We start from the raw sequence: 115,343 nt of genomic DNA, 5'->3' as shown, positions 1-115,343 counted from the left end.
TTCGGCGCCCGCTGGAGATGTGGCTGGTGCTGGACAGGGCGATTTACGTGCGCGAGCAGGGTTACAGCGTGAGCGTTGGCACTTTCTGTGACAGCCGGATTACACCGCGCAACCTGCTGATTCTGGCCCGAAAATCGTGACTGAAATCGGTTGAGCAACCTGTGGATAAGTCTGTTGATGAAAATGTGGATGAGTGCGTTAAAGCTTGGCGCGCCAGTTACTGAAGCCCCTTATTTTTTTCCGCCATCCTTCCCGTAACCCGCAAAAACAATGCCTTGCGGCTCAATGCACCCGACTGCACATAATTACCCGGCTGCGCAAATCTTTATCGGCAAATTGTGCATAAAGATTTGGTAAAGGCTCTGGCGCAAGCGTTTTGCGCGGCTCAATCGTGCACACGCAGACGCCTGTGCACGAGCTGTCGGGCGCAAGATTTCAGACCTCTTCGACACACTCCAGCGAGCGCTCGACCATGACCTTGGCCATTTCCAGCATGTGCATGGAAGCGAACGCCAGATCGCGCTGCGAACCGGTCAGTTCATCGCCGAGTTCGTGAGCGGTGGCCGATGCGCAGCGCAGAAAATCCAGCGCGTGCACCAAGGTGGCTTCCAGGCTGATGAAGTCGAACTTGCCGTCGTGGGGTTCCTTGGCCGGTCGGGAGATTGGCAGATAACACTCCGTGGCGCGCTTGACCACAGCCTTGTCGAAGACCGGTGCGGCGCTGGACGGTTTGTTGGGCGGATCGGGGGTTACTTTGACCATGCTTAGCTCCTTCTATTGAAGTCGCTGCCATTTCGCTACTAAACGAAAAGGCGGCAACTGTACGCGAGTTAGTAGACCGGTGAGCTAAGAACCGGCGCACCCGAAGGTGCCAAGCGCACAGTCGCCATAGCATCAGGACGAAGCCTAATGAAACGCGGCTGTGTTACGCCTTAACTCACTACGGGCTACTAAACCCGATCGCTGATAGGCAGCGACGAGCGGAGAGTAGAAGCCCAGACAGAGGGGCGCAAGCGGTCGGGGATTCTCTCGGAAATGTCCTTCAAAAGAAAGAGACGGTGCCTGCAAAAACCGGCCTGAAAGCGTTGCAAAAGTTGAGTTCACAGTACGACGCTTTGATTCTGGCCGAAGGCCGTAGGAGCGAACTTGTTCGCGAAGACTGAATACGCAGCGCCGCATTCCTGTCATGACCCACTACTAAAACTGATCATCCTTCAACCGCGCAAACGGCACACTGCGGTTCTGCAGCTTGCGCAACGTCAGCTTGTAGGCACTGGACTTGATCTGACTGCCCATCGGCGTCTCCTCCAGCAAAATCCGCCCCGACGCAAAGGCACAGCCCGTACTCATCATCTTGTACTTGAGCAGGTACAGCCCCGGGTCCATCTTGGCGAACACAAACACCGCCCCGGCCGGCACAAACGCATGCCGAAACGCCCGGCGCCCCACCGCATCCGTAACCTTGGCATACACCGCCGACTCGCCCGCCGAGTTATCCACAGTGATCTGCGACCAGCCGTTGTCCTTGAGCACCGGCATGTCCTTCACATAGCCCGCCTTGTCCGGCCACGGCGCGCCCATCGGATCAAGCGCCGGCACGCCACACTCGGACGCCGCAGCATCTGCAGGCTTCGCCAGGCTCGCTACAGGTTCCTCGACCGGCGCGGCAGGCGCGGGCTTGACCCACGTCTGCGCAACCGGCGCAGGCTCCGACGGCACAAACGACTTGCCTGCACCCGGTTCGTAGCCCATCCACGCCCCACCCGCGCAGAACACCACAAACAACAGCGCCCAACGCCACGCACTGCGACGACGCCTGTCACGGGAAGGGGATGCAGAAGCGTAGGAAGAGGACTTGGGCGCCGGTCCCGAACGAGCCGCCTGAGACGGCGCAGCAGCAGTGGCTGCAGAAGTGGCGGCATACACATGCACCGCCTGCCCACGCGCTGCATGCGCCTGCTTGCGGCGCGCAGCGTCCATACGCGCCTTGTGCTCATTGGCAGCGAGCTGCGCATCATAAGCCGCACGCCGCGAAGGGTCAGCCAGCACATCGTGAGACGCGTTGACGACGCCCATCATGTCCGAGGCGTAAGGATCTGGATTCCTGTCCGGGTGCAGCTTCTGCGCCAGCTTGCGATAAGCCTTCTTGATCTGCTCAGGAGAGGCATCGCGAGCAACACTCAGCAGCTCGTAATGCGTAGGCGTTCTCTGCATTGCACTTGCTGTCCATGGCTGACTGCCATTTTCGATACAGTTGTATCGGCCAAAAAGCCGGTAGCTCCAGTGCAAATCCGACGCAACAGCAACCAGCGCACAAGAAAATGCCCGAATCCAGAGGATCCGGGCATTTCTTAATACATCGATGAAGCCTTCGTCGGCATCCAGACGCACATTCATGCGATTCAGACAGCCATCCTCAGCCCCACCCTGCGCAAAGCCAACAGGCCAGGCGCACCTGCAAATATCCTTCAACAACTCTTCAGCGAATGACCAGCCTGCGGCATACAACACCCCAAACCCGGTTACGATCCATCGCATCACTCATCAGATAGTCCTTTATCTGCATGGCTGAAAAGCTAACGACCCGTGCTGCTGACTCAGTAGCCTGGGCCGTTGAGAACAAGCCTATGCAAAGCCCTCCTGCCCCGCAACTGCCCAAAAATGGCGGGGTCGGATGGGTGCCTGTTCGTACTCCAAATCGCCATCAACGCTGGACGCATTGGTTTGCGCGACCGGGTTAAAAATCCAGCGTTCTGTCAGGCACAAGCTGTGCGCACCAAAGGCAAAATCAACGCCCGAAATCAACGCCATCCGCCCTACCACGCAGACCAATCCGTCCAAACCAACAGAAACGTCCTGCACCACCACCCGCCCACATCCGACCCGAAGCGCCAACGGTCGATTTTTTTCAACTGAATCAGACAGCTAGGCTTTACAAGCGCATCAGACTCTATATACTCGCAGCCCATTACGCCGGTATAGCTCAGTTGGTAGAGCAACTGACTTGTAATCAGTAGGTCCCGGGTTCGACTCCTGGTGCCGGCACCATATAAATCAAGGGCTTGCAGCGATGCAGGCCCTTGTTTTTTCCCCCAGACGTAATAAGCCACGTAACTAGGCCACCGATCGGGCCTGTCTTACGCGCTCCACGTCGAGCTCCAACCGCAGCTACAGACGCTCATGAGCAGTAGCGCGAGACCCTGGCCAACCGCTCGGTACAGGGTGCCCCGCTCAAAATCTGAGGGGGTTCAGAAAAAAGGTAATATTAGTAATACGGCTCGGGAAAAATGGCTGCACCCCTTGCAGGCCGTGGCTTTCAGCGTTTCCGGGCAAAGGTAATATTGAAGCGATACAAAGGCGATAATATTACCTTTTACTAAAGCTATATTTTCATTTCCTAAAACCCAATGAATCCGGGGGTTTCAGGAAAATATTACCTTTCATATCGCTTCATATTACCTTTCGATGTAATACGCGCAGCCCAGTAAAACCGTGGCCTCCAGCCTAGGTTCGCGTGTCATATCGCTAATATCGCTCTTTTTGAAAACACCCTCCCATACCTGAGATTAATCTCATTTAAAACACCCTTTTTCGAAAACCTGACTGCAAAGCGTGAAGGCCTGTAGATCGTCACCAGCGCTTGCAATCGTGTGCAATGTCCAAAGCCCCCTGAATGCGGCTACAGCGCCCGTTATGCTTGAGTTGTAGAGGTTGGATCTGATCTGGCCGTCGATGCCCTGGTGCGCAGCTTTGAGACCAGTGTCGATTTGGAAAACCACCTCATTCCTCGGTTTTCCAATTTTTCGCCTAAGCAGGCCGGGCCTTCGAGGTTTGCTCCCATCTGCCCAGCCCTGTCGCTCGCAGTGCAAGGCGCTGACATTTTTCTGCATAAGTTTGCACACTGTGCAATTGCCGCTCCCCTGCGCAACCCCACGGCTGGCCTAGGCTGGAGTATTGCTTTCATCGCATCTGGGTTTGCACAAAAAACGGACGCAGAGCCCGTCGACGGGAGGGGGATAAGTGCTTTTGCTTCAGATTTTTTATTCCTGATGCAGTTTTTTGGTTGAGCCGATCTAGCCCATCTGTCGCAAATTGACCATGGCCTGACTTCAACGTCAGCTGTATGCACATACAGATACTTTTGACGATGCATTACCATGAACGCCCGAATACTTGGCCGCCTTCTGAGTCAGACCTGCTACTCCCGTTCTACTCATTTAAGATCCCAGCAGATTTTGCGAACCTAAATGCGGATCCGCACAGGATCAGTGCCAGTCATCCCCGGACTGGGGAATGAGGCGCGCTCAGAAGAGTCTCAGCGACACAACGAGGGTTGGGAATTATGGAGGGTGGAAAAAAAATGAGTATCGACAAGGCTGGCGCAATCTCCGAGTGGAAGGTGCTGCTGAACGATAGCTCGGCGCTCAACATAAAGCCTTGTCCAGAGTCGCTCACGCTCTGCACCAGTCGAAGGTGATTAGCTGTGAAGATTTGAGCGATATGCTTGAGCTTGCGGACGGAGCTTTGGGATATGCCATTGAAACCCAGGTAGACCTTTGAGCATTAAAAGTCTGTCGTATTTGGAACGCAAGGGGCAAGCGAGTGGTATTTAAGTAGGAACAGGGGCCAGGCGGCCCCTGTCTGGTTGCTTACATTTGTTGGACAATGCGGATCAAGCGTACGGACCAATAGGCCGTTTGCAGTATCCGAATAAGTTCTTCGGGCAGATAACGCGCAATAATCTTTATCATTGCTCAGCTAACCTTTCGCTCGGTAGAGATACCCCAAACCTAAATGGTAAGGGAGTTTCCCACCCGGGCCGATGCCATTAGACCGTCCACTCCAGAGTCAAACTCACCAGTGAGCATCGACAACTTCTCCATTCAACAACAGCGTTTTTGTGCTGTTTCCATTTTGGGATGGTTGACACGACCCGTTGCTTGGCTCACCCTTCAACCTGTCAGAGTAGAAAAAATGATTTTCAGCAGTGGTTGGTAGGAAAGGTACACAGGTTGTTGCGTGTAGATCAAGCCGAAAATCAGCATCAAAAGCCCGCTCATGCGGGCTTTTTTACGCCCATGGGAAACAAGATCGTTGAATCATCGCTTGCCCTGTGCCGCAAAGCCCAGTGATTACCGGGCCTATTGATAAAATATGACAGCAAGCACTTCTTGATATGCAATATATGTTTGAGGAAGCGACCCGACGAACGGTAGGTATCTTTAGGCCCTATTAAGGCCCTATTAATGCGTATATTGACAACGCCCCTCCTGAATAATCGCTTAGTTGACATCTATGTCAACTTTCAGCCCCTGTGGAGAGTTCTTTATCAGCCTTATTCACGCTTTTTCACTACTCTGCACTCTTTCTCACTCTTTTAAGACATGTCTAACTTTACCGTTTTTTAGGCAAGGTACTTTTTTATCACCATTTTTATTTCACCCAAGGGTAATTGGCGCAATTTGACTCAGTAGCAGCCGCGCTTTCGACGTACCAGAAGTGAACGCCGCTGCATTACCAGGTACAGGCGTAGACAAGACTCACAGCGACTACTGCTATTCGCGAGACGTTTTGCTGGATATCCCTACCCGGCTGGGCAAACCGTTGGGGGATCTGCTGGTGAAGAAATTCACGGCAGCATTGATCCAGCGGATTGTCGATCGCTTGGCCGACGAAGGTACGCCGTCCAAAGCGGCGCATGTCCTGCGCTACCTGCGCCGGGTGCTGCAGTGGGGTCGCAATCGGGGCTACCTCGACAGCAATCCGGCACAAGGCATTGAAGCGCCTGTTGAGCGCAAACGGCGACGTTTACCGGAGCACCAGGTCATGGAAACGCTGGTCGACCGCGCCCTGGCATTCGGACGGCTGGCCAGGAACGAGAAAGGTGGCTGTCCGGAGTACCTGAGCTACGTGATGGAGATCGGTTACCTGTGCCGCTTGCGGGGCATTGAGACCATAACCCTGACCGACGCCCATGAACTGCCCGAAGGGATTATGACCAACCGGCGCAAGGGCAGCCGTGACAACATTGTCCGCTGGACGCCACGTCTACGCGCAGCTTGGGAGGGAGCCAAGGCCTACCGGGCCAAGGTGTGGGCCAGCAAATCGACGGTCGTTCCGATTCGTCCCGATCGACGTTACATCATCGTGGCCAGCCATGGCGGGGCTTTGCGAAAATCCAGTCTGGACACAGCCTGGCAACGCTTCATCACCTCGGCTATCGAGGACGGTACCATCATGGCCGAGCAGCGATTTGGCCTACATGACCTCAAGCGACGGGGCATCACCGACACAGTAGGTAATCGGGCGGACAAACAGGAGGCCAGCGGTCACCGGGACGGGGCCATGATGGATGTCTACGATCTCAGCCTGCCACTTGTTAATGCCTCACGGACGTAAATCTAATGGATACGTAACAGAGGGATTTTCTCACACGCCTGCTTCGCATCGAGCGAGAGTGATCAGCAGCTGATGCATATGTGGAGACAGAGCAAGATGGAATGTCGAGAGGAATAGCGCCCACCCATACGTCGTGGAACCGAATGGCTCATCTGGACACTCACCTATCAATTTTAGGGTAGCTAGCCAGCTCCTTGATCCAAGAGCCATGTCGAAAACAATCTGAGGTACGTATGAAGATAAATATGGCAACGCCATCGATAGCTATTTTGCATCATCAGGAAAACCATGCTCCACAGGCAGCAAGCGCGCCTCAACCTGAGCATGGGCAAACAAATGAGCAACAGCCTCTGGACTTAGCATTGAGGCCCAGAGCACGCGGGATACATCCGTTTCTAGCTTTGATGTTGGGTGACAAAGGCTGCGCATCTTCTTCAAGTGTAAGTCTAGGAGATGATTCTACTACACAAGTTAACTTAGAAGATTTTGCGGTCGCGTCAAGAGATGTTAATCGAAACAACATCTGCGCAGGTCTTTCCACCGAGTGGCTTGTAATGAACAACAGCGGCGACGCTGAGTCGCGCATGGACCACCTTGACTATAATGGAGAAGGGCAAAGTAACGGAGCACAGAGGCATCAGGTCTATGACAATGCTTTAGCCTCGGCACTTTCAAATGACGATGAAGCGCCGTTTTTCACTGCTAGCACCGCTGTCGTCGAGAATGCAGGTTTCTCATTACGCAGAGAACCTAAAACTGTTCATGCATCAGGTGGTAGTGCGCAATTAGCCCAAACATTGGCAAACGATTTGGCTCAGGCAGGTAGAAAGCACTTGCTAAGCTTGCGCTTTGCAAGCGTTCAAGGCCACGCAATCGCTAGTTCTTGTGAAGGAACTAGGTTCAAATTGTTCGATCCCAATCTTGGTGAGTTTCAATCATCCCGTAGTGAAGCCCCCCAGATGCTTAAAGCTTTGATCGATCACTATAACAACTTGAATTACGACGTATACTGCGTAAACGAGTTTAGAGTTTCTTAGTGTTGAGTTGGTAGGTTTCGTCCTGATTTATGGACATAGCTACGCGGATAAGTGCAACCGTTTTCAGTCGACAATTGAAAAGCATCAGATACCGCTATTTCGCTTTCGATTGATCCCTAATCCGTATTTCAAAAAAGGGGCGATGCCCGACATTTCCACGCAACTAGGCTCTGTACGAAAAGCCGCCGGCGAAGGTCAGGCAAGGCAAAAACGGGGTAGGAAGCGAAGTCTACGGGTTGTAAATGAGCATTCCGAGCCTGTTTTTAACGCAGCATTACCGATGCGTAGCCACTTTACGTACAGAGCCTAGGACCTGCAGTATTTGTTGCGCCCTAGCCCATCACTTGCCGAGCGGTACCTCTGGCGTCCAGCAGACGCCGAAAAAGCCCGTAAGAGCGGGCTTTTTTGTGGGATCGATTGAACATAAGGCGCGTATTCAACCACGTAACAAAGGTCAATAGGCTGCCGTATTTCAAGCATTTCAGGCATGCGCCACGTAACAAGAATATCTGTAACCCCATGATTTATAGGTAAAAAGCACCTTCCTTGTAATCAGTAGGTCCCGGGTTCGACTCCTGGTGCCGGCACCACATAAGGTTTCAAAGGTGGCTTTCACAGCCTTTGAAATCTCCGAAAAACCCGCCTTTTGGCGGGTTTTTTCGTTTTGGTCTGGAAAATCCAGATTGACACACTATCTGCGACGTCGAGCCAGGAGGCTGAAATGAGATTTCTTGAGCTCTACCTAAAGGGCGATGTGCTGGAAGAAAATATCCACAGGTTCGTGGAAGACTGGCACGAAGGACGCGAAGGTGCGGGTATGGAAATGCACGAGTACCTCGGTATGAGCTGGGAAGAGTATGGGGTGTGGGTAGCAACCCCGGCAGCCCTATCTTTCATACTGGCGGCTAGAAAACGGGGCAGTTCTCTGGGTCAGTAGCTCTCGTATCGGCCAACCTGCCGGTAAAGCGATAAGGGTGCAAAATCAAGAGATGCCCAAGCTCCTGGTAATGGCGTTAGTGGACAACCCTGATAGACATCAGGGACTTGATCGGTGGTGACACATCAAAATGCAGCAGCAATGTCACCCACCAATTGGAAGGCCGCAATCCCTCCTTCCCATTGGTGTCTTTCTTCAAGTAGGATAAACACGATGCGATGCTCAGTTGTTGTCGCCCTATGTGCGCTTGAGAAAACCTCCAAGGACGTGAGGGTCAGTGCATTTACTAACCCGGATGAATTCAATACACGAGCATAAAGCTAGGTTAGGATCCCAGGCGCTAGTCGTCGGCAAGAGTTAAAGGATATTTGCATAACCACGAAAAATGCGCACTACAGGTTGAGAGTTGCAATAGTTGATCTAGAAGCGTTGCCAGTGACCACTAGCATCTATCAATCGCACATGATTATGCAGAAAATTTCAGCTTAAAGCGGTTATCGCCAAGATTATGGCCAGACAAGGGAATATCTGTGTGAATAAGTATTTAACCCCGCCAACTTCAGCACGTTTAAGCTGCACTCAAAGGCAAACAGGCTTACTGGGAGGAGGCTATCAGGCAGCCTCTGGAGGGACTGCGAGCAGCTATTATATGCCTCTCTCTAACTTCGCAGGCACCTATGAAACGGACGATTAAAATGCTGCGTTATACCTTATTTATCAGCTGTCCTCGCCTGACGAACAATTGAGTGCGGAGGAATTAAAAAAAGGAGCCTTGTTACTTCGTGAGATATTTCAGAGATTGGAGACCGGTGCAAAAATCTCGGTAGAGGCTCTAATATCTCTTCAACAAGCTGCCGAAAATATTCCCGAAATCGGTCCTTTGATGTTTTCGCCAGGAAACTTAACAGGAACCGTTGCTACCGCCGCAGGGGCAGTCATGGCGGCGGCGCAGACCAAAAAAGTCATGGACCTTTTAGACTTGACCGCGGCCCAAAAAGCCAAGCTCAACTCATGGGCTGACGCTAGGGGTACGGCAAGCGCCAGATCGGCGAGCAAAACGTTTAAAGGGACAATTAGAATAATTTCAAAAGAGGGGAAGTTATTTTTTGAAATACCAACAACAGCTGTAGCTCGGCATTATATACTAATGGGAAAAGTTGGACAATCAGTTGCCCACATACCGCTAATTAATACCAATACCGCATTGAGTCAAAGTGCCCGACTGCATGCTGACGGTGCCACTGGAATACTGAAAAGACTAGGCGGCCCCTATGTCGGCATGGCAATAGCAGTTGGCCCTCAGTTAGCGATCGACGCATCAAACTCTAAATCCTGGAAAGAGCTGTATAATAAATCTGCGGATAGCCAACCGACTAACGTCATTTCAGCCGTCGCAAGTATTGGTGGAGGTTCAGCGGTAGGCATTGTAACTGGCGCGCTATCTTTGCCTGCAGCGCCTCTTGCAGTAGTAATTGGCGTTGGCTTTATTGTAGGCCTAGGCGTACAGTGGGTAATTGTTGAAAATGGTTGGGATAAAAAAATTGGAAAAGCACTACAAATATGATGGCCTACTATGATTGACGCAGATAAGCTAAAGCGTGGAAGCTGGATATTGCTAGGGACACTGATCCTTTTTTTAGCTCTGGCCCCTTCTAACCTGCCTTACTTTTGGCATTTATTTTTTATTACTTCATTCTTAGCGTTTGCATGGACGTTGTACTTAATATATATGTGCGAGCGCTACACTACTTACATGACTTCGCTGATTATGTCAGCAGCTGGTTCCTTCTCTCTGCTCGCCAGTAGCGCTGCTTATTTCGCTGCGGCAAAATTTTGGGGTAGAGAAAGCATCCTTACGGCTATGATAGGCTTGTTACCATTAGTTCTATCTGCTTTGATGTATCTTTTCCTGGCCAGTACTAAATCTTCTTTTCATCCTTTTGAATATGACGGAATAAAAGTTCAAACACGCCCACAGACGACGCAACGTCGTTCGACTGTATATAATCCAATTCTGGTGGCCGGTATAACAACCTTGGCGGCCAGCATGTTTACTAAAGTGATGGGGGCGCTCACCTCTGGGCTAGTTGCAACGTTCGGCCTTATCGCATGTAGCTTGACGTTGTTATTCTACGCACGCCACGTTATTAGAGGCCTACGCGCCCTACGCATAAAAGAAAAAGCCATGCCCTCTCCATACACGTTCATGCAAATCGATGAAATTCGAGAGGCTCGCAACCGCTGGTGGCTGGGCAGATTGCTCAAGTGGGTAACCGCGCGGGGTAAATCTTCGGATACATGATTTGAATGTCCTTATTTTTCTAGGCGATATGAATGGTTCGACTCCTAACGCCGCACTAAATATGAAAGAAGGGTCCGCAGCGATGCAGACCCTTTTTCCCTCAGCTTCAATAGCGAAAATATGCAGAGCATTTAACGCTTACGTCAGCGCTCAGCAAACGTCCAGCTCCTCCCCCGCAACATTTCGCCGCTTTATACCAGCCCCTCTCAAACACCAATTTCTGTAATTCCCCTAATCTGAATCCCAGCGTCGCTCATTTCCGATCAATAGTCATGCTATCGATAAGAATATTCAATCACCCATTTGTCTCTTTTAAGGTACATTCTTCATGTATGAAGTGGAACACGTACTGTCTGCCAATGGAGTGGATATCTATCAGGGTTGGCTCGACACCATTCGAGACACTCGATCCAAAGCAAGAATCACTACCCGGATCGACCGAGCGGCGCTTGGCCACTTCGGCGTAACCGAACCGGTGGGTGACGGGGTCTTTGAGATGAAGCTGGATTTTGGGCCTGGATTTCGTGTGTATTACGCGATTCAAGGCCAAAAAATACTTTTTCTCTTGGGTGGCGGCTCAAAGGACAAGCAGCAAAACGACATAGACCAAGCCAAGGCTCTCTGGAAATGTCACAAGGTGAAAAAGAAATGACGACTCGTACGCGCTCCCATGATGAAAGCGTTCTGGAAATGCTCCGTGAGGACGAAGCGTTTGCCATCGAATACCTGTCTGTTGCGCTGGAAGAAATCGACGAAGATGGGGGTGAAGACGTTTTCCTTACGGCCATCCGTCGACTGATCGAGGCGAGAGGTGGCATGGGTAATCTCTCGAAGAACACGGGCTTGGCCAGACCTAACCTTTACAGGTCTATTGCTGCTGGCGGCGACCCGAAGCTTTCCACCATCCTCAAGGTGCTCCAGGCATTGGGTGTGGGAATGTCAAAGGTTGTTTCGCACAGAGCTGACGTGGGCAGCCAGAGCCCCGACCAGTGACGATTCCTCACCCCGAGATGGCGCCGCTTTCACGACAACGAGCAGTTTTTTGTAGTCGTCAGAGCGCCATCCGGAAGTGAAGCTGTTTGGCTTTATCTGCTCTCAGCGTTTTGTGAGGGTTGTGAGCATATTCGCCAGTCGTCAGCGTCCATATGCCTGAACAGTATGTAGCCACCACCGTTAGCTACATGGTTCTTGATTTCATACTCCCGCCAGTCCGACATCGCTTGCCCACAAATGTCCTGCGGCTTGTGCTCGATCAGCCAGGCGACGGCATTGATGAATTGCCCATGCGAAAACACTGCAATGCGCTGGGTAGGATGCCCCGCAAGTCGAGCCAGGAACGCCTGCGCTCTTGCTATAAATCCTGAAAAAGATTCGGCGCCTGCTCCATCCGTAAACGCCGGGTCTGACTTGGCCCAATAAGCCTCAACCCAATCCCGCCGCTGAGCAACGGTTGTGTTGGCACATCGCGCGGGTTCGAGGTAGGTAAATTCTTGAATGGGCCAGGTTTCAAGCGGGGTGGCAGGGAAAGTAGCTGCGGTCGCCGTGGCGGTTGCCTGCGCTCGGGAAAACGGCGAGGCGACAATCAAATCCGGCGCATGAGTGAATGATCGGGCCACTGACTGGGCTTGTTCTACCCCCTTCAACGTGAGAGGAATAGTCGCGTGATCCACACTGGCTTGGCCTGCGTTGGCAGCGCTTTGTCCGTGGCGAATTAGTCTGACCTGCTTCATTAATCAGAGACTCGCTTAAGAGGCAGAGGCTGAGCGCATTCAAGCGTACGCCCCCTTCTGGCAAAACCCGTCAGCATCAGGGGGCATACAGGCGGTTGATTACCACTCACGCGGCGCAATCAGCTCCTCAATGTCCGCGTCAGTGAAACCATAAGCGTCTGCTATCCGTACGAAATCATCGGCAATGGTCTCGCGGGCGACGGTTTCGATCTCACTGCCGTTCTCTTCGAACACCTCCTCCAGCTCGTTGATTTGCTCTGTCGCTTTGTGAGTCAGGGCATACAGCGCGTCCAGGTCGGAAGGCTTTTGTTGCTCGATTTCGCGACACAGGTTGACCAGCACGTCTTCGCACATTTTCACAACGGCATCAGGGAAATACTCGTCCTGATACATGCCTTTCAGGAAGGTGTGTTTGGCCATGGTTTCATTGGTCAACTGCATGGGTATCCCTCGTCGATGTACAGTGGGCGCTCAGTGACTCCAATTGAGGTGACAATCGGATGCATTACAAGATTATTGCCCATTCTGCAGGCTGGGCGTATACGGCGGCGGAGCCAGGGCCTATAGCCTGCAAGACAGTTGTAACTGATGGCTCCATTGTGAGCACCGAAGATCAGGTTTTCTAGTCATGAACGAACCCCTTGATTACAAATTAATGGATAGCATCGTCGTCTGCATCAACGATACCGCGGGCTTTGGAAGAAAGGCGTTTGAAAGCTTCAGCTTGGCGACCGATGTCGCAAGGGACATGGGCGTCGATGGCGACTACGCAAATGATCTGATGGTCGAGTTCTTCGAACGTTTCTCTATCGATCTTAACGATTACGACCCTTATCGGTACTTTTTGGAAGAAGGTTTCAACTTCTTTTCCTTCAGGCGCGCCAAAGACAGACGCGGCAACATTCCATTGAGGGTGGGCATGTTGTATTTAGCCTTGAAAGCGAGACGTTGGGATACGCAAGCATTTGAACAAGCCACATTCAGCGATGCTCCCCTGTACGAGCGCACAGAAGATATTCCGATTGATGGCTACAAGATAAAGAGCCGTTGATCTTGCCTGTGTGATCCGCTTGGTATGCATGTCATACCCCAAGCCCCTTACGAAAAGTGGATGCGCTCGGTGATGACGTCAGGTTGCAGCAATCCACGTAATTCAAACCTCCTTTCAGCGTGACGGAGGTTTCCTGTGCACGTGGCCTTGAGCAGCCCACGACGGTGCCAAGTTCTATCGGGAAACAAAAGCTCCCGAGGCAAAGCTCACGGAAACAACCTGAAAACCTTCGTCCTCCCCAAACTCCTCAAGCTTCCCACCCACCCCGTCGATACCCTCCATACAACCCCGCAATCATGGATCGATGAAATGGTTATCTCACTCACCCCCGGCAACAACACGTCTCCCACCATCACCCTGCCCAATTCCGGCATCACGCTCACTCCAAAGCCGCTCACCGATGCGCAGAAAGAAGCGTTTAAGAACGCTGCTGCCAGTACGCCCGCTGTCGTTTATCACCCGAGTGCCGAAGTGCCTGCGACCACTGAGCCGATGGAAGCGGTTGATACCTGGATAGGTCGCTCGCAGTCGCCTGATTTCCCAAAGATGGCGGCGCAGCACGGTAACTCGACGGAGGCGCTGAAGACGTCGTATGAAGCGTTCACGTCGACGCTGGCGTCGGTGTATCCGGATCTGGCCAGCAAGAAGTTCGGCTTCACGATCGAGGCGGACGGTAATCTGAAGGCGATCAACAGTTCCGGTGAGTTGAGCGAGGCGGATACCAAGCAACTCAATACATTGTTGAATGCGTCCAGTGGGCTGAAAGCCGCTGCGGCTACCTATCGGGAGACGGCCATTGATCTGGTCGACGCCGATTCGCCCTGGAGCGGCAGTTATCTGGGTCGCTACAACCTGAACAAGGAGAACTTCGCCAATTCTCTGGACCTGGGCGCGCTGTTTATTCCCAAGACGTCGACGCCATCGAAAGATCAGATCGACGGCATGTTCTTCAATCAACTGGCCTACAAAGGTGAGCTGCACACCCAGGAATCGGAGGCGGCGATGCTCGCTGCACGTGCGGCGGAGAAAGCTGCCTCGACGGGTTGATCCCAATCCGTCAGCAAATAGGCAAACGTTGCGGGCGGAGGTAGTAGTTGTCGAACTCGCCGCTCTCAACGAGCTGAAACCCGTGGCGGACGTAGAAACGGTTGGAGTCGCTTTCCTTCAGGGCGCCCACTCGTACTGTGGATGCGGTCGCGTCCGCTTGTGCGAACACTTGCCGAAGCACGGCAGCACCAATGCCCTGCCCTTGAACAGCAGGCTTGATGTACAGGTGATCCAGCAGCAGGCCGTCGCTGCTCGGTTTGACGACCACGAAGCCGACCTTGCTGCCGGCGACCTGGATGTAATGTGTGCATGACGCAGAAAACCCTTCACGAAAGCGCTCTTGGGCGCGCACCGGATCGAACCGGCCAACGCGCTCGAGGCTTTCGCGCATGGCTTCGATACGTATGGCCACCAAGGTTTCGAAGTCTTCGGGCTGGACCGTTACCAGGGTGATGTCGGGATCATTTTCTAGAATCTGTTGCATTGTGTTTGCTCCCGTATCAAAGGCTCGACGTCAGGTGCCCTATCCACGAACCGCGACCACTTAGCTTTGTTGGCGGGCCTGATCGTCAAGGCGCTCATTGCCCATCGAGTCGCTTACGAACGATTTTCCCCAGGCTCGTCAGACGATATCGCTGATTGCTGCTGGTCGGTTTTTCCGGAATGGTCATGGCGAGAACGCCCTGCTCAAGCGCGGGAGAAAGGTAATGTTTACGGAAGTGTTCCGCGTCAGCCAGCTTCAACTGGTGCTGAAGCTCAATGCGTTTGATGTCTCCATTTACGAGCACAATCAGCTTTTCGACTTCCGGGGTGGCTTCCGGGGTGGCTTCCGGGGCGACTTCCGGGGTAAGGAATGTGAGGGTGACTCCAGAGTTTCCTTCGCTATACCAAACAGGAGGCGCAAGGCCGTTCTCTTCGCAGGCCTGACGAATAAGTACGCTGCCGCGACCCAGCTTTTCCATATAGCCCTGTAAATAAAGTGCGTGGGCAATATCAGGATTGCGCAGCACTGAAATATGGCCCTGTTGCAGCTTGTCCGCATCGACGCCGTCCGGAAGGCTGCCGGAGTTCCAGATCTGCAGTCGGACCGGACTGATCTCTACTTTGATGCCGCCGGAAAAGCTGCTGTAGTCTCGATGAGCGAAAGCGTTGACGATGCCTTCACGTATAGCCATCTCCGGATACAACGGTAAGTCTTCACGCTGGTTGCGACCTTGGCTAAAGCGCGCGTTGACCGGGGCGTTACGCATGATGAATGCGGATAACTGTTCGATCACTTCTGTCATCGGGCCTGCAAAATGTTGCAGATCCTGATACTCATTGGCGGTTTTGCTGCTGTAACAAACTGCTCGCACTCGCGCCTGAGGATGACGACGCACAGGATCCTGAGCGAGTAAAACATCGGCCGCGTTGGTAAGGCGACCGTATTTTGCGAGTGAAAGTAGCTGCAACTGATGCAGCAACCCCTGCTCGGACTGCCTGACTTCCAATGGGATACGAGGTGCAGAAAGTAGTTTCTGACAGGCTGTGCGAGATAGCTGTTGCTCGTCCAGTTCAGAGGAAAACAGTCGCTCCCAACGCTCTGGCTCAATCTGCTTGCGCAGGACCATATCGCGAATGACATCGACGCTGGCCTTTACGGTACTTTCGCCCTGGCGGATGTAGATATCATTTCGAAAGGCATAGGGAACATCTTTGCCTGAGGGCACTTCGATTACCAGCACTTGGCGATCATCGATCTCCTGCACTTCAACCGAAAATAATACTGGGGGCTGGATCTGGGTTTTGAGCTGGCTCTCCATTTTCTGCGCAGCACGCTGAGCGTCACCCACGCCGAGAACCTGGCCATCATCGTCGACGCCGCATAGCAGGTAGCCGCCTTGGGAGTTGAGAAAGGCGCAGACGTGCGGCCCACATATCTGAGTACTTGCGCGTGCCTTGAGCTCAAGGTTCTGGCTCTCGCCTAGCAGCAACAGTCTTTTAAGCTGGGATGGGCTTCTACTCATGGTCTTCCTTCAAACGCTGGGCGACCATTTCACTGTCATCCAAATGATCTATGAGGCGCTGCTCAAGATCCTGGTAGCGCGAGAATTGAGCCACAACGAACAGGCCGGCATCATCATCACGATCAAATTTCTGAACCCAGTTGCCTTGGCGATCGCTCAAGGGCAACTGCTCCATAGTGGCGTCTTCGTACATGTCGATGACTTTCAGATCAGTATCGAAGTGGCCTTGGGCCTCAAAGTGAGGGTTTGCCTTAGCGCCTGATTTTTGTAACCAAGCTCCCGGAGCAAGGTCCGCGCAAATACAACGCGATCATGAGCCAGAAACCACCGCGGTTTCTTCAGTTCGATAGCGAGTTTCATTTCCTGATGGGTGATGGAAATACCAGTGGTGTCCACACCGCTACCGTATTGAGGCGTGATGATACCCAGAAACAAATCACACTGTTGCACCGCTGCCAGGCAGTTTTCAAATGCGGTTTGTCCTGATGACACGGGAATGGTGCCCTTGTGAGACATCAACACTTCATAATTAAAGCTGGTCAGCAACGTGTAGACACGGTCCAGCAACTCTTCCACGCCGTAGACAGTCGAGGACACCATGATTTTGAGCTTCTTGCCATCCATGCTTTGAAGAGCCACTCCGGTTTTCAGCTCGTGGCTCTCGCAGATGCGGCAGGCTCACAGGGCTGTATTGTCTTAAGCGAAGAAAGGTACAGGCATGCGCCATGACTGCCTAGAGGGTTGAGGGACACATCATCAGGAAGGAAAACAGAGGTAACTATTATTCGTGTAGGCGCAACCACTCCTCCCGCGTCATCTCCCAGACTTCCACCTCGAACCGTCCGCCAACAAACTCGCCCTCCTGCGTGCTCACCTTGCGCATGCCTTCGCTGATCGAGATGCGCCGCGAGGCTTCGTTGGGGGCGGCTTTGGGCACTTGCATCAGGGGCATGCCCATCACGTCGAACCACTGTCGATTGATCACACGGCAGGCCTCTTTCATGTAGCCGTGGCCTTGCCAGTCCGGGTGCAGCCAGAAGCCGCGGTTGTTGCCGGGATGGGTCATCAGGGTGATGCTGCCGATGATGTCGTGGGGCGCGCTCTGCAGGCGGATCATCCAGTGCCATTCGGTGCCGTTTGCTATAGCGGGCAGTGCGACGTCCTGAATGTAGCGCAGCGCACCGTCCTGTGGATAAGGCCAGGGGACACGGTTGTTCAGGTAGCGCACGATATCCCATAGCGGAAAGCGTTGCTGAACCGCAGGCGCATCCTCGAGCTGAAGTGGCGTCAGCAGCAGACGCTCGGTGTACAGCGTGGGGGTGATGGTCATGACGATGTCCCTGTTCATCGAACGATGCTCACTGGATGAACGGTCCCGTATGTCGGGGATTTAAGTCGAACTGCCGGCTGCAGGTAGGGGTCTATCCTGCATCTTTTATACATCGGAAACCCCAGTGCCCAGAATCATTACGGATCAGACACCCCAAAGTGTGGTGGATGAGCAGCAGGTCAAATTGTTTGGCTCGCCCAAGGAACGGCTGGATTTTTATCGACGCGAAATTCATTACGAAACCACCAACCTCTCCAACCGCACCAACGCCTATTTGTCGGCGCAGTCATTTCTGGTGATCGCTTATGCATCGTCGATGGCCAACATGAACACGGCCTGGGGCGCGATGTTTACGCTGGTTGTGCCGCCGATGCTCGCCTTGCTGGGGCTGCTCAGTACGCTGTTCGCCTGGCCGGGTATTAGGGCGGCGTGCGACATCATCCAGCACTGGCACCACAAACAGGCGCAACTGCTGCTCAGCGAGCCGGTCATCGGGCTGACCTATGACGACTCGCCGCTGTTCAGCGATTGGGAATCCAGCGAAACCGGGCCGAAAAAGTCCTTGCTGTTCTCCAAGCGCAGTCCTTGGCTGTTCAGCTTTTTCTGGGTATTCCTCGGCGGGTTCGCAGTGTTTGTTCAGTTGATTGCGGACTGAGTCAGGTGCGGCCCTGGCATGTTCTTTGACGTGACTGACAGACTTGGGATGGGTAGATGTGACGGAGAGCGTCAGGGAAGGTATGCCCACGCTGGAGCACGAACGGTGTTTCAGTCATGCATTTTCGGCGATTATCCAGCCCTCTTCGCGAACAAGTTCGCTCCCACGGCCTCCGGCCAGAATCAAAAGCAGACTTGTATAGCGATGAGCGCTGGAGCACGGGCACGATCAGGATTCAGGCGACGGTCTTTGTCAGGCCGCCGCCCCCGGATCAGAAAACGTTGATCGGGTAGTCCACGAAGATGCGTGTCTCGTTGCCTTCGCTATTGTAGGCCTGTGCATCGTCCGAGACGCGCAGGAACGAGTTGCGCAGGCGGAGCGAGAGGTCTTTGGCCGGGCCGCTCTGGACCACGTAAGTCAGCTGGCTGAATATCTCGCGTTCCGTGCCGTCGCCGCTGCCTGCGGTGCCATCGTCGATGTTGTCGCCGCGTACGTAGGCAGCCTTGTAGCTCAGGCCGGGCAGGACCAGCCCGGACAGGTCGACGCCATAGGCCGCCTGCCAAGAACGTTCGTCCTTGCCGTTGAAGTCGGACCAGTAGGAGTTGGCGAGGTAGATGGTGTTACCGCCATCACCAAAACCGCCATCGTTGCGATAGCCTCCGTAGGCGTAACCCATGTCACCGGTGCTGCGCTGATGCGCCAGGGTGAAGGAGTGGATGCCCACGGCCCAGGTTGCGGCCAGGCTCCAGATCTTGTTGTCACGCGCGTCGCTGGCAGTGAAGTCTTTATCCAGTCGGGTCTTGTAGCCGTTGAAGTCGAAGGTCAGCGACTGGTCTTGCGGCAGTGCGAAGACATAGTTCAGGTTCAGGTACTGCTTCTTGAACACATCTTCGTTGTCGGAGGCATAGAAAGCGGCGCTGAACTCATCGGTGAATTTGTAGCTGGCGCCGTAGACGTTGATGCTTTTCAGATCACCACTGTCGCGACCTTCGGCGCTCTTGCGCGCTTCCTGGGTGAAACGCCCGGCGACCACTTCCAGCCCCTCGATCTCTTTGGAGGTGATCAGGGTGCCGGTGTAGCTTTCCGGCAGCAGACGGGAGTTGTCGTAGTTCAGTACCGGCAATTGCGGCATCTGATCGCCGTATTTGATGACGGTATTCGAGAAACGTGCTTTTACCGCAGCGCCGGCACGAGACAGGTCATCAGCAGCCGCGCCGCTGTCGCCCTGCTTGAAGAAGTCAATGCCGCCATTGCCACTGCGGCCCTTTCCGCCATCAAGGCGAATGCCGTACAGCGCAAAGGCGTCGACGCCCACGCCAACCGTGCCCTGAGTGAAACCGGACGCGAAGGTGCCCATGAAGGCCTGGCCCCATTCGTATTTGTCTTCACGGTCGTTTTTGAAGTCGCGATTGATGTAGGCGTTACGCAGGTTGACGTTCAGGCTACTGCCTTCAACGAAGCCCTTCGAATCGGCCTGCCCCTGGGCCATGGCCTGACTGGCGCTGATGATGCCCAAAGCGAGCATGCCCATACGTGTGTTAAGCATTTTGTCTTCCTTGTTCTGCAAATGACATGCGCTGTGGCGGCCAATGGCCGTCTGGCTTCCCGCCTCTGGTCAGGCGGTGGAGCGCCGCACGAGGTCATCGCAGTGGACTACGAAGCACGTACAGGGGGTGGAGCCACAGGCAGTGGGGCGCGAATCCTAGTTCGGGTGCCTGGGGGTGTCAAACGTGTGGATGGCCGGGGCCAGGTCTGGTGTATTGCTTAATCTGTCAGCACGCGCGCCAACGCTTCGAATTCGGCATCGTTGAACAGGCCTGCCGGATAGCGCTGCAGCAGCATGGCGCGTACATCCGGTCTGGCGTTCACGGGCCTGGTCGTCCTTAACCAATCCGCCACTCGCTGGCGTGCCTCGTTACTGAGCGAAGCAGAAAAACCACGAACTCGCTGTTGGCTCATACCTGCATTCATAACGAAAACCTCTTGATTCATGAGGGGCTAAATCTACTGATGCCATGTGACAGTCAAGCTAAGAAAACGGGTTTTCGCCAGTCTGATTTAGGGTCATTCGGATAAACGAGCCCAATTTAGTTATAAGGTAACGCATAAAAAAGCCCGTCAGATGACGGGCTTAATACAGCAAAAACGGGACCAACTAGTTGCTGTTAGTTACAACTAGTTACTAAGCACTAGTTCTTGTGAGGGGCTGGCTGTTGCTGTGTCAGGCAGTGGATATTGCCCCCACCTAGCAGCAATTCACGGCCCGGCGCCATCACCACCTCATGCTCTGGAAACAGCTTTTGCAGGATCTCACGGGCCTTTTCGTCCATCGGATCGTCGAAACTCGGCGCAATGATGCCGCCGTTGACGATCAGAAAATTCACATACGACCCGGCCAGGCGCACCGAAGGGTTGCGCTCCTGGCTGCCATGCACCTGATCGACGCCTGCGCATTCTTCTTCCGTGGCGAACAATGGGCCCGGAATCGGCATTTTATGCACGATAAACGCACGACCCTTGGCATCCAGGGTGTTTTCCAAAATACTCAATGCCGCGTGGCAGCGTGAGTAGTTGGGGTCTTCGGGATCATCGGTCCAGGCCAGTAACACCTCGCCCGGACGGATGTAGCAGCAGAAGTTATCCACATGCCCGTCGGTTTCGTCGTTGAACAGGCCTTCCGGCAACCAGATGACTTTATCCACAGCCAGGTAATCGCCGAGGATCGTTTCGATCTGTTCGCGGGTCAGGTGCGGGTTGCGGTTGCGATTGAGCAGGCACTCTTCGGTGGTGATCAGCGTGCCCTCGCCATCCACGTGGATCGAGCCGCCTTCGAGGACGAAGCCTTCGGTGACGTAACGCGGGCAGCGCTCGATTTCGAGTACTTTGCCGCCCAGCTGCGAATCGAGATTCCACGGCGCATACAGGCCGCCGTCGAAGCCGCCCCAGGCATTGAATTCCCAGTTCACGCCGCGCACTTCGCCACGGTCGTTGATGACGAAGGTCGGCCCGCTGTCGCGCACCCAGGCATCGTTGCTGCTCATTTCCACAACCCGGATGTTCGGCATGTCCAGCCGCGCACGGGCGTTGTCGTATTGTGCAGCCGACACAGCCACCGTGACCGGCTCAAAGCGGGCGATGGCCTTGGCGATGGCGACGTGGGCAGCCTGGGCGGGCTTGCCACCCAGGCGCCAGTTGTCCGGGCGCTCGGGCCAGACCATCCAGACCTGGGTTTGCGGTGCCCATTCGGCCGGCATGTGGAAACCGTCGGCGCGTGGCGTGCTATTGAGCGTGGTCATGGCGATCAGGACTCCAGCGAACCGTCGAGGGTCTTCACCGCGCCGTACAGGTTAGGGCGGCGATCACGGAACGTACCCCAGGCACTGCGGATGTGCTCCAGCTCGTCCAGGTCGAAGCTGTGGACCAGCACGCCCTCTTCGGTTTCGTTGAGCTCGGCGACTTTTTCACCGAACTGGTTGGCGATGAACGACGAACCGTAGAAGGTGATGTCGTAGCCGTCCTGCTCTTCGTTGCCAATGCGGTTGCTGGCAATCAGCGGCATCAGGTTCGCGCCGGCGTGACCTTGCTGCACGCGCTGCCAATGGTCGCGCGAGCTGATGGTCTTGTCATGCGGCTCGCTGCCGATGGCAGTCGGGTAGAACAGAATTTCCGCGCCCTGCAACGCCATGCTGCGCGCGCACTCCGGGAACCACTGATCCCAGCAGATACCGACGCCGATTTTCGCATAACGGGTCTGCCAGACCTTGAAGCCGGTGTCGCCCGGGTTGAAGTAGTACTTTTCGTGGTAGCCAGGGCCGTCCGGGATGTGGCTCTTGCGGTAGATGCCCAGGTTGCTGCCGTCTGCGTCGATGATCGCGATGCTGTTGAAACGTGCACGCCCTGCCAGCTCGAAGAAGCTGATCGGCAATACGACCTGCAGTTCTTTGGCGATTTTCTGGAAGTGCTTGATCGCGACGTTGGATTCGAGGGTAGTCGCCAACTGCAGATAGTCCGGGTTCGGCTTCTGGCAGAAGTACGGGGTTTCGAACAGTTCCTGAATCAGGATGATCTGGGCGCCCTTGGCGGCAGCTTCGCGTACCAGCTTTTCAGCGGTCTCGATGTTGGCTTCCAGATCCCAGGAGCAGGCCATCTGGGTAGCAGCGACAGAAACGATACGGCTCATGAAAATATCTCCAGGGGCGGTTGCAAAGGACTTATCACCATAGCAGACAGGCGATGACGATTATGAACGTCTTTATAGCGGATATAAATCGGTATTAAAAGCTTATAATTTGCTTATCATGAATTTATTCGTAGATTTTACCGATATTAATCTGCTTAAGACTCATGACCGCGCTCATTTCTACGAGCTGGGTGTGACGCGACGGCCCTTCGCGAACAAGTTCGCTCCTACGGCCTTCGGCCAGAATCAAGAGCAGATCCGGGTATGGCGGTAGTGCCCCGTCAGGCACCACCTATCGTGCCCATGCTCCGCGTGGGTATGCCGTTCTGGACGCTCTGCGTCCTCTATTCCAGTTCGCGCAGCACCTTCGATACGTTGTCGACGAAAAAGTCCACGCTTTGCCGGGTGGTGCACATCGGGGGTTTGATTTTCAGGATGTTCAGGTAGTCGCCGGTCGGCTGCATGAAAATGCCCAGCTCACGCAGGCGTTCGCACAGGCGCGCGGTTTCTTCTGTGGCGGGTTCCAGGGTGTGGCGGCCGCGAACCAGTTCCATGCCCAGATAAAAGCCCATGCCGTGTACCGCGCCCACCAGCGGATGTTCATCGGCCAGGGCCTGCAGCCGCGCCTTGAAGTGGTCGCCCACGATCCGGGCGTTGTCCCAGAGTTTTTCCTCCTCCATGACATCCAGCACCGCCATGCCGATCCGGCAACTGACCGGACTGCCACCGGATGACGAGAAGAAATAGCCCTCGGCCTCCAGCGCCTCGGCAATCTCACGGCGGGTGATCACCGCGCCCAGCGGATGGCCGTTGCCCATGCCTTTGGCCATGCTGATGATGTCCGGCACCACGCCCTGCTCTTCGAAGCCCCAGAAGTAGTGCCCTAGCCGGCCATAACCCACCTGTACCTCATCGGCAATGCACACGCCACCCACCGCGCGGACCTTCTGATACACCTGTTGCAAATAGCCCGGCGGCAGGGAAATCCCGCCCGCATTGCCATACACCGGCTCGCAGATGAAGCCCGCCACCTGCCGTTGCTGCTCAGCCAGCGTGGCAATGGCCTGATCGACACTGTGCACGTACTCCGGCGCACTGTCCGCGCCCCTGAACGGCCCGCGATAGGTATTGGGCGCGGTGACCGGATGCACCCAGTCCGGGCGCGTGCTGAGCGCCTGCGGGTTGTCGGCGATAGAGGTTGAAATGGCATCGGTCGCCACCGACCAGCCGTGATACGCCTCCAGCACACTGAGCATGTCGCGGCCACCGCTGTAAGCCCACGCCAGCCTGATCGCGAGATCGTTGGCCTCGGTGCCGCTGTTGACCAGAAACACGCGATCCATGCCCTCGGGGGCCAGCTTGAGCAGGCGCTCGGAGAACTCGGCGATCGCCGCATAATGAAAACGCGAGTTGGTGTTGAGCAACGACCACTGGCGCGCCGCCTCGTGGGCCATGCGCGGGTGGCCATGACCGAGAACGGCGACGTTATTGAGCATGTCCAGGTAGGAGCGGCCCTGCATGTCGATCAGGTGGTTACGCCAGCCGCGCTCGATGTGCGGCGGGGCCTGGTAGTAGTGCTTTTGCGAGCGGGCAAAGCTGGCATCACGGCGCGCCAGCAATTGCGCGGCGTCCTGCAAGGCTGGCGCGTCACAATCAAAACCGAGCAGGGCCGACGGCGACGGGCACACTGCGCGCCAGGCATCTGCCCAGGTCGGTGTGCTGAACAGCGGCGGGCTGAGCTCTGGCGCGGTACATAATTGCAGCAACAGCGAGCCACCGCCCTGCCCGATCAAAGAACCCGCCGCTACCTGCCCCTGCAGCGAAGCCTCCGGCAACACACCCCACAGCTTCAAACTGACGCGCTCGCCGACCAACAGCACCGCAGCATCGGCCGTCAGCCGCAAGGTGCCCTCGAACGGCGCATGCAGCGGCGTTGCTGCGGGCACATGCAATTCGACGTGCAGCGCAAAGGTCTCCGGCTCGCTGGCGCAGTCAGGCAAGGTGCGTGACAGACGGTATTCACCGAACCTGCTGGCTGCCAGACCACTGTCCCCGGCCGCTTGCGAAAGCAGGTATTCATCGATGCCGCTCTGCTCCCAGTTGCCTGCCACGAAGTGCTCGCTGAGCACGCCCAGATCCACCAGCACCGGCTGAAGCCCCGCCAGGCTGGGCAACAACGGCGAATAGGCAGGTTGCTCGACAGGCGGCAGGTCCAGTCCCACCGCGCGCAGAATGGCGGCTTCCATCAGCGCCATCGGCACCGAAGTGGCGACATCGAAGATGTTCCATTCGCCGGCAAGGTTGGCCTGGATATACGCGTTGCCAGGCTCGACGCTGGCCTGCTGTTCGCTGCTGAGCACAAGCACTGCGGATCGAGCCACGATCAGCGGCCAGAGCGCCTGCAATTCCTCGATCTTCAGCGGATTGAGGGCGTGATAGGCGGCAATGGCCGGGAGGATGTACAGCGGGTCGCCCTCGGCGTGGTGCAGCAGCGCCGCGCAGGTCACCGACAGATCGGCCACTCGCCAGGTACTGAGCAGATCGCCGAAATCAATCAGCCCCTGCAAGTGCCACGGGTGCCCCGCCTCGCGTCGCCAGACTGCGTTGTGCTCGGAGATGTCCAGATGCACTGCCTGTATCGGCAGTGCGGCAATCAATGGCAACAGACGGCGATGAGCCTGCTCACCGGCTTCGATCAGACAGGCGCGGGCGTCGGCATCCTTGATCACCGGCAGCAGGTGCTTGATCAACGCGTGGGCGTGGCGCGGGTCCCACTGCAGGATGCGCTGCAGACCGGGGTGGTCGAAATCGGCCAGCGCAATATCCACATGGGCACACAGTTCGCCCAGCTCGACCACGATGTCACGGCCCAGGTGCTCGACATGCCCCAGCGATTGCCCGTCGATGAACTCAAGCAGACGCACATGCACCGCCTGCCCGTCGATGTCGACCGACAGTAACTGTTCGGTGTCGATGGCACGGATCACGCCCGGCACCTTGAACGCACTGTGGCCGGCCAGATGATGCAACGCCGCGTGCTGGGCGTTCAGCTCGCTGGTCGAATACGCCCCGTGGCAGATTTTCAGCACATAGCGCCGCGTGCCGGTATCCAGCAGAAAGTTGCGATCCTGCTGGCTGCCCAGCGCTTTCAGGGTGCCGCTCAGCCCGTAGTGCTGCGCGAGCAATTGCAGCGCCTGGTCCGCGCTGACCTCGGGGCAAGGCAGACTGGATCGGCGGATGAGCGTGGCAAGCGGCATGGAGAACCTCGTTCTTGTTGTCAGGCCCGGGCTCAATGAGCAAGGCGTGATGGGCAGTCGCGCAACTGTAGGGGCATTGACTATAGGGGGATTGCACTGCGCGACCAATCCGCACCTGCACCTCAGGTCGGAAATCAGCCGGAGTTTTATTCAACCGCCTGCTCGGGTTTAATGGTTCGATCCTGTCATACGCGCTCAAGCGCTATGCTGCATTACTCCAGAACACACAAGAAGGTCAGTTCATGCGAATACTCGTTACCGGGGGCGCAGGTTTCATCGGCTCTGCACTGATCCGCCACCTGATAAACAACACCGACCACGAAGTGCTGAACTTCGACAAATTGACCTACGCGGGCAACCTTGAATCGCTGCAGTCGATTGCCACCGACACGCGCTATGAGTTCGTGCAGGCGGATATCTGCGATCAGGCCCGTGTCAGCGCGGTGCTCGAGCGCTTTGCGCCGCAGGCGATCATGCACCTGGCGGCTGAATCCCACGTCGACCGCTCCATCGATGGTCCGGCCGAGTTCATCCAGACCAACATCGTCGGCACGTACAGCCTGCTGGAGGCCACGCGCGCCTGGTGGCTGAAACTGCCGGAAGCGCAGCGCCAGGCGTTCCGCTTTCACCATATTTCCACTGATGAGGTGTATGGCGACCTGCACGGTGTCGATGATCTGTTCACCGAAACCACACCGTATGCGCCCAGCTCACCTTACTCGGCGAGCAAGGCGGCGTCCGACCACCTGGTGCGTGCCTGGCACCGTACCTATGGCCTGCCGGTGGTGGTGACCAACTGCTCCAACAACTACGGGCCGTTCCACTTCCCGGAAAAGCTCATCCCGCTGGTGATTCTCAACGCCCTCGCGGGCAAGCCCCTGCCGGTGTACGGCAATGGCCTGCAAGTGCGCGACTGGCTGTACGTCGAGGATCATGCGCGGGCACTGCTCAAGGTGGTGACCGAAGGTGAAGTCGGCGAGACGTACAACATCGGTGGCCACAACGAGCAGAAAAACATCGACGTGGTGCGTGGTATCTGCGCGCTGCTCGATGAGCTCGCCCCGCAGCATCCGGCAGGCGTCGCGCAGTACAGCGACCTGATCACCTACGTGGTCGACCGTCCGGGCCACGATCAGCGTTACGCCATCGATGCCGGCAAGATCGACAAGGAGCTCGACTGGACGCCCGAAGAAACCTTCGAGTCCGGGCTGCGCAAGACTGTGCAGTGGTACCTGGATAACCTGGACTGGTGCCGCAGGGTTCAGGACGGCAGTTATCAGGGCGAACGACTGGGCTTTACCGAGCCTAAAGACCTGATTGCCTGATCAGCACCCTTCTCGGCAGGCGCGCCTCAGGGCAGACTGTCGAGTCGCCACGACTTATTGAACATTGCAGGGGAAGCCACGTGAACGTAGTCGCAACAAAATTGCCGGAAGTCCTGATTCTCGAACCCAAGGTATTCGGTGATGAACGAGGTTTTTTCTATGAAAGTTTCAACGCCAAGGCTTTTCAGGCTGCCACTGGCCTGACCCGTGAATTCGTACAGGACAACCACTCGCGTTCGCAGCGCGGCGTCCTGCGCGGTCTGCATTATCAGATCGAGAATGCCCAGGGCAAACTGGTGCGCGTCACGGTCGGCAAGGTGCTGGATGTGGCCGTGGACATTCGTCGCAGCTCGCCGAACTTCGGCCAGTGGGTCGGCGTCGAGCTGTCCGCTGAAAACGCCCGTCAGCTGTGGGTTCCGGAAGGCTTTGCCCATGGCTTCGTGGTGCTCAGCGAAAACGCCGAGTTCCTGTACAAGACCACCGATTACTACACGCCTTCGGCCGAACGCTGCATCGCCTGGGACGATGCGGAACTGGCCATCGACTGGCAGTTCGACGGCCAGCCCAACCTGTCGGCCAAGGATCAGCAAGGCAAGCGCCTGAAAGAAGCCGACCTGTTTCCCTGAGCCCGCGACCCAAGGCCGCCCGGCGCAATGTCCGGGTGCCTGACAAGCCGGCGGCGGGCATAATACGCGCCTGATGCCCACGTCAGGATCGACCGGGTGTTTCTGTTGCCTGCCGCGGCGTGATCGCCAGCAGGCATCGTCAACCCTTCGGCGACGGCCAATCGATGACCATGACTCCCGCTCTGCCGCCCCGCCCTCGCTGGCGCAGCCTTGCCCTTCTGGCACTCTGCCTGGCGCCGTTGCTGTGGCCGCTGGAGCATCTGGCCGAACGTTATTACCGCAACGTGCTGGCCAGTCAGAACCGCCAGACCCTGGACCTGTACGTCGCCAACCTGCTCGGCACCCTGCACCGTTACGAAACCCTGCCGCAGATCCTCGGCGACCTGCCGGCCTTGCGCGCCGCACTGGCGGCACCGGGCGACACACCTACCCTGGTAAACGCCAACCGTCTGCTCAGCGAAATCACGCGCCAGACCGGTGCCGATGTCATGTACCTGATGGACGCAAACGGCCTGACCCTGGCGGCCTCCAACTCGGATCACAAGGACAGTTTCATTGGCCGAAACTTCTCGTTCAGGCCCTATTTCATCGATGCGCGGGCGGGCAGAACCGGGCGGTTCTTCGGCCTCGGCACGACCTCTGCCAAACGTGGCTACTTTTTCGCCGGCCCGGTGCGTGACGGTGAGCGAATCATCGGCGTGCTGGTGGTCAAGGTCGATCTGGACCACACCGAAACCCTGTGGGGCAAGACGCCCGAACAACTGCTGCTGACCGACCAGAACGGCGTGGTAATTCTGACCTCCAACCCCGAATGGCGTTTTCGGGCGACACGCGACCTGACCGATGACGAGAAAAAAGCCATCGTCGCGATCCAGTCCTACCCGACCCGCGATCCGCGCCCGTTGAGGATCGATGAAAACGCCTGGCTGACCCAGACCCAGGCCATCGAAGAGACCGGCTGGAACGTCAACATCCTCGCGCCTCGCGCCCTTGTCGACCGTCAGGTACGCACGGTGGTGGCGATTGGCGGCGCAGCGCTGCTGGTGCTGATGTTGTTGCTGGGCCTGATGATGCAGCGTCGTCGTCATTATCTGGACCGCATCGCTTTCGAGGCCAAGGCGCGCCGCGAGCTGGAGATGCGGGTTATCGAGCGGACCAGCGATCTGGAGGGGCTCAACAGCCGTCTGCGCCAGGAAGTGCTGGAGCGCGAGCAGGCGCAGCAGGAACTGGTGCAGGCTCAGGACGAACTGGTACAGACCAGCAAACTGACGGCGCTGGGCACCATGTCGGCGAGTATCAGCCATGAGCTGAACCAGCCATTGGCCGCTATCCGCAGTTACGCCGAAAACGCCGAAGTGCTGCTCGATCATCAGCGCACCGAGGACGCACGCGGCAACCTCAAGCTGATCAGCGAACTGACCGGGCGCATGGCCTCGATCATCGCGCACTTGCGCGCCTTCGCCCGTCGCGACCGCCACGCCCCTGAAAGCGTGGCACTGCAACCGGCGCTGGAAGATGCGCTGGCGTTGCTGGCCAAGCGGCGGCGCGCCATGGAAGTCGAACTGATCCGTGACCTGCCGGACGCCACGATCTGGGTGCAGGCCGGTGAAACGCGTCTGCGTCAGGTGCTCGGCAATCTGATCGCCAACGCGCTGGACGCCCTCACTGAAAAAGGCCCGCCGCGCCGGCTGTGGATAAGTGTCGAGCAAACTGCCGAGGGCGTTAACCTGTACATTCGTGACAACGGCCCCGGCTTTTCCCAGGAAGCACTGGCGCGGGCCCGCGAGCCCTTCTTTACGACCAAGACCCGCACCCAGGGCCTTGGCCTCGGTCTGGCCATCTGCGATACGCTGATGCGCGCGCTGGGCGGCGAATTGCTGTTCGCCAACCATCCCAGCGGCGGTGCGCTGCTGACCCTGCGCCTGCGAGCCGGGGCTTCCGGGGCCAATCTTCAACCGCCAGAGGACCTTTCTGCATGAGTTCGGACACAGCCATCGACAGCCAGATTCAGGTGGTGCTGATCGACGACGATTCGCACCTGCGTCAGGCCCTGCGTCAGACGCTGGACCTGGCTGGCCTGAACGTTCTGTCACTGCCCGAGGCCACCGGGCTGGCCGAACGCATCGGCCGCGACTGGCCGGGCGTGGTGGTCAGCGATATTCGCATGCAGGGCATGGATGGCCTGGAACTGCTCGACCAGCTTCACGCGCAGGACCCCGACCTGCCGGTACTGCTGATCACCGGGCATGGCGATGTGCCGCTGGCGGTAAAGGCCATGCGCGCCGGGGCCTACGACTTTCTGGAAAAGCCCTTCGCCAGCGACGCCATGCTCGACAGCGTGCGCCGTGCCCTGGCGCTGCGCCGTCTGGTGCTGGATAACCGCAGCCTGCGCCTGGCCCTGAGTGATCGCCAGCAACTGAGCGCGCGCCTGATCGGTCAGTCGCCGCCGATCCTGCGTCTGCGCGAACAAATCGGCGCATTGGCCGGGACGCGAGCCGACGTGCTGATCCTCGGCGAAACCGGCGCAGGCAAAGAAGTGGTCGCCCGCGCGCTGCACGACCTGTCCAACCGCCGCAGCGGCCCGTTCGTGGCGATCAACGCCGGGGCGCTGGCTGAATCGGTGGTGGAAAGCGAGCTGTTCGGTCACGAACCAGGCGCCTTTACCGGCGCGCAGAAGCGGCGTATCGGCAAGTTCGAATTTGCCAATGGCGGTACGCTGTTCCTCGATGAAATTGAAAGCATGAGCCTGGATGTGCAGGTCAAGCTGCTGCGCCTGCTGCAGGAGCGCGTGGTCGAGCGAATGGGCAGCAATCAGCAGATCCCGCTGGACATCCGCATCATCGCCGCGACCAAGGAAGACCTGCGTCACGCGGCCGATCAGGGCCGCTTCCGGGCAGACTTGTATTACCGCCTGAACGTGGCCTCGCTGCGCATCCCGCCGTTGCGCGAACGGGGTGAAGATGCGCTGATGCTGTTCGAACATTACGCCGATGCCGCGAGCATGCGCCACGGCATCCCCAAGCACGAACTCAAGCCGGGGCAGCGCGCGCTGCTGTTGCGGCATAACTGGCCGGGCAATGTCCGAGAACTGCAAAACGCTGCCGAGCGTTTTGCGCTGGGTCTGGAACTGGAGCTGGAGCCGGAAGGCGTTGATGCAGAGCAAGCGCCACCGCCGGGTGGTGGTTTGAGTGATCAGGTGGAAAGCTTCGAGCGCGCGTTGATCGCCGCCGAACTGGCGCGCCCGCACAGCTCGGTGCGCAGCCTCGCGGAAGCGCTGGGTGTGCCGCGCAAGACCCTGCACGACAAACTGCGCAAGCACGGCCTGACGTTCGGCGACAGCAGCGGAGCTTCCGATGACAACGATTGAGCCTGGACATGACGCCGCCCACGCACTGGAGCAGGTGCTGCACCACGACATCCCGCTGACCCGCGAGATGGGCATGCGCGTGATCGACTGGCACAACCAGACCCTGCGCCTGCACCTGCCGCTGGCACCCAACGTCAACCACAAGAGCACACTGTTCGGCGGCAGCCTGTATTGCGGCGCGGTACTGGCGGGCTGGGGCTGGCTGCACCTGCGGCTGCGCGAAGCCGGGATCACCGATGGGCATATCGTGATTCAGGACGGACAGATCAGTTATCCACTGCCGGTACGCAGCGACGCCATCGCCCGCTGCGACGCGCCCGAGCTGGCGCAGTGGGACAAATTCATCACCACCTACCAACGCCGAGGCCGCGCCCGCCTGACCCTGCACACCGGCATCAGCGAGCAGGACAGCAAAGAACACGCCGTGCGCTTCGTCGGGCAGTTTGTGTTGCACCGGTGAGGCTGCGCGCAGTCAATTCACTACCCGTGGGAGCGAGCTTGCTCGCGAAGAGGCCAGTGTAATCCGCAAAAATTCATCGTCTGATCAATCGTATTCGCGAGCAAGCTCGCTCCCACAAGAACGCGCCTGACCCTGCATACCTGTATTAAGCGAAGAACAGGTCGTGCGCTTTGTCGGGCAGTTCATGTTGCGCCAGTGAGGCTGCGCGTAGTGGATGCAGACCTGTGGGAGCGAGCTTGCTCGCGAAGAGGCCGGTGCAATCGGCAAAAATTCATCGTCTGATCAATCGCATTCGCGAGCAAGCTGGCTCCACAAGAACGCGCCTGACCCTGCATACCTGTATCAAGCGAAGAACAGGCCGTGCGCTTTAGCACTGGTGAAACTGTCTCAGCCAAGCGTCTCAGCGCTTTTGTAGGAGCGAACTTGTTCGCGAAGGCGTCGTTTCAAGCACTGGATTTGCTGTGGATGCACCGGCCCTTTCGCGAGCAAGCGAAACGTCGCCCGGTTCGCTTCTACGCCCGCCGGGCAGAGGCCTTGAGGCCCGGCCTCAGGACTGCGCCAGCACCAGCACCAGCAGTTTGTCGCGCCATTCGGCGTTGGCCGGCAGGGCCAGGAAGAACGGGTTGAGCAGTGATTCGCGGGCCGGGTAGCTGAACGGCTGGCCGTCCAGTTGCAACACTTCGCCTCCTGCACCTTCAAGCACGCCCTGCGCCGCAGCGGTGTCCCATTGCGAGGTCGGGGCCAGGCGTGGGTAGCAGTCGGCGGCGCCTTCGGCCAGCAGGCAGAATTTCAGTGAGCTGCCGATGTTGGTCAGTTGCAAATGACCCAGCCCGTTCGACAGGCCCGCCAGCAAATGCTCCTGCTCCGGGCTGGAGTGGCGGCGGCTGGCGACCACGGTAAAGGTCTGCCCTTCGCCAAGCTGATTGCGCACGGCGATCGGCTGGAGGTGGCCGACGCCATCGCTGCGCCAGGCACCCAGCCCGGCACCGCCGAAGTAACAACGGTTGTTGGTGGGCATCGAGACCACACCGAATACCACGCGGCCGCGTTCGATCAGTGCGACATTGACGGTGAACTCTTCGCTGCCGGAGATGAACTCCTTGGTGCCGTCCAGCGGATCGACCAGCCACCAGCGCTCCCAGCTTGCCCGCTGGCGGAAGGGGATGTCAGCGTCCTCTTCAGAGAGCACATGAATGTCCGGATCAAGCGCCTGCAGGCCCTCGACCAGCACCTGATGGGCGGCCAGATCAGCGGCGGTCACCGGCGAGTCGTCAGTCTTGGTGGTCACGGTGACATTGGCGCGCCAGAACGGCAGGATCACTTCGCCCGCCAGTCGCGTGAGTTCAATCACCGGGGCGAGCAGCGGATGTGGCAGGTTGTGCAACGAATCGGTCATGGCTGAAACAATCCACGCTGGGTCAGCAGGTCACGTGTGAGGTACAGCGCGGCCAGCGCCCGGCCTTCGCTGAACTGGGCATTCTGGGCAAGGCTCGACAGCTCGCGCAGGTTGATCCGGTCGACCCGGATCGGCTCGGGCTCGTCGCCTTCCAGCCGCTCTTCGTACAGGTCGGTGGCCAGAACCACCTGAATTTTCTGGCTCATGTAGCCGGGGGACAGCGACAGCTCGGTCAACAGCTCCAGCTCCCGCGCACCGAAGCCGGCCTCTTCCTTGAGTTCACGGTTGGCAGCCGCCAGCACGTCTTCGCCCGGCTCGATCAGGCCCTTGGGCAGGGACAGCTCGTAGGCATCGGTGCCGCCGCAATATTCTTCGATCAGCACAGCGTGATCGGCATCGAGCATGGCCACGATCATCACCGCCCCGGGGCCCGTGCCTTTGCTGGCAAGACGCTCATAGGTCCGCTCGACGCCATTGGCAAAGCGCAATTGCAGCTCTTCAACGCGGAACAGACGACTACTGGCGACGATTGCGCGGGCAAGTACGGTAGGTTTCTGACGCATGACAGGCTCCTTTACATGAACGAGGTACTATACCGAGCTTTTCCCGATGTCTGTGTCGGATATGCTTACCCGCTATCAACCCCCTGACGAGGCCAGAATGCTTTCCATGCCCTGGAGCGAAATCGATACCGTCCTGCTGGATATGGACGGCACGTTGCTCGACCTGCATTACGACGAACACTTCTGGATGCAGCACCTGCCGCAGCGCTACGCCGAACTGCACGGCGTCAGTTTCGCCATGGCCTGGCTGGAATTGAAACCGCTGTTCGAAAACAACGCGGGCACGCTCAACTGGTACTGCCTGGATTTCTGGAGCGCCGAGCTTAACCTCTCGGTTCGCGACCTGAAACGCGAAATCGCCCACATGATTGCACTGCGCCCGGACGCCGAGACCTTTCTGGCGGCCCTGCAAAAGGCCGGCAAGCGGGTGATCATGATCACCAATGCGCACCGTGATTCGTTGTCGCTGAAAATGGAGCGAATCGAGCTGGCGCCTTATTTCGAACGCCTGATCAGCTCTCACGATTACGGCTTTCCCAAGGAAAGCCAGCATTTCTGGGACGCGTTGAAGGCCGAAACAGCGTTCGACCCGGCACGCAGTCTGTTCATCGACGACACCCTGCCGATCCTGCGCAGCGCTCGACACTTCGGTGTAGCTCATTTGCTGGCAGTCAGCCAGCCCAACAGCCAGAAAGGCCCGAAAGACACCGAAGAGTTCGCCGCAGTGGACGACTACCGGGAGCTGAGCAAGGGATTGTAAGCAAAGCCGTGTGCCCGCCTGAAAAGGCGGGCAGCGTCTTCAGTTCACTTCGGAATACGAAGCTTCTGACCCGGATAAATCTTGTCCACGCTCTTGAGCATGGGCTTGTTGGCTTCAAAGATTTTCTGGTACTGGTTGGCATCGCCATACACGCGCTTGGAAATAGCGCTGAGGGTGTCGCCCGACTTCACTTCCACGTATTCGGACTCAGCGCCTGCGCCGCCCGAGACAGTCATCTGGTCGTCGACTTTTTCCACGCCGTGGATATTGCCCAGGGTCAGAACGATCTTTTCCCGCTCTTCCTGGCTGGAGACTTCGCCTTTGACGATGACCGTGCCGCCGTTAACCTCGGTCTGCACATTGGGGTTGCCCAGGCCGACTTCGGAGATATGCTTTTTCAGCACCTCATCGGCGTTGGCTTTATCTGGCAGAAGTGCATCCAGAATTTTCTCGCCTGCTTCTTTGATGAAACTGATAAGACTCATTTTCTGGTTATCCGTAAGTAGTGTTGAGGACTGCGCGATTAGTGTAGCCCTCGTAAATCAAGGGCTGCAGGCTTCCGACCAACGTAGCTCGACCATCGTTCAGCCTGAACGCGTAGAATCGGCTGTCTGGATGGCTCACCGGAGTGAATATGGACATCAAGCAACTTAAATTTCTGATCGCCCTCGACGAGACGAGGCACTTCGGCCAGGCGGCTGCGCGTTGCAACATCACCCAGCCGACACTGTCGATGCGCCTGCGCAATCTGGAAGAAGAGCTAGGCTTGCCACTGGTCAATCGCGGCCAGCGCTTCGAGGGTTTCACTGCGCCAGGCGAACGCGTATTGGCCTGGGCACGCACGGTACTGGCGGCCTACGACGGTCTGCAGGCTGAAGCGGCCGCCTGCCGCGGTCATCTGGTCGGGACGTTGCGCCTGGGCGTGGTGCCGCTGTCGAGCTTCGATCCGCTGCCATTGCTGCACCGGCTGCACCAGATGCACCCCAATCTGCGCTTCGAGCTGTCGTCACTCAGCTCCGAGCAAGTGCTGGAACAACTGGCGAGCAATCGTATCGACCTGGGCGTTTCGTACCTGGAACGGCTGGACAACGAGCGTTTCGATTCGCTGACCCTGGACGACACACGCATGGGCCTGCTGTATGACCGTCGGCACTTTACCTTTGGTGACGATCCCTTGAGCTGGGCCGACCTGGTCGAGTTGCCGCTGGGCACGCTGACCAGCGGCATGCATTTTCGCCAGTCGATCGATCACAACTTCCATAGCCGCGGCCTGCAACCCAATCCGCTGATACAAACCGATGCCGTTCATCAGTTGCTGCAAGCCGTACACGGCGGTTTTTGCTGCGCGATCATGCCGCTGGATGGCGGTCTGGAAACGCTGACCGAACATTTGCGCCTGCATCCGATTGCCGACTCCCGGACTTTGGCCCGGCTGGGGTTGATCATGCGCCGCAGTGCGCCGCGCTCGGCACTGGCTGAAGCCTGCTTTGCACTGGTAGCGGAAATACCGCGCTAGAGCGTTGATCGACGTCATCTATCGGGGCATCAGCACTAGCGATTAGACGATTTCCAATAACGGGCCTAGTCTTGCAGATGTCATTCTGCCGGTATTTCAGCCCATGCCCGTTACGCGCAAGGTCAGCTCGGCGTCCTTTGCTACGCCAGCCCCCGAAGCAAGCCAGTCCTACAGCTACTCGAATCTCGAGGGCACGGACTCTGCACGCAACGAACTTGCCGAAGAAGTGGCACTGGCGATTGCCTACAACGGTATCAGCCAGGCGGTCATGCTGGTCAGCCCGACCGATCTGGAAGACTTTATCGTCGGTTTCAGTCTGGGCAGCGGCATCATTGCCTCGCATGACGAAATCTACGACTTCAAAATCAGCGGTTGCGGCTCGGCCATGCAGGCCGAGGTCGAGATCGCCAGCCGCGCGTTCTGGGAACTCAAGCAGCAGCGTCGGCAACTGGCGGGCACCAGCGGTTGCGGACTGTGTGGCGTTGAAGCCGTCGAGCAGGCATTGCCTGACCTGAAGGCGCTGCCCGGCGCGCCCCTGCCCCCGATCGAATGGCTGGAAGGCCTGCGTCAGCGCATCGGCGAGTTCCAGCCGCTTGGCCGCCATTGCGGCGCTGTGCATGCGGCGGTGTTCATGGACGGTAATGGCCAGCTGTTGCTGGGCCGTGAAGACATCGGCCGCCACAACGCGCTGGACAAACTGATCGGCGCCCTGATCCGCCAGGACATCCCCCTGGCCGGCGGCGTCGCCATCGTGACCAGCCGCTGCAGCCTGGAACTGATTCAGAAAGTATTGCGCGCCGGCATCCAGACGCTGGTCAGCCTGTCGTCGCCCACCGGCCTGGCCCTGCAATGGGCCCGTCGTCATAACCTCAATCTAATTCACCTGCCGCAGAAAAGTGCGCCGCGGGTCTATAGCCCTGCGATGGAGATTCAAGCGTGAGCACTCATCATCAAGCCGACAAGACACCAACCCCCCGCTACAAGCCGTACAAAGGTGCGGCAGGCGGATGGGGCGCACTGATCAGCGTGACGCAACACTGGCTGGGCAGTGACAACGCGCTGAAGAACCTGCGCATGATGCTCAAGACCAACCAGAACGGCGGTTTCGACTGCCCGGGCTGCGCGTGGGGCGACTCGCCGGAAAGCGGCATGGTCAAGTTCTGCGAGAACGGCGCCAAGGCGGTGAACTGGGAAGCGACCAAGCGCCGCGTCGACCCGGCCTTCTTCGCCCGCTACAGCGTCAGCTCGCTGATGGAGCAGAGCGATTACTGGCTCGAGTATCAGGGCCGTCTGACCGAGCCGATGAGCTATGACGCGGAAACCGACCGTTACAAGCCGATCAGTTGGGACAGCGCGTTTGCGCTGATCGCCAAACACCTGAAGAACCTGCCCAGCCCGAACATGGCCGAGTTCTACACCTCGGGTCGCGCCAGCAACGAAGCGGCGTACCTGTATCAGCTGTTCGTACGCGCCTATGGCACCAACAACTTCCCGGACTGCTCGAACATGTGCCACGAGGCCAGTGGCGTAGCGCTGTCGCAAAGCGTCGGCGTAGGCAAGGGCACCGTGACGTTCGAGGATTTCGAACACGCCGATGCCATCTTCGTCCTCGGTCAGAACCCCGGCACCAACCACCCGCGCATGCTCGAACCACTGCGTGAAGCGGTACAGCGCGGCGCCCAGGTGGTTTGCGTCAACCCGCTCAAAGAGCGTGGTCTGGAGCGTTTCCAGCATCCGCAACACCCGGTCGAGATGCTCACCAACGGCGACCGCCCGACCAACACGGCCTACTTCCGCCCTGCCCTGGGTGGCGACATGGCGCTGTTGCGCGGCATGGCCAAGTTCCTGCTGCAATGGGAGCGCGAGGCGCAGGCCAACAACGCACCTTCGGTGTTCGACCACGCGTTCCTCAACGAACACACCGAAGGCGTACTCGAATACCTGGCCGCCATCGATGACACGTCATGGGACGCCATCGTCGAGCAATCCGGCCTGCCGCTGAGCGACATCGAACAGTCGGCACGCATGTACGCCAAGGGCAAGAACGTGATCATGTGCTGGGCGATGGGGATTACCCAGCACCGTCACTCGGTGCCGACCATCCAGGAAATTGCCAACCTGATGCTGCTGCGCGGCAACATCGGTCGTCCAGGTGCCGGTCTGTGCCCGGTGCGCGGTCACAGTAACGTGCAGGGCGACCGCACCATGGGCATCAACGAACGCCCACCGGTGTTCCTGCTCGATGCGCTGGAAAAACGCTTCCAGTTCAAAGTGCCCCGCGAAAACGGCCACAACGTCGTCGAAGCCATTCACGCCATGGCCGAAGGCCGCGCCAAGGTGTTCATCGCGCTGGGCGGCAACTTCGCCCAAGCCACCCCGGACAGCCATCGCACCGCCGAAGCGCTCAGCAAGTGCGATCTGACCGTACAGATCAGCACCAAGCTGAACCGCAGCCACCTGTTCCACGGCAAGGACGCGCTGATCCTGCCTTGCTTCGGCCGCACCGACATTGATATCCAGGCCAACGGCCCACAAGCCGTCACCGTGGAAGATTCGTTCAGCATGGTTCACGCTTCCAACGGTCAGTTGAAGCCGTCGTCGAAGCAAATGCGTTCCGAGCCTGCGATCATCGCCGGTATCGCCAACGCCACACTGGGCAAGACGCCTGTGGACTGGTTGTGGCTGGTGGAAGACTACAACCGGATTCGCGACCTGATCGCCGACACCATCCCCGGCTTCAAGGATTTCAACGAGCGCGTCAAGCACCCGGGTGGCTTCTACCTGGGTAACGCTGCTGGCGCACGCCGCTGGAACACTGCGTCGACCCGCGCCAACTTCAAGTCCAACGCGCTGCCGTTGACTCTGATCAATGAACACGTCAGCTCGACCGGGCAGATCCCGGACCTGATCATGCAATCGATGCGTTCGCACGATCAGTACAACACCACCATCTATGGCCTGGACGACCGTTATCGCGGGGTCAAGGGTCAGCGTGACGTGCTGTTCGTCAACGAAGCCGACATCATCCGTCTGGGCTTCCAGCCGGGGCAGAAGGCGGACCTGATTTCGATCTGGAGTGATAACCGCGAGCGCCGCGTCAAAGGCTTCACCTTGCTGCCGTTCGATATTCCGGCCGGTCAGGCTGCCGCCTACTACCCGGAGGTCAACCCGCTGGTGCCGCTGGAAAGCGTGGGCGATGGCAGCAGCACGCCGACATCGAAGTTCGTTGCCATCCGCCTCGAGCGCTCGGCAGAGTCGGCACGCATCCTCTGACGTCCCTGAAAGACGCCCACAAAAAAGGCCCGTTTCACTGGAAACGGGCCTTTTGCAAGTAACCTCAGACTCTCTTTTCAGACTTAAGTTCCTTAGCCAAAACAATAACTTAGCAGTTTGTGTGGCAATCGTGTTACTCGTCGGAATTGCATTGCTACATTCTTCACTTGACACCAAGATCGCGCCGTCATCCCTATGAGATTCCATACATGAAGTATTCCTCGATACTGTTGTTGTCTCTTACCCTGATCAGCGGTGCGGCGTCTGCAGGCAACCTCGAGTCAGGCGTAGGCGGAGCATTGGGTGGGGTACTCGGTTCGGTCGTCGGCCAGCAGGTCGGCGGCAGCACTGGTTCAGCAATTGGCGCAGGTGTCGGCGGCGCAGCCGGTGGCGCTGTAGGCGCGGACCGTCGCAACCGCACAGAGGCAGCCATTGGCGGCGGTCTGGGCGCAGCGGGCGGTAATGTGCTGGGTCGCAGCGTCGGCGGCAACACCGGCAGCCTGGTCGGCTCGGCGGTAGGTGGCGGCGGCGGTGCTGCACTCGGCAACTACATGGGCAACGAAAGCCGCAGCGATGATCGTCGTTATCGTGGTGGCCGTGACCATGGCCATCGCCCGAAGCACCACGGCCATCGCCGTCATCGTGACTGATACCACCGTCAGTTACTGAAACATAAAAACCGGCCGCTCTTGAGCGGCCGGTTTTCATTTGTCTGTCGCAACGCAGGCTCAGGACTGGATGCAGAGCATTGCCCCACCTGGTCAGATGAATGTGTACGCGTAGTCAGTTGCCAGCCATCGCCTGCACCCACGTCCTGACCTGTGCGTACGGATAGTCCTCCAGCACCGCAAACCCGGTGGTGGCGCGGGCTTTGAGCCTGGTGAACAGCGGCACGCTGATACCGCATAGAAAACGCGTCAGGCAGTCGGCGCTGGGCGGCTGGCCGGTGTAGTTCTGGTGCTTGTGGATAAACTCGCTGCACAGTTGCTGAAAGTCCCGATTTGCCAAGGGCTCCAGCGCGGGTGGTTCGGGCAGGTGGGCGACTTCGCCCAGGCACACTGAACAATGCCCACAGCGCTCAGGCGCATTGTGGTCACCAAAGTACCGCGCCAGGCGATGGGTCAGGCACTGATCACTGGCGAACACGTCCAGCATGGTGTGAATGCGCGCCACTTCAGTGGCTTCGTGATGAGCGAAATAATCGTGCAATTCGATGCTCAAGGCCTGAGCATCAAAGTCGCTGCGCAACAGGCTGTAGACCTCGGTCATCTGTTTGCTTTCAAGCTCGATCCAGCCTTTTTCCTGAAAGTAATCCAGCGCCTTGACCACCCGCCCGCGCTCGGCGCCGTATTGCTGGTACATCGCCTGGAAATCGACGGTGGCCCAGGTGCGTGCCCGGTTTGAGGTGTCGATCAGGGCTTGAACGAACTCGCGTCGCTCCCCTTCGAAACGCGCCATCAGGTCTTGCGGCTGAAGCAGAAACTTGAAGCGGTACTCGGCAAAATACGCATAGCGCGGCGCAATGATCCCGCGCAGCTCCAGTTGCACCAGCAGGGTCTTCAACGGCAATTGACGAATGTTGCTGAGGTCGGCGAGCGGCCCCAGCAGAAATTCCCACTGCCCGTCATGACGCGCCCCGAGCAGGTCTCCCAGCACACGGGCAATCCCCTCGCGCTCCGGCGTATCGCCATACACGAAGTTCTCCAGCACGTTGAGGCTGTCGCGGTTAGCCAGCACCAGACAATCCGAAGCAGCACCATCACGCCCTGCCCGACCGATTTCCTGGCTGTAGTTCTCGATGGATTTGGGCAGGTCGAAATGCACCACGTTGCGAATGTCGCTCTTGTCGATGCCCATCCCGAACGCGATGGTTGCCACGATGCAGTTCAGACGGCCGCCCATGAACTGCTTCTGGATCGACTCGCGCTGATCGTTGGGCAGCCCGGCATGGTAGGCGCTGGCGGGCAGGCCATGCTGTTCCAGGTGCGCGGCGATATGTTCGGCTGTCTTTTGCAGGGTTACGTAAACGATGGTCGGTTGCCCGCGACGCTCGCTGAGCCACTCCACCAGCCGGCGTCGCTTGTCTCGTCCGCTGACCGGCTTGACCCACAGGTGCAGGTTGGCGCGGTAGAAACCGGTGGTGATCACATCCTCGGGGGCGATGGCGAATTTGTCCTGCATGTCGATGATGACTTGCGGGGTCGCCGTGGCGGTCAGCAGCAATGTCTGGGGAATATTGAATTCGCGCTGGTAGTCCGGCAGTTTCAGGTAGTCGGGGCGGAAGTTATGCCCCCACTCCGAAATGCAGTGCGCTTCGTCGACCACCAGCAGGGAAATCGGCACTTGAGCGATGAAATTGCGGAAGCGCTCGTTCTTCAGGCGCTCGACCGAGATCATCAGAATCTTCAGCTCGCCGGAACGTGCGCGTGCCATCACGTCAGCGATCTCGTCGCGGCTTTGCGCCGAATCAATGCTCGCCGCCGATATGCCATGGCGGTGCAGGAAGGCAAGCTGATCCTGAATCAGCGCCAGCAACGGCGACACCACCAGCGTCAAATGCGGCAACATCAGGGCGGGCAATTGGTAACATAGCGACTTGCCCGAGCCAGTCGGAAAGATCGCCGCAGCCGAGCGTCCGGCCAGTACCGCACTGATGGCAGCCTCCTGCCCCGGCCGGAACTGTGTGTAGCCGAATACCTGTTCGAGACGCTGGTGCATTCGCGGTCCATCCATCAGTCAAAAAACGGGCTCAACCTTAACGCGCCAGGCCGGATGCACATAGCACCAAAGCGTTGCAGAAACTCTACCCAGCGACCGATATCATTGTAATATCACCGCCAAACATCGCTTGATCAGGAGCAGGAATGGATTCCCTACAGCAACCCGAGGACGACGGGATCATCCGCATTCAGCGCCTCGTGCCGGGTCAGGTCGATGTGGTGCTGGGCTCGCATCCACGCCGCAAGCGCGTCGATGCGCCTCGCCGCTCACGCCCTTATGGCCTGTGGCTGGCGTGCCTTATTGCTGCAGCCTGCGTGGCCGGACTGATCACCTCACATGCGAGAGGCCCCAAAGCGCTGGCAGTACCGCCTGTTGTGCAGTCCATACCCGAAACCCGGACAGTCGAGGCCGAGGCGCAACCCGTAGCCGCCGCCGATCCCGCGCCCACGCCCACGCCCACGCACATTCGAAAAACCGCAAAGCTTGTACCGATCGCGGCCACTGTGGCGCCGCCTGCCCCTGTGCAGCCCTTGGATGACTGCATGAAAAACGGCAACGTCATCGATGAGGCGGTGGCGAACTGTCGATTCGGCCAGGCTCCACGCCCCGCTCAGGCAGAACCGGCAACAGGCATGGTGTCTGCCGACTACATGGCCGATTTCAAGGCCAATGCTTCACGCAATTCCACGCGTTCTTCCAGGCCTTACAGCGTAGCGACGGCCTCCATCCGCGAAGCGGACGGCAGAAATCGCTACCGCGCGCAGTGGCGGATTTACGGCAACACGATCGATGGCGACAGCGTCTGCGAAAACTTCGCCATTCGTTCATTCGAACGGCGCGAGTGTCGCAAGGCGGCAGCGGTCAATTTCAGAGAAGAGTGCCGTGAGTGGACCAAACGTGCGGCGAGAAACCGCGACGAGGACAGTAAAAACGCCCAACAGCGCTATTGTGAAGTGACCACGAATTTCTCTCCCTGAAAACGAGCCTGAAACCCTCTGGCACGGTGGTCTCGCCGGTGTTTTCGACTGTCCCGGTGCATGGCCGAGCACCTGAGAATCCGTAAAAACGGACACATGTATAGCCAAAGGCTTACACGCAATGAAGCGAATGGCTATTTTGCACCTGCCATCAGAGCCGTAAGATTGGATCCAACAACTGGCGAACAAGGAGTTCGCCAGGATCAGGGACGATCGACCATCGCCGGGAAGGCAGCCGACAGGGAGTTGGAATGGTCTTGGTACAAACCCGCTTCGGCGGGTTTTTTATTGCCTGCGATTTTTGCCGTCAGCAGCCATATCGCCTCAAGACTTTTCCTGGCGCCAGATTTCCCGCCCTTCAAAGGGCCGTTCGAAGCTGAGCCCGTGAGGTATAGCGAAAGGCTTACACGCGCTGGGGGAACTTGGCTATTTCCGACCTGGCTCGCGCTCCGTAGTATTGGATCCATCAAGGGGTGAACAGGAGTTCACCCGGATCAAGGATGATCGACCATCGCCTCGGAGGCGTCCGACAGGAAGTCGGGATGGTCTTGGAAAAACCCGCTTCGGCGGGTTTTTTGTTGTCTGCAGAAAAGCTGCGCGCTTTACGCTGCCCCGCATACAGCCAACTGCTCAGCGCTTACCCTGCTCAAAGCGCTGCTGCAGCAAGTGTCGCGCAGTACCCGCATTGACGTAATCCGCAATCAACTCACCAAGCTCGTCTGGCTTGAGCTTTTTGCCGTCCCGGCTGAACCGCGCCAGCGCCAGGAGTACCCGGCGTTTTTTCCTGAACACTTTTGCGTTCGGTGCAGAGAACGAACGTGAGACTCGCTCGGGTAAGGGCGCATCGTCTTGCAGATGCAGGGTCAGAAACGTGCCGTAGGCGACATTCAGCTCAAAATCAGCGATGTGCTGGATCGGGACGGGGGACTTCAGGTTGGCGAAGACAAAGTGCTCGGGCGTGAGCAGCAGAGCGGTCTTGTCGGCACGCAGACACATGCGCAGCGCAAATGGCAGCAGCATCAGCATGAACGTCGTCAAGATGCCGCCCGCTATCAGCATAGAGTTGCGCTTTTCGGTCAGCCCTTGGGGAAATGACAGCGCTTCGGCTATCAGATAAATACCCAGCCCCAGCAGAGGGGCGAGGAATAGTGTTAGCAACAGCCCCCGCAGGCGAGCGCCCTCATGCAGAACGACATCACCGCTTACCGTTTTCGCGCGGGCACGCAGTTCGGTCACCACCTCAGCATCATTTGCCACGTGATGCTTGATGAAGTCCTCGGTAAGACGCGTGCGCAGTGACTGGGCATTGCTGAAGTAATGGTCCATCGCGGCGCGGGCCTGGGCCGCCACCACCGGCCGGGTGCCGCTGCGGATCGCCTCGTCGGCAGCAACCTGCAGCGCGGCGATACGTTCGCCGTTTGAAGGGTGCGTATCCGAGGGATGCGGCAGCTGGACGGCCATTTCTTCGTCAGGCAGCGTGAATGCCTTGCCGGCCAGCTCGTGCAGCACGCTGTTCGGCAGATCCTTGGTGAACACCTCTCCACGCCTTGGGTTGGTGGCCCGCGTGATGTGCGTGTAGATCCGCTCCTGCAAAAGCGGATCGATGGCCGAGATGCGCACCAGCGCCGAGGCAGCCGACGCGTTGCCTGCAAGACTCGCCCCCGCGGCATCGGCGGCCAGCTCGCGCACGCGGCTCCAGTGATTGACCGCGTGATCGAAGCTTTCCATGAAATACACGCCCAGCATGAATGCCGGACGCAGAATGGTGCGCTGCAGCCACCCGCTGACCATCATGTTTTCCGCGATCACCCCAAGGCTGCGACCGATGCCGTCGTAGATCGGCAGAAAGCGCAGGCTGTACTCGGTGTCCTGACCGGCAAAATGCGCCAGCTCATGACCAATCACTGCGCTGGTTTCTGCGGCATCGATCAGCCCCAGGTACAGGATCGGCACATGCAGAGTGCGCCCCTTGAGCACGGCGTCGGACGGCAGAAGGGAAACGTCGCTCGAGGTGACGTAGAAGCCTTCGGTCATGCCCAGCACGATGTGATCGGGGGACAGCGCGCCGAGCCGTTCGGCCAGATCGCGCACATAGGCCCAGAGCACCGGGGCCTCTTCAGGCGTGACCTGCTGCCCCAGAACCTCCATCGCGGTGGGCTCGAACATATGCAGCATGACGCCCAGCTGCTTGCCCATCCGCCAGATCGAATACAGGCATGCAGCGACCAGCATCAGCACGACGATGATCAACTTGAGCTCGCCCGCGGACATGCGCCCCACATGCCACAGGCCCAGGGCTTCGAAACAGAGGATCGCCGACACGGCCGTGCCCATGGCGATAATGTGTCCCACCAGAACGAAGGGCAGAATCCGCCTGACCCTGCTGAAGGTGTTCAGCAATCGCTCGCGGGAATGCAGTGCGCGCGCTCCGGCCCAGTTAAGCCCTGCCAGCCCGATGCCTCCGACCAGAGCCGCCAGCAGGCACAGCGCGATGACAGCGCGTGCCAGCCAGGTTGTGACATCACCCACCACCACTACGAAGTCGAGCCCCTGTTCTGCCTCATGGAGACGGGACAGAGCCTCCTTGAGGGTGATGTTTTCTCCGTCCATCTCCATCGTTCGCGTGAGAGCGTCGGGCGACCTGGCGAGCCTTTCGAAATAGGGACGGGCATGCGCAAGGTCAGCCTGGATCTCGGTCAGGCGCTCAGTGTTTTCGACACTGCGCTGCAACTGCCAGACACCGATGAGGTTCAGGCCCAGAGGGAGCAGGATGAGTACAGCAATGAGCTTGTAGATTTTCATGAGGCAAGGCTCATAGAGGTGCGGCGCCGCCGGCTGTCCTTAGCGCGCACAAGGTCCGTCAGGTAAAACGCCTCTGGCGTCTGCGTGCATGCGCCCTGCCGTTGCTCGAATAGAGGCGTGAGGGCGCTGGCGGCGTTATACCCTGATTTGCAAACTGATGTAACAAAGCTGCCCGCCTGACCTGCGTCGACCCGCCTGGATCCGTCCGCCTGAACGCTCGCAGTGCCATCATTCCCTTTCCAGAAAAAACAGCCTAATAAGGCCAGTCTGTGTATTTACCCTCTTCAGAGCTCGGTAAATCTGCAAATAAGTTCATCTTTCTAAGCTTAATTTACCCCCTTTATCGGATCCAAATACCACCCTAAAGCCCTTTAAAATCAACACCTACAGCTACATTGAGGGTGTAATCCAAAATAATGATGGCTCATAGGCATCATTGCTTACTGTAACGAAACCGAGAAAATATCTACCGTCTGTAGGAACTTTCCTACTAAAAATAGTGCCATAGACCACACTGCTGGCTAGACGACATCTATATGCCAGCACGAACTCCTCCCTCATTGTGGCGGTGTGTCTCGCAGTGACACACATGGCAAAACCACTTCATGAGCAGGTGTGCAGTCGAGCAATTCGCAACTTTTCCCCGTCCCCCGGCCTGATCCGGGAAACGGTCGTGAAGGGTTCAAGGACGATGTACCGATGACTCAGACGTTCGATATAGAAGCATTGATCAAGCTGCGCAAGCAGACGCGCGCTATCTCCGACGCGCTCAAGGTGCAGGCGTCCGACTATCTGTCGACCCTCGCGCTGTTGATACGCCCGCAGACATTCTTCGGTGAATACCTGCAGGGCGCGCAGCGCAGCAGCGGCCGCGAGACTCAGCACCATTTCAAGGAGCTCAAGGAGCTCTATGACCGCATTGCTTCGGCAGAGCCGTTCAAGCTGGTCAATGAACTGGAAGTGCCCCTGAACCTGATCAGCACGACACCCGAGCTGTTCCCGCTCGAATACGACATGGTGTTGTCACAAAGCGGGCAGACCATTCGCATCACCAGTCCGGTGCGTTGGGTGGTGGGCTTCAACTCGTTCGATCTGGCGCAGTTTCGCAAGGTCATCAAAGACCCGAATCGCAGCAGCGCCGAGCTGTATCGCTATGTAGTGCATTATCTGGTGCTGTTCTACTGCCTGAGCAAGTCGCCGGGCATGAGCCGCCTGTTCGAAGGGCTGCGCTTCCCGGTCAGTTTCGAGCGCTTGAAAGACTTCGGCGACCTGCCGTTCTGTGTGATCAGCTCGCCGGTTCGCTCCGAACTGCCGGATGAATCGGTGATTCGCAACAGCACGCAGATTGCAGGCAATACCAGCTTCGAAGAATTGGTCGGATACGAAAACATTCTGGAAATGAACGATGAAATCCGTCAGCGTCTTTTGCTGACGATTGAAGGACTCTAATCGCGCCCGGCCTGCCACAGGCCCGGTACGCAAACGACTTGCAGCGAGTTGCTCGCACAGGAGATGACGATGGCGAAGAAGGAAAGTACCCAGCACAAACTTGACCGCGTTCGCGCGCCTCGGGTCCATATCACTTACGACGTGGACATCGGCGATGCTCAGGAAAAGAAAGAGCTGCCATTCGTTGTGGGCGTTCTGGGTGATTTCTCCGGCAACCCGCTGGAGCCGCTGCCCAAGCTCAAGGATCGCAAGTTCATCTTCATCGACCGCGACAACTTCAACGGCGTCCTGAAGGGCATCAAGCCGCGCCTGGCGTATCGCGTCGACAACACGCTGGCAAAAGACGGCACACAACTCGGTGTCGAGCTGAACTTCAATGCGCTGGAAGACTTCGAGCCGCAGAACGTCGTGCGTCAGGTCGAGCCGCTGCGCAAGCTGCTGGAAGTGCGCAACAAGCTGGCTGACCTGCGTAACAAGATGGGTGGCAACGACAAGCTTGAAGAACTGCTGATGGACGTGTTGCAGAACACTGAAAAGCTGAAAACCCTGGGCAAGGAATTTGGCCGTGAAGCCGCCGTTCCTGCCACCGACAGCAAAGAGTAAGGAGGAGCCTGACGATGACCGATAAGCAACCCGTGACTCAGCAGGACAGCGCTCTGGTTGAAGTGGAAAACTTCGCCCCGCAATCTTCCTTGCTCGACAGCATCATTTCCGAAAGCCGCGTTGCACGCTCCGAAACCGAGCGCACCCGCACCCGCGATCTGATCGGCGAACTGGTGGCCCAGGTACTTGAAGGCGAGATGACGCCGAGCAAGGACCTGATTGCCGTGCTCGACGCGCGCATCGCCGAGATCGATTCGATGCTCTCCGAGCAAATGAACGAAATCATGCACGCCCGTGAGTTCCAGCAACTGGAAGCATCCTGGCGCGGCCTGAAGTATCAGGTTGACCAGACCGAGACCAGCACCACGCTGAAGATTCACCTGCTCAACGCGTCGAAAAAAGACCTCGTGCGTGACCTCAAGGCGTCGTCCGAATTCGACCAGAGCGCACTGTTCAAGAAGATCTACGAAGAAGAGTACGGCACCTTCGGTGGTGCGCCGTTCGGCATGTTGCTGGGTGACTACGAGTTCAACCGCAGCCCGGAAGACATGTACCTGCTGGAAGAGATCTCCCACGTGGCAGCTGCCGCCCACGCGCCGTTCATTTCGGCTGCATCGGCTGAGCTGTTCGGCTGGGACTCGTTCACCGACATGGCCGGCCCTCGCGACCTGGCGAAGATCTTCGACACCGTCGAATACGCCAAGTGGAAGTCGTTCCGCGCCTCCGAAGACTCCCGCTATGTCGGCCTGACCCTGCCGCACGTGCTGGGTCGCCTGCCGTATGGCCCGGATACCACGCCTGTCGAAGAATTCAACTTCGTCGAAAGCGTCGATGGCCGTGACCACAACAAATACCTGTGGATGAACGCTGCCTACGCGCTGGGCACTCGTGTGACCGACGCATTCTCCCGCTACGGCTGGTGCGTGGCGATCCGTGGTGTGGAAGGCGGTGGTCTGGTCGAAGGCCTGCCGACTCATACCTTCAAGACCGATGACGGTGAAATCGCGCTCAAATGCCCGACTGAAATCGCCATCACCGACCGTCGCGAAAAAGAGCTCTCGGACCTCGGCTTCATTCCGCTGGTGCACTGCAAAGGCACCGACTATGCCGCGTTCTTCGGCACCCAGTCGACCCAGAAGCAGAAGCAGTACAACACCGACATTGCCAACGCCAACGCGCGTCTGTCGGCGCAGCTGCAATACATCTTCGCGACCTCGCGTATCGCTCACTACATGAAAGCGATCATGCGCGACAAGATCGGCAGTTTTGCATCGCGTAAGGATGTCGAGCTGTTCCTCAACAAGTGGCTGTCCAGCTACGTGTTGCTGGATGACACCGCCAGCCAGGAAGCCAAGGCCAAGTTCCCGCTGCGCGAGGCGCGTGCCGAAGTGTTCGAAGTCCCTGGCAAGCCTGGCGTCTACAAGGCCGTGACTTACCTGCGTCCGCATTACCAACTGGATGAACTGACGGCATCGCTGCGTCTGGTCGCCGAATTGCCGCAATCGACACGCGGCTAACGTCCGTCACTTAGCCAGGGAGGCAACATGAGTAGTCAACACAAGCTGTTGCCTTCATTGCTGGATCGATTGCTCGACGATCGTCCGCATCAGTCCGTGGAATCGTCATCGCAACGGTTGAGCTCGCTGGCCGATTACAAGGCCAGCATCGTGCGTGACCTGGAGATTCTGGTGAACACTCGCCAGTCTCTGGTCGCTGGCGAGCTGGAAGGTTTCGCCAATCTGAGCGGCACCATCCTCGACTACGGTATGCCCGACTTCACCAGTAGAAGCGTGCTCGACCCACAGGACCGGCTTTTGATCCAGCGCCAGCTGGAAAAGGCCATCTCGGTGGGCGACCGACGCTTTCGCAGCGTGAAAGTCCAGTTGCTTGCACAACAGACCGGCCAACGCATGCTGACTTTTCGTGTGGACGCAGTACTGCGTCTGCAGGACATTTCGCGTCAGGTTTCCTTTGACGCCGTGCTGCAGGTCAACACTCAGGAATACAAAGTGCAGAACCTCAACTGATGCTCGACGATCTGCTGCCCTATTACGAGAAGGAACTCTCGCACCTGCGCTTTCTGGGCCAGGAATTTGCCGCTCAATATCCGAAGATCGCTTCGCGACTGCTGATTGAGGGCGACAACTGCGAGGACCCGCACACCGAGCGCCTGATCGAGGCGTTCTCGTTCCTCTCGGCTCGCGTGCACAAGAAGCTCGATGATGAGTTTCCGGAAATCGTCGAGTCGTTCCTCGAGGTGCTGTACCCGCATTACTTGCGCCCTACCCCGTCGATGTCCATCGTCGAGTTCAACATGGGCAAGCAGGAAAAGGTCACCGAGTCCTATCGTGTGGCGCGACACACCGAACTGCACGCCAATCCGGTGGACGGCATCGTGTGCAAGTTCCGGACGTGCTACCCGGTCGAGCTATGGCCGATTGCCGTGCAGAGCGCGTCGTTCATCGAAATGGAACGCTCGGCGTTCAACGGCCACAGCGCAGACCTGATTGCACGTCTGCGCATTGGTCTGACGGCCACCTCCGACGTGCTGTTCGGCAAGATGGAAATGGACAGCCTGCGCTTTTTCCTCGATGGCGAAAGCACGCTCATGCATCAACTGTATGAGCTGCTGTTCAACAACCTGGCCAAGGCCACGCTGTCCTTCGAAGACGAAGGCCGCACTCGCGAAGTGGTGCTGCCCGCCGGCGCCTTGAAGTCTGTCGGTTACGGTCTGGATGAAGGGCTGGTGGATTACTCGGAGCGTTCGTTTCTCGGTTATCGGTTGCTGCACGAGTACTTCACCTTCCCGGACAAGTTCATGTTCTTCGACCTGTCGGGCTTTGCGCGCATTCTGGCGGGCAAAGAGATCGGCAAAGTGGAGATCAATTTCTACTTTTCCGACTACGACCTGACGGACCGTCTGGCGCGCCTGACGCAGAACGTCAGCCGCAACAATTTCAAGCTCAACTGCACGCCGATCATCAACCTGTTCCGCCAGCAGGCCGAGCCGATCAAGCTGACCCACGTCCAGCATGAATACGCTGTCACGCCGGATGTGCGCCTGCAAAGCTCCGCCGAAGTGGTCTCGATCGATCGCGTGCGCCGGGTCAAGAAGATCAATGGCAACGACCAGGTCGGCACCTGCCATCCGTTCTTCGAACCACGCGGCGATCAAGGCCCGGGACAGAGTTTCTGGATCGCCCGGCGCCGGCCGACGCAGAGCCGGCAAAGTGACGGCTCAAACATGTTCATCCGGGTCGTGGATCGGGATCTGGAGCTGATCGATTCCAACAATGACACGCTCAGTATCCGTCTGACGTGCAGCAATCGCGACCTGCCATTGATGCTGCCTTTTGGCGGCGAGCGCGGCGATTTCAACATTCCGTCGAACTCAGTGATCAAGGACATCCGCTGCCTGCGCAAGCCTACGGCGACGGTGCGCGTGCCGCTGGGCAACGGCGTGATCTGGCGGCTTATTTCGCACCTGTCACTCAACCACATGTCGCTGGTTTCCAAGGGACGCGAGGTGCTGCTGGAACTGCTGTCGCTTTACAACTACCGCAACGTGTCGGCGATCCGCAAACAGATCAACGGGATCGTTTCGGTGAGCAGCGAGCCGGTCGTGGCACGCATCGGCCATCCGCGGCCGAACTTCGTGCGCGGCGTCGGCATCACGCTGAAGTTCGATGAAAGCCAGTACACCGGCAGTGGCGTGTTCCTGTTCGGCATGGTGCTTGATCACTTCTTTGGTCAGTACTGCTCGATGAACAGCTTTACCCAATTAACCCTTCGCACCTTGCAGCGCGAAAAGAGAGTGGTCCAATGGCCCCCGCGAACAGGCGATCAACCCCTGGTCTGATCGACCAGGCAAGGGCTGAGCCGCACCGATTCGAATTTTTCCAGTTGGTGCGTTTGCTTCGCCTGCACTACAGCAGGAACGGGCGTATGGACCTGGAAACCAGGCCGCACGAAGACCCTCTGCGCTTTCGTTCGCAGCTGTCGCTGAACTTCCCGGCCAGTGAAGTCAGCGACCTGCAGTTCGAACGCGAAGGCAAGCTCTCGGCGGCAGGTTTGCCGCTGTCCGAAGTGCAGGTCACGTTCATGGGCCTGGTCGGTCCTTCGGGTGTGCTGCCGCGCCCGTACACCGAGCTATTGATCGACCGACATATTCAGTATCGAGACGACGCTGCACATGCGTTTCTGGATATTTTTTCGCATCGCATGACCACGCTGTTTTACGAGGCGTGGCAGAAGTACAAGTTTTACATCGAGTACGAGCGCAACGGCACTTCGAACTTCGACCGTTATTTGCTCAACCTGGTGGGTTTCGGTCCAGAAGGCCTGAAGCAGAAGTTCGACAAGGGCGAGTCTCCCCTGCGCCGCGAACTGTTCAGCTACTTCTCGGGGATGTTCGCGCAGAAGCCGCGCAACGCCCTGAACCTTGAGGTCATGCTGAGTTTTTACTTCTCGCTGCCGTTCAAGATCCAGCAGTTCGCCGGACGCTGGCTGAAGCTCGACAGCAGCCAGTGCACGCAGCTGGGCCGCAAGAACGCAGTGCTGGGGCAAAGCGCCGTGGCCGGCAATCGCGTCTGGGATTATCAGTCGTGTGTACGTATCGAAATGGGCCCTCTGGAACTGGCTGAATACCAGCGCTTTCAGCCGGGCACCGAGGATTACCAGAAGCTTGTTGAACTGGTGCGTTTTTACATCGGTGCCGAACTGGACTTCCAGATTGCGCCGAAGCTCAAGCGCGAAGCTGTACCCGTGGCCCGCCTGGGTCGCCAAGGCAATGTATCGCTGGGCTGGCTTGGCTGGCTCAAACGCCCCGGTGTCGACGTGGAGCCTTCCCGTTGCGCCGTTTTCCATATTCCTTTTGATGGGGTCTCCCTGTGAACCTGAAGTCCCTGTTCGCCAAGCTGAACGAAACGAGCCGCACTGCCACTGAAAGCGCTGCTGCGCTGTGCCTGTCGGAGAACCATTACGACGTTGAAGTCGAGCACTTGCTGCTGCAACTGCTCGATAACAACGACAACGATCTGCCGGTGATCCTGCGCCACTACGATGTGGTGCCTGATCGCCTGCAGGCACAGTTGGTCACTGCGCTGGGGACGTTCAAGAAAGGCAACACGCGGACACCTGCGCTCTCGCCGCACATCACGCGCATGATCGAGCAGGCCTGGGTGCTGGCATCGATCGAGTTCGGTCAGTCACAGATCCGTACCGGCCATCTTGTGCAGGCCTTGCTGGATGACGATGCACTGCGTCGCGTGGTCATCGGCTCGGCGCCGGAGCTGGAGAAGATCAACGCTGACGACCTGCGCCTGAACATGAGCGCGCTGGTCGAGGGCAGCCCCGAGACCAAGCTGAGCAAGCCACTGGCGAACGCCGACGCCAGCACGGGCGCCACCACCAAAGGCAACGGCAAGACGCCAGCCCTGGACCAGTACACCGTCAACCTGACCCAGAGCGCTCGCGATGGTCGCATTGACCCGGTGCTGGGACGCGAATTCGAAGTGCGGCAGATGGTCGACATCCTGACCCGCCGCCGCCAGAACAACCCGATCCTGACCGGTGAAGCCGGCGTCGGTAAAACAGCCGTGGTGGAAGGCCTGGCGCTGCGCATTGTGCAGGGCGACGTGCCGTCGGTGCTCAAGGGCGTTGCCATTCACACGCTGGATCTGGGCCTGTTGCAGGCCGGTGCCGGGGTCAAGGGCGAGTTCGAAAACCGCCTCAAGTCGGTCATCGAAGAAACCAAACGCAGCCTGCACCCGATCATTCTGTTTATCGATGAAGCCCACACGCTGATCGGTTCGGGCGGGCAAGCCGGGCAGAACGATGCCGCCAACCTGCTCAAGCCTGCCTTGGCACGCGGTGAGCTGCGCACCATCGCCGCCACAACCTGGGCCGAGTACAAAAAGTATTTCGAGAAGGATGCCGCACTGGCTCGACGCTTCCAGGTGGTGAAAGTCGAAGAGCCTGACGAAGACAAGGCCATCCACATGCTTCGCGGGTTGCTGGCGAAGATGCAGGAACACCACAAGGTCACGGTGATGGATGAAGCGCTGGTGCAGGCCGTGCGCCTGTCCAACCGCTACATCACCGGCCGCCAGTTGCCGGACAAGGCAGTCAGCGTACTCGACACCGCTTGCGCACGCGTTGCCTTGGGCCAGTCGGCACAGCCGGGAGCGCTGGAAGACTGCAAGCGTCACATCGACAACCTGAACGCGGAAATCACCGTACTGGAGCAGGAAACCGCCAAGGGCAGCGACCACGCTCGGCGTCTGACGGCCCTGCACGAAGAGCTGCAGGCCGAACAGGAGACCCGCGAGTCGCTGGAGCAACAGTGGAAGCGCGAGCTGGAGCTGGTCGAGAAGCTTGGCGCACTCAGCGTTCCGCAAAGCGGCGAGCCTGAAGCCGGGCAGATTGCCGCCGTACGCGCCGAACTGGCCAGCGTGCAGGGCGAGCAACCGCTGGTCCACGCACTGGTCGATGGCGGCACGATTGGCGAAGTGATTTCCGGCTGGACCGGCATTCCGCTGGGCAAGATGCTGCGCGACGAAATCGACACCGTGCAGAGCCTGCCCGCGCTGCTGGGCGAACGCGTACTGGGTCAGGACCATGCACTCGAAGAAATCGGCAAGCGCATCAAGATTTCCCGTGCCCGCATGGAAGACCCGAACAAGCCGATCGGCGTGTTCCTGCTGCTGGGCCCGAGCGGCGTCGGCAAGACCGAAACGGCACTGGCCCTGGCTGACACGCTGTATGGCGGCGAACGTAACGTCATCACCATCAACATGTCCGAATACCAGGAAGCTCACACCGTCTCCAGCCTGAAAGGCTCACCGCCTGGCTACGTCGGTTACGGCGAAGGTGGCGTGCTCACCGAAGCCGTACGCCGCAAGCCTTACAGCGTGGTGCTACTCGACGAGGTGGAGAAAGCCCACCCGGATGTGCTCGAGCTGTTTTTCCAGGTCTTCGACAAAGGCGTGTTGGACGATGGCGAAGGTCGCGAGATCAACTTCCGCAATACCGTGATCATCCTCACCTCCAACACCGGTACTGATCGCATCATGCAGTGGTGCCTGAACACCGAGCAGAAGCCGACCCCCGATGACATCGTGGAAGGCCTGCGCGACGAGCTGAATCAGGTGTTCAAACCGGCCTTCCTGGGGCGCCTGACCATCGTGCCGTATTACCCGGTGCAGGACGCGATTCTGGAACGCATCGTCGGCCTGAAGCTGGAGCGCATCCGCAAGCGTTTCGAGCGCAATCATCAGGCGGTGCTGCGTTACGACGAAGCGCTGATCAAGGCTATCGCGTCGCGCTGCACGGAAGTCGACAGCGGCGCGCGCAATATCGACAACATCCTGTCCAAGACCCTCATGCCGGAGCTCGCGCAGCGGGTGCTGGAGCGGATGGCGCAGGACAAGCCGATTCAGAGCCTGACCATCGACCTGGGCAGCGATGGCGACTTCGCTTACACCCTGACCTGATCGATCACCCCATAGGTAAGACGTAATGAATAAAAGACTTCAAGGCAATTGTTCCTCGAAGCCAGCCTTGGCAAGGTGCCTGGCTGTTCTGGCAATGATGATGGCTCTGTCCGCCTGCGGCGTGACAGACCGTGTCGCCAAGCGCATGGATGACACCTGGGCTGGCGACATGATGTTCGGTGACAATGAAAAGGTCATCCTGACGACTGACGGCGGCAACCAGCTCAACCCCGACGAGTACGGCAAACCGCTCTCGGTGGTGGTGCGCGTTTATCAACTGTCCTCTCTGGAGCGCTTCGAGTCGATCAACGCCGACACTCTCTGGGAGGATCCGCAAAAGGCTCTGGGCAACACGCTGGTCGAGAGCCGGGAGCTGATTCTGTTGCCTGGCATGGGCCAGACCGATCAGTGGCCGCTGAACCCGAATGCCTCGTATGTGGGCATCGCGGCGTTCTTCCGCACCGACGTCGACAGCCGCTGGAAGGTCGCGTTCGACGCCAACACGCTGCGCAAGGACGGTATCTGGTTCTCGTCCGACGGCGTGCGTGTGCTGGTGGATAACAACTACATCCTCGCGGTGCGTGGTGTGGACGTGCTGAACAAACTCAAGACTGAAGAGCAGTTCAACAAATCCAATTCGATTCCCGAACAACCCGCCGGCAAAAGTATGACCGAGCGCGCGCAGGACGCAGCTGTCCAGCAGGTTCAGGACTCGGCCGGCAGTGCTGCCAAAAAGGCAGCCGACTCACAATTCAATTCTCTGTTGGAAGGCGCCAAATGAGTAAACAAAGCCGCGTGATGTGGTCGGAAGGCATGTTCCTTTTGCCGCAACATTTCCAATATCAGGATGAGTTTCATCAACATCAGCTTGCTGAGTCGACGCTGCGCTCCACGCCCTTTCACTGGGGCGTGCAAACGCTGGAAGTCGACGTCGAGGCGCTGGCGACAGGCTCCCTGCAACTGAAGCGTCTGAAGCTGGTGTTCCCGGACGGCAGCCTTTACGACGCGCCGCAGCACGACCCGCTGCCTGCCGCCCGCGACCTGAAAAACCTGCTCAAAGGCGGAGAAATCAAGGTCTACGCTGCGCTCAAACTGCCTGAGCCCTTTGGCCTGAATTACGTTGAAGATGGCCAGGAACAGAAGAGCGCGCGACGCTTTCGCAAACAGTTCGACACCCTGCCAGACCTCAACGAAGGCGATCTGGAAAACGAAATCACCAGCCTGCGCCTGAACGTGGTGATGCTGGTCGATGGCGACAGTCTGGATGGCTACAGCTATTGCCCGATTGCCCGACTGGCACGCAACAGCATTGGCGGCTTCAACCTGGATGCGCATTTTGTGCACCCGACGCTGCACGTGGGCACCCACGAGACGCTGGTCGGTCTCGGCAGGCGTTTGATCAGCGTGCTGCAAGCCAAGAGCAAGGCGCTTTCAGGCCGCCGCCGCGAGCGTGCTGACCAGATCGCCGAGTTCGGCTCCAGCGACGTCACCTTGTTCTGGCTGCTGAATACCGTCAACCGCGCCTACCCGCAACTGGCTCACCTGCTGGCGCATCCACGCCTGCACCCGGAGCGCCTGTATCTGTTTCTGGCGGAACTGGCGGGTGGTTTGCTGACCTTCTCGCTGGACACCCAGCTCACCGACATCCCCGATTACGATCATCAGGACCCGGCGGCCTCGTTGGTCAAGCTCGACGAACTGGTTCGTCTGCTGCTTGAAAACGTGATTCCGAACCAGTGCATCGTCATCAACCTGAGTCAGGTCCGGCCTTCGTACTGGCAGGGCCAGTTGCTGGACCCGCGCCTTACCGAAGCCGACTTTTACATCTCGGTGCATGCCGACATGCCTGGCTCCAGCCTGCTGGAACTGGTGCCGCGTGCGTTCAAGGTCGGTTCGCCGGAAGACATCGAAGTGGTCGTCAACAGCGCCATGCCAGGCGTCACGCTGAACCACTCGACACGCCTGCCAAACGCCATTCCGGTGCGTCTGGACAACCATTACTTCTCCATCGAGCCGCATGGCCGGGTGTACGAACGCATGATGGAAGCCCAGGCTATTTCCTTCTACGCGCCCAGCGCGTTTACCAATCTCAAGCTCGAACTGTTGGCGGTGCTTAAATGACTGAAGCCGTGATGCAAGGTGCCGCTACGGCCGCAACCGAAAAACCTACGCTCAAAGACCTGGTGCGTGACTTCATCACCATGGCGCTGATTGTCCGTCGCGGCCGTCAGGCGATCTCGGTCACCGCCTTCGAATCCAGCGTCGATACTTTTTTCGCCAACCTGGAGCGTCAGGCGCGCAGCGCCAACTACAGCGTCGAACAGGTCAAGGACGCCCAATACGCACTGTGCGCATTCCTCGATGAGAGCGTGCTGCGTTCGGGCGACAACGACATGCGTCGCCACTTCGAAATGGAGCCGTTGCAGTTCCGTTATTTCGGGGTTCACCTGGCGGGCGAAGGCTTCTTCGAAAAAATCGAACTGCTGCGCGCCGACGTGAAAAAGAACCTGGATGTGCTCGAGGTGTATCACCTGTGCCTGGCCCTGGGTTTCGAAGGCAAATTCGGGCTGGGTCAGAAGGACCAGTTGCGCTACCTGGCCAACACGCTGGGCCAGGACATCGCACGCTACCGCAAGACGCCAAAGGCGCTGTCGCCTGACTGGGCATTGCCTGACCAGGTGTCGCAAATGCTGCGCCATGAAGTTCCGGTATGGCTTTACCTGGTGCTCATCGCCCTCGTATGCCTGGGTGTCTATCTGACGCTTGACTGGTTGCTGGGCAAAGACGTGGCCGCGTTGGCCGAACAAATCAGCCAACTGTTCAATGCTTGAGTCCCGATCAGGTAACCGAGTCAGGAAGACATGAAGACATTACTGCGCCTGTTAAAAAGTTTCTGGTTCCTGGTCCCGATACTGTGGCTGATCAGCCTGGCTGTCTGCTGGTTTTTCGCCCCAAGGATCAGTTGGCTGCAAGGCTACACGCTCGAAGCGATGGCGATCATCAGCGCCTTCTACCTGCTGCTGATCGTACTGCGTCAATACCGCCGGATTCGCACCGAACACAACCTCGAGAATCTGGTTCAGATCGAAGTTGACCGCTCGCTGAAGTCCACCGGCGAGTTCCGTGATCAGCAAGTGCTGCGCGACCGCCTCAAGCATGCCATTGCCATGCTGCGCACCGATCGTTCGGCAGGTGGTGGCGGCTCCTCGGCGCTCTACGATCTGCCCTGGTATCTGGTCATCGGCATGTCAGCGGCAGGCAAGACCTCGCTGCTGACCCGCTCCGGCCTGTCGGCCAGCATTGCCAGCAGCGCCAATGACACGGAAAGCGGCACCCAGCACTGCGACTGGTACTTCAGCCCTGAAGCCGTGATGATCGACACCGCTGGCCGCTACCTTCGCGATGATCAGTCCGCCAGCGAATTCGCGGCGTTCCTGCGCATGCTCAAAAAGCAGCGCAGCAAAGCCGCCGTCAATGGTCTGGTGCTGGTGGTCAGCCTGCCGGAACTGTTGGCCTCCTCTTCCGCCGAACGCAACGAAATGGGGGCGCGCCTGGTCACGCGCATCGAGGAATACACCGATTGCCTGGACGCCAATCCACCGATCTACCTGATGCTGACCAAGACCGACCAACTGCCCGGATTCAACCAGGCCTTCGACGGCATGGACCTGAACGAGCGCCAGCAGCCGCTCGGCATGACGTTCGGGCTGAACGAGATCAGCACCGAAAGCCTGCGCACGGTGCTCGATCGCAAGCTGGCGAACCTGCAGGCGCATGTCAGTCGCCATGTCGATGCACAGATCATCGCGCTGGGTGCCGATGCCAACAGCGCCCTGCTGAACTTCCCCAACTACTTTGCCGAGCTGTCGGCGATACTCGAGCAGTTCCTGCAGCATTTCGCGCGCAGTAACGTCAACGGTACTCAGTTGTTGCTGCGCGGCCTGTATTTCACCAGCGCCCTGCAAACCGACAAGCAACTGACACCGGTGTATGAAGACGAGCTGTCGGAGTCGTTCGTCCTGCGGCCGGCGAAGCCATACGGTGCAGTGGAGGAAGAGGAAGAAGAACACCGGAAAATCAGTGATCGCAGTTACTTCATCACCGATACCTTCCGCCGCGTCATTTTCCCTGACCGTGACCTGACCCTGTACCAGTCACGGCATGGCCGCGACCGCTCTATTGGCCCGATCGTCATCGCTGCGGCGCTGTTCGCCGGGCTGGCCTTCATCGGCTGGCAGGCCCTGTCGTTCCAGAAAAACCGCGAGTGGCTGGCCAACATCAGCCAGCAGTTGCACGACCTGGAGCAGTCCCCGGACCGGGCACAACGCCTTGCCTCGGGCCAAGGCCTGGAGCTGCTGCGCAATCAGCTGGCAACCATCGAGAAATACCGCACCAAGGGCGTACCGCTGCAACTCAGCGGCGGCCTGTACCGTGGTGACGATATCTACTTCGCCACCCAGACCGCCTACTTGCAGCAACTGCGTACCCAGGCGCTTGAGCCGATCACCCTGAAACTGCAATTGCAGATGCGTGAATTCAACGAGTTCGCCAAAACCATGGACCCGCAGTATGGCTTCGGGGCCGCCCCCGCAGGTTCCGACAGCAAAACCGGCAAGGCGCGTGCGCAAGGCCGGAAACTGCTGGACCGTGGCGCTCGCAACGTCGCTGCAGGCCGTCCGACCAGCCTGAGCAGCATTCCGCGCAGCACCGGCGACGTGACCAATCGCCTGACCGGCGCCGCGAGAAACACGGCCAGCCAGACACGCAGCGAGGCCATCGCCGCACTGCGTAACCCGGCCACCGCAAACGATGCGGCCGAGTTGTCGGCCACCACGGGCGGTCTGTCGCTGTCGGAGGAAATGCTCGGACGACTCGATGAACGGCAGGTGGCATCCATCATCGAGTCATACAACGCTCTCAAGCTTTATCTGATTCTGACTCAGCCGACCACGCACCCGGAAACCGAGTTCGTCAACGCGGCGTTGCCGGTGGCCTGGGCGGATATCTCCAGTGAGGCCAATCCGATCAGCGACGACGTCATTGAGGACAACTCGCCGGTCTATGTACAGTTGCTCAAGAACGGCGACGCGCCGGCCATGCCGCGTAATGAGCAGTTGATCGACGAGACCCGCAAGAGCCTGAAGTTTTTCATGATCTCCAGCTCGCTGGTGGACCGTGAATACCTGCGCCTGCAACTGGAGTCCAGCCGTCAGTTCCCCGCTATCGGCCTGAATGATCTGGTGCCGATGCCGGGTCGTCAGTTGCTGTACGGTTCGGAAGCCGTGCCTGCGATTTTCACCCGTCAGGGCTGGGAAGAGTTCGTCAAGCCCGAGCTGATCAAGCTGGTGTCCGGCAATCTGCGTAACGAATCGGACTGGGTGCTCGACGGTGAAGGCGGCGACAGCGTGGTGCAGAAAGCCAACTTCGTCCGTGAGTTCATGTCCCGTTACAAGCGTGACTACACGAAAGTCTGGTACACCATGATCGACAGCGTGGGCGTACGTCGCTTCAGCGACATGGCCAACGCCACGCAGCAGTTGTCATTGCTCAGTGACGTGCGCAATTCGCCGGTCAAGCTGCTGTTGGCCTCAGTCAACGACAACACGCAATGGGACGTCCCTGCAGTTCGCGAGGCGCAACAGACCGGGGTCAAGCGCGACGATGGCTTCTGGGGCAAGGTCACCGGCATCTTCGACAACAAGGAAGCGGCCGCCAGCGTACTGGTCTCGCCGCTGCCTGCGGTGGATGACGGCAGTCTGGCCAAGCGTTTCGAGCCTGTATCGCGGGTTTTCGCCACACAGAATGCCGAAGGCGCCGACAGCACCATCATGGATCGCTACCTGGCAGCGCTGCGCAAGCTCAAAGTGCGGATGAACAACATCCAGCGCTCGCAGGATGTCGGCAAGAGCAGCAAGCAGTTGATCAGCGAAACCCTCGAAGGGCAGCCGAGCGAAGTCACCAACGTGCGCAACTACGTTGAAACCACGGTCGATACCAGCCAGGGCGGGCTTTCCACGTCGCTGCAAAGCCTGTTCAGCCTGCCGATTCAGTTCGCCTGGGAAACGCTGCGCGATCCGGCTGGCGAACAGATCGCCAAAGCCTGGGCCAAACAGGTCGCCAAGCCCTGGGAACAGGTCATGGCTCACCGGTACCCGATTGCTGCGGACAGCCGCAACGAGGCCTCGGTGAAAGACCTGCAGCGTTTCGTCGACCCGGAGTCGGGCCTGCTGCCCAACTTCAAGCGCAATGAAATCGGCAATCTGTCCGATGGCGAAGGGCTCGGCATGGGCAGCGGGGCCAAGGCGGCGCCGCTGGTCAACCCGAAAATGGTCAGCAACATCGACAAGGCCAGTTCGCTGGGCGAAGTCATCGCCAGCCTCTCGGACCGCGACAACGGCTTCGAGATCATGCTTGAGCCGTCGGCCTACTTCACCGATATCATCTTCACGCTGGATGGCCAGGAGCAGCACTACCGCAACGGCAAGACCAGCTGGAGCCGCTTCTCGTGGCCTGGCACTACCACAGCGCCAGGCGCACGCCTGGATGTGGTCACCCTGTCCGGCGAACGCATTACCGTGTTCGACTACACCGGCCGCTGGGGCCTGCTGCGCATGAACGACAGCGCACGCGTCGCTGACCTCGACGGCATCCAGCAGCGATTCAGCTGGAACACGGCCAAAGGGCCGGTCAGCCTGGTGGTGCGCAACTATGGCGGCGTGAAGCTGACCGACCTGGCCAACGTCAAGGCGCTGAGCGCGCTTAACGCAACCGATGGGCGGACCAAGTGAGGATGCACATGCTGGATCTGGAGGGCGGTCGATGATTGGCTGCTTCGGAAAAGTGCCCGCGAGCGCAGATTTCGTCAGCCTGCACGGGGCCAGCGACGATGTTTGCGAGTTCGATGCATGGCTGCAGGGCGCACTCGCCGACATGCAGCACCGCGAAGACTGGCGCACGCTGTTCGATCGATTGCCCGTGTGCTTTTTCAGCTACCGGGCACGCAGCGGCAACTGGCTGGTGGGCGGTTTGATCAGTTCCAGGGACTCAAGCGCTCGGCGTTATCCGTTCTTCATCTTTCAAACGGTGAAGTCCAGTGACGCCGGGCTGTTTGTGAACCCTTTCACCCTGAGCGAACTGTTCGCCGGGCAGATCAAACCGCTGCTGCACATGGCCGCGCAAGGCGAAAGTACGGCGGTGCTGTTCGAACGCATCAGGGCCTTGCGACCGCTGCAAGGGCAGGACTTCGAGCTGTTCAGGCGTGTGCATGAGAAGTTTCTGGTGAACTTCACCCTGCGTGACATCGCGACCTCGCTGGAAAGCTCCTACCCGGAGTTCATCAGCAACGCCGTGCTCACCAGGCTGCAGGCGCTGAGCCGCCCGTCGTCCAAGGCACCCGTTGGTATTTCGCTGCCACTGCCGGCAGAACGAGGCTTGAAGAACCCGACAGCCGATCTGTGGGTCAACTGGCTGACACGCATCGAACCGAACAGGGCGGTGCCGCAGATCAGCATTCTGGCGGATGATTTCATGCGCCCCCGGCTGTTCTGCTTTGCATCCCGCAACACCTCCGGCGTGTACCGGGTGGTGACGGGCGTGAGTGAGCATTCGGAGAGTTATGACGTACTGGCACCCTTCGACACGTTCGACGAACACCACCGAGGCCATGTGTTTCCAGACATTGACCGCCCTCTTTATGACGTTATCGACCGCTTTGTCGATGTGCTGGATTTGAAGCCCGTATGAACAAGATCAAATACTACTTTTTGCGCTACCAGCCCTACGTTCTAGGGGTCTGCTTTTTCCTGGCGATCTTCATCGTCTGGAGCATCGGCCGTGCCCTGGGCTTCAGCTCGATGAACAGTCTGCTGACGGGGATCGGCCTGTTTCTGCTGTTGTCGGCAGCCTATGTGCTGTTGCTGTACCGAGGTGTATCACAGCACCAGAACCTGGAAGGCCTGCTGCGTGACGACGCCGATCAGGCGGTGCTCAACGCCAGCCCGGCAGACCGTGAAGAAGTCAGCCTGCTGCGCGAGCGCCTGCTGCAAAGCCTCGAGCGCCTGCAGAGCAACAAACCGAACGGCAGCAACTCCAAGGACGCGCTCTACGCCCTGCCCTGGTATCTGGTGGTCGGTCAGCCCGCAGCGGGCAAAAGCACCATGCTCTATCAGTCGGGCCTCAACTTCCCCTACGCAGAACGCGAAGGCGCACGCGTGGCCGGTTTGGGTGGCACGCGCAATTGTGACTGGTTCTTCAGTTCGGAAGCCGTGCTGCTGGACACGGCCGGTCGCTACATGAACGATCAGGAAGAAGCCGGCAAATGGCGTGCTTTTCTGCAATTGCTGCGTCAGCACCGCCAGCGCAGACCGCTCAACGGCCTGATTGTCACCGTCAGCATTCATGACATCCTGCAATCCTCGGTGGAGGACCAGGAGCGCATCGCCAAGCGTCTGCGCGAACGTATCCAGGAAACCCACGCGCTGCTGGAAGTGCGTCTGCCGGTGTATCTGGTGTTCACCAAGTGCGACCTGGTCCCGGGCTTCGTGCCGTTCTATCGCCAGCTGGACGATATGGCGCGCGGCGAAGTGATGGGCAAGACCTTCCCGCACAAGGGCTTCGAGCAAGCCGACTGGGGCCAGCGCTTCGGTGTGGCGATGGATGAACTGATCAATTACTGGAAACAGATCGCCAACCAGCAACTGGTGCTTCAGGACATCCAGGTCACTCGTCAGGACACCGCGGTGTATCGCTTCCCGCTGGAGCTGGAAGCCTTGAAACCGCGCCTGCTCCTGTTCGTCGATGCTCTGCTGCGCGCCAACCCGTATCAAAGCGCCGAGATGCTGCGCGGTTTCTACTTCACCAGCGCACTGGACGCCGATCAGCCCGAGATGGGCGGACACACCCGCCAGGTCACTGAGCGATTCCAGCTGGAAAGCGAGCAGGAAGCTGTCGATGGCAATGTCCAGCCGCACCCGCTGTTCATCAACAGCCTGTTCCGCAAGGTAATCATCCCCGATCAGCATCTGGTGGCGCTGTACACCACCAACCACCGCGAGCGTCGCCGCAAGGCCGCCTGGATCGGTGGCGCAAGCCTTGTCGCGTTGCTGCTGTGCAGTCTGTGGGGCTGGTCGTACTGGAACAACAAGGACAACATCCAGTCCATCTCCAGCGAACTCGCTCAGGCCGCAGCCGAGGACAGCAAGGCCACCGGGCAGTACACCGAGTGGCAAACGCTGGATCGCATGCGCTTCTGGACTTCGCTTTACTACGACCGTCATCACGACGAGGGCGTACCACTGCGCTTGCGTCTGGGTCTCTACCGGGGCTATGACGTCGAGCCGCTGCTGCGCACGCGTTACTTCAACCGTCTGGAAACGGTGATGCTCAAACCGACCGCAGACAACCTGACGCGCTCGCTTTACCTGCTGACCACCATCAAGGTCTACCAGCGTAATGCCAAGGACCTGATGCCGGTCACGGGTGTAGACAGTGTCGAGCCCAAGGCGCTGCCGCCGGATAACCGCGCACAATCCATCGCCGCCTTCGGCAAGGCCACGCTGGACACTTACGTGATGTTGTCGCGCGCCCAGCGTGAAAAGGCCGACCCGGCGTTCCTGAAAGCGAAGATGCCTGATTACTGGTATCCGGCTATTGCGCGTCAGACCGGCAAGACCATCACCGCGAATGCCGAGGCAGGCTCCAATCAGGATTACGAGTACGCCAGCCGACAGATCAACTTCTACAGCGATCAGATTCACGAGCTGGACGTGCCGCGTATTCTCGACAACGCATTTCTGACATCCAGTTCGCGTAATTACATCAACAGCCTGTTGACGCAGTCGTTGAAGGCTATCGAAACGATCACGCTGGAATCGGACACGCTGTTTGCCTTTGGTCGTGCCGATTTCCAGAGCCTTAAAACCGAAGGTCAAAATCAGTTGAGCGCGATCGCCGGCAAGCTGTTGAATACACCGAACATCGGCAAGATCGTGATTGCAGGTCACGCCGACCAGCTGGGCGACCCGCAAAGCAACATGCAGGTGTCCAAACAGCGCGCGCAGACCATCAAGACCTACCTGGTCGGCAAGGGCGTGCCCGCCGAGCTGGTGGACGCGATCGGTGAAGGCAGCGAGAAGCCTCTGGTCAAATGCGACATGCAGCAACCCAGAGCTCAGTTGATTCAGTGCCTTGAGCCGAATCGACGCGTGGAGATCGAAGTACGCGCGCTCAATTGATCGCGCGTTGGCAAGCAAACCGAAGCCCGGGTTGTCCCTATGAAACCTTGGCCGTGGCAAGAGAACCTTTCTTGATCGTTTCAGGAAGGTTAATCAAAAGGGCCGTGTTCTGTCCGCAGACGCCACGGCTTTAAATGAAGAAGGAGAAGCAGAAAATGGCATTTGACGCATACATCCAAATCGACGGCATCCCAGGCGAAGTTCTGGACGACAAGCACAAGGACTGGATCGAAGTGTTGGGCTACGAGTTCGGCGCTACCCAGGCCACCTCGGCGACCGCAAGCTCTTCGGGCGGTGCTTCGTCCGAGCGCGTTGCACTGAGCGACTTCAGCATCCGCAAGTCTGTGGACAAGGCTTCCGCCAAGCTGTTCGAAGCGTGCTGCAAGGGCACTCACATCGCCAAGATCCAGCTGAACGTCAACCGTGCAGGCGGCGACAAGCTGACCTACCTGACCATCAACCTGGAAGAAGTGGTTGTGTCTTCCGTGAAGGCGGTTGCTGGCGGTAGCCAGAAAGGCGAAGACAACGCAGTCAGCGATCTGCCGATTGAAGAAATCAGCTTCAACTTCGCTCGCATCAAGACTACCTACACCCAGCAGAGCCGTTCCGATGGCCAGGGTGGCGGTAACGTCACTGGCGGCTGGGACCGCACTGCGAACAAAGTATTCGCATAAGTCCGTGACACATCGGGTCGCGCAAGCGGCCCGTCTTCAACACCGTGTCTGCCCAGGCACGGTGTTCTTTTATCCTCTGATCAGAGTTGACTATGTCTGAATTTCTCAACGACCTTTCGCTTGCCGATCTGACGGCACCCATCAACGGGGGAAGTGGCGAGGACCTGAGCTTTTCCACCCTGTTCGATCAGGTCAAGGAAGCTCGTCGAGCAGACCCCGACTACCTCACCCAAGGTGACTGGCAAACCGATCTCAAGTCCTCGGACTGGGAACAGACCATCACGTTGGCCGCACAGGGCCTTGCCGAACAAAGCAAGGACCTGATGCTCGTCGCCTGGCTCAGTGAAGCCCTGGCGCACAAATACCACTTCGTCGGCATCACCTTCGGCCTGACCGTGGCCGAACGGATCCTGCAAAACTTCTGGGACGATCTGTACCCGTCTCTGGAAGATGGCGTAGAAGAACGTGCCGCCCGCCTGGCCTGGCTGAAAACCACGCTGACCGAAGTCGTCGGCGGGCTGCCGATCACACAGGGGCAGAACTTCGGCCTGTTGCGTTACGACGAGTCACGCCACGTTGAAAACCTCGCGCTGCAAAACCCCAAGGCCATGCAGTCCGCTGTTGAAGAAGGCAAGATCAACGCCGAAATCTTCCAGCGCTCGGTGGTGCTCACCGACTCGGACCACCTGCGCCTCAAGGCCAGCGAAATCGCCGCCAGCCTGTACGCCTGCCAGCAGCTCCAGGCCACTGCCGACACCCTGTTCGGCCGCGACGCGCCGAGCCTTGTCACCCTCAGCGACATCCTGCAACGCGCCGGGCAACTGACCGAAAAGCTGCTCAAGGACCGCGGCATCGAACTGAGCCCCGCCCCCGCCGCCGCTCAGGCCGCCCCCGAAACCGTCGTCGACCAACCCGCAGGTGCCGTGATGACCCAGGCCAGCCAGGACAGCGCGTCCGCACCACTGCGCACCACCCCGACCACACGCGACGAAGCCTTCACCATGCTCGCCGGCATCGCACAGTTCTTCAAAAACACCGAACCGCAAAGCCCCGTCCCGTACCTCATCGAGCGCGCCATCAAGTGGGGCAACATGCCGCTGGAAGGCTGGCTGAACGACGTTATCAAGGACAGCAACGTCGTGGACAGCATTCGCGATGTGCTGGGTACGAAAGAGCCTAAGCAGTAAGGGCAGTTCGTAGGATCGGTCTGTATGAACGTGCGTACAGACCATCAGGAAACGCACCACAGGACGAGTCTGTCTGTACGACTGACGTGCCCATGATTTACCCGTATTTTGTGTCATACCCAGCGCTGCAACAGGGAACGACCATTCACAGGATTCACACACATCAGGGATTAGAGAATGAACACGTCAGACCCGGTAAACGCATCAGGCCATTACAGCGACAAATGGAAAGAACGCTTCGCCTTTTTTGAAGCGCACGGCGGCCCAAGCGCACCGGGGTTCAGACCCGCGCTCAAGCAACTGCCCTTTTTGAAAAAAATGAAAATCAACTTCAACTTCTTCGCGTTCTTTTTTGGGCCGGTTTATCTGTTCATCATGGGGCTGTGGAAGAAGAATCTGTCCTTTATCGCGATCATGATAGTGGTGTCCGTCGCATCGGACATCGTGATGGAAATGTTTGATTTTCGCTACGCCAGAGAGGCCAGCTCTGCACTCGGTTTTGTATTTAACGCGCTCTACGGGCAGCTGACTAACTATGCCTATTATCTCAATGAAGTGAAAGGCAAGCAGAGCTGGAATCCCTTTGAGGGGATACGTTGGTAATGCGAGCACATGGATTCTATTTCAGGGAGATTTAAATGTTTGAACCTGTAGCCATTACAGCAGTATTACTGTTTTTTTTAGCGCTGGGATTTTTTACTGTCTACGCGCCGATTAGAACCATTGCTTCGTTGATTCGGCGTAACAATCCTCTTGACCGTGTGTCGCGGTTTTCTTACGCCATGTCGACCTGCTTATCATTTCCCGCGGCAGGCTATGCATTCCTCGTTGCTTTCGTTGATTCGGACCAGACCGAAACGTTTTTATGGCTTTCGGCCTATCTTTTTTTACAGGCAATAATGATGGCGGTACTGATGATTAAAACCAGAGGACGCTCAAGGCTTGATAGATTTTTGTAGCTTCCTGGCGTTCGCCTCACACAGTTGAAGTCTGCCGTTTGTAAATCCTACCTCTCATTTGGGCAGGCATGGAGCCATTACTCACAAGGAAGCCAATATGCGACCAATCATCGTGATCAACGATCCTACCTCCGATGCAGGTCAGGTCCTCGAGGGATCGCCCAGCATGTTCATAAACGGTTTGGCCGTGGCACGGGTCGGGGACCGAGTGTCTTGCCCACATGGTATCGGGACCATCGTCAGCGGAGATGAAACCCTGCTGGTGGACGGCCGCCCGGTGGCCCGGGAAGGTGATTTCATTTCCTGTGGTGCGCGGCTGATGGCAACGCAGCAGGACACCGTGGACCTCTAAGGAACAGAGATGAATACAACACTCAGCAGCAACGCACCGGGAGCCTGACCATGACCACACCTGTAATCACCACCCCGGTCGCTACCAGCAAAAACATGTCGTGCAACATCAACATGCCGTGGTTTCTACACAACACCGAGTACTACCCTAGAGAAGCCACTTTTGAGCCTTTGGTCAACGGCGAGCGCGCATTCGGCGCGGTGTACGATGCGATAATGGTTGCCAAAAAGAGTGTTGAAATAGTCTGCTGGGGGTTTCAGCCTTCGATGTATTTTAAGCGTGGCGATAAAAGCTCTATGTGTATCGGAAAACTTCTGGCGATTAAGGCCCAAGCCGGAATTCAAGTAAGAATCATCTGTTGGTCTGACTCACTTCACATGGGCCAATTTCTGGAAAACACTACACCAGGAGATAACGTCAGCAACTGGATTCCCGGCCTTGATGATTTTTTTCACGCCAACTCGGTTACAAAAGAACTAGGCCTTGATAGCGTGAACAAGAAGCTCGAAGAAAGGCGCGCGCAAGCCGAACAGAATCGAGATAAGGAACAAATCCAGATTGACAAGATGTGGTATCGCCAGGTCCGCCTCGCCTACACGGGTGCTGAAACTGGCCCTATCCAGCTAGGTCAACGCTTTTTTCATGTAATGATGTGGGGCACCGACGAATCTCTCAAAATCAAGAATTTAGAATTCGTCACTCGCGACTTTTCCGTCACCGACCGTGTGGAAATTGCATGGCAATTGCAAATGAGAGCACTTGATCAAGATCGCAGTAAAACTAATAAGGTCGTAAGTACAGGGGCTATGTTCGTCGCACCGAGTCACCATCAAAAAATGGTGCTTATTGACTATGAAGTTCCGGATATTGCGGTGGGCTTTGTCATGGGTCACAACTCATTGGACGCCTATTGGGATAAGGATGATCACAGCGCGACAAGAATGCCAGCTCATGAGGGCCGCAACGGCGCAACTCCGCGTCAGGATATTTCCAGCCGAGTTACCGGCCCGATACTCGAATACTTGAACCACAACTTTACTGAAGCGTGGTTGCGCGAAACAGGCGTTGACCTTTTGACACCTAGACAACATATTGCAAACCAGCTGAAAGCCAGAGATGGGTTCGGTCCTAAAATGATGGCTCAGGTTCTGCGGACTCAGCCTCAAGAAGATAAGCGTGATATCAGGGAGATGTATATCAAGGCCGCAGGCAATGCAAACAGTTTTATGTACATAGAGAACCAGTATTTTCGCTGGCCACCTTTGGCGGAAAAAATCAAAGAAAATGTCCGTCGTCAATTTGCAGACGGGCGGAGTTTGATTGAGCATGGCCCACTTTATCTTTTTGTCGTTACCAACTCGTCAGAAGAAGGAATGGGCGATGGAACAATCAACACCTATCGAATGCTCAGACAATTAGGTCGCCCCGAACTCATGCCTAATGTTGCGAGACTGGAGCGCAATAAAGAGCTGGAAGCTCAGGTCGCGCAAGCCAAGGAGCGTTATGATACCGCCAAAGGCAAGATCACCATTATTGAAGGCACCTACGGAAATTCATTCAATCCGGCAATGAGTAAACTGTGGGAATCACAGCGAAAAGCAGCCGCAGCGGCAGAAGCTGAGTACCGTGAATTAAAAGCCAAACTGCCTGCTGCTAGTGTAAAAACTGTGGAAAAGGTAGAAATTGAAGGCCTTGAGGTGCTGATTTGTACCTTGGTCGCTCCTGACTCGCCCCCCGAAGAATGGATGGACGTTTACATTCATAGCAAACTGATGATCATTGATGATGTTTTTACTACATTAGGCTCAAGCAATATCAACACACGCAGTATGGAAGTCGACAGCGAGCTGAATATCTGTGTTGAAGATCCAGCTGTGACTAAGCCATTGCGCAAGCATTTATGGGGAATACATTCCAATGGGAAGGGCAGCGGAGATGATATTGGAGAAGCATTTGATATCTGGACCGAAACTGCAGTTTACAACTCAGCACTTCGTCAAAAAACCAAAGACAAGGCAAGCCCCACGGCATCCTTAACAGAGTTCAGAAGAGAAAGTGCTTCAAGAACAAATAAGGACTAAATATGCTTACTCGATTGATTTTAACTTTCACCTTGTGCTTCACGATATACGCATGTGCCGAGGAAGACTCATTGAACATATCTGCAGACCAAATGAAACATGCTTTAGAAAGAATTTCTTTTACATGTCATGTAGAGGCAGATCATCTACCGTCTATTAGCGAAAATGCTCGACAGCTGTATCAATATGCAAGATTACTAGAGACCACGGAGGGGCCTAAAGACTATCAAAAAATAGCAAGGTATTATCGACTTGCGTCTGCTGAGGGTAATTATAAGGCAGCTACTAATCTGCACACCTTGATCTCCCAAGGTGTTATTGAGACCGACAATCCAGAAAAAGACGTTATCGATATTGTTGAGGGTCTTATCGCCCAAGGTATTCCAGGAGGTTACTACGATATGGGACATTATTTGGAAGAGGGCTATGGCGTCAAGCAAGATGGAAGCAGAGCAAATGCTTACTTTCGTCGAGCGGCCGACTTAGGTAATCCGGATGCCCAATTTTACGTATCAAAACTGCTTGAGGGTATCGAATCGGCAGAGGAAACAGTGACTAGTATGCGTCGCTGCGCAATGAATCAAGGGCATGCTCAGGCCGCTTTCAACTACGGAGTTTATATGAAGGTGCGGGGTAACTACCCAGAGGCTATTCAGGCCTTTCAAGCGGGCGCTCGGTACGGTAGTCGTAATAGCGCGAGTTTTCTGAGGGAGGGATTTTCCACAACCGATGCTAGTGATGAACAATATTATTTTGCGCTGCCTGTGGATGACAAGCGGTCTCTTCGCTATAAACAAATTGGTGCCTTCCTAAGACGCTATGATGCTCTTGGAGCAAAAGTCCCAGACATCGACCAGATCGTTCCCCTGCCCCCAGCCAAGCTTCCGGAATGGGACGGCACATTCGAATGGCTGAAAAAACGCGAGTCCACGCCCCCTGCTGAAAAGCCATCGGAAGACATGATCCGGGCGCTAAGCCAGGAGAAAGGCCTCGACCCGGAAACAGGTCTGCCGCTACCGAAATGACGTGATAACGATGGGTATACGTTAAGCCATACCTGCTACGCCCCAAAGGAACGGACTCCGGAATCGGGGAATCTGACCTCGACACAAAGGAATGGAAATGTTCACAAGGCTGGTTTTTCTGGCAATTCTCACGACAAGCCTCTGCGCTTGCGAGAAGAAAGGTCACGACAGCGTTACTGATGAAGACATGGCTAAGGCCATGGAGAGGCTTTCGTTTGTCTGCACTCACGAAGCAGACCATTTGCCTGCGATAAGCGATGATGCTCAGGTGCTGTATCGCTATGCACTATTTCTGGAATCGAAAAAAGGCGCCAAAGACTATCAGCAAATAGGCAGATACTACCGTTTGGCCTATGCAGCAGGTAACTATAACGCGGCAACCAACCTGCACAATCTGATAGCCCAAGGGGTTGTTGATAGCAGCAATCGCAGTAAAGAGGTTACAGCCATCGTAAAAAATCTGATCTCGCAAAGTATTCCGGGCGGTTATTACGATATGGGACATTATCTGGAGATAGGCTATGGAGTAAAGAAAGACATACCCAGCGCTCGTGCCTATCTACGGAAGGCCGCTGACCTAGGCAATCCGGACGCACAATATTACATAGCCGAATTGCTAACCAAAGTCCCTAATACTGCAACCACAATGCAGTCCATGTACAAGTGCGCGATGGAACAAGGCCATTCGATGGCTGGAAGAAGATACGCTAGCTATGCCTCAGTCACAAACGGATATAAGGATGCCGTCGCCGGTTACCAACTCTCAACCAAGAATGGCGACAACATTAGCGCTCGTCTTCTGGCGCGTGGCTTCGAAGGACCAGAACCTTCTGACGAATTTTATTATTTGGCATTAGATAAAGATGAAGAGCGTGTCGCAAGATACGATAAAATCAGCAATTTCTTGGTTCGTCATAAACACTTGGGCGCCAAGATCCCTGATCTGGATGACATTGTTCCACTGCCCCCAGCACCGTTGCCCGAGTGGGACGGCACGTTCAAATGGAAGCGTGATCGTGATGCCGCTGCACCACCTTCGCCTCCATCGGAAGAGCTGATTCAACGGATGGCGGCAGAAAAAAACCTCGATCCTGAAACAGGTCTTCCACTACCTGCATCGAAGTGAAAAAGACATGCGTTGAATCATACTCGACACATGCGTAGAGGAAGGGACTCCAATTCCGGGAAGCTTGTCCCACAAATAGGCACATACAAGGGAACGGAAATGTTCACAAGGCTGGTTTTGCTGGCAATTCTCACGACAAGCCTCTGTGCTTGCGAGAAGAAAGGTCATGACAGCGTCACTGATGAAGACATGGCTAAGGCCATGGAGAGGCTTTCGTTTGTCTGCACTCACGAAGCAGACCAGTTGCCCGCAATAAGCGATGATGCTGAGGCACTGTATCGCTATGCACTATTTCTGGAATCGAAAAAAGGCGCTAAAGACTATCAGCAAATAGGCAGATACTACCGGTTGGCCTACGCGGCAGGTAATTATAAAGCGGCTACCAACCTGCATGACCTAATCGCTCAAGGCGTTATCGAAAGTAACAGTCGCAGCAAGGAAGTGATTGATATCGTAAAAGATCTGATCGCGCGAGGTATTCCGGGTGGTCATTACGACATGGGGCATTATCTGGAAATAGGCTATGGCGTGAAACAAGATACGAGTAGCGCGAATGCCTACTTCCGCAAAGCTGCGGACCAAGGTAATCCCGATGCACAATTTTATGTGGCCAGGCTCCTTGCTAAAATTCCGGATACCGCTGATGTCATGCAAGCAATGTACAAATGCGCGATGGAGCAAGGTAATGGGCCAGCAGGCGTTTATTACGCTAGCTATTCAAAAGTCGTTGGCCGTTATGCTGATGCGGTTACAGGCTATCACACCGCAATTCGGAACGGTGACTACGACGCCGCACGCAACCTGGAACGTGCTTTTAAAGGTCCGCCACCGTCCGAAGAGCTTTACTACATGGCCTTGCAGCGAGATATGCCACGTGTGGAGCGCTTGGCAAAAATCCGCGTATTCCTTACAGAAAATCAATACCTCGGACCAAAAGTCCCAGACCTCGACCAGATCGTCCCCCTCCCCCCGGCCAAGCTTCCGGATTGGGACGGCACATTCGAATGGCTGAAAAAACGCGAGTCCACGCCCCCAGACAAGCCCTCGGAAGACATGATTCGAGCGCTCAGCCAGGAGAAAAGCCTGGACCCCGCTACAGGCATGCCTTTGGCAGCCGTTAAAAAGTAAACGATCTCTACTTGCACGACAGCGCGATATCCAAAACCTCGCGCGCGCTCTTAAGGAAAAGAAATGCTTGGTCCCCGTAGGAGTATTTATGATCGCCTGTCCGAAAAGCGTCTGGCTGATCTTGAGCGGCAGCGCGTTGTCGAGGCGCAGTTGCCGAAGGGCAATTTCACCTCTGGCTCTGTGGCGGTGGTCAATGCCTGGGTGTGGTTGCCTTGCGGTGTATTCGACGCGCCGCTGACGGCTGATGAGTTGGCGCTGCGCCGTGCGGATTTTGATCATGATCCACGCCTGGTGGACTCGCGCAATTTGCGACGGCCTCTGCGTCGCCTGGATACACCGGCTGTTCGGTCGCCTGCCGTCGATGCGGCTGGGCGGGCTGTCGAGATTCTCAAGGCGATGTTTGCCCAGTGGGATGAGGCGTTCTGTTCGCAGGTCGACTGGTCGAACACTCAGGTCATATTGTTTGCACCGACGGCGCTCAGTGAGCTGGACTGGCTGGCCGCCGTTTGCAGGCTGTGGCCTCGCGAGCGTTTGCCTTATTACGCGTTTGACGTCACCACTCAGCCGGTGGCGCAGTGGCTACCCGAAGTCCTGGGGCAAAGCTACGGTGCGCCCTACCTCTTGTGCCTGAGCCTGGATACCTGGGCGTGCAAGGAGCAGATGAAGGTCGGTGAACCCGGCGAAATGGCTGGGGAGGCGGTCAGCGCGGCCCTGCTGCAACGCGAATCCAGCCCTCCTGAACCGCTGCGCGAAGGCGCTTTGAAACTGTTTGCGCCCGTCACTGAACACCATGTCAGCCGTTACTCACAGACCCGCACCGACACGCAGTCGCTGGAAAGCCTGATGGCCGGGCTAAGCGCCCGAACCGGCTTCGACGCAGAGAAAATCAAAGTACTGATCGGCGATGGCGCTTTCGATGGGCAACGTTTGCAGCAGCTTCATCATTACGCTCGGTCCTCTTTGCCTGGCCTCGATCTGGAACGCCAGATCCGTTTGAACACGCTGGGCGCTCGGGTCGGGCCTGCCACTGAGCAATGGGCGCAGATCGGGCTGGCGTGGCTGGCTGCCAGCGCAGAACCGGGCAGCGTCGCATGGATACTGGACCGTGGTTGCGCGGATCAGACTCAGGGCTGGCTGATCGGCTGATCACCCAGGGAATTGCAAGAAAGGGATGTACCTATGAATTCGATACTCGACGCTGCCATGAACGCCTTCAGCGGACCGCTCAGTCAGGCCGGTCGCCTGCTGGAATTGAACACGCCGCAAGGTCAGGAGCTGTTTGCCCTGCGCGCGCATGCCGTTGAGCGGCTGAGCCACGTGGCCCGCTACACGGTAGACGTAATCAATCAGACCACCGACTTTGACCCGGAAAAGCTGATTGGTCAGGCAGTGCAACTGAGCATTCGCCTCGACGACGGCAGCCTGAGCCCTCGGCATGGCTGGGTCGAGAGCGTGCGTTATCTCGGCAGCGATGGCGGGCTCGAGGATTGGCAACTGGTCTTTGCGCCGTGGTTCAGCCTGCTGGAATACCGCATTGATTGCCGAATCTGGCAAGAAATGAGCTTGCCGGACATCCTCGCTCAGGTGTTTCAGCACTACAGCCAGGCCCGGGCCAACTACCGCTTCGACCTGCAACGCGAATACCCGCTGCTGTCATACGTGACGCAGTTCAACGAGACCGACGCCAACTTCGTGCAGCGCTGGTGCGAGCAGGAAGGCCTTTTCTGGTACGTGGAGCACAAGGTCGACAGTCATTGCATCGTGTTCACCGACAACATTGACTCTCTGCCCACACTGAACCCCGCAAGCCTGCGTTTCCATACCCAGCAGGCCGCCGACCTGAAAGACAGCATCACCCAGTGGAGCCCCGGCGCCCGCCTGCTCAATGGCCTTGTGCAGTGGCGCAGCAGCGAATACCGCAGCCATGCGCAGCCACAGATCACTCACTCCATGGCACTGCCTGCCGCATCCGCGCCTCCTGACCTCGAGCGTTACCAATACCGTGGCCAGTATGCATGGCAGAACCTCGGCCGCGGCGAATGGCTCGCGCGCGTGCAGATCGAACAGGATGAGTCGGCGGCCCGTCGCATTCAGGGTCAGGGCGGGGCTCGTCAGATGCAGCCCGGTCATGGCTTTGAGCTGACCCAACATCCGCTTTACGAGCTCAAGCCGCTCCAGGACCGTCAGTTCCTGATCGTCGCCGTGGAGTTCTTTGTGCAGAGCAACCTGCCAATCGGCAAGACGCGATCAAGCCCACCCGGGAGCCTGAAAACACAGTTGGATGCACTGCAGACGCAAGCTTCGCTACCGGCGGGCGATGAAGGCTTCTACCTGAATCGCTTTGAAACACAGCGTCTGGATATTCCCTATCGCAGCGCGTTTACCCATCAAAAACCGGCGCACCCCGGCCCGCAGACAGCAGTCGTCGTGACACCCGGCGGGCATGAGGTTTTCACCGATAACCTGAACCGGGTTTGCGTTCGCTTTCACTGGGATCGTCTGGTGAAGGATGGAGAGCTTGGTTCGTGCTGGCTGCGCATGATGCAGTCGAGCAGCGGTCAGGACTGGGGCAGCGTCAATGTGCCGCGCGCTGGCGAAGAGGTCGTCGTCACCTTTCTTGATAACGATATCGACCGTCCGCTGATCATGGGACAGGTCTACGGCGGACATAAGCCTGCGTGGCATTCCAGCGGCCTGATGAGTGGCTATAAAAGTCAGGAGATTCAGGGGAGCGGCTATAACCAGTGGGTGATGGACGATTCCACCGGCCAGGTCAGAACCCAGATCCACAGTAGCCATGGGCATAGTCAGCTGAACCTCGGTTACCTGATCGACCAACAGGGCAATTCACGAGGCGCACTGCGCGGTGCCGGTTTCGAGCTGCGGACTGACGCCTACGGTGCCTTGCGTGCTCAGCAAGGTCTGTACTTGAGCACTTGGCCGCGCAACAAGGCGCAGGGCGGGCAGATTGATACCCAGGAAGCTCAACAGCATCTGAGCAACGCTCAAGCGCGGTTCAAGGCATTGTCGGAAATAGCCGAACAACACAACGCGCTGCCAATGCCGGGTGGTATCGAAAGTCTCGACCAGCTAAACGCCGATACTCAGGCCAATTACGGCAGTGGCGGTGACAGCCCGGTCAGCAGCACTCAGCAACAGCGTAACGGCGGTGATACCAAGGCGGCGATCATGAGCGGCGGCCGTGGCCAGACGTCAGGCTATAAGAAGCCCTTGCTGGTCGCATCCTCACCGGCCGACATCGCGACCGTCACCCCGCAAAATACTCACATCCACAGCGGCAAACAGTTAACGCTTTCGACCGGTGAAGACACCAATCTGGCCAGCGGCAAGTCGCTATTGGTGAGTGTCGCGCAAAGCATCAGCCTGTTCGCCCAAACGGCAGGCGCCAAGCTGTTTGCAGCAAAGGGCAAAGTTGAGATACAGGCACAAAACGACAGCATTGAACTGACCGCGAAAGAAAGCGTGCGTATCACCTCCACCGCTCGCACCATCGAGATTGCGGCGCAGGAAGAAATCCTGCTGACCAGCGGCGCAGCGTACATCCGCATCAAAGGCGGCAATATCGAGATTCATGCCCCCGGAACCATCGACGTAAAAGGCGTGAAGAAGACCTTCGACGGTCCTGCGCAGCTCAATCGGGATAATCCGGCGTGGCCGACCGATTCGATCAAACAAAAGCTTACAGCCTACGCCGGGCTTAGTAGTGCGGCGGGCTATCAGGCATGGGCAGGTCAGCCGTATACCATCTTTGCAGATGGGGCCGAGATCAAAAAAGGAGTGATGGACGCCAGCGGACAGATCGGCATCGACCATCACGTTACAACCAGCCAGTACCGTATTGACCTGAGTAACGGCGTCAGCTATGACCTGCCAGTAGCCGCCGATTACAAAGGTGATCCCAAAAATGCGGAACTGGCCAACCGCGGGCTTCACCGCCACGAAAGCGCTTCGCACCCAGACGTCAAACCGAGCGACAATCGCAGTCTGTTCCGTAACAGGTATGACCAGTTGAGCAACCCGGAGTCGGACGCGTGATTGCTTTGGCGTGTCAACGCTCTACCCTATCGTGCAAATCGATAACGTTCGGGGGGTTGTAGGAGATGGTGGTTGGGGCAGGCTGTGCGAGTGGCTCATTCCATGATGCAAACCGTCGGGCACAACTATGAGAAAACATAATGATTAATTCAGATAGCCTTAGAAAAAGCAGCTGGCTAGGATTCTTCACGACTGGTTTTTTTACAGCCTTTGGCCCATCTGAATTAACGTGTTTTTGGTACGTATATTTTTTGGCCGTAACCTTGATGCTTGCCTGGACAATATACCTAGTCTACCTGTGCGAAAAGTACACAACCTATATGACGTCGCTTATTGGCGCACTGATTGGTTCATTTACATTGCTCGCTTGTAACGTAGCTTATGTCTCCACTTCTAATTTTTTTGGAGAGAACAGTTTTAATGCTTTCATTACAAGTCTAGTCCCTGCCATCATTATATTGCTGGCTTATTATGCGATTGCTAGCAAAAAGCCTTCTTTCCAACCATTCGAACATGACGGACAGAAAATCCAGACGCGTGCAGTGTAGTTGCGGCCCTTGTCCTTACTGGATGCTGTGTGACCATACTGTTCTACATGCGGCATGTCATCAGGGGGCTTCGCACACTCCGAGCCAAGGAGCGCAATATGCCTGCTGCCTACACGTTCATGCAAATCGATGAAATTCGCGAAGCCCGCAGTCGTTGGTGGCTGAGCAGGTTTTTCAAATGGTTCTCGTCTCGGCACAAATCGTAGGGTGCGTGACTCTCGATGATTGCTACATGGCCCTATTTATCGAAATGGAAAGCCCGCTCATTACTCAGCCTTCAAAGCCATCAACATAAAGCGCCTCATAACGCGCCATCGTATCGGTGAGCCGCTGCCGCAGATACCCGTTCGCATGCCCCAAGGCAGCCAGGATCTGCGCCGACTCCACCAGATAAGACGCTCGCTTTGCCTTCTTCCAGGTGGACGGCGCTGACTGAAGATTGGTGATGCGATCACACAACTTGACCGACGCAGCTTCTTTGGAATGACTGGCGATCCCGGCGAAATAAAGCGCTTCGGAAAACGGCACGATCAGGTTCTTGCTCAGGCACGCCACGGCTGAGGCGACCTCGACACCGAACGCTTCAGCCAACTCATCCTGAGTTACCGGCGTATCCTCCAGCACGTCGTGCAGCAACGCTGTGGGCAAGGCGATTTCAAGCGCGCCCACGGATTCTTCGCGATGGGCGAAGATCAACTCGTTGGCGACCATCGCTACGTGGGTGGTGTAAGGAAGGTCCGAGCCTGTCATTTTTTGGCCGACGTGGGCATGGGATGCGAATAGCCAGGCTTTGTTGTAGAACTGTTGCGGGCACGGTTTGGACATTTGGGTCAGATTCCTTGAGACGAGATATAAGTCAGGGGCTGTGAGCTGATCTTCGGAGAGAGTACTCGCGTTTCCCTATCAGTCGTCCAAAGGGTCATGCAGCGGCGCACGCTCGAACAACTGTTGAGCCAGCCCCTGAATATGCTCGGACCATGCGACTTTCTTGACCCATTCCTCAGGCATACCCGACACACCATACAGAGCGCCTGCAATTTGTCCGGCAGTGGCGGCTACGCTGTCGGCATCATCAGCCAGGTTGGAAGCCAGCAGGATCGCGTCTTTGAAATTGTCGGTATTCCATACGGCCCACAGGGCTGCTTCGAGTGTGTCGATGACATAGCCTGAAGAGCGGATCTGGTCGCGGGTTTTTTCTTTGTATTCGCCAGCGTTGATGATCAATGCTCGCGGTCGTAACGGGCGAATCATCGGAGAAAGGGTTTCTTCTTTGTCTGCGCCGTTAAGGGCGAGATGCAGCTGTGCGCCAAGCAGCTCGCAGCAACTTATAGCCTCCATTGCTCTGTGTGTGCATCTGCTTTGTGCGGCGCTTTGCCGCCACGTAGCGAATAGCGAGTGCCTGCGAAATATTGCAGTGGGTGCCAATCTTATTATCGACCCATTACCGGCAGTAGATGGATCGTCGTTGCCATACCAGCCATCTTTGCTTGCCAAGTGTCCTTCCAGAGCAGCACGAGTAGCGTTTCCGATATCGAAGCACTTGCCGTTATGACTGTTCTCGCCCTGCTTATACCAACGACATAGCCTATCGGCGTAATCAGAAAAATCGAAATCACCTTCAGCAAGGTAGGTGTCCGCAAGGCAGAGAGCCATGCTGGTGTCATCGGTCCACTCACCGGGATTGAGCTTGAAAGGACCGCCACCCACCATGTTATGGACATGGCTACGATCACGGGGCAAAAATTCCAGTGTTGTGCCCACGGCATCGCCAATGGCCAGCCCAAGAAGGCTACCTTTAGCGCGATCCAGCGCCTGTGCTTCGGTGAGGGTACACGTCCGTGAGGCTATCCAGCCGGGCTTCTCTACAGGCAACCTTGGTGCGTCAGCCTGCAGCATATAATCCATGCGTTGGAGCAGCTGCGCAGATGGCGGAGGCAGCAGGTGATCGTAGCGCTCAACATATCGATCGAGGGTTTCGTTGGAGCTTCTCAAGTCAATCATGGGTCCTTCCAGAATAATTTCTCAAGGTGTAAAGCAGTATGGAAGCTGCTACCGGATGCCCGAGTCTATACCGCTTGTTAACGGCCAAATAGCCGTTCCCCGCTTTGCTCCAGGCTTCTGGATCAAAAGTTCATCCCGCTCTCTCCTGCGGCATGTCGTGGCGAAAGCATCCGCAGCAATGAGGTCTGTGTGGAAAAGATCAAAGCTGGCTTTGTCGATCTCATAATACTCCTCGTAATCGATCAAGCCGTTATTCACCGGAAATGACAAATAGAAACGCCCTGAGGTTTCCTCGATACCCAAGGAAAGCATGAGGTCGCGATTAAAAAAGGTATCGTTAAATTTCATATGACTGCCTTAGAGCCTTAATCATTCAACCTCATAGATAAAGCCCATCAACTTGTGCTAAAAGCACATACAGCAAGCTTAATTTTCTTGCCATTTTTACAAACAATCAGCTATAAAGATGAAATCATTATGGGCTTCACCACTTCATAGACCATACCCAAAAATCAAAGCATTAGCTATCAAAGAACAATAAATGTAAAGCGCTGCAATCTAAAGCTCACTTCCCGTCTACCTGTATACAATATTCTTGGTCCCCAACCATTTTGCAAGGCCAGTTATCATTAATATAGCGTGTTGGCTTAAAACAAACGCGCTCATCATTTACCCAGAACAACTGCCACGCCGAACCAGAAATAAGCAGCTTGGAGCATGGAGTATAATCCCTCACGAGCAGCAAAATCGTAGTTATAACTATTACAGAGGGCACGACATACGTTATTACCTTTACTGAAAGATAGATCATCAAGCTTTGAAAGCGATATAGGAAAGACTTATTGGGCGGATCAAATTTCTTTCCTGTACAAAGCGCAAAAAAACTCCCGACTACAGCTATCAGAACAGCGGGCGGCGCCATGAGAAGTGCAAAAGCCAAATAAGGCACCTCTACAACAGGGGCATTTCGATAAATACGTCCATACAAGGGTATTACCCTCTCCCAAAGCCAATAAATTGAAAATATGCCAACAGCGGTCACAGAAATAACCAAAACCAATGCAATTAGCCGAAAAATCAACGGGTGGATATTTTGTGCCGACGCGTCTGAATTATTATTCACAGGAGGCCTAAAACTTTGGTAGTTTAAAGTTTGAAAAGTCTGGAAGCTCAGGTACCCTTGGCCAGTTAGGCAATGGAAAATCCCCGGGAGATATTTTCCTCAGAACCCAAGATTTCGCTTCATCAGCAGCTGAATCTATGAGGTTACTTATAATTTCTGTCGCAGCTTTTTCCGAGTAAGCCTTCAAATCATTTACAGTAACCCTAGTCATTTCTTCGTGCAAATATTTTATATTATCAACAGCGTAGCGCATACCTGCCTTTACATTATTTTTAATATTATACCTATTATCCAACTCATTTAAGCCAACACTTACAACCAATACAAACACAGCGCCGATGACTAATGGGAGCCCAACCGCTGTAACGGTAAGCCCTAAAGCAACTGACACCGCATAACCAATTACACTGGCAATTCCGGCCTTTATTAGTTCTACCCCTACCCCCGCAAATAAATCAGACAATACAGCCTCATCATTAAATACCCATTCCAATACCTCGATAGCAACCGCGACATAACAAGATAGCTTGAACCCTTTGATCGCACTTGCTTGTTCACCATATCTGCCTATACCCATCTCAATCAGTTGAGCATTTCGTATCCCATAGCGAGTTCCCCTAAGTCGTCGTCGAAGGCCTGGGTAACCAGTTATTATGACGTATTGCTTTCCATTTTTTACCGAGATCCGTACTTTGGTGCCAAACCCACCGATATCACGAAGTAAACGGGTTATGTTATAGGCGTCGTATGCACCCAAAGCAGAAGGTACTGCCCAAGTCGTATTAAAAAGGGGATGTAAGGTTGCATTGTATATAGACTGAGTCCCCCCCATTAGACCGTCCAACATACTTGGCTGAGTTCGAGGGCAAATCTGCGGCTGCTGTGTTCCAAGGCCGTAGGACGCATTACGCTCCTCCACCAGCATGTTAGCGTGCTCCATGCCTAGCACCACCATCTCACGCTGATTTTGATCTACGTCGTGACCTAGCTGATCGAGCTGGGTGTCACTCAAGCTCATGGCGTACTCCCTGTCTCTATGGCTTTTCGCGTCCGCGCGGCGCGTTGGTAGCATCTTACGCTGAGGGTGCACCTTAAGAAAAATAAAATCAAATGAGCATAAAGCCATCAACGACGAACCGGAGCAGCTTGACAAATGGCCTTCGAGCAGGTTCCATCCCTAATTTCGTGAAGATTTGCAGGAGGCAGCTAGTGATTTCGAATCTGATTGGGCAGTTTACAGCTCAGAACAATAGACTCATCACATTCGACTCCCCTCTGCCTCCGGAGCAGGAGCTTGTTCTAGAAAGCTTCAGCGGTGAAGAAGGGCTGTCCGTCCTGTTCGAATACGAACTCCAATTGCTATCCAGCGATGCAAAGATCGAGCTCAAAAAGTTAATTGGCAAGAAAGTCTCAATAGAAATCACTTTGGCTGATGGTGGCAAAAGGATAATAAGTGGTCATTGCTCAAGTTTCAACCATATAGGAGCTAATGGTGGAATCGCTAATTACGCCGCCACCGTCGTACCTTGGTTGTGGATACTTAGTCGCCGAAGAGACTCGCGTATTTTTCAAGATAAAACCGTTGAAGATATAATCAGAGAAGTGTTTGCCTACTATCTCTCTCTGGCTGATTATGAATTTCGACTAAACAAAACATTGAAGCCAATTAGCTATTGCACACAGTACCAAGAGTCGGATCTTAATTTTGTACTGCGGCTCCTTCAACAAGAAGGGCTATTCTTCAATTTTGAGCATCGTCAAGATGGACATACGTTGGTCATTTTCGACGATAGCCTCAATCTGCCGACGTTACCTAGCCAACCTTCGATTCGTTTTCATACCGCGTCTGTAACTGAGGAGTCCGATTCCGTTACCGAATGGTCTTCTCAAAGAGCCCTTCACTCCACGCGCCTATCATTAAAGTCTTTTGACTATAAGCAGCCGCGCTTTTCCAATCAGGTACAGCTTGAAACTTTAGCCAAACAAGGAGACATTGGTCAATACGAAGTTTTTGAATACGAGGGTCTATATGGTTACTCCGACCCGCAACACGGTCAACAAATCGCTCGCAATCGACTTGAGGCGATGGAGGTTTTAGGCAAGACATTTCAGGGTAGGAGTAACTGCCGTGCGATGCAGCCAGGCTATTACTTTGAGCTTACTCAGCACTATGATCATGACAACGGGTCTACTGAGGACCGGCAATTTCTGTTGTTGAGCGTAAAACATTCGGGCCGCAATAATTACTCCGGATCGGGAGAAGCCTTTTATCAAAACCAGTTTATTTGTATTCGGCGCAAAATACCCTTCAAGCCTCCGCTAAGTACGCCTCGCGCCTTGATAAGTGGCCCCCAAACCGCCATCGTCGTCGGCCCGCCCGGCGAAGAAATCTACACCGACGAAATGGGGCGGGTAAAAGTGCAGTTCCACTGGGACCGCTACGGCAAGTTTGACGACAAAAGCTCCTGCTGGGTCCGCGTCGCTCAATCCGGTGCCAGCGGTGGCTTTGGCAGCATCCAGATCCCGCGCGTCGGTGACGAAGTTGTGGTCGTGTTCCTTGATGGCAACCCTGACCGTCCGCTCGTCATGGGCAGTCTGTACAACAGCCAGAACACGCCGCCGTGGTCGCTGCCTGCCAACAAGACCCAGAGTGGTTTCCTGACACGTTCGGCCAAGGGGGATGGCGGTACGGCCAACTTCTTCCGCTTTGAAGACAAGGCCGGTGCCGAACAGGTGATCATGCATGCCGAGCGCAACATGGACACCGAGATCGAGCTGGATGAAAAGCACGAGGTGGGCAATAACCGCAAGGTGACGGTCGGCGGCACGAATACGGAAATCATCCAGAAAGATACTGTGACGAACGTGCAGCAGGGATCGTTTACGCTAAAGGTCGACAACCAATTCATTCAGGTGGATGCCAAGCAGTACATCCTTCTCAAAGTGGGCGACAGCAGCATCTCGATCACTCCGGAAGGCATTCAGATAAAAGGCAAAGTGATCAATGTTCTTGGCGAGAGCACCTTCGTCAAAGGTGACCGAGTCGACATCAACAAGTGAGAACGCAGGGCATGGAACGAACAAGTCTCTACGACCGTATTTCCGCAAAACGTATTGCGGATGAGGAGGCAGCACGCAAGGCGGCGCTGGAAGCTCCGGTCGTTGAAGCTGTCCCCGAGCCTGAGCCAGAACCGATCACGCCATTGCAGGACGTGCCCAGCAGTTTCAATTTTGGTGGCTTTAATCTGGCCTTTCCTGAGGGCGCCCTGTTTCGTGATGTCCAGGTTACGCTTGAGTACAAAGGCGAGCCGCTCATGTTGTCTGTCAAACGCAGAGACGTAATGCAGGGTGAGGCACTGGAAGCACTTTTCGAAAGCTCGGTGCAGACCTTTCGTGAGCGCGACCCTCAACTCCGTATTATTCGTCGGCGGGACTGCACCCTGGTGGGCTGTACTGCGAAAGCGCTGGATTTCCACTTCAAAGAAGGCAGCGCAGAACAACACGCACGTCTGGTAGGTGCGCTTGTTCCCCTTGCCGGAAAGGATGTGCTGCAGTGGTTGGAAATTTCTTGCCTGATCGATCCGACCAAACCGGACCTCAGCCTCTGGCTGGCGGATTTCGATAGCATGCTGGGCGGTCTCGCCGCACAGTGATTGTTTCTTTTTTGATTTCAGGAATTCTTATCACATGGACTACGAGTTGCACGAAGGCAGTATCAAGCTGCCAGAGGGATTTCAGGACCGCACAGTGAACATGTTCGTGATGGGCTCGACGCTGCCTGCCCCGCTGAGCATTACAGTCTCCAGAGACACTCTGCTACCTTCCGAGCACCTGAAAACCTATGTTGATCGCCAGGTCAAAATGCTTTCGTCCAAGCTGCGCGGTTACACGCTGCTGAACAGAAAAGCAGTTTCGCTATCGACCGTGGCCCCTCTCGAAGGTATTCAGATCGACGCGTATTACATGACCGAAGGGCGTCCTTACTATCAACGTCAGGCGGCGTTTCTGATCGAGCCTGAGCGCGCGATCGTATTCTCGACGACGTCCCAGACGGACTTCAGTGTCGAGCAGACCCAGGATTGGGAAAACTTGTTGGCCAGTTTCCAGCCTCGCGTGTCTGATACCTCTCCAGCCAACGGTAGCGAACAGGAGTAACGCTCATGTTCGAGGCCGCGCGCTTTGGTGACGAAATATCGCATACCGGCGCCCTGGGGGGCTTCCTGATCGGGGCTGTGCTCGGTATTGCGCTCATTGCGACGGTAGCGATCGCAACCTTCACGTGCGGGTTCGGCGTGGCTCTTCTGGCAGGACTTGCAGCAGGCGTCGGAGGTAGCCTGCTCACCGCCGCAGGAGAGGCCATAGGGAGTATGTTTTCCTCCCCTTCCGGCACGATCATCACGGCCTCACCCAATGTATACATCAACAACCGCAAGGCAGCGCATGTTGAAAAAAGCATTGGTGCCTGTGACAAACATCCAGGGCCGGTCAAGATTGCCGAAGGCTCGACCAACGTCTTCATCAACAGTGTGGCGGCGGCGCGCAAAGGCGACAAGCTGACCTGTGGCGCGACCATCTCCGGCGGCTCCGACAACGTATTTATCGGCGGCGGCAGGTATCGCTATCTGCCAGTGGACGACGAAATTCCAGGCTGGCTGCGCACTACCGTCGATGTACTGATGGCCGTGGCGGGTGCGGCAGGTGGTATCGCCCAGTTGCTCAAGGCCGGAACGCAGGCTGGTATGAAAGCAGTGCTGCCCTGCGCCCTGAAGTTCACCGCAGGTTTCGTGGCCGGCGAAGTGGGCAGTCGCTATGTGGTTGAGCCTGTGATGCGCAGTGCCATCGGCGGCCTGAGCGGCAACCCGGTCGACACCACGACTGGCCGCAAGCTGATCCCGGATGAGATCGACTTCAGCCTGCCCGGCCTGATGCCCATCGAATGGTCGCGTTTTTACGCCAGCAATCTGAATGTCGACAGCGTGCTCGGCAAAGGCTGGGTGCTGCCGTGGGAGCAAAGCCTGCGCAAGCGCGGCAGCTTCCTCTACCTTACGGACAACCAGGGCCGCACCGTACCGTTCGTGGACATAGCGCCCGGCCAGCGCATCTACAACCCCCACGAACAGGTTTATCTGGTCTGCACGCAGGGTGGTCACTACCTGCTGCAGACGCTGGACAACATCTTCTTCTATTTCGGCGAAGTGCCGGACGACAACAAACCGGTTCCGTTGGATCGTATCGAAAACGCCCTCGGTCACTTCCTGCATTTCACCCGCACCGAACAAGGCACGCTGACCGACATTAGCGCGACGGGCGGCGTGCGTGTGCACCTGCATTACGACGAAGTGACCACGCGCCTGACCTCGGTCAAGCGCATCGTCGACAACGAGGCTGTCGAAACGCTGGTTCAATACCACTACGACAGTAACGGTCAGCTCGCTGAGGTGTTCAACCGCAACGGTGATTCAGTGCGCCGTTTCAGTTACACCGATGGCGTCATGACCCGCCACAGCAACGCACTGGGCCTGACCTGCGAGTACCGCTGGGAAATCATCGAAGGCCAGCCGCGTGTCGTCGAACACCAGACCAGCGATGGTGAGCATTTCCACTTCCGCTACGACCGCGAGGCCCGCACCACCTGGGTCACCGACGTACTGGGCCGTGAGCTGGAAATTCATTACAACAAGGACCATCGCGTCACCTCGAGCCGCGACTACAGTGGCGATCACTACGTCATCGAGATCGACGACACCGGCAACATGACCGGGCTGACCTTGCCCGATGGCAACCAGTTGGCATTCGAGTACGACGAGTTCGCCCGATTGCTCAAGGAGACCGATCCGCTGGGCCGGAGTATTCGCTACCAGTACCACCATCTGACGACGCTGATCACTCAGGTTGATTACCCGGATGGCAGCACCTGGAAGGCCAACTACGATGCCAAAGGCAACCTCGTGGCCGAGATCGATGCGCTGGGCCACAAGACCGAATACCTCAACGGTGAGGACGGCCTGCCGCACACCATCGTCGACCCGACGCTCAAGTCCAAATACCTGTGGTGGAACAACCTGGCGCAAGTGCAGCGCTTTCAGGACTGTTCGGGCAAAAGCACTTATTACCGCTATGACGAGCGCCACCACCTGGTGGCCGTCACCGATGCCCTGAACAACACCACCACGCTGGAACGCAAACCCGACGGCGAAGTGCTGCGCATCAACCATCCGGATGGCACCAGCGAGACCTTTACCTATAACGAACTGGGTCAGGTCCTGACCCACACCGATGGCAAGGGCCAGACTACCCAGCTGCTGCGTAACGGCCGTGGCCTGCCCAAATGGCGACAGGATGCCAAAGGCCAGACCATCACTTACGAATACGACAAGGCCATTCGCCTCGTCGCCCTGACCAACGAAAACGATGCGACCTACCGCTTTGCCTACGACAACGCAGACCGTCTGATCGAAGAAAAACGCATCGATAACCTCACCCGCCGTTTCAGCTACAACCTCGGCGGGCACCTGACACAGGTCGAGGAAATCGGCTGCGGCGAAAAAGGCGAACAGCCACGGCGCAGCACCCATCTGGAGCGCGACCCGATTGGTCGCCTGCTGGCCAAGCTAAACGACGACGCGCGTCAGGACTACGCCTACGACGACGGCGACCGACTGCTGTCAATCGAGCGCAAGCCGACGGACACCGGCAGAAAACTCGGTGTTGCCGCCGAGAAACTGGAATTTGCCTACGACCTGCTCGGCCGCCTCGTCAAAGAGACCACATCCCAAGGCGCACTTGCCTACGAGTACGATCCGCTCAGCAACCTGACCACGCTGACACTTCCTACCGGCCAGCACCTGAATCACCTGTACTACGGCAGCGGTCACCTGCACCAGATGAATCTGGATGGCCAGCTGATCAGCGACATGGAACGCGACGATCTGCACCGCGAGATCTATCGCACACAGGGCAAGCTGACCAGTTGCTTCGGCTACGACAGCATGGGTCGCAAGGCTTGGCAGTACGCAACCACCCTGCCTGCTGAAAAACTGTCGCAGATCCAGAACCCGCTCATAAAGCCGGAGCGTTACGTCGAACACGCCTACAACCCGATTCACCGCCGCTACGAATACGACCCTGCCGGCGAACTGAGCCGCACCCTCGACAAGCTGCGCGGCGAAACCCAGTACGAGTACGAAGCCAACGGCCAGTTGCTGGCGCGCAACACCGGTCGAGTAGTCGATGGCGAAGAATTCCGCTACGACGCTGCGGCCAACCGCCTCAACTTCAACACTAGTCGTTTCGACCACGTCAAAGACAACCGCCTCAAACAGTGGGCGAACCACGAATACAAATACGACGCCTGGGGCAACCTGATCGAAAAAGTCGTCGGCATCGTGCGCTGGCAGACCTTCACCTACGACTGCGAAAACCGCCTGGTCAAAACCGAGACCATGGCTGACACGCAGGTGGAAAGCACCAGTAGCTACCAATACGATAGTTTGGGCAGGCGAGTCGCCAAACAGTCCGAGATCAAAGGCCACACCGACCACAAACGCTTCCTCTGGCAAGGCTTGCGCATGCTGCGTGAGGAAAGTCCGGGACAGAGCAGCCTGTATATCTACGAGCCCGGCAGCTACGCGCCGCTGGCCCGCGTGGATGAGAAAGAGGGCGAGGTAGAGAACAAGGTTTATTACTTCCACACCGACCAGATCGGCACACCGCTGGAAATGACCGATGCAGAAGGGCAGATCGTCTGGCAGGCCAAGTACCGGGCGTGGGGTGCGGTGGAAAAGCTGGTGGTGAACGAGGTTGAGCAGAACCTAAGGTTTCAAGGGCAGTATTTTGATGCCGAGACGGGGCTGCATTACAACACGTTTCGGTATTATGATCCGGAGATTGGGCGGTTTACTACGCAGGATCCGATTGGGTTGTTGGGTGGGTTTAATCTTTATCAGTATGCCCCTAATACCAACGGATGGATTGATCCGTTTGGACTAACTGGATTTTTTACACCCTCCTCATTCACCGCTCCATCCGGTAGTACACATACAGTTTATCAGCAAGTGATAGACTGGGACCTACCTGTCAATACAAGGGAAGGAGTCAAGACCAACTTGGATCTCGCATCAGAGGGGAGAAGTCCATTTGTTGTTAAGAATGGCAGTTATTCTCAGCTTAATCTCCATCATTCTAAACAAGATGGGTTAGGCTCTCTCTTCGAGTTATCTGCCGATACACATAAAAAATTTGGTAACACTAACGCGTTGCATCCTCATCTACCTGCACAGCATCCGATCAACCCTGTTAATAGAGACCTATTCAACGGTGATCGCGGCGCTTACTGGGAAGGACGTGCGCAAACAGAAATTAACAGAAGAGCCGGGAGCCCTAAGCTTTCGGGAAACTGCGGATAAAGCTATGATATCGAAAAAACTGATAGATTTTTTTAAACAACAAGGCTGGTGGTATGAAGATGCTAGCGCAGATTATGAAGTGGAGCTCAAGAAGCTGGGTATTGACTTATCATCTGATTTCGCTCAGTTCTACTTACACGTAGAAGACGGTCCAACATTCATGCAGCACGGAAAGGAAATATATCAGGTATGCTGGTTCTCCAAAAACACCAATTTTGATCTAGACTTGAAGAGCACACATGAAACATTGCAGCTCCCACAGGAGTATATTCCGCTAGATAGCTTCGAGGGCGAAAGTGGCTATTTCTATAATAGAGACACTGGCGAGGTACTTAGCGTATCTTTGGGAAATGAGCTCTTGGATTTCAAACAAGGAAAATTGAGACCTCAGTGGGCAAATTTTAACGATTTCTTGGAAAGTTATTTCGAACAGGCTTGACGATTTAATGATTAATGCTACGCAAATAAAAACCTTTTCGATGTAAGCTTAGGTTCAAACCACTCATATTGAATTAGCTACAGAGAGTGTTGAAAAAATAGAGTAGGAAATTTATTTTCTTTTGATAGGGCATCTGGTTTTTGCTGTTAGCCTTTGCCCTAATAATAAGACTCATTTAGGCTACAAAAATATAATTAGTCTAAGTGAAGCTTGTAAGAAAGCTTGTTGCTAGTATTTTGTAACTCTGGTTTTTTAGAGGCTTGCACTTTCACGATGAGATAGCCCTAGCGCCACAGTAGCGATCTTTAAAAATTTGACTGAGATGGGCAACTTCAATACCGTCCTAGCCTTGTACAAAGGTGATAAAAACTTTGCCATGAAAGCGACTTGGATTGCCTTATCAACATCAAAGGTGCAGCGAGCACCTCGTCAATGTCGAATTGCTTGTGTAAAGAATTCGATCACCTGTTCACCGTCACCGATGCCCTGAACAACACCACCACGCTGGAACGCAAACCCGACGGCGAAGTGCTGCGCATCAACCACCCGGATGGTACCAGCGAGACCTTTACCTACAACGAACTGGGCCAGGTCCTGACCCACACCGATGGCAAAGGCCAGACCACCCAGCTGCTGCGTAACGGCCGTGGCCTGCCCAAATGGCGACAGGATGCCAAAGGGCAGACCATCACTTACGAATACGACAAGGCCATTCGCCTCGTCGCCCTGACCAACGAAAACGATGCGACCTACCGCTTTGCCTACGACGACGCAGACCGTCTGATCGAAGAAAAACGCATCGACAACCTGACCCGCCGTTTCAGCTACAACCTCGGCGGACACCTGACACAGGTCGAGGAAATCGGCTACGGCGAGAAAGGCGAACAGCCACGGCGCAGCACCCATCTGGAGCGCGACCCGATTGGTCGCCTGCTGGCCAAACTCAACGACGACGCGCGTCAGGACTACGCCTACGACGACGGCGACCGACTGCTGTCAATCGAGCGCAAGCCGACGGACGCTGGCAGAAAACTGGGCGTCACCGCTGAAAAGATCGACTTCGCCTACGACCTGCTCGGCCGCCTCGTCAAAGAAACCACGCCGCAGGGCGCACTGGCCTACGAGTACGATCCGCTCAGCAACCTGACCACGCTGACCTTGCCTACCGGCCAACACCTGAACCACCTGTATTACGGTAGCGGTCACCTGCACCAGTTGAATCTGGATGGCCAACTGATCAGCGACATGGAACGCGACGATCTCCATCGCGAGATCTACCGCACCCAAGGCAAGCTGACCAGTTGCTTCGGCTATGACAGCATGGGACGCAAGGCCTGGCAGTACGCCACAACCCTGCCCGCTGAAAAGCTATCGCAGATCCAGAACCCGCTCATAAAGCCAGAGCGCTACGTCGAACACGCTTACAACCCGATTCACCGCCGCTACGAATACGACCCTGCCGGCGAACTGAGCCGCACCCTCGACAAACTGCGCGGCGAAACCCAGTATGAATACGAAGCCAACGGCCAGTTGCTGGCGCGCAACACCGGCCGAGTGGTCGATGGCGAAGAGTTCCGCTACGACGCCGCCGCCAACCGCCTCAACTTCAACACCAGCCGCTTCGACCACGTCAAAGACAACCGCCTCAGACAGTGGGCGAACCACGAATACAAATACGACGCCTGGGGCAACCTGATCGAAAAAGTTGTCGGCATCGTGCGCTGGCAGACCTTCACCTACGACTGCGAAAACCGCCTGGTCAAAACCGAGACCATGGCCGACACGCAGGTGGAAAGCACCAGCAGCTACCAGTACGACAGTCTGGGCCGTAGAGTTGCCAAACAGTCCGAGATCAAAGGCCAGACCGGCCACAAACGCTTCCTCTGGCAAGGCCTGCGGATGCTGCGTGAGGAAAGTCCGGGACAGAGCAGCCTGTACCTCTACGAGCCCGGCAGCTATGCGCCCTTGGCACGTGTTGACGAGAAAGAAGGCGAGGTAGAGAACAAGGTTTACTACTTCCACACCGACCAGATCGGTACGCCGCTGGAAATGACCGATGCAGAGGGGCAGATCGTCTGGCAGGCCAAGTACCGGGCGTGGGGTTCGGTTGAGAAGCTGGTGGTGAACGAGGTTGAACAGAACCTAAGGTTTCAAGGGCAGTATTTTGATGTCGAGACGGGGCTGCATTACAACACGTTTCGATATTATGACCCGGAGATTGGGCGTTTTACTACGCAGGATCCGATTGGGTTGTTGGGTGGGTTTAATCTTTATAGGTATAGCCCAAACCCCATCCGCTGGATAGATCCATTAGGGTGGTATAACGGCGAGGGTGTACGAGAGCTGGGTAAATACCCTACGTTTCATGAACATACTCTCATGACTTCTGAGTATAGAATGTCTGATGTTGAACATTTTAGTCGCGCCAACCAGTCCGTTTACGAGCGGACTCAAGTAGATTATGAGTTTAAAGGCAGATTACAAACAGAATATCCTGGTGTTGTAGAGCATGTGCAACCTAGGATAGATGGATCGTTTAGAGGAGACTCCCCGCCCGGAATGACATGGCACCATGGTGATAAACCTGGTTCGCTCCAATTGGTTGACAGAGTTGATCATAAAACATACCACAAGGTATACCATCCTGACGGAACTGGTGGGCGAAATAAATGGGGCGGCGGTACAGCCTGTAGATAATAACGAGGTGTATATGAAGTTATATAAAAGTTTTACCGAGCTTTTAGAAAGCATTGATGACCTTCCAAAGGTTGGTTGGATATTTGTCGAGAGTACGATTGATCGCGCATCAGAAAAAAATGTTGATTCTGCCACATTCTATGTGGCAGACAATGACGCAGAATCAATAGCTCTTGAGAAAGAAAAACGCACTTTCTTAGAATGCCCCACTTTCGTAGATGTGAAATCAATTTTAGACAAGAGACCTGTCAAGCCTAGCAACTTAGAATACTTGAGAGCTGCAATATACTACTTAGAGCATGATGACTTTCAAGATTAAAAATCGACACGAGACATGAGGTTTAGTGTCTTGCGCTGATTTACTCTGAAATTGGATTTTTATCGTGCTTCGGTGGTGAGCTATTTAAAAAATTGGACTGTACGGGGGGTGCTGAGATTTTTTCAGCATCCGTCCTGTTTTGCAGATTTTACATATTGAAAACGCGCTCGGTCATTACCTACATATCAGCCGTACCGATTAAGGCAATCTCACCGAGATCAGCGCAACCCGGCGACGTACATGTGCATTTTAAATACGAGCATCTGCTAGGAAGGCTGACATCGGTGAACTGAGCCGCACCCTCGACAAGCTGCGCGGCGAAACCCGGTACGAATACGAAGCCAACGGCCAGTTGCTGGCACGTAACACCGGTAGGGTGGTCGACGGCGAAGAATTCCGCTACGACGCCGCGGCCAACCGCCTCAACTTCAACACCAGTCGTTTCGACCACGTCAAAGACAACCGTCTAAAACAGTGGGCGAACCACGAATACAAATACGACGCCTGGGGCAACCTGATCGAAAAAGCCGTCGGCATCGTACGCTGGCAGACTTTCACCTACGACTGCGAAAACCGCCTGGTCAAAACCGAGACCATGGCCGACACGCAGGTGGAAAGTACCAGCAGTTACCAGTACGACAGTCTTGGCAGGCGCGTCGCCAAACAGTCCGAGATCAAAGGCCACACCGAACACAAACGCTTCCTCTGGCAAGGCCTGCGGATGCTGCGTGAGGAAAGTCCGGGACAGAGCAGCCTGTACCTCTACGAGCCCGGCAGCTATGCGCCGCTGGCCCGTGTGGACGAGAAAGAAGGCGAGGTAGAGAACAAGGTTTACTACTTCCACACCGACCAGATTGGTACACCGCTGGAAATGACCGATGCCGAAGGGCAGATCGTCTGGCAGGCGAAGTACCGGGCATGGGGAGCGGTTGAGAAGCTGGTGGTGAACGAGGTTGAGCAGAACCTGCGGTTTCAGGGGCAGTATTTTGATGTCGAGACGGGGCTGCATTACAACACGTTTCGGTATTATGACCCGGAGATTGGGCGGTTTATTACGCAGGATCCGATTGGGTTGTTGGGTGGGTTTAATCTTTACGGCTATACCCTAAACCCACTTTCTGACATTGATCCATGGGGGCTATGCGAGACAAAAAGTATGGGCGTGAGCAAATCAGGACATCACGTCCCCGCTGTGCGCAAATCTGTAGGACGCCCATTTGCGGTTGCACGATCCGATAAAACGAGGCCTACACTCTTTCCTAAGGGTGAAAACCCAGAACACTCACACTGGTTGTTACATGAAGCAGAGCGAGCACATGTTGGCCCGAGGCAATGGAGCTTTCCTGGCTCGGATGACGAGCTTTTTAATGCTTACAGAAATGCCTACGAGAACATGGATCATATAAAGGTTGATGTAGCATCGCCTAATGGGACGCATGTACTTGGTGAAAACGTCACACCAAGAGCAGCAGTTGACCTTATTGAAAACTGGCTAAAAGAAAGTGGATTGAGATAATGAAAATAGAAAACCTGAAAGATTTTTCAGCCAAAGTTAAAAAATCTGATTTTTTTGACTTTTTGCAGACTTTCGACGATTGGGATTCATTACTAGATCGGCGAGATGAAGACGACTTTGATGCATCATGGGTAAAGAATAATGAGCATGTCGCGTCGGCGGGCTACGGCGCTCCAACTGATGAGAGTGAAATTACTGAACTTAGGGAATATGCCTTTAAAACAGTTATGCGCATTACAAACAATTCTGAAGCTGCTGGATATATTTCAGACGATATTGGATTATTAGCGGAAGCATTTTCTAAAAAAAGCATGACTACTTGGCTGAACGATTTATTGAGCGCGTATCTTTCTGGAAACTTTCCTCATTGAGCTTCCTAGTTAAGAGATCGCAGCGATGAAAAACATGAGGTAATTCTATGCAATTGGCTATAACCCAGGAAGTGACCTGGGCCGATGAGAAAGAGGGCGAGGTCAAGAAAAAGGTCCATTGCTTTCACACCGACCAGATCGGCACACAGCTGGAAATGACTCACGCCAAAGGACAGATCGTCTGGCGGTGCGGGGTGATAAACTGGCCATGCAAGGGGAATATTCTCCCTGCAATCACTGTAAAGTCATGGCACACCAAGCTCTAAAATTACTGATGCCTGAGTGTCGCTAATAGAGGAGAAGCATGGTGAAGAATTTTTCTGCATCTACCATAAAATGTTACGAAGAAGATAATGTTTTAGTTATTGCCTTAAGTGATGACTTAGTGGCCCCTTCTAATTTCATTATTATTACGCGTCTTGACGATGAAGATAACGCGACGGTAAATGATGGCATCGGCTTTCAAACTGATCAGGCAGAGTATGAGAGGTCTGATGCAATCGAAAAGGTTATTTTGCACTCCAATAGCCTGGAAGTGGTGGTAAAGCCTGAATTTGCCAGTTTTTTTGGTGGCTCAAGTATTTTGGCAGAAATACCCCTAGAGAGTCACGATTCGTCGGAGCAGGTCCGCACCCTGAAAGATGCATTGCTGAGTATTTTTAATGGTACTCAGATTGAGTTGGTTGTTTAGAATCTCGCGAAGCGCTGATTTATTCTGCGTCGTCACAGCAACGCTCCTATTGAAACCAGAGTAGCAAGTCCATCAGCAAAGACAACTGACCACCGAACCCAACCAAGGAAGAAAAATGGGTAAACAATCTCGCAGCAAGCGGGCCTCGCCGGAGCCTATGGTGATTTACCGCAGTCACGTTGCCGCTTTCCGCTCGCGTTATCTGCTGTCCTTTCTGACTCCGATCTTCATGGGCATATTTTCTCTCGCCATTACCGCAGGCACGATGGTCGATGCGTACTTTCCAAATGAGCCGGAGAGAACGGGCCAGTCAATGATGCTCATGATGGGCGTATCACTGGTCTTGAGTTTCGGCGGCATCATGATGAGTCGCGGGCATGCCTGCGGAATGTGGATATTGGCGGCCATTCTGGTGAGCTGCTTTTTTGCCGTGTTGCCCACTGCCCCTGCGCACTGGCGGCGTTTTGAATTGATGCTTTACGTGCTGGGGCTGCTTTTCCCGTTGCTGGGCCTTTTATCGCTCAACAGCGAGCGCGGCCGGGAGTTGCGCATGCAGTGGAGGATTATTCGATCCGAACGCAAGGAGATCCGTCAGGAGATGCGGCGGCACAAGGATCTCGAGGTGCATCGTGAAAGCCTGCGCAAGAGAAAGGCGCTACGCAAATAGCCCGGGCTCAACGAGGACTTTATCGCGCCCAACAAAAAACCCGCCGAAGCGGGTTTTTCCAAGACCATCCCGACTTCCTGTCGGCTGCCTCCGAGGCGATGGTCGATCATCCTTGATCCTGGTGAACTCCTGTTCACCACTTGATGGATCCGATATTACGGAAGAAGGACCAGGTCGGAAATGGCCAAATCCCTCCACCGCGTGTAAGCGTTTGGCTATACCTTGTCGAGGCGAACATGAAGAACTCGGGGCGCAATGCGTAGTACGCCACCTCGAAACTTCATACAATCGCTCGCTGATTACAAAAGCAGCAACATCAGAGACACAGGATTTCCCGGAAGAAAACGTCACCCCACGGAACACAAGGAGTAGAACCATGAGCACGACAGATCAGACCCAAAGCACTGGCCAGCACAGTGCCAAGTGGCAAGAGCGCTTCAATTTTTTCGAGACGTATGGTGCGCCGAACGATCCACGCTTCAAGCCGGCAGTGAACGCGCTGCCTGACTTCAAGAAGAAGTTGCTTGTCTGCACCAACATCATCGCGTTTTTCTTCGGTCCGATTTACTTCTTCGTGCTGGGGCTGTGGAAGAAAAATCTGGCGCTGATCGGCGTCATTATTGCGGTCAACATCGTTATAGCGCTGCTTTTCGGGATCCTCGGAATGGAGGTTCCCGCCGCATTGGGCACCGGCTTGAACGTCGTGTTTTCTCTGATGTACGCCCTGACGGCCAACTACTCCTACTACCTCAAGGAAGTAAAAGGCGAGCAAGGCTGGAACCCGTTCAAAGGCATGCGTCTCTGACCTGCAGATGTAGCCAGCTGAGCACCCGCACCGCTCAATGAGCGTGCGGGTTGGCTGTGGATAACTCCCCTCGGGCTTTATGCCTGCCCTTCCACCAGCCGCAACTCCCCATCCACATACAGCACTTCGCGCCCCACCCACGCCAGATCAACCTGCGGCAGCACGGCCGAGGGTTTGCGCAGTTCACGCAGCAAGGTCGAGCCGTGCGAGAGACGCCCGCCCATGCGCGCGATCACCGCGCGGGCGTTCTGGTAGTGCGCGTGGCGTCCGGGGTCGAGGGTGTCTTCCAGCAGGATGTCCTCGCCCAGAATGCCCTGGACCTGGCCCGGATAGATCATGAAGCCGGTGGCCTGCTCGGTGCCTTCGCGGCCGTCCTGCCAGAAGCTCCCCGTGCGGCTGCGAATGTCCGGATGGGGCGCAAACCAGTGTTCGCGGTCGGCGCTGGGCATGGCGTGGTGCAGGCGGAAGAACAGGCGCATCAGGTTGTCGCGATACCACTCGCGTACTTGCAGGTAGTAGCCGCGCATGCCCGGCAGGCCTGCGCGGTGGGCGATGCGAATGAAACCCGGCCAGGTCGGGAAGGCCTGTAAAGGCAGGTCAGTGGCTGCCGGGCGCGGGGTCGCGGGGTCGGTTTCCCAGGGGAGCCGGTGCGGGCAATGCTCCAGGTCGTCGTAAGCGGTCGGCGGACGTCCCAGCAGGTCTCCGCCGCTGCTGGCCAGCGAGGTGGCGATGCACAGGTTGCCTTGCACGACGAATACGTAGAAACGGGTGAACCAGTCAGCCAATTGCTGGCCGTCAGCACCTTGGGCCGTGAGGGCATGCAGCTCTCGGTCGAAGCGGTGCAGTTGCTTTTCCAGGGTCAGCAAGTGGCCACGCGCGATGCGCTGCATCCGCAGAAACACCGGTAATGAGCGCACCAGACGCAGCGGTCGCCACGGAAGATGCGGGGTCGCGCCGCCGACCTCGTCGGCGTAGCTGCTGGAGGCGATGCCCCAGTCAGCCAGACGTGCGAGAAACAGGTCGTTGTTGATGTAGGAAGCTGCGCCAAACAGTGCGGTAAATGGCTCGTTGTCCTGCAACACGCGTGAATCCCAACGCGCCATGATCGCCGGGATGCTGCCTGCGGCACGCCGCTGTGCGTACTCGACCAGCCTGCTGGGCTGTGGCGGCAGGATCTCCGCAATATTGGCGGCGGTCAGGTGGCGGCGCCAGCCGTAGTCACTGATCGGGCGGTACTGCAGCAGCCACAGCTGGCGGCCATCCCAGGCCCACTCGACGTCGCCCGGCACGTAGTGGAATACGCGCAGAACGCCCTGCAGGAAGTCCCAGAGCACCTCCTCAGTCAAACCGTGGGATGGCTTGAAGCCCCCGCTGCTCCAGGCCGCGCCGAGGCGGGAAATGATCGCTCGCTCAGGACTTGCCTGACCGTCGGCCAGCGACTCCAGATGGCCTTCCACCCACTCCAGCTCGACCGACAGGTGACGCACGAAAGCGATGCCGGAAAGCACCGGCGTAATGAAGCGCTGCACCACAACCTCTTCGACGCCAGCGTTGTGCAGCTCTGCGACGCGCGCGGGTACGTTGTGGCCGGGCTCACGAAGAAAAGTGGTGCTCAGACCGGCATTGGCCGCATCGGCCTGATCCTCACCGAAGCTGGATGAGCGCACGGCCCAGATAGCGTCAGGCTGACGGGCCAGAAACGCGGGCAAGGCCGAGTCATCGCCCTGCTCCAGAGACAGTGCCTCGGGCACCGGTTGCCCGGCGATGGCCGCCAGACGCAGACGGCCGCCTTTGGTGTGCGCAACGAAGCCGCGCTCGCCCGACTCAAGCCACTGCGCAAACTCGGCCGGCGCGTCGATCCACGGGTAGTGACCCCAGCCCGGTTTCAGGCTGATGGTCAGGTCGGCACGCGCCAGAATGGCCGACCACGCGGCTGCCTGCTCGATGCCCAGGACCTTGTCCTGATCGCCCCAGACCAGCTCTATCGAATCCTGAACCCACTCCAGCAGCGGCAGCGCGGTGTCGGCCCGCAACAGGTCCCAATACGGCACGAAAGCACGGCAGCGGGCGTAACCGGAACCCATGCGCTGGTAGTGCGCGGCAGGCCAGCGCTGCCTGGAAAACTTGTGCGCAAACAGCGTGGGCTTGTTGGCCAGCAGCCAGTGAATGGTCTTGCGAATGGGCAGCGGCGACATCAGCGCAGGCAAACGCCGCTGCCACAGAAAAGCTCCCACCGGTGCCAGCAACACGCTTCTGCAGAAGTGCCCGGGCTGGCGCTGCAAGGCATGAATGACCAGCAAGGCATTGACGCCCACAGCGACGATGGCGCTGCCCTTCACGGTCGCCGCCAACAGCGCATCGGCGTAGGCGGCGAGGTCTTCGCAGGGTGGCTGAGGATTATTGCCGAAGCCCGGTAGCTCCAGCGGCACGACCTGATGCTGCTGAAAATACGGCAGCGCGTCGTCCCACCATTCGGCACTGCTGCCGTTGCCCGCCAGCAGATACAGCAGCGGCAAGTCAGACATGACGAGGGTCCTTCGACGAGTGGACAGCCGAAGTGCGGCGATCATGGCGATACAGCCAGATCAGCGGCGGCAACAACGCCAGCAGCGCCGCCAGATCGAGCCACACATGTGACCAAACGCCCCCACGCACGGAAATCAGGATGTCCTGAGGCGCCCACAGCAGCAGGCCCGCAATCAGCCAGCCCCAGGGCATGGCGCTTTTCAGGCGATTGCCCAAGTGCACCAGCGCCAGCATGTACATTGAATAGGTTTGCAGCGTTGCGCCGAACAGCGCCATCCACCAGACCTGTTGCGCGCGAGCAGCGGCGGGAACCGCCTCGGTCCAGAACGCCTGCTCAAGGCTAGTCAGATAGCCATCGAGCAAGCCGGAAAAGCCTGCCCAGGTGAACACCAGACTGCCCAGCACATGCGCAACTGCGACGGCATACAGCCAGGTCACCAGCGTACGGCGCAGGGTGTCAGAAGAGAGCGGCATACCAGGTCCTTGAATCGTCCTTGTGAGATGGCGAGTTTAGCGATAACTCATCAGGCTTAATACCGCCGTCCTTGCCTGCCGCTCGATTCACTCCGGATGCTGGGTGATGCTCCGCGTGACGCCGTAAAGGCCCTTTGCCTCCAGTCAAAACTACCAGTAGCCACCAACCCGCTTTGCCCTTCAATGTACGGCTCCGCTCGTCAGGCCATCTGCCGGGCGAGCCTAGCAGTCGGGAGTAGCGGTGATGGATGCGCTGAACGTCATCAATATCGGTACTGACGGAATCAACTCGCTGTTCACTATCGTTCTGCAGTACGGAGCGACCGTAGTTTTGAGGTTGGTGATCGCCGCATTGCTGTGGATTGTCGGTCGCTGGCTGATCGGTGTGCTGGTCAGGATGGCGCAGCGCTCGCTGACGCGGCAGCGGTTTGATCCGACGGTCCTGCGCTATGTCGGCTCGTTCATCACGGTGACGCTGCATATCATTCTGGTGATCGCCATTCTGAGCTATTGCGGCATCGAGACCACCAGTTTTGCGGCGCTGCTGGCGGCCGTGGCGCTGGCGATCGGCATGGCCTGGTCGGGTTTGCTGGCCAATCTGGCAGCGGGGGGTTTCATCATCGTGCTGCGGCCTTTCAAGGTCGGCGATATGATTTCGGCGGCGGGCGTGACCGGAACCGTGGTCGAAATCGGCTTGTTCGTCACGTCGATCAACACTCCGGAAAACGTGCTGAATCTGGTGGGCAACAACAAGATCTTCTCTGACACGATCGTCAATTTTTCCAGCAATGCTTTTCGCAGCGTCGAACTGACCGCGATATTGCCCGGCAGCGCCGACGAGCAGAAGATCATCCCGCGCCTCAAGGATCAGATAGCCCGCCTGCCCAATGTACTGAGCAGCCCTGCGGTCGATGTGCACCTGTCCTCTGCGACAGCCGACTCCATCACCCTGTCGGTAAGGCCCTATTGCCACAATGATCACTATGATTCGGTGCATCGCCAGACGCTTGCCCTCATCAGAGCGTTGATGCTGCACCTGTCCTGAGCGGCACGCATAGGCAAAATTCATCGCCCTTCAAGCTCACCCGAACCTGTTGGCAGCCGATCAATAAGGATCGGTCCATATTCCGCGTGGCCTCTGCTTTTTTATCTTTACGGGTTTAACCATGAGCCTTTTATCTCGTTTTCGGGCCGGCACATCGCGGACCGAGGGCGCCATCAGTGTCATTACGTCCGCCCGAGAATTGAACGCCAAGCTGTCTGCGCTGAGCTTCGATCCGGTCTATCTGACCGGTTTCGTTTCGCCGCACGTCGACTTCGATCAGGTGGCCAAGTCTGTCGCTGCGCGCTTTCCCAACGCGAAGATCAGCCTGTGCACAACGTCAGGCGAACTGTGCTCGGGCAATGATTCGCTGTACTGCGCGGCGGATAACCAGTGGGACAGGATTGTCCTTGCGCTGTTCGACTCAAGCGTCATCAAGAGTGCGGAGGTGTTACACATTCCGCTGCACAGCGAAGACATTCGCGGCGCGGGCAAGCGACTGTCGATGCGTGAGCGCATTGCGCGCCTGACCGACTCGATCAAGCGCACGCAGATCAACACCCCCATCGACCACCGCGATACGCTGGCCTACGTCACGTTCGACGGGCTGTCGGCGTCGGAGTCGTTCTTCATGGAAGCGCTGTATGAGTCCGGGCGCTTTCCGTGCCTGTTCGTCGGCGGTTCTGCGGGGGGCAAAGGCGACTTCAAGAAGACCTTGATTCACGACGGCAAACGCAGCTACGAAAATCATGCCCAGGTGGTGTTTCTCAAGAGCGCAAAAAACGTGCGCTTCGGCGTCTTCAAGAGCCAGAACTTCGAGCCGACGCCACTGAGCCTGAGTGTGCTGACGGCCTCCCTGGAGGAGCGTTACATCAGCCAGGTGGTCAACGCCAGAGGCGAGATCACCACGATGGTTGCGGCGCTGTGTGAGGCGCTGAAGTGCGAGCGGCATGAGCTCGAAGGCAAGCTGGCGCAGTACTCGTTCGCCATCCGGGTGGGCGAAGAGCTGTTCGTGCGCTCGATTGCGCGCATCGATTATGAAAGCGAGCGGGTTCACCTGTTCTGCGACGTGGCGCCCGGCGAAGAGCTGGTGATGGTCAAACGAACATCCATGATCGACACCACGCGCAACGACTTCGCGCGCTTTCTGCAGGGCAAGTCCGGAAAGCCGCTGCTGGGTCTGTTGAGCGACTGCATCCTGCGGCGCCTGAACAACGGCAGTGAGCTGGGCCGGATGAACGATGTGTTCGGTGCGACGCCGGTGGTGGGCTTCTCGACCTTTGGCGAGATTCTGGGGTTGAACCTCAACCAGACGCTCACCGCCGTGTTCTTTTTCAAAGTGCCCGAAGGCCAGCCGTTCCGCGACGACTACATCGATAACTTCATCGCCTATTACGGCGAGTTCAAGGCGTTCTTTCTGCGCCGGCAGATCAAGAAGCTGGCTGGTCTGAGCCATGTGGTGGTCAAGCAGATCGATCAGTTCAAGCAGCGTAACTTCGTGCAAACCATTGACCCGAGTGGTCTGGACGAGCAGATCCGCCCGGTGTTCGGTGGCCTGAGCGACCTCGGCGAGGTGCTGGTCAAGGCCCACCATGATCAGGAAGAAATCGCCGCTCAGTTGCGTCACTACTCTGGCGAGCTGCATGTGTCGATGGACGAGCTGTCGCAGACCATCACCCAGCAGGAAACGGTTATCGACAAAGCGGGCAGCACTGTCAAAAGCCTGGTCAGTCAGGCTGACGAGGTGGTGCTGGGCTCGCGGGAGCTGGCCAAGTCCAGCCTGCGCATTCAGTCGGTGGTGCAGACGATCCAGCAGATCGCCGGACAGACCAACCTGCTGGCGCTGAACGCCGCCATCGAGGCTGCACGGGCGGGCGAAATGGGACGTGGCTTTGCCGTGGTGGCCGATGAAGTGCGCCAGCTGGCGCAGAAGACGTCGCAGAACGCCAACGACATCGGCACCGATATCGAGCGCCTGGCCGAAGAGATTCGCAAAGTGGCGCAGCACATCGAGGAGCAGTCCCTTGAGGTCGGAACGCTGACGGGGCTGCTGTCGGAACTGGAAGGCTCCAGCGACATGACGGCGGGCACCTCGCAGCGTACCCGGCAACTGGCGGATACCCTGCGCGGGCTGACTCAGTAGCAGCGCCTGCGTCAGGACGGCATATTGCCCGTCCTGACGCAGACCGAGTTACAGGCGGCTTACTGGTTACCCAGCACGCCGACCTTGCCCATGACGTTGCTCATGAACTGCTGCACGGTCATTTTCTGGCCGTTGAAGTCGACCATCTGGTTGGCGTAATGCAGGTCGGAGACGATGTTGTCGCCGTCGACCTTGGCCAGTTGCATCATCTCGGCCATGGCGCTGGCCATGTCGCCAGCGGCCTTGGCCTGATCGGCGATGACCTTGAGGTCGGTCTGGCCTTCACGAATGGCTTGCTGGGTCGCGAGGTCGCGAATCATCGGCTTGGACAGGACGACCTTGGCGTTGACTTCGCCCAGGCTCTTCATGAGCAGCGCATCGGAAGGCTGATCGAGCGGGCCTGGATCGGCCAGGTCCACGGCGATACGCATGTGGCTTTCACCGTTGCTAGTCTTGAGCGAGAGCTTTTCCAGCTCGATGTGCGGTTTGGCCGCCAGCAGCGTTTTCATCTGGGTGTTCATCAGCTCCTGATCAGCCGGGCTCAGCTCCAGGCGGAACGGACGTTTCTTCTGCGCGGCCTGTTGCTGCTGAGGCAGGATTTTATCCTGATACAACTGATACAGCGCCTGAGTCGCCAGCACATCGAAGTTGGCGATCTTGAAGCCCATGTGCGCAGAACCGACGTCCTTGCCCGCGTAGGCAATCATGCCGGCATCGTAGTTGATCTGGGCTGCCAGGTTACCGGCATCTTCCTGCGCCAGGTTGGTGTTGGTGAAATCGCGAATCTGCACCTGTGGCTTGCCCACCACCTGGAAACCCGCGTTCTGGATTTTCATGTTGGTGTGGCCCAGATAGAAACCGGACTTGCCTTTGGTACCACCCGTGTCGAAGGTCATGCCTTTGATTTCGATGCTGACCGGGCCGTCGGGCGACGCGACATTGAGTTGCAAATTGTCCATGTTGCCCGCAAGGCTGAATTTCTCCGCGTCGGCGGACGACTCGGCGTTCAGGTCCAGACCTGAAAAACGGAACGTGCCGTCGACGTCGGTCATTTCCAGCGGAGCCATCTGCAGCGTGCCTTTGGTGGCGCGGTCATAGCCGATGCTGGCCTGACCCGTGAGCGGTGGAACGTCCTTGCTCATGGCGAACCATTTCTCGGCGCTTGGACTTTTTTCCATCTGGAAATTGCTCAGGGCCATGACCGGCAGCAGGTTCAGGGTTTTCAGATGCGACAGCGGAATGGGGCCGTGCTCGATATGGTCGACAAACAAGAACTGGCCTCCCTGGGTGCTATCGGACAGGTTCTGGATGTCGACGCGGTAGTGCGCCGTGCTGCTGAAGAAGTGCTTGTCGAGCGAGAGCATTTCCAGTTTGACGCTGGTGTCCGTGCCTTTGAACGACTTGGCCAGCTCCTGATTGGCCTTGCTGATCGAGTCGTTCAGCGCGCCTTCCAGTTGATTGCCGGTGTACCAGGCACCAGCCGTAGCCAGTGCGCCCGCTACGACGATGACGCCAATCGCTATACCTGCTGATTTATTCATAGTGACGTGAAGATATCCGTTCTGATGATGGGAAAGTCGTACCGGGAGCGGCAGCGCCGATTGAAAGCCGCGAGAGACTATCATCGGCAGATCCCGAGAGCCCAGCCTTCATGGCCATTTCTGTGGGCGCGTCGCCCTTCTGTAAGCGCGTTGGACATGGCCTTGTGCCTTTTGTTGCGCATGCCAATCCCGCGGAAAGGTTTTGAAACAGACCCTAGCCACAGCCTTCCCGGAAACGTTAGGCTGAAACGAATTTGCGAACAGGACGTGATCACATGAGCGAGCAGCAAAAACAACGAGGCCCGATCAAGGCCGTCATTTTCGACATGGATGGCCTGTTGCTGGACACCGAGGGGGTTTACACCGAAGTCACCCACTTGATTGCCAGCCGCCACGGTCGCACCTTCGACTGGTCGGTCAAGCAGCACACCATTGGCCGCGGTGCCCGGGACTTCTCGGACTACGTGATCAAGGCGCTGGAGCTGCCGATGTCGATCGACGAGTTTCTCGAAGTCAGAGAGCCCATGCTTGAAGAGCGTTTCCCGCGCGCCGCAGCCATGCCGGGTGCCGAAGCGCTGGTCCGTCATCTGGCTGCGCATAATATTCCGATCGCCGTGGGCACCAGCTCGTCGGTGCATTACTTCGAGGCCAAGACCACCCTGCACCGCGCATGGTTCGAGCTGTTCGACACCGTCGTCACCGCCGACGACCCGGAAGTCGGCGCTGCCAAGCCAGCCCCGGACATCTTTCTGGTCGCCGCCCGCCGTCTTGGCGTCTCGCCCGCCGATTGCCTGGTCTTCGAAGACTCGCCATTCGGTGTGACCGCCGCCAAGGCTGCCGGGATGTACGCGGTGGCCGTGCCGGACTCGCATATGCCGGTCGAGCAATACGAGCATGCGGACCTGCTGCTGGGCTCGCTGGCCGACTTCCCGCTCAAGGCGTGGGGGTTGCCTGAGCTCGCCTGAATGACATGGAGATGCTGAGCATGAATTATCGAACCCTTGGCCAGTCCGGCCTCAAGGTTTCCACACTGACACTCGGCTCGATGATGTTCGGTGAGCAGACCGCTGCCGAGGAATCGCTGCGCATCATCGACAAGGCCAGGGATCAAGGCATCAATTTCATCGACACGGCGGATGTCTATAACGCCGGGCGCTCGGAGGAAATCGTCGGCCGGGCCATCGCGGCACAGCGCAGCGACTGGGTGCTGGCCACCAAGGTCGCGATCGGCCCGTCCGATGGTGTGCCCAATCGGGCCGGTCTGAACCGCAAGCACATGTTCAATGCCATCGAGAACAGCCTGCGGCGGCTGGATACCGACTATGTGGATATCTATTACCTGCACAAGGAAGATCACGACACGCCGCTGGAAGTGACGGTGTCGGCGATTGGCGATCTGATCCGGCAAGGCAAGATCCGCTACTGGGGCGTGTCGAACTTCCGCGGCTGGCGAATTGCTGAAATCGTCAACGTTGCGCAACGCCTGGGCGTGGACAAGCCGGTCATCAGCCAGCCGCTGTACAACATCGTCAACCGCCAGGCCGAGGTCGAGCAGATCACTGCAGCCGCACATCATGGCCTGGGCGTCGTGCCCTACAGCCCGCTCGCCCGCGGTGTGCTCAGTGGTAAATACGCTCCGGACATCGCTCCCGACAGCGAGAGCCGCGCCGGACGTCAGGACAAGCGACTGCTGGAAACCGAATGGCGCATGGAGTCGTTGCGTATCGCGCAGCGAATTCAGGCGTATGTGCAGGACAAAGGCGTCGGCATTGTCGAGTTCGCCATTGCCTGGGTCCTCAACAACCAGGCCGTGACCTCAGCCATCGTCGGACCAAGAACCGAGCAGCAGTGGGACGGGTATACCAAGGCACTCACGGTGGATATCACCGCTGAGGACGAAGCGTTCATCGATTCGCTGGTGACCCCCGGCCATGCGTCGACGCCCGGCTTCAATGACGTTCAGCACTTCGTTTCCGGCCGCCTGACGCGCTGAAACGATCACGCCTGCGGCCTTATGCCGCGAGCGTGTCACTGTTGCGCTCTGGACCGGTCGTTTCAGAGCGCGCTGTCATAAAAACAACACGTGAAACTCCTGTTACCTGTGAATACGCACTCGGTACGTGAGGTCGATGAGCGCTAAGATAGACGCGTATTTTGTCGAGTTCGCCGGGCTGCAGCGCGATTCGCTGCTCGCCGTTAAACATGATGATGTTTGTATTTTCGCGACGGACTGGCAAGTCTTGGCTAGTCTGTCGGCAACAAAGCGATTAATTGGACATTGTCCAGCCAGGGTTGATGAAGAAGTAGGCCAATGCGCAAATCAGATAGAGAAGCCTTTCTGGGCTCCGTACTGGGCAATGAGCAGCCTCCGGCGCACCTTGCCAGAACCGTGATTGAAGAAAAGCTGCGAAACGCCATTATCGATGGCAGCCTGCCAAGCGGCACGGCATTGCGCCAACAGGAACTGGCGACGCTGTTTGGCGTCAGCCGCATGCCTGTGCGCGAAGCACTGCGCCAGCTCGAGGCGCAGTCGTTGCTGCGTGTCGAAACGCACAAGGGCGCGGTGGTCGCGCCGCTGATCACCGAAGACGCAGTGGACGCCTATGCCCTGCGCATACTGCTGGAATCCGAAGCGTTGCGTCTGTCTATCCCGTTGCTGGATGCCGACGATCTGGCGGCGGCCAAGGGCTACATCGAGCAGCTTGAAGTCGAGACGGATTTCGGCCAGATCGGCAGACTCAATCGGATGTTCCACCTGTCGCTGTATGCCAAGAGCCACAACACGCGTCTCATGCGTCTGGTTGAAGAAGGCCTGAACGAAGAAGAACGCTTCCTGCGTTTCAATCTGTCCGATATGGGCCTGGGCAAGCTTTCTCAGGATGACCATTGGCAACTGTTGCGGCTCGCCGAGCAGAAAGCGATCGAACCCTGTGTCGAAGCACTGCAGCATCACCTCAACCGAGGCGTTCAGGCTGTCACTCAATACCTGAACAGCAAAAAGGCCACCAAGGCCAAGCCGCCCCGCGCAGCGAAGAAAAACCCCGCCTGAATCATCAAGGCGGTCTATCCAGCAGGCGGTGACACAACGTCTGCGGATTGGCCGCTTGTACCTCCCGTCCTCCGCCTCACACCTCGTCAGCGTATCGCCAGGCTCAACCCCGGCATGGCGTTTTTATCGCTATTTTCCTGATCTGCCGGATGGCCCAACGCTGGAATGAGGCAAACTCGGCCGTGACGCTGAGGAAACCAACCGGAGGATGTTCCCTGGCTACGGCTGAACGGCTCGCGCAGGATCGGAGCGGTTCTCTGTTCATATGAACTCAATGGATAAGGAGTTGTTGAACGGGGCAAACAGACAGTGGAAGTCATTTCCAACTTCGCCCATTAAAAAAATCCAGAACCCTGATTATTCAGCACATCGGCAACGCTGGGCGAGGCATTCGCTCATTATTAATAATTCTGACTTAATCAGTCGGAAGGGTTGTCTGCGCGCCTGTAAAACGTACACCCGACGTTTTATATAGCCACTTACACCCTCAAAAAACACCCCCTTTAATTATTATTAAAAAACGATTGCAGCCCTTGTTAAATTTGTTTTAAGTTTTCTTCGCCGGCCGTGTTATCGACGGCATGCCGGGGTGAACACCTTGCCCCACAAGGGCCAAGGCTCGGTAAACCGGCGTTGCGCTGTATCGTGTAATTCAATAACCGATGCGTGTTTGTGGCAAATCAGCCCTCACACTTCAGGCCCTTGTTCGCCTCGCATTCGGGGACTTTATTACGTGTCATCGTCGCACTGCCGATAACGCTCACCCCTTGAGTAACTGCATTACCACTGACCACCACCATGACAATAGGGACATCACTATGCTTTGTGAAAAAACACTGCTCGCACACAAGAAAGTTGAACTTGGCCGTCATCCGATCTTTGCAGAAATCACCACACTGGATGTACTTCGGCGCTTTATGGAAACCCATGTATTCGCGGTCTGGGATTTCATGTCGCTGACCAAGCGCCTGCAACAGGAACTGACCTGCACCCAATTGCCGTGGTTGCCGCCGACAGATGCTTCCGCTGCCCGCCTGATCAACGAGATCGTGCTGGGGGAGGAGTCCGATGACCGACTGGGCGCGGGTCATTACAGCCACTTCGAGCTGTACCTGGATGCGATGCGCGAGATTGGCGCGAGCACGGTACAGATCGAGCGCTTCATCGAACTGCAGAGACAGGGCATGCGTTACACCACTGCGCTGCAACACGTCGACGCGGGGCAGGCGGCGACGGCATTCGTGACACACACCCTCGACATCGCCCTGCATGCGCCGGCACACAGCGTTGCTGCGGCCTTTCTGCATGGTCGCGAGAGTGTCATCCCGCTGATGTTCCAGACCATCCTCGATGACTGGGGCATCACCGCCGACCAGGCACCCACCTTCCGCTACTACCTGGAGCGCCACATCGAAGTGGACGCTGAAGATCACGGCCCGGCAGCAGAGCAGTTGCTGGCTCGTCTGGTTGCTGGCGACACGCAGCGCGAACGAGAGGTTTATCAGACCGCCATCGCGGCTGTGGAAAGCAGGATCCGGCTATGGGACACGCTGCGCCTGAGCATGCGAACGCCGCGCATGCAGGCCAGCGCGTAGGACCCGCTCGCAACACCCTGAAGCCTTTACAAGGAAGCCATCATGAAAGCAGAAGACTACATGTCGTTCATCGATGCGTGGGAAGGTCGCGCCACCATTCGTACGCGTCCACGCAGGATGGTCGAGAACGATGAAAAACTCATCTACCCCCTCAGCCGACAGCCGCTGGTGCTCAGTGACACGTTCACCCGCGAGTGCGCGCATTGGCGCGATTACGCGCTGGTGCAGAGCCTCTACAAGTTCATCAACGATGTGGTGATCTTCGAGACCGAGATCGTCGACAGGACCGCGCGCAGTATCGCCAAGGACAACTTCGCGATTCGCTTCCCGTTTGCCTGTCGCTATGACGCGATGACGGTGGTGGTCGATGAGGACTACCACGCACTGGTGGCGATGGACTTCATGCAACAGACCATCGCCCTGACGGGCATAGAACCTATCCCGTTGCCGGACGAGATTGAACTCAGCCGGGCCATTCCCGCCGCATTGGCTCTGGCCCCCGAGCATCTGCGCAGCGCGGTGGAGCTGATCTGTGTCGCCATCGCGGAGAACACCGTGACCAATGACGTGGCGGCGTTTGCCAAGGACGAATCGGTCAAGCAATCGGTGAAGGGGCTGATGGCCGACCACTTGCTGGACGAGGGGCGTCACTCGGGCTTCTGGGCGCGGCTGGTACGCATCTATTGGCATACCGCTCCCCAACAGGACCGGGAATCCATCGCCCGCATCATGCCGGTGTTCATCGCTCAATACCTGACCAACGATATTCAGAATGGCTTCGACTTCACCCTGATCGACCACCTGCAGGTGCCGGACACCGTCAAGCAGGCGCTCAGGGATGAGACCAGGGCTGTGAGTTTTCCAGTCAACCGCCATCATCCACTGGTGGCCAACATCGTGCGTTTCTTCAAGAACAGCTCGATGCTGGACGATCCTTGTGTGCAGCGGGCGCTGGCGGACTATCTGCCTGCGCAGGGGACGCTGCAATGAAGCGCCTGGAGATTGTGCTCATCGGTCACAGCCTGACCTTGAGTGAACTGAATAGCGAGCTGCTGGACCACGGGCATGGCGTGCGGCATCTGTCTGATCAGCAGGCGCTGGACGCGTTGACGGTGCCTGATGGCGGCGTGCTGATCGAAGACGGCAGCCTGGACCTGTTCGAGGAACAACTGAATGCGTTCGGCCACTCCACGCAGCTGCGACTGCGGGTCGGTATCAGCGGGGAACTGGAATACGGGTTACCTCGGCTAGAGCTGCTGTGCTGGCATGGCGCAGCCGAGGCTCGACGTTTGATCGTTCATGAGTGGCTTGCGGTCGAGGAATCAGGCAACGGGCGGGTACTGCGTGATGCCGCTGTCGCAGCCATGGTGGATCTGGCGACATTGCAGATCAGCCGGTTATCCAGAGACGACGACTGTCTCAACGATCTGACAAGCGTCACACCCGCCCGGAACGATCGGCAGCACGGCTTGCAGGCGGTTGATCAATTGCTGTTCGAGCATCGTTTCAATCAGACACATCAACCGCATCTGCTGAAACTGTCCGAAACACCCATCACCGAGCGGCTGGAGCAGGCGCTGCTGAAGTTTGCCGAACGCCCGGCACTGTCCGTTCGCAACCGGACGCTCAGCTATCGGCAACTGCACGCGCACAGTCTTGCCATCCAAAGCTTGCTGCAGCCGTTGCTGGCGCTCGCGAAAGCCGGCACACCTGCCGTGATCGGTATCTGCCTGCACAAGTCAGCCGAGCTGTATGCGGGCATTCTCGCGGTTCTGGGTTGCGGTGCGGTTTACCTGCCACTTGATCCCGGCCAGCCCGTGCAGCGTCAGCAGTACATTCTGGAAAACTCGGGAGCGATGCTGTTGCTGCACGATGGCTCGCACCCGCTGGCGGCTGCGGAATTTCCGGCGCTGGATATCGCTGCGGTTCCTGTGGGGGATGGAGCTTCAACCCATGTACGCGTTGCTACCGATCAGGATGCGCCCTGCATGGCGCTGTACACGTCGGGCACCACGGGACAGCCGAAAGGCGTATTGCTCAGCCAGCGCAATCTCAGCCACTTCACCGCCTGGTATGCCGAGCATTTGAGCCTGAGTGAACACAGCCGGGTGCTGCAATTCTCTACGCTGAGTTTCGACTCATCGATTATCGACATTTTCCCCACCTGGCTCAGTGGCGCCGAGCTGGTGGTCCCCGATGAAGACCAGCGACGTGATCCGTTGCAGTTGGTCAGCGCGCTGCAACAAGGCATCACCCATGCATTCCTGCCGCCGGCGCTGTTGAGCATCCTGCCGCTGGATCAACCGCTGGGGCTTGAGCATGTCATGACCGGAGGCGACGTCTGTGAGCCGCACGTGATTGCGCAACTCACCAGGCAATGTCATTTCCACAACCTGTACGGCCCCACCGAGGCCACGGTGTTGGTCACCGCCTGCGAGTTCGGGCCGTCCAGCAGCAACCGACATCTGGGCCGACCGATCGCCAACAGCCAGGCGTGGATTCTGGACGAGCAATTGCAGCCCGTGGCCGAACAGACTCAGGGTGAGCTGTACATCATCGGTCCCGGCGTCTGTCTGGGCTATGTAAACAATCCCGCGCTTACCGCCGAGCGCTATGTGTGGCTGACGAAGCCGGATGGCCAGCTTATGCGTGCCTATCGCACCGGCGACATCGCCAAGTGGACGGCTGACGGCATCGTCCTCAGCGGTCGTCGTGATAATCAGGTGAAGATTCGCGGCTTTCGGGTCGAGCCGGAAGAGATCGAGCATTGCCTGCGTGACAGCGGACTGTATCGACAGGTTGCCGTGGTGATCGACAGACAGCGACGAATTCTGGCGTTTCTCGCTCAACCGTACCTTGAGCATGACGAACAGGCACTGAAAGCGCATGTACAACGCCTGTTGCCTGATTACATGCATCCCGCCGTCTACAAGATGTTGCCCGGCATGCCGTTCGCCAGCAACGGCAAGGTCGATCGCAAAGCGCTTCTGGAAATACCGCTGAGCTTTATCGGGCAGCACGCTCGTCGCCAGCCCGAGACGGAGCAGGAGCGGGCGCTGCTGGAGCTATGGGGCGAGCTGTTGGAGCTGCCGCCAGACGACATCTCGACTGATGACAGCTTTTTCAATCTCGGTGGTCACTCGATCCTGCTGTCGCGCCTGTTGCTGGGGGTTCGTGAGCGCTTTGGGCGCAGCATTCCCATCAATCGTTTTATCGAAGCACCGACCGTGCTGACGCTCGCCAGCCTAATCGCCAGTGACGGCACTTCTGCCGGAGTCCTCAGTGCTCAGGCCCTGCGGGATGCGAACCCGGACTTTCAGCTGGCTACATTGCCCGTCAGCAGGCTGGGTGATGTTCATAAAGTGATTGTCACGGGTGCCAATGGCTTTCTGGGTGTGCATATCGTCGAAGCGCTGCTCAACCGGGGGGCGACCGAGATAGCCTGCCTGGTGCGCGAGGCTTCTGGACAAAGCGCGCAACAGCGCTTCGAACATGCCCTGCGGGAAAACCGTCTGGATCACCTGGACCTGAGCCGCGTGAAGGTCTACCCCGCTGACCTGACCAAGCCCCGGTTGGGGCTCAGTGAAGCGGTGTATGAGCGGCTGGATCTCGAGTTTGGTGCGTTGGTGCACAACGCTGCCAATGTGAACCATGTTCAGGACTATGAAAGCCTGGTCAAAGACAATGTCGCCCCGGTCTTTGAATGCCTCAAGCTGTGTGAAGGGCGCAGTAAAAAGATCTTCAATTTCGTGTCGACGTTGTCTGCCTGCAGTGCCATCGATGCCGCCGGTAATGTGCTTGAACAACCCGCTGCCGCGACCCCGCCGATCTACATCAAGAACGGCTACAACCTCTCCAAGTGGGTGGCTGAGCGCATCCTGCAATGTGCCCGGGACCAAGGTGTGTGGGTGAACATCTATCGCCCCGGCAACATCGCCTTCAACAGCGTTACCGGCGTGTGTCAGCCACAGAAAAACCGCTTGATGCTGATGCTCAAGGGTTCGCTGCAATTGGGTCAGGTTCCGGCGTTCGCCATCAACTTCGACCTGATGCCAGTGGACTTTCTGGCGCGTTTCATCGGCTTTCATGCCAGCCGTTACCAGCCAGAACACGCGGTGTTCAACCTGCATAACCCCGAGCCCTTGAGCTGGAGCGACTACGTGCACGCCTTCCGCGAGGCAGGGCGTCAGTTCGAGCTGGTCAGCGTCGAGCAATGGCAGATGCAACTCAGGCGCGTCGACAGCCAGAACGCGCTGTTTGGCGTGCTGGGGTTCTATCTGGACGGGTTTGAAGAAGACATCGGCGATATCTCGATGATCGAGCACCGCAACACCCTGAACGGCATTCGTCGCATGGGCGAGCAATACCCGCAAAAGACTCCGGCGTTACTGCGCAGGGGCTGCGATTACCTGAAAGAAATCGACTTCATCTGAGCCATTACCCCCCTGAGATAAATGGAGAACGACATGAACACACTTCATAGCAATCTGAAACCCGACACCCTTATCAAGAACCCAGAGGCATGCCGAGTGGTGTCCGCCGTGGACGTCTCCGGTGATGCGGCCAGCGTGTGGGCTGTCGTCGGCAATTTCGGTGGCTTCCAGGCATTCATACCGGCGCTGGAGAGCATCGAAGTCACTGGCGAAGGTCCGGGCTCGGTTCGCAGCAAGCTGTTCAAGGATGGCAACGTGGCCATCGAACAACTGAACTCCTGGGACGATCAAGCGCTTTATATGACCTGGTCACTGATCCACACCAGCTTGCCGGTCAGCAATCTGTGGGCGGCAATGACTGTTGAAGCAACCGGTGACGGCGATACCTGCATCGCCAGTTGGACGATTGTTGCAGACCCTGTTGAGAATGGGCCTGAAGGGGATGCATTCGAGGCGTTTCTTCAGGGGTTTGCAGATGGCGCAATGAGTAACGTGCGCAGCCTGTTTGGCTGATTGATGCTGCATCACAGCAGCCCGCTCGGAGCGAGTGCCTGAGCGGGCTTTTTTATTTGATGCCCCATAACGACAAAACCCCTCATCGCGTAAGCGATGAGGGGTTTCGGAATTCAATCTTGACGATGACCTACTCTCACATGGGGAAACCCCACACTACCATCGGCGATACACCGTTTCACTGCTGAGTTCGGGATGGGATCAGGTGGTTCCAATGCTCTATGGTCGTCAAGAAATTCTGTTGCCGATCCGTTAACAGGTAACGTTCCAGCGAATTTTGGTGACTTCTACTTAAACAAAAACCCTCGACGCGTAAGCGAAGAGGGTTTCTGGAATTCAATCTTGACGATGACCTACTCTCAC

General features: G+C 57.0%; 91 protein-coding genes, 1 tRNA gene, 1 rRNA gene and 6 pseudogenes (1 of these 99 running past the window's edge). 72 read left to right on the top strand and 27 right to left on the bottom strand.

The features are described from left to right. On the top strand, positions 1–140 hold the 3' portion of the coding sequence (locus QRN50_RS00490; RefSeq protein WP_096127189.1) for a methyltransferase. 1,132 nt of this gene lie to the left of the window's left edge; 140 of the gene's 1,272 nt are visible here — the last part of the coding sequence; its start codon lies off the left edge, out of view; its stop codon occupies positions 138–140. 295 nt (positions 141–435) lie between these two features. On the opposite strand, the gene QRN50_RS00485 is transcribed toward QRN50_RS00490, so the two are convergent. The 3 genes from QRN50_RS00485 to QRN50_RS00475 all read right to left on the bottom strand — a co-directional run bounded on the left by QRN50_RS00485 (position 436) and on the right by QRN50_RS00475 (position 2,811). After that, positions 436–762: a DUF6124 family protein gene (locus QRN50_RS00485; protein WP_096127188.1), complete on the bottom strand. Its 327-nt coding sequence runs from the start codon at positions 760–762 to the stop codon at positions 436–438. Between the two features lie 435 nt (positions 763–1,197). Further along, positions 1,198–2,214, bottom strand: a complete 1,017-nt coding sequence (locus tag QRN50_RS00480; protein WP_096127187.1) for a J domain-containing protein — start codon at positions 2,212–2,214, stop codon at positions 1,198–1,200. Between the two features lie 411 nt (positions 2,215–2,625). Next, positions 2,626–2,811, bottom strand: a complete 186-nt coding sequence (locus tag QRN50_RS00475; RefSeq protein ID WP_057457453.1) for a hypothetical protein — start codon at positions 2,809–2,811, stop codon at positions 2,626–2,628. A 161-nt stretch (positions 2,812–2,972) separates the two neighbouring features. On the opposite strand from QRN50_RS00475, the gene QRN50_RS00470 reads away from it, so the two are divergent. From QRN50_RS00470 to QRN50_RS00435, 8 genes and pseudogenes are all read left to right on the top strand, one after another. Then, a tRNA-Thr gene (locus QRN50_RS00470) sits at positions 2,973–3,048 on the top strand. A 2,487-nt stretch (positions 3,049–5,535) separates the two neighbouring features. Then, a pseudogene (locus QRN50_RS00465) lies at positions 5,536–6,399 on the top strand (site-specific integrase); the annotation flags it as partial. 245 nt (positions 6,400–6,644) lie between these two features. Beyond that, entirely contained in the window at positions 6,645–7,436 is a 792-nt protein-coding gene (locus QRN50_RS00460; RefSeq protein WP_285427489.1) for a YopT-type cysteine protease domain-containing protein, read from the top strand. Positions 7,437–8,157: 721 nt separating this feature from the next. After that, a complete protein-coding gene (locus tag QRN50_RS00455) occupies positions 8,158–8,373 on the top strand; it encodes a hypothetical protein (protein ID WP_024642623.1) in 216 nt (71 codons plus the stop codon). Positions 8,374–9,115: 742 nt separating this feature from the next. Beyond that, on the top strand, positions 9,116–9,937 hold the full coding sequence (locus QRN50_RS00450; protein ID WP_233902708.1) for a DUF5118 domain-containing protein: 822 nt from the start codon (positions 9,116–9,118) through the stop codon (positions 9,935–9,937). Between the two features lie 9 nt (positions 9,938–9,946). Beyond that, entirely contained in the window at positions 9,947–10,675 is a 729-nt protein-coding gene (locus QRN50_RS00445; RefSeq protein ID WP_024642620.1) for a hypothetical protein, read from the top strand. 328 nt (positions 10,676–11,003) lie between these two features. Next, positions 11,004–11,327, top strand: coding sequence for a type II toxin-antitoxin system RelE/ParE family toxin (locus tag QRN50_RS00440; RefSeq protein WP_054091734.1), 324 nt, complete (start codon positions 11,004–11,006; stop codon positions 11,325–11,327). After that, the gene (locus tag QRN50_RS00435; RefSeq protein ID WP_054091733.1) at positions 11,303–11,668 is read left to right on the top strand and encodes an addiction module antidote protein; all 366 of its coding nucleotides are present in this window, start codon (positions 11,303–11,305) and stop codon (positions 11,666–11,668) included. Before QRN50_RS00440 ends, QRN50_RS00435 begins: the two co-directional genes overlap by 25 nt. Positions 11,669–11,760: 92 nt before the next feature. Here the strand turns inward: QRN50_RS00435 and QRN50_RS00430 are convergent, their stop codons facing one another. Both QRN50_RS00430 and QRN50_RS00425 read right to left on the bottom strand, forming a co-directional pair. After that, positions 11,761–12,405, bottom strand: a complete 645-nt coding sequence (locus QRN50_RS00430) for a histidine phosphatase family protein (protein WP_096127184.1) — start codon at positions 12,403–12,405, stop codon at positions 11,761–11,763. Positions 12,406–12,504: 99 nt separating this feature from the next. Next, positions 12,505–12,846, bottom strand: a complete 342-nt coding sequence (locus QRN50_RS00425) for a DUF5713 family protein (RefSeq protein WP_046235977.1) — start codon at positions 12,844–12,846, stop codon at positions 12,505–12,507. A 187-nt stretch (positions 12,847–13,033) separates the two neighbouring features. Here QRN50_RS00425 and QRN50_RS00420 point away from each other — a divergent pair, with 187 nt between their 5' ends. Further along, complete coding sequence (locus QRN50_RS00420; protein ID WP_096127183.1) at positions 13,034–13,456, top strand: DUF1493 family protein; 423 nt, start codon at positions 13,034–13,036, stop codon at positions 13,454–13,456. Between the two features lie 309 nt (positions 13,457–13,765). After that, positions 13,766–14,503 carry a hypothetical protein gene (locus QRN50_RS00415; RefSeq protein ID WP_096127182.1) on the top strand — a complete coding sequence of 246 codons (738 nt, stop codon included), beginning with the start codon at positions 13,766–13,768 and terminating at the stop codon, positions 14,501–14,503. Between the two features lie 10 nt (positions 14,504–14,513). Here QRN50_RS00415 and QRN50_RS00410 read toward each other — a convergent pair whose 3' ends face one another. The 4 genes and pseudogenes from QRN50_RS00410 to QRN50_RS00395 all read right to left on the bottom strand — a co-directional run bounded on the left by QRN50_RS00410 (position 14,514) and on the right by QRN50_RS00395 (position 17,839). After that, on the bottom strand, positions 14,514–14,987 hold the full coding sequence (locus QRN50_RS00410) for a GNAT family N-acetyltransferase (protein ID WP_096127181.1): 474 nt from the start codon (positions 14,985–14,987) through the stop codon (positions 14,514–14,516). A gap of 94 nt (positions 14,988–15,081) precedes the next feature. Then, a complete protein-coding gene (locus QRN50_RS00405) occupies positions 15,082–16,509 on the bottom strand; it encodes an RNA-binding domain-containing protein (protein ID WP_096127180.1) in 1,428 nt (475 codons plus the stop codon). Beyond that, a pseudogene (locus tag QRN50_RS00400) lies at positions 16,502–17,133 on the bottom strand (DUF4062 domain-containing protein). Before QRN50_RS00400 ends, QRN50_RS00405 begins: the two are co-directional and overlap by 8 nt. Positions 17,134–17,290: 157 nt before the next feature. Next, complete coding sequence (locus QRN50_RS00395; RefSeq protein WP_177411196.1) at positions 17,291–17,839, bottom strand: GNAT family N-acetyltransferase; 549 nt, start codon at positions 17,837–17,839, stop codon at positions 17,291–17,293. A 160-nt stretch (positions 17,840–17,999) separates the two neighbouring features. Here QRN50_RS00395 and QRN50_RS00390 point away from each other — a divergent pair, with 160 nt between their 5' ends. Then, on the top strand, positions 18,000–18,494 hold the full coding sequence (locus tag QRN50_RS00390; protein WP_004407013.1) for a hypothetical protein: 495 nt from the start codon (positions 18,000–18,002) through the stop codon (positions 18,492–18,494). A 271-nt stretch (positions 18,495–18,765) separates the two neighbouring features. Here the strand turns inward: QRN50_RS00390 and QRN50_RS00385 are convergent, their stop codons facing one another. The 4 genes from QRN50_RS00385 to QRN50_RS00370 all read right to left on the bottom strand — a co-directional run bounded on the left by QRN50_RS00385 (position 18,766) and on the right by QRN50_RS00370 (position 25,931). Next, positions 18,766–20,040: an OprD family porin gene (locus QRN50_RS00385; RefSeq protein ID WP_096127178.1), complete on the bottom strand. Its 1,275-nt coding sequence runs from the start codon at positions 20,038–20,040 to the stop codon at positions 18,766–18,768. Positions 20,041–20,683: 643 nt separating this feature from the next. Then, positions 20,684–21,790: an agmatine deiminase gene (gene aguA / locus QRN50_RS00380; RefSeq protein ID WP_011269318.1), complete on the bottom strand. Its 1,107-nt coding sequence runs from the start codon at positions 21,788–21,790 to the stop codon at positions 20,684–20,686. A gap of 5 nt (positions 21,791–21,795) precedes the next feature. Next, the gene (aguB, locus tag QRN50_RS00375; RefSeq protein WP_003372277.1) at positions 21,796–22,674 is read right to left on the bottom strand and encodes an N-carbamoylputrescine amidase; all 879 of its coding nucleotides are present in this window, start codon (positions 22,672–22,674) and stop codon (positions 21,796–21,798) included. Positions 22,675–23,018: 344 nt separating this feature from the next. Beyond that, positions 23,019–25,931 (bottom strand): aminotransferase, encoded by a 2,913-nt coding sequence (locus QRN50_RS00370; RefSeq protein WP_096127177.1) that lies wholly within the window; start codon positions 25,929–25,931, stop codon positions 23,019–23,021. A gap of 242 nt (positions 25,932–26,173) precedes the next feature. On the opposite strand from QRN50_RS00370, the gene rfbB reads away from it, so the two are divergent. From rfbB to QRN50_RS00345, 5 genes are all read left to right on the top strand, one after another. Continuing rightward, positions 26,174–27,256: a dTDP-glucose 4,6-dehydratase gene (rfbB, locus tag QRN50_RS00365; protein ID WP_011269320.1), complete on the top strand. Its 1,083-nt coding sequence runs from the start codon at positions 26,174–26,176 to the stop codon at positions 27,254–27,256. 80 nt (positions 27,257–27,336) lie between these two features. Continuing rightward, positions 27,337–27,882 carry a dTDP-4-dehydrorhamnose 3,5-epimerase gene (gene rfbC, locus QRN50_RS00360; protein ID WP_004407004.1) on the top strand — a complete coding sequence of 182 codons (546 nt, stop codon included), beginning with the start codon at positions 27,337–27,339 and terminating at the stop codon, positions 27,880–27,882. Positions 27,883–28,052: 170 nt separating this feature from the next. Continuing rightward, entirely contained in the window at positions 28,053–29,861 is a 1,809-nt protein-coding gene (locus tag QRN50_RS00355) for a sensor histidine kinase (protein ID WP_058823393.1), read from the top strand. After that, entirely contained in the window at positions 29,858–31,249 is a 1,392-nt protein-coding gene (locus tag QRN50_RS00350) for a sigma-54-dependent transcriptional regulator (RefSeq protein WP_096127176.1), read from the top strand. The genes QRN50_RS00355 and QRN50_RS00350 overlap by 4 nt, the downstream gene beginning before the upstream one ends. After that, positions 31,236–31,709 carry a YiiD C-terminal domain-containing protein gene (locus QRN50_RS00345; RefSeq protein ID WP_096127175.1) on the top strand — a complete coding sequence of 158 codons (474 nt, stop codon included), beginning with the start codon at positions 31,236–31,238 and terminating at the stop codon, positions 31,707–31,709. Before QRN50_RS00350 ends, QRN50_RS00345 begins: the two co-directional genes overlap by 14 nt. Before the next feature lie 547 nt (positions 31,710–32,256). Here QRN50_RS00345 and cysQ read toward each other — a convergent pair. Then, a complete protein-coding gene (cysQ, locus tag QRN50_RS00340) occupies positions 32,257–33,105 on the bottom strand; it encodes a 3'(2'),5'-bisphosphate nucleotidase CysQ (RefSeq protein WP_096127174.1) in 849 nt (282 codons plus the stop codon). Then, the gene (gene nudE, locus QRN50_RS00335) at positions 33,102–33,668 is read right to left on the bottom strand and encodes an ADP compounds hydrolase NudE (RefSeq protein WP_003372295.1); all 567 of its coding nucleotides are present in this window, start codon (positions 33,666–33,668) and stop codon (positions 33,102–33,104) included. Before nudE ends, cysQ begins: the two co-directional genes overlap by 4 nt. 97 nt (positions 33,669–33,765) lie before the next feature. Here nudE and yrfG point away from each other — a divergent pair, with 97 nt between their 5' ends. After that, on the top strand, positions 33,766–34,428 hold the full coding sequence (gene yrfG / locus QRN50_RS00330) for a GMP/IMP nucleotidase (RefSeq protein ID WP_003343604.1): 663 nt from the start codon (positions 33,766–33,768) through the stop codon (positions 34,426–34,428). 44 nt (positions 34,429–34,472) lie between these two features. Here the strand turns inward: yrfG and lysM are convergent, their stop codons facing one another. Further along, complete coding sequence (gene lysM, locus QRN50_RS00325) at positions 34,473–34,913, bottom strand: peptidoglycan-binding protein LysM (protein WP_004406991.1); 441 nt, start codon at positions 34,911–34,913, stop codon at positions 34,473–34,475. 149 nt (positions 34,914–35,062) lie between these two features. Between lysM and QRN50_RS00320 the strand changes: the two genes are divergently transcribed. The 4 genes from QRN50_RS00320 (at position 35,063) to QRN50_RS00305 (ending at position 39,867) form a co-directional block, all read left to right on the top strand. After that, positions 35,063–35,944 carry a LysR family transcriptional regulator gene (locus QRN50_RS00320; protein WP_003401941.1) on the top strand — a complete coding sequence of 294 codons (882 nt, stop codon included), beginning with the start codon at positions 35,063–35,065 and terminating at the stop codon, positions 35,942–35,944. A gap of 103 nt (positions 35,945–36,047) precedes the next feature. Beyond that, a complete protein-coding gene (gene fdhD / locus QRN50_RS00315; RefSeq protein WP_003372302.1) occupies positions 36,048–36,884 on the top strand; it encodes a formate dehydrogenase accessory sulfurtransferase FdhD in 837 nt (278 codons plus the stop codon). Next, complete coding sequence (locus QRN50_RS00310) at positions 36,881–39,217, top strand: FdhF/YdeP family oxidoreductase (RefSeq protein WP_003401937.1); 2,337 nt, start codon at positions 36,881–36,883, stop codon at positions 39,215–39,217. The genes fdhD and QRN50_RS00310 overlap by 4 nt, the downstream gene beginning before the upstream one ends. Before the next feature lie 209 nt (positions 39,218–39,426). Beyond that, positions 39,427–39,867 (top strand): glycine zipper domain-containing protein, encoded by a 441-nt coding sequence (locus QRN50_RS00305; RefSeq protein ID WP_003401931.1) that lies wholly within the window; start codon positions 39,427–39,429, stop codon positions 39,865–39,867. Between the two features lie 133 nt (positions 39,868–40,000). On the opposite strand, the gene QRN50_RS00300 is transcribed toward QRN50_RS00305, so the two are convergent. Next, a complete protein-coding gene (locus QRN50_RS00300; protein WP_192873903.1) occupies positions 40,001–41,935 on the bottom strand; it encodes a RecQ family ATP-dependent DNA helicase in 1,935 nt (644 codons plus the stop codon). Between the two features lie 146 nt (positions 41,936–42,081). Between QRN50_RS00300 and QRN50_RS00295 the strand changes: the two genes are divergently transcribed. Next, positions 42,082–42,915, top strand: a complete 834-nt coding sequence (locus QRN50_RS00295) for a hypothetical protein (protein WP_096127172.1) — start codon at positions 42,082–42,084, stop codon at positions 42,913–42,915. 630 nt (positions 42,916–43,545) lie between these two features. On the opposite strand, the gene QRN50_RS00290 is transcribed toward QRN50_RS00295, so the two are convergent. After that, entirely contained in the window at positions 43,546–45,717 is a 2,172-nt protein-coding gene (locus tag QRN50_RS00290) for a M48 family metallopeptidase (protein ID WP_096127171.1), read from the bottom strand. A 699-nt stretch (positions 45,718–46,416) separates the two neighbouring features. Between QRN50_RS00290 and QRN50_RS00285 the strand changes: the two genes are divergently transcribed. From QRN50_RS00285 to QRN50_RS00165, 25 genes are all read left to right on the top strand, one after another. Next, entirely contained in the window at positions 46,417–47,166 is a 750-nt protein-coding gene (locus tag QRN50_RS00285) for a hypothetical protein (protein ID WP_003401916.1), read from the top strand. A 69-nt stretch (positions 47,167–47,235) separates the two neighbouring features. Beyond that, positions 47,236–47,769, top strand: a complete 534-nt coding sequence (gene tssB / locus QRN50_RS00280) for a type VI secretion system contractile sheath small subunit (RefSeq protein WP_003318241.1) — start codon at positions 47,236–47,238, stop codon at positions 47,767–47,769. Between the two features lie 14 nt (positions 47,770–47,783). Beyond that, positions 47,784–49,286 (top strand): type VI secretion system contractile sheath large subunit, encoded by a 1,503-nt coding sequence (gene tssC, locus QRN50_RS00275; protein WP_003343625.1) that lies wholly within the window; start codon positions 47,784–47,786, stop codon positions 49,284–49,286. 27 nt (positions 49,287–49,313) lie between these two features. Beyond that, entirely contained in the window at positions 49,314–49,796 is a 483-nt protein-coding gene (gene tssE / locus QRN50_RS00270; protein WP_003318239.1) for a type VI secretion system baseplate subunit TssE, read from the top strand. Then, positions 49,796–51,628: a type VI secretion system baseplate subunit TssF gene (gene tssF / locus QRN50_RS00265; RefSeq protein ID WP_003343627.1), complete on the top strand. Its 1,833-nt coding sequence runs from the start codon at positions 49,796–49,798 to the stop codon at positions 51,626–51,628. The genes tssE and tssF overlap by 1 nt, the downstream gene beginning before the upstream one ends. After that, positions 51,592–52,662: a type VI secretion system baseplate subunit TssG gene (gene tssG, locus QRN50_RS00260; protein ID WP_003318236.1), complete on the top strand. Its 1,071-nt coding sequence runs from the start codon at positions 51,592–51,594 to the stop codon at positions 52,660–52,662. The genes tssF and tssG overlap by 37 nt, the downstream gene beginning before the upstream one ends. Further along, entirely contained in the window at positions 52,659–55,262 is a 2,604-nt protein-coding gene (gene tssH / locus QRN50_RS00255; protein WP_096127170.1) for a type VI secretion system ATPase TssH, read from the top strand. Before tssG ends, tssH begins: the two co-directional genes overlap by 4 nt. Before the next feature lie 25 nt (positions 55,263–55,287). Further along, complete coding sequence (tssJ, locus tag QRN50_RS00250) at positions 55,288–56,043, top strand: type VI secretion system lipoprotein TssJ (protein WP_080278131.1); 756 nt, start codon at positions 55,288–55,290, stop codon at positions 56,041–56,043. Further along, entirely contained in the window at positions 56,040–57,383 is a 1,344-nt protein-coding gene (gene tssK / locus QRN50_RS00245; RefSeq protein WP_003343637.1) for a type VI secretion system baseplate subunit TssK, read from the top strand. The genes tssJ and tssK overlap by 4 nt, the downstream gene beginning before the upstream one ends. Then, entirely contained in the window at positions 57,380–58,093 is a 714-nt protein-coding gene (icmH, locus tag QRN50_RS00240; RefSeq protein ID WP_003318805.1) for a type IVB secretion system protein IcmH/DotU, read from the top strand. Before tssK ends, icmH begins: the two co-directional genes overlap by 4 nt. Positions 58,094–58,123: 30 nt before the next feature. Further along, entirely contained in the window at positions 58,124–62,050 is a 3,927-nt protein-coding gene (locus QRN50_RS00235) for a type VI secretion protein IcmF/TssM N-terminal domain-containing protein (RefSeq protein ID WP_096127169.1), read from the top strand. Between the two features lie 31 nt (positions 62,051–62,081). Beyond that, positions 62,082–63,005 carry a type VI secretion system-associated protein TagF gene (gene tagF, locus QRN50_RS00230; RefSeq protein WP_003401903.1) on the top strand — a complete coding sequence of 308 codons (924 nt, stop codon included), beginning with the start codon at positions 62,082–62,084 and terminating at the stop codon, positions 63,003–63,005. After that, entirely contained in the window at positions 63,002–65,494 is a 2,493-nt protein-coding gene (gene tssM / locus QRN50_RS00225; RefSeq protein ID WP_058399518.1) for a type VI secretion system membrane subunit TssM, read from the top strand. The genes tagF and tssM overlap by 4 nt, the downstream gene beginning before the upstream one ends. A 155-nt stretch (positions 65,495–65,649) precedes the next feature. Next, positions 65,650–66,168 (top strand): Hcp family type VI secretion system effector, encoded by a 519-nt coding sequence (locus QRN50_RS00220; protein ID WP_003318810.1) that lies wholly within the window; start codon positions 65,650–65,652, stop codon positions 66,166–66,168. Between the two features lie 92 nt (positions 66,169–66,260). Then, a complete protein-coding gene (tssA, locus tag QRN50_RS00215) occupies positions 66,261–67,355 on the top strand; it encodes a type VI secretion system protein TssA (protein WP_003343647.1) in 1,095 nt (364 codons plus the stop codon). Positions 67,356–67,532: 177 nt separating this feature from the next. Then, positions 67,533–67,958, top strand: coding sequence for a DUF2628 domain-containing protein (locus QRN50_RS00210; protein ID WP_024642642.1), 426 nt, complete (start codon positions 67,533–67,535; stop codon positions 67,956–67,958). Between the two features lie 35 nt (positions 67,959–67,993). After that, the gene (locus QRN50_RS00205; protein ID WP_024642643.1) at positions 67,994–68,314 is read left to right on the top strand and encodes a hypothetical protein; all 321 of its coding nucleotides are present in this window, start codon (positions 67,994–67,996) and stop codon (positions 68,312–68,314) included. 97 nt (positions 68,315–68,411) lie between these two features. Beyond that, positions 68,412–68,666 (top strand): PAAR domain-containing protein, encoded by a 255-nt coding sequence (locus tag QRN50_RS00200; RefSeq protein ID WP_003401893.1) that lies wholly within the window; start codon positions 68,412–68,414, stop codon positions 68,664–68,666. Between the two features lie 50 nt (positions 68,667–68,716). Then, positions 68,717–70,747 carry a phospholipase D-like domain-containing protein gene (locus tag QRN50_RS00195; protein WP_032657311.1) on the top strand — a complete coding sequence of 677 codons (2,031 nt, stop codon included), beginning with the start codon at positions 68,717–68,719 and terminating at the stop codon, positions 70,745–70,747. 2 nt (positions 70,748–70,749) lie between these two features. Next, a complete protein-coding gene (locus QRN50_RS00190; RefSeq protein WP_024642645.1) occupies positions 70,750–71,772 on the top strand; it encodes an SEL1-like repeat protein in 1,023 nt (340 codons plus the stop codon). 97 nt (positions 71,773–71,869) lie between these two features. Then, positions 71,870–72,898, top strand: coding sequence for an SEL1-like repeat protein (locus QRN50_RS00185; protein WP_285427488.1), 1,029 nt, complete (start codon positions 71,870–71,872; stop codon positions 72,896–72,898). A gap of 99 nt (positions 72,899–72,997) precedes the next feature. Next, complete coding sequence (locus QRN50_RS00180) at positions 72,998–74,026, top strand: SEL1-like repeat protein (protein WP_024640468.1); 1,029 nt, start codon at positions 72,998–73,000, stop codon at positions 74,024–74,026. A 63-nt stretch (positions 74,027–74,089) separates the two neighbouring features. Beyond that, positions 74,090–75,172 (top strand): hypothetical protein, encoded by a 1,083-nt coding sequence (locus QRN50_RS00175; RefSeq protein ID WP_096126883.1) that lies wholly within the window; start codon positions 74,090–74,092, stop codon positions 75,170–75,172. Between the two features lie 33 nt (positions 75,173–75,205). Then, positions 75,206–78,082 (top strand): type VI secretion system Vgr family protein, encoded by a 2,877-nt coding sequence (locus QRN50_RS00170; protein WP_096126882.1) that lies wholly within the window; start codon positions 75,206–75,208, stop codon positions 78,080–78,082. A 140-nt stretch (positions 78,083–78,222) separates the two neighbouring features. Then, entirely contained in the window at positions 78,223–78,630 is a 408-nt protein-coding gene (locus QRN50_RS00165; RefSeq protein WP_239986812.1) for a hypothetical protein, read from the top strand. Between the two features lie 270 nt (positions 78,631–78,900). Here the strand turns inward: QRN50_RS00165 and QRN50_RS00160 are convergent, their stop codons facing one another. From QRN50_RS00160 to QRN50_RS00140, 5 genes are all read right to left on the bottom strand, one after another. Then, positions 78,901–79,455 carry an HD domain-containing protein gene (locus tag QRN50_RS00160; RefSeq protein WP_096126881.1) on the bottom strand — a complete coding sequence of 185 codons (555 nt, stop codon included), beginning with the start codon at positions 79,453–79,455 and terminating at the stop codon, positions 78,901–78,903. Positions 79,456–79,533: 78 nt separating this feature from the next. Beyond that, positions 79,534–80,631, bottom strand: coding sequence for an ADP-ribosylarginine hydrolase Tri1 (tri1, locus tag QRN50_RS00155; protein ID WP_192873878.1), 1,098 nt, complete (start codon positions 80,629–80,631; stop codon positions 79,534–79,536). Positions 80,632–80,679: 48 nt separating this feature from the next. Further along, positions 80,680–80,979, bottom strand: a complete 300-nt coding sequence (locus tag QRN50_RS00150; RefSeq protein WP_058823389.1) for a hypothetical protein — start codon at positions 80,977–80,979, stop codon at positions 80,680–80,682. A gap of 217 nt (positions 80,980–81,196) precedes the next feature. Next, positions 81,197–81,721 carry a hypothetical protein gene (locus tag QRN50_RS00145; protein ID WP_371834306.1) on the bottom strand — a complete coding sequence of 175 codons (525 nt, stop codon included), beginning with the start codon at positions 81,719–81,721 and terminating at the stop codon, positions 81,197–81,199. Positions 81,722–81,761: 40 nt separating this feature from the next. Then, positions 81,762–82,772 (bottom strand): hypothetical protein, encoded by a 1,011-nt coding sequence (locus tag QRN50_RS00140; protein WP_058823394.1) that lies wholly within the window; start codon positions 82,770–82,772, stop codon positions 81,762–81,764. A gap of 191 nt (positions 82,773–82,963) precedes the next feature. On the opposite strand from QRN50_RS00140, the gene QRN50_RS00135 reads away from it, so the two are divergent. The 14 genes and pseudogenes from QRN50_RS00135 to QRN50_RS00070 all read left to right on the top strand — a co-directional run bounded on the left by QRN50_RS00135 (position 82,964) and on the right by QRN50_RS00070 (position 97,664). After that, positions 82,964–84,814, top strand: a complete 1,851-nt coding sequence (locus QRN50_RS00135; RefSeq protein WP_239986811.1) for a type VI secretion system Vgr family protein — start codon at positions 82,964–82,966, stop codon at positions 84,812–84,814. 11 nt (positions 84,815–84,825) lie between these two features. After that, entirely contained in the window at positions 84,826–85,407 is a 582-nt protein-coding gene (locus QRN50_RS00130) for a DcrB-related protein (protein ID WP_003420357.1), read from the top strand. A 34-nt stretch (positions 85,408–85,441) separates the two neighbouring features. Continuing rightward, the gene (locus QRN50_RS00125; RefSeq protein ID WP_003434883.1) at positions 85,442–85,909 is read left to right on the top strand and encodes a DcrB-related protein; all 468 of its coding nucleotides are present in this window, start codon (positions 85,442–85,444) and stop codon (positions 85,907–85,909) included. A 5-nt stretch (positions 85,910–85,914) separates the two neighbouring features. Beyond that, positions 85,915–90,159: an RHS repeat-associated core domain-containing protein gene (locus QRN50_RS00120; protein ID WP_285427487.1), complete on the top strand. Its 4,245-nt coding sequence runs from the start codon at positions 85,915–85,917 to the stop codon at positions 90,157–90,159. 4 nt (positions 90,160–90,163) lie between these two features. Beyond that, positions 90,164–90,598, top strand: a complete 435-nt coding sequence (locus QRN50_RS00115; RefSeq protein ID WP_055005647.1) for an SMI1/KNR4 family protein — start codon at positions 90,164–90,166, stop codon at positions 90,596–90,598. A 453-nt stretch (positions 90,599–91,051) separates the two neighbouring features. Then, positions 91,052–92,917: pseudogene (locus QRN50_RS00110) on the top strand (RHS repeat-associated core domain-containing protein); the annotation flags it as partial. 60 nt (positions 92,918–92,977) lie between these two features. Next, on the top strand, positions 92,978–93,295 hold the full coding sequence (locus tag QRN50_RS00105) for an HNH endonuclease (protein WP_373365865.1): 318 nt from the start codon (positions 92,978–92,980) through the stop codon (positions 93,293–93,295). A 13-nt stretch (positions 93,296–93,308) separates the two neighbouring features. Next, entirely contained in the window at positions 93,309–93,614 is a 306-nt protein-coding gene (locus tag QRN50_RS00100) for a hypothetical protein (RefSeq protein ID WP_024641876.1), read from the top strand. 283 nt (positions 93,615–93,897) lie between these two features. Further along, positions 93,898–95,130 (top strand): annotated as a pseudogene (locus QRN50_RS00095) (RHS repeat domain-containing protein); the annotation flags it as partial. Beyond that, positions 95,130–95,501, top strand: coding sequence for an immunity protein PIM1 family protein (locus tag QRN50_RS00090; protein ID WP_032607705.1), 372 nt, complete (start codon positions 95,130–95,132; stop codon positions 95,499–95,501). The pseudogene QRN50_RS00095 and the gene QRN50_RS00090, both read left to right, overlap by 1 nt. Before the next feature lie 47 nt (positions 95,502–95,548). Beyond that, positions 95,549–95,767: an RHS domain-containing protein gene (locus QRN50_RS25775; protein ID WP_096126791.1), complete on the top strand. Its 219-nt coding sequence runs from the start codon at positions 95,549–95,551 to the stop codon at positions 95,765–95,767. A 38-nt stretch (positions 95,768–95,805) separates the two neighbouring features. Next, positions 95,806–96,192 (top strand): hypothetical protein, encoded by a 387-nt coding sequence (locus QRN50_RS00080; RefSeq protein WP_024640457.1) that lies wholly within the window; start codon positions 95,806–95,808, stop codon positions 96,190–96,192. 115 nt (positions 96,193–96,307) lie between these two features. Then, entirely contained in the window at positions 96,308–96,859 is a 552-nt protein-coding gene (locus tag QRN50_RS00075) for a hypothetical protein (protein ID WP_032657275.1), read from the top strand. Positions 96,860–97,235: 376 nt separating this feature from the next. Further along, positions 97,236–97,664: a DUF2628 domain-containing protein gene (locus QRN50_RS00070; protein WP_024643255.1), complete on the top strand. Its 429-nt coding sequence runs from the start codon at positions 97,236–97,238 to the stop codon at positions 97,662–97,664. A 77-nt stretch (positions 97,665–97,741) separates the two neighbouring features. On the opposite strand, the gene QRN50_RS00065 is transcribed toward QRN50_RS00070, so the two are convergent. Next, entirely contained in the window at positions 97,742–100,189 is a 2,448-nt protein-coding gene (locus QRN50_RS00065; RefSeq protein ID WP_032657273.1) for a PEP-utilizing enzyme, read from the bottom strand. Then, a complete protein-coding gene (locus QRN50_RS00060) occupies positions 100,182–100,664 on the bottom strand; it encodes a hypothetical protein (protein WP_032657271.1) in 483 nt (160 codons plus the stop codon). The genes QRN50_RS00065 and QRN50_RS00060 overlap by 8 nt, the downstream gene beginning before the upstream one ends. A gap of 244 nt (positions 100,665–100,908) precedes the next feature. Here QRN50_RS00060 and QRN50_RS00055 point away from each other — a divergent pair, with 244 nt between their 5' ends. From QRN50_RS00055 to QRN50_RS25765, 3 genes and pseudogenes are all read left to right on the top strand, one after another. Then, positions 100,909–101,709: a mechanosensitive ion channel family protein gene (locus tag QRN50_RS00055; protein ID WP_054091380.1), complete on the top strand. Its 801-nt coding sequence runs from the start codon at positions 100,909–100,911 to the stop codon at positions 101,707–101,709. Between the two features lie 121 nt (positions 101,710–101,830). Further along, positions 101,831–102,937, top strand: a pseudogene (locus tag QRN50_RS25770) (FIST signal transduction protein); the annotation flags it as partial. 555 nt (positions 102,938–103,492) lie between these two features. Continuing rightward, a pseudogene (locus tag QRN50_RS25765) lies at positions 103,493–103,849 on the top strand (methyl-accepting chemotaxis protein); the annotation flags it as partial. Positions 103,850–103,908: 59 nt separating this feature from the next. Here QRN50_RS25765 and QRN50_RS00045 read toward each other — a convergent pair. Further along, the gene (locus QRN50_RS00045) at positions 103,909–105,390 is read right to left on the bottom strand and encodes a YdgA family protein (protein ID WP_058823219.1); all 1,482 of its coding nucleotides are present in this window, start codon (positions 105,388–105,390) and stop codon (positions 103,909–103,911) included. A gap of 275 nt (positions 105,391–105,665) precedes the next feature. On the opposite strand from QRN50_RS00045, the gene QRN50_RS00040 reads away from it, so the two are divergent. From QRN50_RS00040 to QRN50_RS00010, 7 genes are all read left to right on the top strand, one after another. After that, positions 105,666–106,355, top strand: a complete 690-nt coding sequence (locus tag QRN50_RS00040; protein WP_003407919.1) for an HAD-IA family hydrolase — start codon at positions 105,666–105,668, stop codon at positions 106,353–106,355. Between the two features lie 20 nt (positions 106,356–106,375). Continuing rightward, complete coding sequence (locus QRN50_RS00035) at positions 106,376–107,383, top strand: aldo/keto reductase (protein ID WP_024659488.1); 1,008 nt, start codon at positions 106,376–106,378, stop codon at positions 107,381–107,383. Between the two features lie 318 nt (positions 107,384–107,701). After that, positions 107,702–108,439, top strand: coding sequence for a GntR family transcriptional regulator (locus QRN50_RS00030; RefSeq protein ID WP_011269371.1), 738 nt, complete (start codon positions 107,702–107,704; stop codon positions 108,437–108,439). A gap of 818 nt (positions 108,440–109,257) precedes the next feature. Continuing rightward, positions 109,258–110,034, top strand: a complete 777-nt coding sequence (locus QRN50_RS00025; protein WP_011269372.1) for a DUF3050 domain-containing protein — start codon at positions 109,258–109,260, stop codon at positions 110,032–110,034. Positions 110,035–110,076: 42 nt separating this feature from the next. Next, a complete protein-coding gene (locus tag QRN50_RS00020) occupies positions 110,077–111,024 on the top strand; it encodes a diiron oxygenase (protein WP_096126793.1) in 948 nt (315 codons plus the stop codon). Next, positions 111,021–114,467: a non-ribosomal peptide synthetase gene (locus QRN50_RS00015; RefSeq protein ID WP_285427486.1), complete on the top strand. Its 3,447-nt coding sequence runs from the start codon at positions 111,021–111,023 to the stop codon at positions 114,465–114,467. The genes QRN50_RS00020 and QRN50_RS00015 overlap by 4 nt, the downstream gene beginning before the upstream one ends. Positions 114,468–114,500: 33 nt before the next feature. Next, positions 114,501–114,980: an SRPBCC family protein gene (locus tag QRN50_RS00010; RefSeq protein ID WP_024643245.1), complete on the top strand. Its 480-nt coding sequence runs from the start codon at positions 114,501–114,503 to the stop codon at positions 114,978–114,980. Between the two features lie 117 nt (positions 114,981–115,097). On the opposite strand, the gene rrf is transcribed toward QRN50_RS00010, so the two are convergent. Then, positions 115,098–115,213 (bottom strand): 5S ribosomal RNA (gene rrf / locus QRN50_RS00005). Between the last annotated feature and the right edge of the window lie 130 nt (positions 115,214–115,343).

This window comes from Pseudomonas sp. MEJ108 (assembly GCF_030208985.1).
In the GTDB taxonomy this organism is placed as follows: domain Bacteria; phylum Pseudomonadota; class Gammaproteobacteria; order Pseudomonadales; family Pseudomonadaceae; genus Aquipseudomonas; species Aquipseudomonas fragariae.
Note: the sequence above shows the minus strand (reverse complement) of the source record. Positions and strands in the feature narration are given on the sequence as shown.

What these genes read in the sequence shown, in the direction of transcription:
- QRN50_RS00160 (WP_096126881.1), bottom strand. Translation starts at nt 79,455, where the DNA reads ATGTCCAAACCGTGCCCGCAACAGTTCTACAACAAAGCCTGGCTATTC.
- QRN50_RS00205 (WP_024642643.1), top strand. Translation starts at nt 67,994, where the DNA reads ATGTTTGAACCTGTAGCCATTACAGCAGTATTACTGTTTTTTTTAGCG.
- QRN50_RS00415 (WP_096127182.1), top strand. Translation starts at nt 13,766, where the DNA reads ATGGTTATCTCACTCACCCCCGGCAACAACACGTCTCCCACCATCACC.
- QRN50_RS00345 (WP_096127175.1), top strand. Translation starts at nt 31,236, where the DNA reads ATGACAACGATTGAGCCTGGACATGACGCCGCCCACGCACTGGAGCAG.
- QRN50_RS00180 (WP_024640468.1), top strand. Translation starts at nt 72,998, where the DNA reads ATGTTCACAAGGCTGGTTTTGCTGGCAATTCTCACGACAAGCCTCTGT.
- QRN50_RS00385 (WP_096127178.1), bottom strand. Translation starts at nt 20,040, where the DNA reads ATGCTTAACACACGTATGGGCATGCTCGCTTTGGGCATCATCAGCGCC.
- tssC (WP_003343625.1), top strand. Translation starts at nt 47,784, where the DNA reads ATGACCGATAAGCAACCCGTGACTCAGCAGGACAGCGCTCTGGTTGAA.
- QRN50_RS00040 (WP_003407919.1), top strand. Translation starts at nt 105,666, where the DNA reads ATGAGCGAGCAGCAAAAACAACGAGGCCCGATCAAGGCCGTCATTTTC.
- QRN50_RS00070 (WP_024643255.1), top strand. Translation starts at nt 97,236, where the DNA reads ATGAGCACGACAGATCAGACCCAAAGCACTGGCCAGCACAGTGCCAAG.
- QRN50_RS00220 (WP_003318810.1), top strand. Translation starts at nt 65,650, where the DNA reads ATGGCATTTGACGCATACATCCAAATCGACGGCATCCCAGGCGAAGTT.
- QRN50_RS00395 (WP_177411196.1), bottom strand. Translation starts at nt 17,839, where the DNA reads ATGACCATCACCCCCACGCTGTACACCGAGCGTCTGCTGCTGACGCCA.
- QRN50_RS00140 (WP_058823394.1), bottom strand. Translation starts at nt 82,772, where the DNA reads ATGAGCTTGAGTGACACCCAGCTCGATCAGCTAGGTCACGACGTAGAT.
- QRN50_RS00015 (WP_285427486.1), top strand. Translation starts at nt 111,021, where the DNA reads ATGAAGCGCCTGGAGATTGTGCTCATCGGTCACAGCCTGACCTTGAGT.
- QRN50_RS00420 (WP_096127183.1), top strand. Translation starts at nt 13,034, where the DNA reads ATGAACGAACCCCTTGATTACAAATTAATGGATAGCATCGTCGTCTGC.
- QRN50_RS00430 (WP_096127184.1), bottom strand. Translation starts at nt 12,405, where the DNA reads ATGAAGCAGGTCAGACTAATTCGCCACGGACAAAGCGCTGCCAACGCA.
- cysQ (WP_096127174.1), bottom strand. Translation starts at nt 33,105, where the DNA reads ATGACCGATTCGTTGCACAACCTGCCACATCCGCTGCTCGCCCCGGTG.
- QRN50_RS00300 (WP_192873903.1), bottom strand. Translation starts at nt 41,935, where the DNA reads ATGCACCAGCGTCTCGAACAGGTATTCGGCTACACACAGTTCCGGCCG.
- QRN50_RS00030 (WP_011269371.1), top strand. Translation starts at nt 107,702, where the DNA reads ATGCGCAAATCAGATAGAGAAGCCTTTCTGGGCTCCGTACTGGGCAAT.
- tri1 (WP_192873878.1), bottom strand. Translation starts at nt 80,631, where the DNA reads ATGATTGACTTGAGAAGCTCCAACGAAACCCTCGATCGATATGTTGAG.
- tssA (WP_003343647.1), top strand. Translation starts at nt 66,261, where the DNA reads ATGTCTGAATTTCTCAACGACCTTTCGCTTGCCGATCTGACGGCACCC.
- tssJ (WP_080278131.1), top strand. Translation starts at nt 55,288, where the DNA reads ATGAATAAAAGACTTCAAGGCAATTGTTCCTCGAAGCCAGCCTTGGCA.
- lysM (WP_004406991.1), bottom strand. Translation starts at nt 34,913, where the DNA reads ATGAGTCTTATCAGTTTCATCAAAGAAGCAGGCGAGAAAATTCTGGAT.
- nudE (WP_003372295.1), bottom strand. Translation starts at nt 33,668, where the DNA reads ATGCGTCAGAAACCTACCGTACTTGCCCGCGCAATCGTCGCCAGTAGT.
- QRN50_RS00080 (WP_024640457.1), top strand. Translation starts at nt 95,806, where the DNA reads ATGGTGAAGAATTTTTCTGCATCTACCATAAAATGTTACGAAGAAGAT.
- QRN50_RS00055 (WP_054091380.1), top strand. Translation starts at nt 100,909, where the DNA reads ATGGATGCGCTGAACGTCATCAATATCGGTACTGACGGAATCAACTCG.
- QRN50_RS00455 (WP_024642623.1), top strand. Translation starts at nt 8,158, where the DNA reads ATGAGATTTCTTGAGCTCTACCTAAAGGGCGATGTGCTGGAAGAAAAT.
- QRN50_RS00165 (WP_239986812.1), top strand. Translation starts at nt 78,223, where the DNA reads ATGATTAATTCAGATAGCCTTAGAAAAAGCAGCTGGCTAGGATTCTTC.
- QRN50_RS00475 (WP_057457453.1), bottom strand. Translation starts at nt 2,811, where the DNA reads ATGGCGTTGATTTCGGGCGTTGATTTTGCCTTTGGTGCGCACAGCTTG.
- QRN50_RS00150 (WP_058823389.1), bottom strand. Translation starts at nt 80,979, where the DNA reads ATGAAATTTAACGATACCTTTTTTAATCGCGACCTCATGCTTTCCTTG.
- tssK (WP_003343637.1), top strand. Translation starts at nt 56,040, where the DNA reads ATGAGTAAACAAAGCCGCGTGATGTGGTCGGAAGGCATGTTCCTTTTG.
- QRN50_RS00350 (WP_096127176.1), top strand. Translation starts at nt 29,858, where the DNA reads ATGAGTTCGGACACAGCCATCGACAGCCAGATTCAGGTGGTGCTGATC.
- QRN50_RS00120 (WP_285427487.1), top strand. Translation starts at nt 85,915, where the DNA reads ATGTTCGAGGCCGCGCGCTTTGGTGACGAAATATCGCATACCGGCGCC.
- QRN50_RS00035 (WP_024659488.1), top strand. Translation starts at nt 106,376, where the DNA reads ATGAATTATCGAACCCTTGGCCAGTCCGGCCTCAAGGTTTCCACACTG.
- tssE (WP_003318239.1), top strand. Translation starts at nt 49,314, where the DNA reads ATGAGTAGTCAACACAAGCTGTTGCCTTCATTGCTGGATCGATTGCTC.
- QRN50_RS00480 (WP_096127187.1), bottom strand. Translation starts at nt 2,214, where the DNA reads ATGCAGAGAACGCCTACGCATTACGAGCTGCTGAGTGTTGCTCGCGAT.
- QRN50_RS00435 (WP_054091733.1), top strand. Translation starts at nt 11,303, where the DNA reads ATGTCACAAGGTGAAAAAGAAATGACGACTCGTACGCGCTCCCATGAT.
- QRN50_RS00440 (WP_054091734.1), top strand. Translation starts at nt 11,004, where the DNA reads ATGTATGAAGTGGAACACGTACTGTCTGCCAATGGAGTGGATATCTAT.
- yrfG (WP_003343604.1), top strand. Translation starts at nt 33,766, where the DNA reads ATGCTTTCCATGCCCTGGAGCGAAATCGATACCGTCCTGCTGGATATG.
- QRN50_RS00075 (WP_032657275.1), top strand. Translation starts at nt 96,308, where the DNA reads ATGGGTAAACAATCTCGCAGCAAGCGGGCCTCGCCGGAGCCTATGGTG.
- QRN50_RS00060 (WP_032657271.1), bottom strand. Translation starts at nt 100,664, where the DNA reads ATGCCGCTCTCTTCTGACACCCTGCGCCGTACGCTGGTGACCTGGCTG.
- aguB (WP_003372277.1), bottom strand. Translation starts at nt 22,674, where the DNA reads ATGAGCCGTATCGTTTCTGTCGCTGCTACCCAGATGGCCTGCTCCTGG.
- QRN50_RS00025 (WP_011269372.1), top strand. Translation starts at nt 109,258, where the DNA reads ATGCTTTGTGAAAAAACACTGCTCGCACACAAGAAAGTTGAACTTGGC.
- QRN50_RS00320 (WP_003401941.1), top strand. Translation starts at nt 35,063, where the DNA reads ATGGACATCAAGCAACTTAAATTTCTGATCGCCCTCGACGAGACGAGG.
- QRN50_RS00115 (WP_055005647.1), top strand. Translation starts at nt 90,164, where the DNA reads ATGATATCGAAAAAACTGATAGATTTTTTTAAACAACAAGGCTGGTGG.
- tssG (WP_003318236.1), top strand. Translation starts at nt 51,592, where the DNA reads ATGGCCCCCGCGAACAGGCGATCAACCCCTGGTCTGATCGACCAGGCA.
- QRN50_RS00130 (WP_003420357.1), top strand. Translation starts at nt 84,826, where the DNA reads ATGGAACGAACAAGTCTCTACGACCGTATTTCCGCAAAACGTATTGCG.
- QRN50_RS25775 (WP_096126791.1), top strand. Translation starts at nt 95,549, where the DNA reads ATGCAATTGGCTATAACCCAGGAAGTGACCTGGGCCGATGAGAAAGAG.
- tagF (WP_003401903.1), top strand. Translation starts at nt 62,082, where the DNA reads ATGATTGGCTGCTTCGGAAAAGTGCCCGCGAGCGCAGATTTCGTCAGC.
- QRN50_RS00460 (WP_285427489.1), top strand. Translation starts at nt 6,645, where the DNA reads ATGGCAACGCCATCGATAGCTATTTTGCATCATCAGGAAAACCATGCT.
- QRN50_RS00445 (WP_024642620.1), top strand. Translation starts at nt 9,947, where the DNA reads ATGATTGACGCAGATAAGCTAAAGCGTGGAAGCTGGATATTGCTAGGG.
- QRN50_RS00285 (WP_003401916.1), top strand. Translation starts at nt 46,417, where the DNA reads ATGACTCAGACGTTCGATATAGAAGCATTGATCAAGCTGCGCAAGCAG.
- QRN50_RS00010 (WP_024643245.1), top strand. Translation starts at nt 114,501, where the DNA reads ATGAACACACTTCATAGCAATCTGAAACCCGACACCCTTATCAAGAAC.
- QRN50_RS00370 (WP_096127177.1), bottom strand. Translation starts at nt 25,931, where the DNA reads ATGCCGCTTGCCACGCTCATCCGCCGATCCAGTCTGCCTTGCCCCGAG.
- QRN50_RS00105 (WP_373365865.1), top strand. Translation starts at nt 92,978, where the DNA reads ATGACTTCTGAGTATAGAATGTCTGATGTTGAACATTTTAGTCGCGCC.
- rfbB (WP_011269320.1), top strand. Translation starts at nt 26,174, where the DNA reads ATGCGAATACTCGTTACCGGGGGCGCAGGTTTCATCGGCTCTGCACTG.
- icmH (WP_003318805.1), top strand. Translation starts at nt 57,380, where the DNA reads ATGACTGAAGCCGTGATGCAAGGTGCCGCTACGGCCGCAACCGAAAAA.
- QRN50_RS00195 (WP_032657311.1), top strand. Translation starts at nt 68,717, where the DNA reads ATGACCACACCTGTAATCACCACCCCGGTCGCTACCAGCAAAAACATG.
- QRN50_RS00410 (WP_096127181.1), bottom strand. Translation starts at nt 14,987, where the DNA reads ATGCAACAGATTCTAGAAAATGATCCCGACATCACCCTGGTAACGGTC.
- QRN50_RS00020 (WP_096126793.1), top strand. Translation starts at nt 110,077, where the DNA reads ATGAAAGCAGAAGACTACATGTCGTTCATCGATGCGTGGGAAGGTCGC.
- QRN50_RS00295 (WP_096127172.1), top strand. Translation starts at nt 42,082, where the DNA reads ATGGATTCCCTACAGCAACCCGAGGACGACGGGATCATCCGCATTCAG.
- QRN50_RS00485 (WP_096127188.1), bottom strand. Translation starts at nt 762, where the DNA reads ATGGTCAAAGTAACCCCCGATCCGCCCAACAAACCGTCCAGCGCCGCA.
- QRN50_RS00210 (WP_024642642.1), top strand. Translation starts at nt 67,533, where the DNA reads ATGAACACGTCAGACCCGGTAAACGCATCAGGCCATTACAGCGACAAA.
- QRN50_RS00235 (WP_096127169.1), top strand. Translation starts at nt 58,124, where the DNA reads ATGAAGACATTACTGCGCCTGTTAAAAAGTTTCTGGTTCCTGGTCCCG.
- QRN50_RS00200 (WP_003401893.1), top strand. Translation starts at nt 68,412, where the DNA reads ATGCGACCAATCATCGTGATCAACGATCCTACCTCCGATGCAGGTCAG.
- QRN50_RS00100 (WP_024641876.1), top strand. Translation starts at nt 93,309, where the DNA reads ATGAAGTTATATAAAAGTTTTACCGAGCTTTTAGAAAGCATTGATGAC.
- QRN50_RS00125 (WP_003434883.1), top strand. Translation starts at nt 85,442, where the DNA reads ATGGACTACGAGTTGCACGAAGGCAGTATCAAGCTGCCAGAGGGATTT.
- tssB (WP_003318241.1), top strand. Translation starts at nt 47,236, where the DNA reads ATGGCGAAGAAGGAAAGTACCCAGCACAAACTTGACCGCGTTCGCGCG.
- tssM (WP_058399518.1), top strand. Translation starts at nt 63,002, where the DNA reads ATGAACAAGATCAAATACTACTTTTTGCGCTACCAGCCCTACGTTCTA.
- aguA (WP_011269318.1), bottom strand. Translation starts at nt 21,790, where the DNA reads ATGACCACGCTCAATAGCACGCCACGCGCCGACGGTTTCCACATGCCG.
- tssF (WP_003343627.1), top strand. Translation starts at nt 49,796, where the DNA reads ATGCTCGACGATCTGCTGCCCTATTACGAGAAGGAACTCTCGCACCTG.
- QRN50_RS00355 (WP_058823393.1), top strand. Translation starts at nt 28,053, where the DNA reads ATGACTCCCGCTCTGCCGCCCCGCCCTCGCTGGCGCAGCCTTGCCCTT.
- fdhD (WP_003372302.1), top strand. Translation starts at nt 36,048, where the DNA reads ATGCCCGTTACGCGCAAGGTCAGCTCGGCGTCCTTTGCTACGCCAGCC.
- QRN50_RS00175 (WP_096126883.1), top strand. Translation starts at nt 74,090, where the DNA reads ATGCTTGGTCCCCGTAGGAGTATTTATGATCGCCTGTCCGAAAAGCGT.
- QRN50_RS00425 (WP_046235977.1), bottom strand. Translation starts at nt 12,846, where the DNA reads ATGCAGTTGACCAATGAAACCATGGCCAAACACACCTTCCTGAAAGGC.
- QRN50_RS00045 (WP_058823219.1), bottom strand. Translation starts at nt 105,390, where the DNA reads ATGAATAAATCAGCAGGTATAGCGATTGGCGTCATCGTCGTAGCGGGC.
- QRN50_RS00170 (WP_096126882.1), top strand. Translation starts at nt 75,206, where the DNA reads ATGAATTCGATACTCGACGCTGCCATGAACGCCTTCAGCGGACCGCTC.
- QRN50_RS00405 (WP_096127180.1), bottom strand. Translation starts at nt 16,509, where the DNA reads ATGAGTAGAAGCCCATCCCAGCTTAAAAGACTGTTGCTGCTAGGCGAG.
- QRN50_RS00290 (WP_096127171.1), bottom strand. Translation starts at nt 45,717, where the DNA reads ATGAAAATCTACAAGCTCATTGCTGTACTCATCCTGCTCCCTCTGGGC.
- QRN50_RS00065 (WP_032657273.1), bottom strand. Translation starts at nt 100,189, where the DNA reads ATGTCTGACTTGCCGCTGCTGTATCTGCTGGCGGGCAACGGCAGCAGT.
- QRN50_RS00090 (WP_032607705.1), top strand. Translation starts at nt 95,130, where the DNA reads ATGAAAATAGAAAACCTGAAAGATTTTTCAGCCAAAGTTAAAAAATCT.
- QRN50_RS00185 (WP_285427488.1), top strand. Translation starts at nt 71,870, where the DNA reads ATGTTCACAAGGCTGGTTTTTCTGGCAATTCTCACGACAAGCCTCTGC.
- QRN50_RS00190 (WP_024642645.1), top strand. Translation starts at nt 70,750, where the DNA reads ATGCTTACTCGATTGATTTTAACTTTCACCTTGTGCTTCACGATATAC.
- QRN50_RS00305 (WP_003401931.1), top strand. Translation starts at nt 39,427, where the DNA reads ATGAAGTATTCCTCGATACTGTTGTTGTCTCTTACCCTGATCAGCGGT.